The following is a 115343-nucleotide window of genomic DNA, read 5'->3' as shown; positions in this document are numbered from 1 at the left end:
CGCCTCGCTGCTGGGCCATCTTGGCGAACTGATCCGCCAGGCTCGCCAGAAGGTGCTGCGTGCAGTGGATACCGCTCAGGTGCAAACCTGCTGGCAGATCGGGCGACATATTGTGGAGTTCGAGCAGGAGGGTGCCCGACGCGCCGCGTATGGCAAACAACTGTTATCTACGCTGGCGAAAGCACTGATGGCGGAGTTTGGAAAAGGTTTTGATGAGCGCAACCTGCGGTACATGAGGGACTTCTATCAAACCTTTCCAATTTGGAACGCAGTGCGTTCCGAATTGAGCTGGACCCACTACCGTAGACTCTTGTGCGTTGACAATGACCACGCCCGACACTGGTACATGAACGAATCGGCCACCCAGAACTGGTCGACCCGCGCCCTGGAACGCCAGATCAACACGCTCTACTACGAACGCCTACTGGCAAGCCGCGATCGCTCTGCCGTGGAACAAGAGGCCGCCACCCAAACCCAACGACTGATGACCACCCCTCGGAATTTCGTCCGCGACCCCGTGGTACTGGAATTTCTCGGCCTGCCCAATGCCGGCTCGGTTCTGGAAACAGATCTTGAGCAGGCATTGATCAACCAGCTTCAAGGCTTCCTGCTTGAACTCGGCAAAGGTTTCGCTTTCATCGCCCGCCAACAACGCATTAGTACCGAGAGCAAAGACTTCTACATCGATCTGGTGTTCTACAACTACCTGCTCAAGTGCTTCGTCATCTTCGACCTCAAGCGCGGCGAACTGACCCACCAGGATGTGGGCCAGATGGACATGTACGTGCGCATGTACGACGACCTCAAGCGTGGGGCGGACGACGGGCCTACCGTCGGCATTATTCTCTGCGCACAGAAAGATGAATCAGTCGTGCGGTATTCGGTGCTGCAAGGCAACGAACAACTGTTCGCCAGCAAGTACAAACTGGTGTTACCCAGCGAGGAAGAACTGCGCGCGGAACTGGATCGGGAACGGATTGCGCTCGAGGAACAGTTACTCAACCGAAAGTCCTGAAAGAGGCAGGTGATTGTTCACAGCCCACGGGAAGACTATCGTTGGCAGCTACCCGCAAAGGTCCGAAGCCAATGAATGTGCAGGACACCCCCTCAAGGGCACCGACTCAAATCGAGTTACCGCTGCCGGCGTTGCCTCTCAAGGCACCGTTCAAGGAACCCGCCGCCGACGACTTCCCCCTTGGCGGTTTCACCTGGCGTCACGCCACCGCGGACGCCTCCCGGGCGGTCGTCATCATCAATGCCGCCACCTCCGTGCGCTGCCGCCACTACTCGCGCTTTGCCGACTACCTGTTCGCCAATGGCTTCGACGTCATCACCTATGACTACCGGGGTATCGGCGAGTCGCGGCCGGCTTCGCTCAAAGGACTGCAAGCGAGCTGGAGCGATTGGGGCGCCCTGGACTTTGAAGCCATGCTCAAGCGTGCCCAGCGCGAATTCCCCGGCCAACCCATCGACGTGGTCGGTCACAGCTTCGGAGGCTGTGGGGCGGGCCTGGCGGACTCAGGGCACGTGATCCGCCGCCTGGTGACCGTCGGCGCGCAATTCGCCTACTGGCGCGACTACGCGCCCGCCCATCGCTGGCGCATGCTTGCCAAGTGGCATGTACTGATGCCACTGATCACGCTGCTCTGGGGTTATTTCCCCGGCAAGCGCCTGGGCTGGCTGGAAGATACGCCTGCCGGCGTGGTCCGCGACTGGAGCCTGTCCACCGCCCGCTACGAGAAGCGCTACAGCGGCCGCGTGATCCACGCCAGGGCCGGACAGCTACCCTTCGCTGCCGTGACTGCGCAAACCCTAGCTATCAGCCTCAGCGACGATCCCTACGGTACAATCCCGGCCATCGAACGCCTGCTGGGCTACTTCACCAGCAGTACCAACACCCACCTGCGAATCGCACCCGAAGACATCGGCGAGCAAGAAGTCGGACATTTCGCCTTTTTTCGCAGCCCATACCAAGCCACACTATGGCCCATTGCATTGTCCTGGCTGCAACACGGCGAACTGGCCCCCGATCATCCCGGGCGGCGAGTGCCGCGCAGCTGATCGACCTGCACCCTCTCACGACACACGGAACGACGCCCATGGCCTCCGCCAACAAGCAGCACAAACGCGCCACCCGCGCCAAAGCCAAGGCCAAGCACAACCGCGTCCAACGGGCCGCCGCGCCAGTGGAGCTGGACCCGAACGACGATCGCATCGACTTCGAGTCGGTGGACCTGACCGAACTGTTCAAGAAAATGATCGACGCCGAAAAAACCAGCCAGCAGGCGATGTGCGCAGCCTTCCTCGAAGACCCGCTGCTGGAGTTGGTGTACGAGCAGGAAGGCGAAGAAGGCGCGATGGACTTCATCCTCGCGGCCCTGATCGAATATCGCCAATGGTCCACCGAGACCGACGAGGCCGGCGCCCTGGCCTGGATCGAATCGCCAGCCTTCCAGGCTGACTACGTGGCGGCGTCCGACGCCATCGCGGCTCAAACTCAACACAAAGCGAACTGAATCTCACATGGCATCCCCGAACAAGCAGCAAAAACGCGCCAAGCGCGCCAAGGCCAAGGCCAAGCAAATCCGCATGGTCGGCAGAAAGCCTCTGGCACTGGACGACGAGCCGGGCCACCTGGCCGAGCCGATCCCCGAGTACACCCTGGCAATGTTCAGCAAGATGCATGACGCGGAAGCCACCAGCCGCAACGACATGCTGCTGATCCTGCTGTCAGAGCTCAGCGCAATCATCAACGACCATCCAGAGCTGCTGGACATGGAGAACGCCGAGAACGAAGCCATGGCCGCCACTCACCTGGCCGCCGACATGTTGATCGACTACCGCATGTGGGCCGATGGCATGGACCGCGAAACCGCCCAGGCCTGGCTCACCGAGCCACAGTTCATCAGCGACTTCGGCCAGGCGCTGGACAGCTACCGCGAGTCGCTGGACGAACCGGACGAACCGGACGAAAAGACTGAGTAACGCCTCTCGCTGCAAAAACAAAAACGGCCGCTTGTCATCCCTGACAGCGGCCGTTTTCGTTACGCGGATCGAATCAATTCAGTACCAGCGCACCAAGCTTTTCGCGCTGGCGACGACGTGACACCAGCAGGCCAGCCGCAACCACTAGCAAGCTGAGCAAGCCGGTCGCCAGGATCTCCATGCGATGGGCTTCCTGGAACAGCATGATCGTCAGCACGCCGATGATGAACAGGATCACCGCGTACGTCAGGCCAGGGAACAGCCACATGCGATAGGTGATGGTTTCACCTGCCGCCACGCGCTTGTGGCGCATGCGCAGTTGCGAAAACGCGATCACCAGGTACACCAGCAATGCGATAGCGCCGGAACTCGCCAGCAGGAACTGGAACACCGCCGCCGGCGCCACATAGTTGGCGAACACCGCCAGGAAAGCTGCGGCAGTGGACATAATCACCGCCCAGTAAGGCGTACCCGCACGGTTGGTGCGCTTGGCAGCCGCGGGCGCATCACCGCGCTTGCCCAAGGAGAAGAGCATGCGCGAAGCCGTGTACAGCGCCGAGTTCAGGCAGCTGGTCACGGCAATCAGGACCACCAGGTCAACGATCAGCTTGGCGTTCGGGATACCCATGCGGTCCAGCACGGTCTGGTAGGAACCGACCTGCGCCAGGCTCGGATCATTCCATGGCACCAGGGCGACAACAATGAAGATCGACACCAGGTAGAACAAACCGATCCGCCAGATCACCGAGTTGGTGGCCTTGGAGATCTGCTGGCCCGGGTTCTTCGACTCTGCCGCGGCAATGGTCACGATTTCAGTGCCCATGAACGAGAACATGGTGGTCAACATCGCAGCCAACACCGCGCCCATGCCGTTAGGCAGGAAACCCTGGGTGTCGAACAGGTGCGAAACACCGCTGACCTGGCTGTTGGGCAGGAAACCGAAGATCGCCAGCATGCCGAGGATCACAAAGCCGATGATCGCCACGACCTTGATCAAGGCGAACCAGAACTCGAACTCACCGTAGTGCTTCACGCTGAACAGGTTGGTTGCGGTCAGCAACAAGGTGATGACCAGCGTGAACACCCAGATCGCCACATCGGGGAACCAGGCATTGAGGATGGTCGCCGCGGCGTTGGCCTCCAGTGGAATCACCAGTACCCAGAACCACCAGTACAGCCAGCCGATGGTGAAGCCGGCCCAGTGGCCGATTGCCCGGTCGGCATAAGTAGAGAACGACCCGGTGTCGGGAGAGGCGACGGCCATTTCGGCCAGCATGCGCATCACCAGCACCACCAGCGTACCGGCGGCGGCATAGGCCAGCAGCACGGCGGGGCCGGCTTCGGCGATGGCGTGACCGGAACCGACAAACAGCCCGGCACCGATCACCCCGGCGATCGACAGCATGGTCACATGCCGCGGTTTGAGCCCCTGTTCGAGGTCGTTGGAGGATTGCGTACTGCTCATTGAAACTACCTTTACGAGGAAAGCGTGGGTACACCCTGCCCCGGGATTGCTTTTCGTAAAAAGAATCCAACAGAGCGTTCCTTATTCTGCACGCAATAATTGCGCCAAAATGTTACAGGCCTCCGGTTTACGCGGCCTACACAACGACCCATCTGCATTCGCAACCCATTGATGTTAATGGCATTTCGCCAGAGCGTTACCGTGCCACACACTTATTCAACGAACCAACGCGCCCAATACCCATGGAAAAAACCGCTCACGCACAATAAAAGTGCGGATCCGCAACGTTTGGCCGGTTTGCGCTTCCAACACCCGCCCAAAGCTGGCACCATCGCGCCTTTTTTTACGCGACACCCACGCAGGCACGGCTTCAAACGGATGTTCGGTTGTTGATGGCGCGACAGTCTGCTGCGCTGATGCGACAACCGGATACACACTGCTCGTCTACACCCGTGGGGCTGTTGGCCGCGATTCAAACGCTATGCTAGCTTGGCGCCTCGCCAGGACGGCCGCCGACAGCACAAGCACAACAGAACACAATGAGGACCGCACATGGCCGAGGCCACGCCCGCGCTTGAAATCCGCAACTTGCACAAACGCTACGGCCAGCTTGAGGTGCTCAAAGGCGTCTCGCTGACCGCCCGCGACGGCGATGTGATCTCGATCCTGGGTTCCTCCGGTTCCGGCAAGTCCACGTTCCTGCGCTGCATCAACCTGCTGGAAAACCCGCATCAGGGTCAGATTCTGGTGGCCGGCGAAGAGCTCAAGCTCAAACCGGCGAAAAACGGCGAACTGGTCGCTGCCGATGGCAAGCAGATCAATCGCCTGCGCAGCGAAATCGGTTTTGTGTTTCAAAACTTCAACCTGTGGCCGCACATGACAGTGCTCGACAACATCATCGAGGCACCACGCCGCGTGCTGGGGCAGAGCAAAGCCGAAGCCATTGAAGTGGCCGAAGCCTTGCTGGCCAAGGTCGGCATCGCCGACAAACGCCACGCCTACCCCGCGCAACTGTCCGGTGGCCAGCAGCAACGCGCCGCCATTGCCCGCACCCTGGCGATGCACCCCAAGGTCATCCTGTTCGATGAGCCGACTTCCGCGCTTGACCCGGAAATGGTTCAGGAAGTACTAAACGTGATCCGCGCCCTGGCCGAAGAAGGCCGTACCATGCTGCTGGTCACCCATGAAATGGGCTTTGCCCGTCAGGTTTCCAGTGAAGTGGTGTTCCTTCACCAAGGCCTGATCGAAGAGCAAGGATCGCCACAGCAGGTGTTCGACAACCCGCTTTCGGCGCGCTGCAAACAATTCATGTCCAGCAACCGCTAACGGAGCTAACCGCATGCAGACCTACAAGAAATTCTTCCTGGCCGCGGCCGCCACCCTGGTGTTCTCGGCCAACGCAATGGCTGCCGACAAACTGAAGATGGGCATCGAAGCCGCCTACCCGCCGTTCAACAACAAGGATGCCAGCGGCCAGGTGGTCGGTTTCGACAAAGACATCGGCGACGCCCTGTGCGCCAAGATGAAGGTCGAGTGCGAAGTCGTCACCTCCGATTGGGACGGCATCATCCCGGCACTCAACGCCAAGAAGTTCGACTTCCTGGTGTCCTCGCTGTCGATCACCGACGAGCGCAAGCAGGCCGTTGATTTCACCGAACCGTACTACTCCAACAAGCTGCAGTTCATCGCGCCGAAAAACACTGACTTCAAGACCGACAAGGACTCGCTCAAGGGCAAGACCATCGGCACTCAACGCGCCACCCTGGCCGGTACCTGGCTGGAAGACACCTACGGCGACGACATCAAGGTCAGCCTCTACGACACCCAGGAAAACGCCTACCTGGACCTGACCTCCGGTCGCGTCGACGGCATCCTCGCGGACAAATACGCCAACTACGACTGGCTGAAGAGCGACGCCGGCAGGAACTATGAGTTCAAAGGCGACCCGGTGGTGGAAAGCGACAAGATCGGCATCGCCGTGCGCAAGGGTGACAACGACCTGCGCAACAAGCTGAACACCGCACTGAAGGAAATCGTCGCTGACGGCACCTACAAGAAAATCAACGACAAGTACTTCCCGTTCAGCATCTATTGATTCTGACGTGCCTGACCGGTGCCGCCCAGGGTGGCACCGGTTCTTAGCAAAGCCTGCTGTAACTTGAATAGACATCCATGATTATCGATCTCCAAGGATTCGGCCCGGCGCTCGCCGCTGGCGCGCTGATGACTGTCAAGCTGGCCCTTTCGGCATTGTGCCTGGGGCTGGTGCTGGGCCTGCTCGGCGCCTTGGCCAAAACCTCATCGCACAAGTCACTGCAGTGGCTTGGCGGTACCTATTCGACCCTGGTGCGTGGCATCCCGGAATTGCTCTGGGTGTTGTTGATCTACTTCGGCACCGTCAACCTGATGCGCGCGCTGGGGGAGTTTTTCGGCAACCCTGACCTGGCGCTCAACGCCTTCGCCGCCGGCGTGATTGCCTTGGGCCTGTGCTTCGGCGCCTACGCCACGGAAGTGTTCCGTGGGGCAATCCTGGCCATCCCCAAGGGCCACCGCGAAGCGGGCGTCGCCCTAGGCCTGTCGAAGTGGCGGATCTTCACCAAGCTGATCATGCCGCAGATGTGGCGCATCGCCCTGCCTGGGCTGGGTAACCTGTTCATGATCCTGATGAAGGACACCGCACTGGTATCGGTCATCGGCCTGGAAGAAATCATGCGTCACGCGCAAAACGGCGTGACCATGACCAAGCAGCCGTTCACCTTCTACATGGTTGCCGCCTTCATGTACCTGGGTCTGACGGTGATCGCCATGACCGGTATGCACCTGCTGGAAAAACGCGCCGCTCGCGGCTTTGCCCGGAGCACGCAATGAACTGGGAAGTCATCATCAAGTGGCTGCCGAAACTGGCCCAGGGTGCCACCCTGACCCTGGAACTGGTCGCGATCGCGGTCATTCTCGGCCTGCTGCTGGCCATTCCGCTGGGGATCGCCCGTTCGTCGAAACGCTGGTACGTGTGCGCCTTGCCCTATGCGTACATTTTCTTCTTCCGTGGCACACCGCTGCTGGTGCAACTGTTCCTGGTCTACTACGGCCTGGCGCAGTTCGATGCGGTGCGCAGCAGCGTGCTGTGGCCGTACCTGCGCGACCCGTTCTGGTGCGCCACCGCCACCATGACGCTGCACACCGCCGCCTACATCGCCGAGATTCTGCGAGGCGCGATCCAGGCCATTCCTCCGGGCGAAATCGAAGCGGCCCGGGCGCTGGGCATGTCGCGGCCCAAGGCCCTGTTCTACATCATCCTGCCACGTGCCGCGCGCATCGGCCTGCCGGCCTACAGCAACGAAGTGATCCTGATGCTCAAGGCCAGCGCCCTGGCCAGTACCGTGACCTTGCTGGAACTCACCGGCATGGCCCGCACCATCATCGCCAGGACCTACCTGCCGGTAGAGATCTTCTTCGCCGCGGGCATGTTCTACCTGCTGATGGCTTACGTCCTGGTGCGTGGCTTCAAGCTGCTGGAGCGCTGGTTGCGCGTCGATGCCTGCCAGGGACGTTGATCTGCCGGTGCTGACGGGCGAGCACCTGCTCGCCCGCTTCACGGCACTGAACGCCTTCCTGACCGAACATCAGGCACTCTGGCGGCCACGACCCTTTACCCATCGGCAACTGCCGTGGGAAGCCGACCATCCAGCGCTCGCCGACTGGTTGCGCCAGCGTTCGCTGGAAGACGCGGAGACCAGCCACAACCACCCTGAACGCCTGCCAGCCCCCGCGCCCTTCCCGGCACTGGCGGCGCAGTCGATGGTCCTCAGCGCGGTCGGTAACTTGCCCACCCAGGCCATTGAGCCCGCATCCCCGCGCTTGAACGTCGACGTACCCGGGCGCAAGTGGCAGCAGATCGAAGCCTTCGCCAGCTGCCTGCAGTTCGCTGAGAAACCCCGGCACTGGCTGGACTGGTGCGCAGGCAAAGGCCACTTGGGGCGGCGCCTGCTGCAAGCCGGCCAGCAGTTGACCTGCCTGGAATACGACCCGGCGCTGATTGCCAGCGGTCAGGCGCTGAGCCAGCACCATCACCTTGACGCCGCGCACCTTCAACAAGACGTGATGGCCGCGGATACACCTGCGCGCCTGGACGCCGACCAAACACCGGTCGCCCTGCACGCCTGTGGCGACCTGCATGTACGCCTGATGCAACTGGCCAGCCACGCAGGCTGCAAGCAACTGGCCGTCGCACCTTGCTGCTACAACCGGATCTCGGCCAGTCAGTACCAGGCGCTCTCCATCGCCGGCAAACACTCGGGCCTGGTACTGTCCCACGATGACCTGGCCCTGCCGCTGAGCGAGACCGTGACCGCTGGGGCCCGCGTCCGACGCCAGCGCGACACGTCCATGGCCCGGCGCCTGGCGTTCGACCTGCTGCAACGGCAACTGCGAGGCATTGACGAGTACCTGCCCACCCCATCGCTGCCCAGCGCCTGGCTGGACAAACCCTTCGCCGACTACTGCCATGACCTGGCCGCGCTCAAGGACTTGCCCACAGTTGGCACGCCGGATTGGCCAGCCCTGCAAGCCGCTGGCTGGCAACGCCTGGCCCAGGTACGCAACCTGGAATTGCTGCGCGGCCTGTTCCGACGCCCGCTGGAGCTTTGGCTGGTGCTCGATCGCGCCCTGTTTCTCGAAGAACAGGGGTATGCCGTTCGCCTGGGACGGTTCTGTGAAACGCCCCTGACACCGCGCAATCTGCTGCTGCTCGGCGAGCGCCGATAAACACCCCCGTACCTGTGGATAACTCTGTTGATGAAATCTGCCAGAAGCCCATGGATCCAAGATTTCAGGCAAAAAACCACACTGTCCATTTTTTGCTCAGCCTTTAAAAAAACCCGGAAAACAGGCAGTTGCGCAGCAATGAGAACGGATCCACAAATCTGACATTTATCAAGGTGCAAAACAGCCCGTTGTGCATAAGCGTTAAGCCGAATGGTCATAACCGCCCTTGAAAGCCTGAACTATCGTTGCCAAGCGCCAGAAATCTCTGCCGCTCACGACAGCAAGGAGCTGGGACACCATGATCACAGTGAACAGTGCCCAGGAAGCCGTCGATACCGTCGCCAACGAAGCCATTCTCGCCGCCATTCAACAAACCTTCGCGGTGGGCGGGGCCATCATCCATAACGCCACCGGCGAGGTCATCGCGGCGCTGCATAACAACGTATTGATGCCTTTCCCCGGGAGCAACACCCCCTACTTCCTGCCTCATGACCCGACCGCTCACGGCGAACGACAGCTGGTGGACTGGTATTACGAGAACGCTGCATCACTGGACCTGCCGCCACCCGCCCAACTGACGGTCGTCACCACCCTGGACCCTTGCGCCATGTGCGCCGGCTCCCTGCTGACGGCGGGCTTCAACGTCGCGGTGAGTGCGATCGACGACTACGCCGGGATCAACTACAACAGCCAGTTCAACTTCCCGTCCCTGCCACCGCAGATCCGTCAGCAGGCGCAAAACACCTGGGGCTATTACGCAATCGCCGCGCCCGTCAGCCGAGCCTACCAAGGCGCCAAGAGCCCGGTGTTCAGCGGCCAGAGCATCGACTCGGCAGCGTATTACCTCACCAGCTCAATCTTCTCGGCCAGCGTCAACACCGTACGCAAAGCGAGCAATAACAGCGGCCTCAATCCTTCGAAACTGAAAAACCCGGCCACGCTGCCGGCCAACAGTCCGGTTCGCCAGGCCTTGGCCGCACTGAGCCCCTACGCCCTGACCGTGCAATGCGCCAACCCACGGGACCCGGGTGCAGAGCTGGCGCCACCGCTACTGGCGACGGCGCAGCAAAGCTGCGTGTTCAACTCGGTGGCCTTGATCGACCCCTTTGGCAACCTGCTGGTATGCCTGGGTGGCGTGGAAAACCAGTCGCCGATTCGCACCGCCTTCATGGAAACCACCCGCGGCTATGCGGTGATGCGCTGGACCCTGATGAATGACCCGGACCCGGCGGTGCGTGCCCAGGCCAAGCAATACCTGACACACCCCAAGTACGGCACGTTCGTATTCCTGTACGCGCCCGACCCGACCACGCCGCAGGCCGTGATGACCTTCGGGGCCTACGGCTCGACCATGGAAGGCCCGGTGCCACAAAGCTACCCGTCGAACCTGCAGTACGTACTGCTGCCGGGTAACACCACCGCTCAAGCGCTGTCGCAACTCGCCCAGAACCTGCCGCCCTTCTACACCCAGAACGTGCAAGTGGCGCCTGCCCAGGTGCTGAGCCAGGACCTGATCAACACCGTCAAGAACGGCGTGTAACCGGTCAGGCGACAAGCCCTTCGAGTCCTTGAAGGGCTTGTCGCCGACACCCGTATTTGGCGGCTTTGCCGGCACACTTTTCCCGTGATGATCGCTACACTCCGACACCAGGTGCGCGGCTTGCGCGCCCGTTTCCCAGTCATTCGAGCTATCAGGAAGAGACCGTGACGTTCATTTCTTATGCACAGAACTTCGAAGACATACGGTTGTGGCGCGCACTGAAATACTACGAGAACGGCTTCTACATCGACGTAGGCGCCAATCAGCCGGTGTCCGACTCCGTCACCAAAGCGTTCTACGAGCGCGGCTGGACCGGCATCAACATCGAACCGTTGCAGGTCTACCACGAGGCCCTGTGCCAAGACCGCCCCAAGGACATCAACCTGCAATGCGTGGCCGGCGAAACCGCCGAAGCCCTGACCTTCTACGCCATTGCCGGCACCGGGATGTCGACCCTGGAACCCAGCGTCGCCAAGGAACGCCTCGAGGCCGGCATGGACGTGCGCAGCCAGACCGTGCAATCGCGCACCCTGAGCTCCATCTGCGAAGAACACGTCAAAGGGCCGATCCACTTTCTGAAGGTCGACGTCGAGGGTCACGAAGAAACCGTCTTGCGCGGAATGGACTTCACGCAATGGCGCCCCTGGATCATCCTCGTCGAAACCCCGTGGACCCGCGACCAGACCTGGGAGCAACTGCTGATCGACGCCGGTTACCACCCGGTGCTGTTTGACGGCCTCAACACCTTCTACCTAGCCGAAGAACAGCTACACCTCAAAGGCGCCTTCGACCTGGCGCCGTGCAACATGGACGAGTTCCAGTTCTGCTACGGCCACAAATTCAGCTACCCAGTGTCAGACCTGGAACAGGCCCTGCAAACCGAACGCCAACGCGCCGACCGCGCAGAAGCCGAACTGCATGCACTGCGCAACAGTCGTTCGTGGCGGGCGGTGGAAAAACTCAAGCGAGTGTTGTTGCGGGCGTAACGGCGAGGCGAAAACACTCGTTACGACGCCGCGGCCATTCACTCAACGATCAGGGACGCGCTCCGCCCGATCCGCCTGCACGCACGGCCCGATACCCTGAGCGAGTGAACAAAAACACCGCATTTACCCAAGCCCCACACCCCCGACAGGACCCCAACCAGAGCCCTGCGCAAAAATAGTCTGTTATCAGGGGTTTACAGACGCGAAGCACTCGCTATAATCGTCGCCCAACACGCCGGTATAGCTCAGTTGGTAGAGCAACTGACTTGTAATCAGTAGGTCCCGGGTTCGACTCCTGGTGCCGGCACCACATTAGGCTCCATTGCATTCCACCGAATGCTCTGGAAGCCCCGAAAACCCGCCATTTGGCGGGTTTTTTCGTTCCAGGACCCTCTGTCGGGATCCAACAAAATCCCCCTTCCCCGAGGGTATGTTAGGGGTACTGCGATTTCCCGGTCAGGAGCGCGTACCCCCATGCCACGTCTTGCGATCCCCCTCAGCGACCTGCAATGCCGCACCGCCAAAACCCGCGAACGCGCCTACAAACTGTTCGACGGCGGAGGCATGTACCTTTTCGTCAAACCCAATGGCGTGAAGACCTGGCGCTTGAAGTACACCAAGCCCAGCGGCAAGGAAGGGACGCTCATCATCGGCAATTACCCCATCGTTACCCTTTCCGTCGCACGACGTAAGCGAGACGAAGCCAAGGCGTTGCTGCTCGACAACCTCGACCCAATGGAAGAAAAGAAGAAGGCCAAGATCGTAGCCCAGCGGGCGGCACTGCTTTTCGAAACCGTTGCTCTGGAGTGGCACGCCGACATGTCCCGTCGCTGGACCGAAGGACACGCAAAAACCGTGATGAGCCGACTGCGTACCCACGTCTTCCCGCTGATCGGCCAACGCCCCATCGCAGAACTTGATACCCACGACCTGCTAGAGATCACCCAGCGCATCAAGGAACGCGGCACCATGGATGTGGCGTTGAGGGTACAGAACTACTTATCCACCATCATGCGCGGGGCCAAAAGGGCTCGGCAGATCACCATGAATCCTGCACTGGATCTGGCAGGCTCGATTCACGCGCCGCGCACAGTCCATCGCCCAGCCCTCTCCCTCAACCGCCTACCCGAACTGCTACACCGTATCGACAACTACAACGGCCGCGAGCTGACGCGCCTTGCCGTGCTGCTGACTCTGCATGTGTTCGTCCGCTCCAGCGAGTTGCGCTTCGCTCGATGGAGTGAGTTCGACTTCCAACGCACCATGTGGGAAATCCCCGATACGCGCGCACCGATTGACGGGGTACGCAACTCCACACGCGGGACCAAGATGAACGGCGACATTCAAATGGTTCCGCTATCGCCGCAGGTCATCGAAATACTGGAGCGCCTGCGCAGCCTCAGTCGTTTTTCAGAGTTGGTGCTACCGGGCGACCACAAGTACTGGAAGCCCATGTCCGAGAATACGGTGAACACCATGCTCCGCAACGTCGGCTATGACACCAGCAAGGACGTATGCGGCCACGGCTTCAGGACCATGGCCTGTAGCGCCCTGCTGGAGTCCGGGTTATGGACCGACGCAGCCATCGAAAGACAAATGAGCCACAAGGAACGCAACCGCGTGCGCGCCGCGTATATCCACAAGGCTGAATTCCTCGAACAGCGCAGGCTGATCATGGCGTGGTGGAGCAACTACATCGACGCTAACCGCCATGGGTATGTGACGCCCCACGAATTCGCTCACCCGGTCGGCGACAACATTACCGCCCTGCAACATAGACGTGGCGCATCCAAACGTGAGTAAGCCAAAGAGATCACCGCAGTCCGCCCTTCCACGCGGGTCCATCCAAGCGGGGCTGCAAAGCCGCCCTGCTTGGATGGACCTCACTTAAAAAATCTAAAGCCCACGCAACTGTCTGTGGAAAACCATAGATTTCCACCGGTGGATAATTTCATCCACAGCCGCAGAACTCCCGAAAATTCGAGCCTTGACCCAAATTATCCACAGGCGTAGAAAAGATCGGGCAAAGCGCTGTCGTTGACAGCAACCCAGGTAGCCAGAACCTTTAAGGCTACGCCACGCCGTGGTGGTTCTCCCAAAGTGCGATTAGCGTCCGGCGGCTCGCACGGTCACTCACCGAGTGATGGATGCCTACTTCAGATCATTGCCATTGCGGCAAATACATCCCCCTACCCAGCTGCCTGCAGCAACCTATCCGCTTGGCCATTTCATTGCGCCAACCTGCGCCCGTCTCTTTCTTCCGGAAAGAGACGGGCGCTCCTACCGCTGCTGCAGCCCATCTCGTACAAGGCTTTGCGGCATTCCCCCTCGTGACAATCGGCGTGACAAACACCGAAAAGTCACCAGCAACAGCGATGCAGATGATGGTGCCGCAGCCCACGGAATGGACCGCACCTGACTGACAGTCAGGCATGCCCCGGTCATCGCATTACTGCCTTCACCTGACTCAGGATCTCGCGGCACTGGTCTCGTCAGCCAGTGCAGCCTCCACCCGCCCACTTCTTCGGAAGTGTTCAGGAAGCTAGATTTTGAGATGCCCAAGCTCCCGGCCGTAAAGAGCCGCCAGTCCCGCGTTAGTGGACAACCCTCACAGGTCGCAGGGGCCTTGATCCCTGATAACACTCAACATTCGTGGCGGGATGACGTGGGGAAAGTTTTAAAAGTTTTGGCTTCGAGAGGAGTTCGATCATGGCACTGGTGGGCAGGCGAGATGGACGCAATTTTGGCTATGGTCGGCAGTTGAGCTATGCAGGGCCGCAAGCGCTGAAAGATCTATTTGACGGCGGCCATTACGGCACGGTCAAAGCGCACAGTGATCGCTGGCAGGCGTTTGTACGCTGGTGTCGCTCGGAGGAAGGGCCGGGGTTTAACGATGCGCGGCAGATTAATTTGCAGACCTTGCTAGACTACGCCGGACATCTGCGCCAACAAGTTGAACAAGGTGAACTGGCCATCGCCACCGCGCAAAACCGGTTGTCCAGTGTGAATCGGACCATGGCCGCGCTTCGCGGTGATCAGTATGTGAAAGTGCCGAATCCGAGCAAAACGCTGGGAATGCAGCGCACCAGCGTTCGTCGCTCGGTGCCGCAAGGCCAAGACCGCAAACAGGTGAAGCGGATCGTAGAGGTGCTTTGCGCACACCAGCAGCCGCGTGCCGCGGCCATCGCTCAATTAGCGCGAGCCACCGGCATGCGCTTACGTGAGGCCATTTTGGCCGACCTTCCGCGCCTAAAACGTGAGGCCGAACAATACGGCAAGATCAACATCCAGGATGGCACCAAAGGTGGCCGCTCCGGCGCGTCGGCACCTCGTTGGATTACAGTAAATGATCACATCCGCGACGCACTGGCATTCGCCCAACAAGTCTCGCCTGACGGTAGCCGCAACCTACTTGCACCGAACGAAAGTTACCTCGATTTCCAACGAGGAATAATCCGTCCCGCACGGGGCATCCTCCATCAGCACAGCCTCAAAGGCTTCCACGAATTACGGGCGGCCTACGCATGCGAACGCTACGAGCAAATTACCCATCACCCCGCGCCCATCAACGGTGGCCATTGCTACCAACACGACCGATACCTTGATCAGCAGGCCCGAACACAGATCAGCGATGAGCTGGGGCATGGCCGTATCGACGTGGTATCGGCTTATATCGGTGGTCGAACATGAGCAAGCCATTCGATATGGAACTGTTCCTGGCGGGCGTCCTGACTGGGTCGCATGCCACGCGCCAGCGTCACCTACGCCAAGCAAAAGCCATTCAAGCGGCGATGTCTAATCGCTGGCACCGAGATAATCCATGGACCTGGCAGCGAAAGCACTTTAACTGGTTTTTAAACCACCATATAAGAGAGCGCAGCAAAGCAACTCAATATAGATATAGACTCACACTCGAAATAATTTCTTCTCGCACTGAAAAGCTCTGACGAAGAAAAAAAATAACACTTTGCGAAAAGCCTAGTGGCCTGTACGGGTAGCTCGTTAATCTAAATCACCCAGAAACAGGAGACAAAATAATTTAAATAGATAAATTAATTAAACAAACAGCCAACTAGACCATGCCTTGTATTATCTATAATCAATCTAAATTTGAAACCCAGGCCAATTAAAGCTGAAGAATTTCATATCTGAAATTTCAGCCAAACACCAAGCAATCATTTATTGCTTGGAGCCATAGTATCGATCCTATAAAAATTATCTCTTGGAAAAATACTAATCATGACCTTCTCTTTCACACTGTATTTCACCCATATATTATCTACAGTCTTATAAACCAAACAACCGCTTTGCTCTCCATTTTTATCGCTATTATGCACAGTGACAATAATACAGCCGGCTTTGGTGGCAACCGCCTCGCCGCTCTTCATAGCAGAATTAAATGAAAAATTGGAAAACCAAATAAACAACCCTATCAGCAAAAGCCCTTTAAAACTCGAGAGCTTTCCAAATATTTCCTCATGATAATTTCCGGAGACTTTACGCCTTATGACGAATGACAATACAAAACTGAAAATCAAATAGGAAATGGCAACTGTAAAAAAAACAACTAGAGAATCACTCAAAAGGAGTGTAATCTGCCGGCCACCCTCAAAAAATATCTGATCCACGCTTAAATCAACCAAAGAGGGATCAACACTTATTTTTCTAAAGTAACTGTTAAAGTATCCTTTTCCAGTTGAATACGTGAGAGCCGTAAAAATAAAAGCGCCCCCAAAAAACTCCAATAAATTACTTTTCATAAAATAACTTCGCCTTGTATCAAAGCCCTAACTCATATTGATCGCTAATCAGTTTAGAATCTCCTACAGCAACTGATTTACTTTTAGCCCTAGATGTTGCTACCTTCCCGCTAGAGAAAGACTTGCGACCGCCAGATTTGTTTATACCTATATCTAGCTTAAGATTATTAGCAACATTGGCGATTTTTTTATTATCAGAAAAGTCTTTAAATTGGCGAAGCATTAGATCCGTATTTGCATCAGCCTCAACAGAATCCTCTCTCTCCTCAGCCATGTTTCTCTGGATAAGAAAAGACTTAACTCCTTCAGCGGCGCTAGTGTACTCTAGGGAGTTTTCCTTACAGCCAGAAATACCCAAGCTTAATAAAAGAATCAAAATAGCCGCATATTGTTTAACATCCACACTGCCAGGCTTGACTACTTGATAATATATATTGCCTGGAGACATAAATTCAGCTTGAGATGTAGATCGATCCTCAAGAGCAAACTCAAAAAAATCGCCACTGACGACTTTATTGAAAAACTCCAAATCAAAATCGCCACTAAAAATACTGTCTGCAAACAACTGCGTGTCAGAAACATACTCAAACAGCCTTGAAATGGCCCGAGTACTAATTGCTTCAGACCTATTAATCCTGTTTGAAAAATACACTACCTCACTTCTTGTGAAAACTGAAAAAACTAAGCTATAAACCTTATCCCAGTACTCATCTAAATTGGAGACGGTATTTCTAGCAAGTAACGGCTTCCTGAGAGATGAGCCAACCAATGAGCGTGAAATTGGATCACCCCACGTCACATCGCGCCTTAGCTTATAGCCAAGCGTCTCTACCTTTGCTTTACCAGTCACCTGATTATAATTACTATACAGCAATATATCACGCCCAATATATGCCTCGGACTCACAGCATCCAACAACAAGACAATCCTTATCTAAGGTTACAATCAAATCCCCTATACTGATCTTATTTATAAATGTATCTGTTTGATTAATCCTATTTATGGCTGAAGTATTTTTTTCATACTCATCCACTCTCGAATCATCAAAGCCAAACTCGTCATCCGCAAGTAACTCCTCATCCAACTCGCCAACCACTAAGCTTTTTATTTTAGCGTCATGACTTCCATTTACAAATTCAGTTATCTGCGCCAACGACGGCAATTCGGAGAGAGGCCAATCAAGCAAAAATTCATCTACATGGCTTATAGCAACTACATTGTTATGAATAAAATTATTTAGGTGCTTTCCTCCAGAAGCTCGTACCATCCAAATTCTTTGCCCCTCTGGAAAGCTAACGATTTCTGGCAACACAGTAATTTATCCATAAAATTAAACATGGCAGTATGATACTACCTAAAGAAAATTTACGCAAAATACGTTTTTTGTATCAGATATTTTTCGCCAGAATAAACTAGGAACAAGAATAAAATTAAAATAGACAATTTCTAAAGTAAACCTTTCCGACTCTCAGGTCAGTAGCAATTGCCTCAAACTGAAATCAATTTTCATTCATAATGATTAGGTGTACTGAGCAGTTGCGGTAAAGATTGGTGCATAGATAGGTATTGTATGCGAGCCGCCTCCGGCACCGTATATTAATCTAGACTGCTTTATAGCCAACCGAGGCCTATTTGTTAATGAGTGAAAAAACTCAGGCCACCTCTTTATCTAAAAAGAGACAGTAGACCGCCGCGTAGCGTTTTGCTAGCATCCAGAGCAAGATGAGGCTTGCCTAGTTGCAGCCTAAGTTTTTAGCCATCTTTTATCAAAGTACTCATTTAAACAAAACAAGCAAAAAAAATAAATTTGTAGCAAGAGGTGGTAGAGGACATGAAAGTAATTTTCACTGAAAGCTACGAAGCCCTGAAAGCAAAGCTAAAAAGTATTGGTGCCGAATGGGACGAAAGCCAGTTAGGAAAAAAAGTGTTACGTCATGATGGAGGCGTAATGAACTGGTTTGAAAGTACCGGCACCATACAGTTCCAGGGGAAACCAGGAAAGAAGGAAAGCCTCGAGCATCTTGTCACCGCTGCTTTGGCTCCAGAAATACAGCTTCCTCCACTACCGGAAGCCACTCAACCAATTACTGAACCCGAACCAATACGCCCAAACCACGATGATGACATATCGGTACAGCACCTTCAGGGAGTGTTTTGTGAGTCAGAGATTATAATTGGGATTGTTAGCGCCGTTGGAACCGAATCGAATCGAGTAATAAATCCGCTCAAAGATAGGTTAGGCCAATTCGGATACTCTGTCGAAGAAATCAAAATATCCTCCCTATTAACCCCAACGAAATCACAGTCGGAAGGAACGACGGAATATAGACGCATTAAAGACTTTATGCAGGCGGGGGATCAACTGCGAGAAAGCACGAAAAATAATGCAATTCTTTCCTATGGCGCTGCAAAATGTATAAAAGAACAACGCCACGAGAGCAGTGCCAAAAGAGCTTACATAGTAAACTCATTAAAGCACCCTGAAGAGGTTGAGCTTCTCAGAAAAATATACGGCCAGGGCTTTTATCTTTTTGGGATACATGCGGACCCAAAAAGGAGACTTCACTACTTAACAAATGACAAGGGACTAACTCAATCCGAGGCTATTGAGTTAACTAAGACAGATGAAGACGAGAATGTCACCCATGGCCAGAGAACTAGAGACACATACCACCTTGCGGATTTTTTTATTAACCTCGGAAAAAATGACGACCAAGTAAAAAACACAGTCCAGCGTTTTTTAGAATTAATTTTGTCTCACCCCTATAAAAATCCGACGTTCGATGAATTTGCAATGTTCATGGCATTCTCTAGCTCAGTCCGCTCTAGTGATCTATCTAGGCAAGTCGGAGCTGTAATTGCCAAAGATCGGCAAATAATTGCGACAGGTGCCAATGATTCCCCGAAATTTGGTGGAGGTTTGTACTGGGCCGAAGTCGATGAGAATAGCGGTGAAATATCGGACATTGATCAGGGCAAAGACTATACCCGCGGGGAAGACTCAAATAAAGCAGAGCAGAATGAAATAATAAGAGAAATCCTACAAAATATCGAGCAGGATACAGAACTACCCATTCAAAAGATTCAAGAAATACTAGAGAGCAGTAGAATCAGAGATTTAACAGAATTCGGCCGAGTTGTTCATGCTGAGATGGAGGCTTTGCTTTCGTGCAGCCGATCCGGAACAAGCTGCTCAAACTCCTACTTGTACTGCACTACATTTCCATGCCACAACTGCGCAAAGCATATAATAGCAGCCGGAATAAAGCGCGTTGTATATGTCGAACCTTATCCAAAAAGCAAAGCTCTAGAGTTTCACGCTGACTCCATTGAATTAAATACGACTCTTGACAAACCAAGCAATACAGACCGAGTTATTTTTGAGCCATTTACCGGTGTGGGGGCTAGACGTTTCCTAGACTTTTTCTCCATGAATTTAGGAGCAGGCAGCAAATTAAAAAGGAAAAATAAGGATGGCTCGACCGTAGAGTGGAGCAAACTTAACGCCAAAGCAAGAGTCTCCTTACTTCCAAAATCATACTTGGATATTGAAATGCAAGCTGAGAAAATTTTCACGCAATATACTCAACAAGAATCTTAATAATCCAGAATGAAAGGGGGGGATTAATTTTATAGGCGAAACCTTCGCCGGCTACATACAAGGTTCCAGAGAAGGCTTACAAAATCTTTGCCCCCCCGAAAACCCCGCCTTCTGGCGGGGCTTTCGTTTTGGCGCCCCGTCGAATTCCAGTGAACTTTGGTTGATTTCAACCGTTTAAGGATAGAGTTGGGGGTAAGGCCACTTCGATAAAAGGGAGTACCCTTATGTCGCGTACGACTGCTCCGCTCTCTGACGCGCCACTTGCCGCTCGGTAACTACCTGCCACCAAGGGCAGCTAGCGATCCGAATAGTATTGTCGTTCTAATTAAGTTTTTGTCTAGAGCTATGTCCATTTGTTATTATTTTGATCGACGCACTCATCTAGCAATGGAAATATCAAAATAGGAATAGAGGCTGGAATAAATTATGGATATAGGAACAATTATTAAGTTTATTACTGTAATAATGACCGTATTGGGGGCAGCCAAAATAATTTATGAGTTTTCCGTGGGAAGCAAACTTAGACTGAGAGAGGAATATCGGTTCGCCAAAGAGTTTCTCAAAGATGTTGATCAAGAACCCAAGCCTCATCATCTTGTTATCGAGCGTGGTTATTACGCCATTGCGGGCACATCAGCGATTAAAGCATCCGAAATATCTCATTTAATTTCACTTGCTAGCCCAGATAAAAGCCTGAAAGACTACGTATTATCCAGAAAGTATGTAGAGCTGAATGAGCGAAATCACAAAATTGATTTTCGAAAAAAATATAAAAACAGATGGTCGAGAAATTGGCGTAAAGGGTTATGTCTAGCGGTATATTTTTTAGGGTCGCTTTTAGCTATATCTCCATTTATGCTAATACAACCGTTCAATCTTGAACCGAAATTCATGCTGTTGGCTTTTGCAACTATTCCATGCTTCGGTTTTTTTGCTTTTGACTCACTTCGCGGATTTATAAAAATCATGAGAGGTGAAGCATTAGTTAAGGAGCAAGAGAAGCATACACCGTTAATTATCGTAAAGGATGAGGTAAAAAAACAAGCTTAGAAAAATGGGTTGGAGATTTTTACCCTTCCGCTGGGCGTTTGAGTCGGCTCTGATGTCGTAGTTACACGCGAATATCTGCTTCTGGCCGACTCCAGCCTATTACCCATTGCAGTAATCGCCGGCAACGTTCGAACTCAGAGGATTTGTCATACCGACTGCTGTTCTGGACGGTTTACGTGCGGGTCGACATGCCGTCCGACGCCTTATAAATCCCCCGATTCGATTCCACTGAACGCCATAACTAGCTGATTTATTTATAGTTACTAGTTGGGGTACGCCAAATTTTCCACTGACTTCCAGACCCGCAGAAAACCTAGCCTCCCCGAAACATACCGTTCGTCTGGTGCCACCATACAAAACAAAGCCCTCGCAGAAATACGAGGGCTTTGTTGTTTCTGGGGTTTGAACACCCCATCCTCCTGCCCTACCCGAATGATGGCGCTCAGCCATCATTTTTCTTGACACCCCCTCGCATCTCCCTTAAAAAGCCGGCATATCGCCACTATCGAGCCAAGGATGTCGGCTAAATTCCCTCTGTTCAGCCTCAAGCAGTACGCGCTTGGGTTGGTAGTCCTGCTGATCGCTTTGCTCGACCCTTTTGGGCTGTCGAGTTCGAGCGACAATGCTTCTGCCCAATGGCTGAACCGCATGTTCGCCAGCCTTTACGACAGCAAGGGTCAACAGCAGATCGCGGTTGTAGTGATCGACGACGCCTATCTGCTGCGCAACAACACTTTCTGGCCAATGCCGTATGGCGAGCAGAGCAAGCTGTTCAAGCGCTTGCTGGCTTACAAACCCAAGGCCGTGTTTGTCGATCTCCTGTATAGCCACGACCACTCGCCGGGCGACCCTGCGCAAGGCAGTCAATTACTGGCGAATGTGTTCGACCGCTACCGGCATCAGGGCATTCCCTTGCTGCTGGCCAACACGGGGCGACCGCGCGGGGAAGAGGGGCAAGCCAATACGCTCGAGCACCTGGCCCAGGTCACGACCCCGGTGCTGGTGGTATGGAGCGGGGTCGGCGACAAGTATCCGCTGGCCTTTGACGCACCGCAGGGCTTGATGGAGACGCCTGCACTCGCGCTGTATCGCCAGTACTGTCAGGCCCATCAATGCCCGGATCTGCCAGGCGATGCGCAAGCGGCTGCGCAGGCGCCGCCAATCGCCATCCAGTGGGGGCTTGAGCTCGCCCCCGAGCAGGCGCGGATTGCCAACACTGCGGACTGTTCAACCGTTGATGGCTTCTTCTCGCAAACGCTCAAGCAACTTGCCGAGGCGATTTTCTGGAAACTGGGCAAGTCCGCCCAGGCCAGTTGCCCCTACAGCCTGACCCTAACGGCCAGCGACCTGGAAGTCAGCGAGCCACAGGACCGTGCATTGATCGCCGCACTGCTGCGCGATCGACTGGTACTGGTCGGTGCACACATCACCTCCACCGGCGACCTGGTGCAGTCGCCCGTGCACGGTAAGCTTCCCGGGATCTATCTGCACGCCATGGCTCTGGATAACTTGCTCTCCGAGGGCATGTCTTATAAGCACGAGCCAGACAGCCTGCCACGCATGGATATCAATTGGCTGGATCTGGTTGAAATCGCGCTGTTGGTGTTGATTGTCGTGCTCAAGGCCCTGCACGAGCACCGAGCGGCCAAGCATCGAACGCTAACGCCATGGCGGCGATGGGAGATCCGGTTTTTCCACTCTCCTTGCCCTTCCTGGCTACTGGTCATGACGGTACTGACCGTTGCCAGCATCGCGCTGTATTTCGCCAACATCACCCCGGTCAACGTGCTGGGCATCGCCGTGCTTTCTCTGGTGCTGTTCAGCGAAAAAATCGAGGCGCTGCTCGGCTCCAAAAGCTGACGCTCCAGTGTTCGTCTAATTCAAGGAAACCAAGAATGACCAGAACAGCCGTTTTCCTCCTCAGCGTCGTGTTCAGCCAGGCGGCGTTTGCAGCGGCCTCTATTGTGAGCCCTCTCACCAATGACCCGGTGGAAGTACTCGATGAGCAAGGCAAAATGGTGCAAGAACTGCCACTCAAGGATGTGCCGAAAAATCCGCTGCCGGTGTTGCAGTACAACGAAGCACTGGACCTGGTTCAGGTTGAGATGCTGGGTAAGAGGATCTGGCTGGACACCGTGACCCTGGACATCGATCCCCCCCTGAGCAAGGTGGTCAACCTGCCTTGTCAGAAAATGACTAAAAGCCAGGCCAAGGACAGCGAGAACAACTCGACCATCGGCTTTGGCCCAGGTTGCAACAAGTGAGCGGGCTACGGGCAAAGGGCTCACTACTGGGGCTCAGCTTCGTCGCCGGGTCGCTACTGAGCGGTTGCAACACCATCAAAGGTGCCGACGATGCCTTTATGAATCTGGTTGGCCCTTCGACTCAGTCGCGGGTGACTGGGCGTTATGTCGAGCACACCGAAGTGCGTCAGTACTACGTGCTGGATGTGCAGCAGCAAAGCAAGCAACGCTTGAGTTACGACGGCCATGCCATCCCTGCCGCACAGACACGCCAGCAAAACCTGGTGGATATCCCGATGCTGCAGAGCTACTTGCAGGGCATCGTCACGCGGCTATCCAAAGGCTGGCCGGGCGAGCTGCCGAAGTTGCAAGTGCGGATCACCGACAGCTATAGCTTCGGTCCGTCCACCGATCCGTTCGGCAACCTGTTCGTTCCGCTGGGCATGCTCGATAACGTCCAGAGTGAAGACGAAATCGCCGCGATGCTGGGCCACGAAATGAGTCACGTACTGTTGCGCCATCACGATCGCTTGGCAGCCTTCGAGCAGCAGAAAGAACTGATGTCCACCGTCGCAACCACCGTGGTGTTTGCTGCCATGGCCAGCAACACAGGTGTGGACAGAAGCTCCGGCCAGATGAAACTGGTCAGCAAAGACCCCCTCGGCACCCAGAAGACCATTGGCAACACCGTGCTCTATACCGCACTGGCCAACAGTTTTTCGGACAACATCTGGAGCACCGCCTGGGGTCGTAGCCAGGAAGACCAGGCCGATCTGCTGGGCACCGACCTGATGGTCCGTGCAGGCTACGCCCCCCGCGCCGCGACCTACAGCCTGCAACGGCTGAACGACTTCCAGGGCAAGCAGAAACCATTGCTCGGAAGCTTTCTCAGCGCTCGCACCACCGCAATGCAAGCGTCGCTGGAGCAGTTCAACCTCAATCGTTTCACTCAAGAGCTGAACGTGTTTCTCGACCAGGGACTGAGCACCAGCATCAACGCGGCTGGCCAGTACTTCAACCGCTCGCACATGTCGCCCATGGACCGCGAAGCCGACCTGAAACAGTACCTGCAACGCGAGTACCGTCAGGAGCGCCGCGCCCGGGTCGACCCGCACAGTTGGCCGAAAGTGCGCGATGCCGCGCCCGTCGCCACGGCCCTGCAAGGCTACAAGGACGCCTACACCGCTACCGCGGCCCTGGAACAAGGCAAGGTGCGCGAAGCGGAGACCTTCAACCAACGCGCACTGGCGTCCCCGGTGAAGGACCAACCCGGTATCCGTCGCACCGCCTTCAGCGTGCACCTCGCCCAAGGCAAGAGCCAGGAAGCATTGAAGGATCTGGAGTCGATCAAGGACTGGTCCCTGGCCGGACCGTCCATCTACGACCTGATGATCTCGTACCACCTCAAGCGAGGCGATCCGCAATCGGCCTTGACCATGATCGACAAGGCCGAACGCAACCTGGGGTCGCAAGAGCTGTTCATCACCGAGAAGCTACTGGCCAACCAGCAGTTGAAGAACGAATCGCAAGTGAAGAACGTTTTGCGCCAATGCGAGCAGTACCCGTCCCGCAAAGAGAGCTGCAAAAAACTGGCGCCGGTCAAAGCATGAGAAACGAGCATTCACAACGCTCTGTTGGCGTGAACGCGGTGTAGCCGATAAACGAAAAAGCCCCGAACCAGTCGGGGCTTTCTCATTTCAGCCTTGTATCAGGCCGCACTCACAGCATCAGAAAACGTTGATCGGGTAATCCACGAACACGCGCACTTCGTTGCCGCTGACGTTGTACTCGCTGGACTTCTGCGACACGCGCAGGACCGAGCTGCGCAGTTTCACGCTCAGGTCCTTGGCCGGGCCGCTCTGGACCACGTACTTGAACTGGTTGAAGATCTCGCGCTCGGTGCCACCGGTGCTGGTGGAGGTGGTGATGTTGTCGCCACGCACGTAAGCCACGTTGTAGGTCAGGCCTGGCACGCCGAAAGTGCCGAAGTCGAGGCCGTAGCCCAGCTGCCAGCTGCGTTCATCTTCAGCGTTGAAGTCGGACCAGTAGGAGTTGGCCAGGTAGATGGTGTTGCCACCGTCACCGACGCGGCCCTGGTCTTTCTGGTAGCCGCCGTAGGCATAGCCCAGGTTGCTGTCGCCCGTGCTGCGCTGGTGAGCGAGGGTGAACGAGTGCGGGCCGGTGGCGAAGGTCGCCGCCAGGCTCCAGATCTTGTTGTCGTCGCCCGTGGCGCCGCTTTCACGAACGTAGGAATCTTCCAGCTTGGTGCGGTAGCCGTTCAGGTCCAGGGTCAGGGACTGATCGGTGGCCAGCGGGAATACGTAGTTCAGGTTGATGTACTGCTTCTTCAGCACGTCTTCGACGTCGGAAGCGTACAAGCCGCCTTTGAACTGTTCGGTGAACTGGTAGCTACCGCCCAGGACGTTGATCGACTTCAGACCACCGCTGTCATGGCCTTCGGCGCTTTTGCGCGATTCGGCGGTGAAACGACCGGCGTTCAGCTCCAGGCCTTCGATCTCTTTGGAGGTGATCAAGGTACCGGTGTAGCTTTCCGGCAGCAGGCGGGAGTTGTCGTAGTTCAGCACCGGCAGGGCCGGCATCTGGTCACCGTAGGTCAGCACGGTGCTCGACAGGCGGAACTTGACCGCCGCGCCAGCCTTGGCCAGGTCGCTGGCAGCGTTGCCGCTGTCGCCTTGCTTGAAGAAGTCGATGCCACCGGCACCGCTACGGCCCTTGCCACCATCCAGGCGCAACGCGTAGAGACCGAAGGCATCAACACCAACACCGACGGTGCCTTGGGTGAAACCCGAGGAGAAGGTGCCGATGGCAGCCTGGCCCCACTCGGCCTTGTCTTCGTTGCCGTCCTTGTAATCGCGATTCATGTAAGCGTTGCGCAGCAACACTTTCAGGCTGCTGTCTTGCACAAAACCTTTGGACTCGGCTTGGTCATTGGCCATTGCTTGAGTCGCGCTCAACATCCCCAGTGCGATCAGACTAATACGCTTGTTCAACATGTTATTTTCCTTATTACGGGTTGATACGCGCTGTGACCGCTGGCTGAAATGGCTGCTTTTGCGCTCTTTTTTCATCCTTAAACAAAAGGGCCCGCCCACGCAGAAGCGTGGCGGGCCCTTTTATTGTTTTGAGGTCGTGGCTGCAAGCCACAGGCGTTGGGACGGATCCTAGCCGCGCCTATAACAAAGTGTCAATTTCGTGAATCTTCTGTAATAAGGCAAAAAATGTCTAAGAAATCACTTGCCTGCGATCGCCATTTGCACCGTGTGGCTGTCAACGAACTGCTCGAAGTGCGTGACTTTTCCGTTCGCCAGCGTCCACAAATGGGCCACACGAGCGTTCATCGGGCGGCCGGTCGCCTTATAGAGGCCACAGTAGTTCCCGTAGGCAAACACCTTGTCGCCTTGGGCGACATAGCTCTCGACCTTGAACTGAAAACCCTCCCATTCCGTGGCCAGGCGCTGGAAGACGTTCTCCACGATGGCCTCAAAACCAACGTAAGTCCCCGCATACGGGAACCCGGCCGCTTCGGTCCAGCTTGCATCGACGGCCAATGCGGCGGCGGTGTTGCGCGCGTTCTCCTGGGAGTTGGCGCCTTCGTAGGTACTTTTGATCAGGCTCAGGTTATCCATGGGCAGCTCCGGGTGAGTTCAGTGGGCGCAGCCGTCGAGGCCACAGGTTTGCGCGGTCAAAGAGGCTTCAGCGGTGGGCAGTGACTGACTCAACCATTGCGCGAAGGCTTGCGGCTTGCCGAACCAGGGGCCGATGTCGATCAGGGTGAATTGACCGTTGCGCTCCAGGACAAAGGTCGGGAAGCCCTGGCCACCCACCTTGGACAGCAGTGCGCGACTGTCCTTGATGTGGCCTTCGGTGTCGGCCGTCATGCATGCCTGCTGGAACGCTTGGGCATCCAGCCCCATTTGCGCGGCGAACGCCTGCAAAACCGCTTCGTCGGCGATGCGCTGCCCTTCCACGTAGTGAGCGCTCTGCAAACGTCCCAGCAGTTCGAGACCGCGACCCGCGATCTGTTCGGCGGCAAGAACCGCCGCGATCGGTGGCGCGGAATCGAAGACCGCCGTGTGGTCGCGCAACAGGCCCTCGAAGTACGCCTCACCGAACGGCTGGCCGGTGTACTCGGCAATGCGCCGATCATGGGGGATCACGTAGTTGCGCAATTGTGCCGAGACCGTCTGCCGGTTGGCACCGGTCATCATGCCGCCACCGTGGCCGAGCACTGGTAATACCGCCTGGGCGGCTTGCACCAGGGGCTTGGCGCCGTAGCACCATCCGCACAACGGGTCGTAGATGTAGTGAAGGATCATCGGAGGGCTCCGGCAAAAAGGTAGGAAAACGTGATGCCGGCAGACTAACCCTCTGTTGGTTGCTGAAAAACGCCGCAATGGCTACCAGTCTGTTTCAGTAATCGGACGAATCTATTACAGCCATTGTGTCGAGACAGACACAATTCGAAACAAACAAGCAATAAAGCGCATGAATAATTGCTCACGAAAGCAAATAACAAGCATTACCATTCGCACCCTTCTCGCTACACCCTCAACATCTACGGATACGCTTTTTAATGCCTGCCCCATTTCGTCTTACGCCCTTCAGCCTTGGCCTGTCTGCTTTGCTGACTGCCGGTTTTTCCTACGCTGAAACTACAACCTTGCCAGCAACGTCCATCAGTGCCGAAGCAGAGGTCGATGATCCACGGGTCAAGGAAGTCAGCACCGCGACGCGGACCGCAACCCCCGTACGCTACGTCCCGCAGGCCATCGACTCGGTGAAGACCTCGAACGTCTCCGACTATGGCACCAACGATCTGGGCACGGCATTGAGCGGCATCCCCAACGTCAGCAGCGGCGCCGACACCCGCTTCGACAGCTTGCGCATTCGCGGCTTCGACGCCAGCAACGACTTCTACCTCGACGGTATCCGTGACGACAGCCAGTACGTGCGCGACCTGCACAACATCGAGCGCATTGAAGTGCTCAAAGGCCCGGCCGCCGTGCTGTATGGCCGTGGCAGCCAGGGCGGGATCGTCAATCGGGTGAGCAAGTTGCCGGAGTTCGGCCGCCGCTCGACCCTCGAGGCCCAGGGCGGCAGCGAAGATTTGCGCAGCCTGTATGCCGACCTGAGCACCGACCCGACCGAGAACATCAGCCTGCGCCTGAACATGGGCAACATGGACGAAAACAGCTTCCGCGACGGGGTCAGCGGCAGCCGCCAGCTGTTCGCGCCATCGATGAGCTGGCAGTTGACCCCGGATCTGAACTGGCTGGTGCAGTACGAGTACAGCCGTTACAACCGCACCCCCGATCGCGGTATTCCCGGTATTGATGGACGCCCCGCCGATGTGGGCCGCGATACCACCTACGGCACTGACAACGACTTCATCGACGACAAGTCGCAATCCCTGCGCTCGAAACTCAGCTATGAGGTTGCCGACAACTGGCAACTGCGCCACACCCTCGGGGTGTTCAAGCTCAACAGCGATTTCGACAACACCTACGTGACCGGTTACACACCAGCGACCAATAAGGTGGTGCGCCAGCACTGGCAGCAGGACCTGAACACCCGCAACGTGTTCAACAACCTCGAACTCGAGGGCGGCTTCGACACCTTTGGCCTCGAGCACCGCTTGCTCACCGGGCTTGAGTTGGGCAGCCAACGCCGCGACCCGAAGCTGTACAACGCGGCCACCACGCCACCGGGCAACAGCCCCGTGCCGGGGCTGGATCTGTACAACCCCGACCGCAACATCGTCCACACCGGACGCATGCAGGTCTTCAGCGACTCGCACACCGAAGTTGAAAGCCGCGCCATCTACCTCCAGGACCAACTGCGCCTGAACGATCAATGGCAGCTGCTGGCCGGTGTGCGCTACGACACCTTCGAGGTCGACTCGACCAACCAACTCAAGGACATCTCCGAAAACCGTGACAGCCACAGCACCAGCCCACGGCTCGGTGTGGTCTGGACGCCGCTGCAGAACCACTCGTTCTACGCTTCCTGGAGCAAGACCTTCTCGCCGGTCGGTGGCGGTCTGATCGGCATCACGCCAGGGGTGACCACCAACGTCAACGACCTGAGCCCCGAGCTGACCAAACAGAAAGAAATCGGTGTGAAGAGTGACTGGCTCGACGACCGCTTGAGCACCACCCTGGCAATCTACGAGCTCGAGCTCTACAACCGCCGCACCAGTGACCCGAACGATCCCACCATCACCTTGCTCACGGGCGTGCAACGCTCAAGGGGTATCGAGCTGACCGGTGCGGGGAAAATCACCGGCAACTGGTACGTACGCGGCGGTGTAGGTTTCCAGGACGCAACCGTCGAGAAAGACAACAACGGCTTTGAAGGCAAACGCATCAGCAATGTGGCCAAGCGCAACGGTAGCCTGTTCATTACCTGGAAGCCGGAGCTGGGCTGGTATGCCGAGACCGGTCTGACCCTGGTCGGTGACCGCTACGCCGACAACCTCAACACCACCGTGTTGCCGGGTTATGGTCGTTGGGATGCGCTGGCCGGGTTCCGTCAGAAGGACTGGGACTTGCGTGCTGCGGTGAACAACATCAGCGACAAGACGTACTACGAGTCGTCCACCAGCGCCTACCAGATCCAGCCGGGCGCGCCACGCAGCCTGGTCGTCACGGGAACCTACAGTTTCTGACGGCGCGCCCTCAAGGGCCTGATGTTGACCGCCTATCCATGGACAAAAAAAAGCGCTGCCATCCGGGCAGCGCTTTACCAATCCTTTGCTTGCTATCCTTCCATCACATCCCACAACGCTTCAAGTTCTGCCTCGCTGAATAAACCAGCCGGGTATCGCTCGATCATCATCCTGCGCGGGTCAGTTTCCCTGACCTGTCGCGTTCCGTTGGACTTCAACCATTGCGCCAGCACCTGAAGCGATTCGCCATTCATAGCCAAGGGATGCGATGTTCGCTCGCTGACCCTGTTCATCCCAGCGCTCTCTCCTGGTTTGTGAGCGGCTAACTTATCCAAGGTTTATGACAGAACAATGCTGTTCCACATTCCCAAGAATGACTCTCAAACAGATACAAGAGCTATGCCAAAGTGCCAGACTGCCCGCCAGGCGACCATAAAAAAGCCCGCAGACCATAAGGGCTGCGGGCTCTGTCGGCGGGTCAGCGATTGAGGAAGCCAGAGACCTCCTCAATCAGCTGCCAACACTTGTTACAACTTCACTCAACCTTTGTGCGGGGCTGGCTGCTGTTGGGTAAGGCAATGAATATTACCGCCGCCCAGTAACAGTTCACGACCCGGCACCATCACCACTTCATGCTGCGGGAACAGGTTCTGCAGGATTTCCCTGGCCGGCGCGTCCAGCGGATCGTCAAAGCTCGGCGCAATGATGCCACCGTTGACGATCAGGAAGTTCACGTAGGAACCGGCCAGGCGCACCGAAGGATTGCGCTCCTGGGTACCGTCCACCGGGTCGACACCGGCACATTCTTCCTCGGTCGCATACAAGGGGCCGGGTATCGGCATCTTGTGCACGATGAACGGGCGACCCTTGGCGTCGGTGCTGCTTTCCAGCACGCTCATTGCCGCCTGGCAACGCGGGTAGTTCGGGTTCTGCGGATCATCGGTCCAGGCCAGCAGCACTTCACCCGGTCGCACGTAGCAGCAGAAGTTATCCACATGACCATCGGTTTCGTCGTTGTACAAACCGTCCGGCAACCAGATGATTTTATCCACAGCCAAGTTGGCACTGAGCACCGCTTCGATTTCTTCACGGCTCATGTGCGCGTTGCGATTGCGGTTGAGCAGGCACTCTTCGGTCGTGATCAGCGTGCCCTCGCCATCGACGTGAATCGAACCGCCTTCGAGCACGAAGCCCTCGGTGCGGTAACGCGCACTGCGCTCGATTTCGAGGATCTTGCCGGCCACTTGCGAATCCCGATTCCAGGGCGAGTACAGGCCGCCATCAAAACCACCCCAGGCGTTGAAGTCCCAATCGACGCCACGGACTTCGCCGCTGTTGTCGATGACGAATGTCGGGCCGGTATCACGGACCCAGGCGTCGTCGCTGGACATCTCGACCAGGCGGATATTCGGCACGTCCAGGCGGGCCCGGGCGTTTTCGTACTGGGCGGCCGACACGGCAACGGTCACTGGCTCAAACCGGGCGATGGCCTTGGCCACCGCCACGTGAGCGGCTTGTGCCGGCTTGCCTCCCAGGCGCCAGTTGTCCGGGCGCTCTGGCCAGACCATCCAGGCCTGGGTCTGGGGCGCCCATTCGGCGGGCATGTAAAAGCCGTCGGCGCGAGGTGTGCTGTTCAAAGTGGTCATGGCAATCAGGATTCCAGGGAGCCGTCGAGGGTTTTAAGGGCGCCATACAGGTTCGGGCGGCGATCACGGAACGAACCCCAGGCGCTGCGGATGTGCTCCAGCTCGTCCAGGTCAAAGCTCTGAACCAGAACGCCTTCTTCGGTTTCGTTGAGTTCCTGAACCTTCTCGCCGAACTGATTGGCGATAAACGACGAGCCGTAGAAGGTGATGTCGTAGCCGTCCTGTTCTTCGTTGCCGATACGATTGCTGGCAATCAGCGGCATCAGGTTGGCGCCGGCATGACCCTGCTGCACGCGCTGCCAATGATCGCGCGAGGAGATGGTTTTGTCATGCGGTTCGCTGCCGATGGCGGTCGGGTAGAACAGGATTTCCGCGCCTTGCAACGCCATGCTGCGGGCGCATTCCGGGAACCACTGGTCCCAGCAGATGCCCACGCCGATTTTTGCGTAGCGGGTGTTCCAGACTTTGAAGCCGGTATCGCCCGGGTTGAAGTAGTACTTTTCGTGGTAGCCAGGGCCATCCGGGATATGGCTTTTACGATAAATCCCGAGGTTGCTGCCATCGGCATCGATGATCGCGATGCTGTTGAAACGGGCACGACCGGCCAGCTCGAAGAAGCTGATCGGCAGGACGACTTGCAGCTCTTTGGCCACCTTCTGGAAATGCTTGATGGCCACGTTGTCTTCAACGGTCGTCGCCAGTTGCAGATAGTCCGGGTTCGGCTTCTGGCAGAAGTACGGGGTCTCGAACAACTCCTGGATCAGGATGATCTGCGCGCCTTTACCTGCGGCCTCACGGACCAACCTTTCAGCGGTCTCGATGTTGGCTTCAAGGTCCCAGGAACAAGCCATCTGGGTAGCGGCGACAGTAACGATACGGCTCATGAATCATCTCCTGGCGGGGGCAGAACGGTCGAGCATCGCATCGACCGATGACAGAAACGGGAACGGCCGGGCGTGGTGATCCACGCCGAGGTGTCAGGCGACTTTATAACCGATAAAAATCGACTTTAAAAGCCTATTACGTTCTGCTCGTCGAGGATATTCAATAAATAACCGATAATAATCGAACTAATGGAGGTCCCTGTGGGAGCGAGCCTGCTCGCCCCCGCAGGGAATGTGATGGACTACAGCCCTTCGTCCAGCACCTTCGACAGCATGTCGACAAAGAAGTCGACGCTTTGTCGCGAGGTCACCATCGGCGGTTTGATCTTGAGGATGTTCAGGTAGTCGCCGGTCGGCTGCATGAAGATCCCCAACTCGCGCAGGCGATCGCACAGCAACGTGGTTTCTTCGGTAGCCGGCTCCAGGGTTTCACGGTTGCGGATCAACTCCACCCCCAAATAGAAACCGGAGCCATGCACCGCGCCCACCAGTGGATGACGGTCGATCAAGGCTTCAAGTCGCTCCTTGAAGTAGCCGCCAACGATCTGTGCGTTCTCCCAGAGTTTTTCTTCATTCATCACATCCAGCACCGCCATGCCAATGCGGCAGCTGACCGGACTGCCCCCGGCCGACGAGAAGAAATAACCTTCCGCCTCCAGCGCTTCGGCAATTTCCCGGCGAGTGATCACCGCACCCAATGGCTGACCGTTGCCCATGCCCTTGGCCATGGTGATGATGTCGGGCACCACGCCCTGTTCTTCAAAGCCCCAGAAAAACTTGCCCATGCGGCCATAACCCACCTGCACTTCATCGGCGATGCACACGCCACCCTGGGCGCGGACCAGGGCATAGACCTGCTTCAGATAGCCCGGTGGCAGTGAAATCCCGCCGGCGTTGCCATACACCGGCTCACAGATGAAGCCCGCCAGTTGCCGTTTCTGCTCGGCAATTTTCGCCAGATTGTGCTCGACGCTGCGCACGTAATCCGGCGCGCTGTCGAGACCACGGAACTCACCCCGATAGGTGTTCGGCGCGGTAACCGGGTGTACCCAGTCCGGCCGGCTGTCGAGGGCTTTCGGGTTGTCGGCGATCGAGGTCGAGACCGCGTCGGCGGCCACCGACCAGCCGTGATACGCCTCCAGCACGCTGAGCATGTCGCGACCGCCGCTGTAGGCCCAGGCCAGGCGAATCGCCAGGTCATTGGCCTCGGTACCGCTGTTGACCAGAAACACTCGGTCCATCGAGTCCGGTGCCAGTGCCAGCAAGCGCTCGGAGAACTCGGCGATGGCCGCGTAATGGAAACGCGAGTTGGTGTTGAGCAACGACCACTGGCGGCTGGCCTCGGCCGCCATGCGTGGGTGACCATGGCCGAGCACGGCGACGTTGTTGAGCATGTCCAGGTAAGAACGGCCCTGCATGTCGATCAGGTGATTGCGCCAGCCGCGTTCGATACGCGGCGGGTCGACGTAATAGTGTTTTTGCGAACGGGCGAAGCTGGCATCACGACGTGCCAGCAAGGTGTGCGGGTCGAGCTCGACTGGCGCATCACAGGCCAACCCCAGCAGCGCCGCCGGCGACGGACACAGGGCCTGCCAGGCGCGAGCGCGGGACGGTGTACAGAACAGCGGTGGATTCAGGTCGGCACCACGACTCAGCTGTACCCGCAACGCCCCCTCGACCTCACCCAGCACCTGCCCCTTCAACACCGCTGCACCACTGTGCAGCGAAGGGCTGACACCCCACAGGCACACGCTCAACTGTGGGCTGTCCAGTTGCAAGCGGCCATCGGCCGACAGGTGCACGACACCGGCAAACGGCGCCTCGACCGTAGTACCCCGAGGCACCTGCAAATCAACGTGCAACGGACAGGTGTCCGGCTCGACCGCACTGTCAGGCCGGGTACGGGACAAACGGTATTGCCCGTAACGGCTGGCGGCCAGGCCATGGGCGGCGGCCGCTTCGACCAGCAAGCGCTGATCGATGCCGTCCTGCTCCCAGTTGCCCGCTTCGAAATGCGGGCTCAACACCCCCAGGTCGATCAGTGCGAACTCGCGCCCCACCAGACTCGGCAGCAACGGCGCAAAGCCCTGGCTGGCAATTGCCGGCAACGCTTGGTCGACCGCCACCAGAATGGCCGCCTCCATCAGCTCGGACGGCACCGACGTCGCGACGCGAAAGATTTCCCACTCATGCTCAAGGTTGTCGCGGCTGTACTGATTCTGCGGATCGATGCTGACCTGCTGTTCACCGCTGAGCACCAGCACCGCCGCCCGCGCAACGATCAACGGCCACAATGCCTGCAGCTCTTCGCGCTTGAGTGGGTTGACGTCATGGTAGGCCCGTACCGCCGGCAAGATGACCATCGGATCGCCGTCGGCATGGTGCAACAGCGCCGCACAGGTCACGGACAGGTCAGTAATGCGCCAGGTACGGATCAAGTCGCCAAAATCGATCACGCCCTGCAACTGCCAGTGACGCTGCTGATCGCGTTTCCAGACCACGTTGTCGTCGGTGATGTCCATGTGGATGGCCTGCACCGGCAACTTCGCCACCAGTGGCTGCAATCGCCGTTCGGCGCGCTGCGCGGCCTCGGCGATCAACCCTCGCTGCCGCTCGTCGGTAATTACTGGCAACAGGTGCTCGATCAGCGCACTGGCGTGCCGGGCATCCCACTGCAACGTACGCTCCAGGCCCGGATGGTCGAAACCGGCCAGGGCCAGATCCATTTCGCCGCAGAGCCGACCGAAGCCGGCGACAACGTCATGGCCAAGGTGGTCGAGATGGGTCAGGGATTGACCTTCGATGTAGTCAAGCAGGCGCACATGTACTGACTGGTCGGCAAACGTCAGGGTCAGCAGGTCGGCGCCAGTTTTCGCCGGGATCACCCGCGGGACATGCAGGCCGGGCCGCGTCCCCAGGTGTTTGAGCGCGGCGTGCTGGGCCTGAAGCTCCAGCGCGGCGTAGTCGCCACGGCAGATCTTGAGGACAAAACGGCCCTGGTCACTGTCGAGCCGGTAGTTGAGATCCTGCTGGCTGCCCAACGACTGCAGCGTCCCGCTCAGGCCGTAATGCTCGCGCAGCAGCTCCAGCGCTTGCTCTGCGGTAACCTGCGGACTGGCCAGACTGGCGCGGTGAATCAACGTGGCGAGCAACATACAACGACCCCTGGTTTTTTTGTAAGGCGTCTATATCGCCACTGCTCAGAGCGATACGCAACCCCCTGTAGCGGTCAGTGATCGGCCAGGACTGAGGCATTGGTGCTCTTGTTGCAGCCCTCGACCCGCCGACACGCTATGATCCATACGCTTAGACGTCATACGGAAAAAGGCCTTCTCCATGCGCATTCTCATCACCGGCGGTGCCGGCTTTATCGGTTCGGCGCTGATTCGCCATCTGATCCGGCACACCGAACATGAAGTGCTCAACCTGGACAAGCTGACCTACGCCGGCAATCTGGAGTCGCTGAGCTGCGTTGCCACCGACACTCGCTATGAGTTCGTGCAAGCCGACATCGGCGATCAGGCCGCCGTCAGCACAGTGCTGGCACGGTTCCAGCCGCACGCGATCATGCACCTGGCTGCCGAATCCCATGTCGATCGCTCCATCGACGGCCCGGCGGACTTTATCCAGACCAATATTGTCGGCACCTACAGCCTGCTTGAGGCCACTCGGGCCTATTGGCATACCCTCGGTGAGCCTGAGAGAAGAGCCTTTCGCTTTCACCATGTCTCCACAGACGAGGTGTATGGCGACCTACAGGGGGGTGACCACTTGTTCAGTGAAACCACACCGTATGCACCCAGTTCACCGTACGCCGCCAGCAAGGCAGCATCAGACCACCTGGTCCGCGCCTGGCAGCGCACCTATGGTTTACCGGTGCTGGTGAGCAATTGCTCAAACAACTACGGACCGTTCCACTTTCCTGAAAAGCTCATTCCGCTGACGATTCTCAACGCGCTCGCCGGGAAGCCACTACCGGTGTACGGCAATGGCCTGCACACTCGCGACTGGCTGTTTGTCGAAGATCATGTAGGCGCGCTACTGGCCATCATGACCCAGGGTACGCCCGGCCAGACGTACAACATCGGTGGCTGCAACGAGCAGAAGAACATTGATGTGGTGCGCAGCATCTGCACGCTGCTGGAAGAGTTGGCCCCGCAAAAACCCGCGGGGGTCGAGCGCTATTTCGACCTGGTCACCTTCGTCGAAGACCGTCCAGGCCATGACCTGCGCTATGCCATTGATGCCGAAAAAATCCAGCGCGAACTGGGATGGCAGCCTCACGAAACCTTCATCAGCGGCCTGCGTAAAACAGTACAGTGGTATATCGATAATCAGGAGTGGTGCCAGCGGGTTCAGGATGGCCGCTATCAGGGACAGCGGCTGGGCTTGACTGACTACAAGGGCTTGATCGCATGAAGGGCATCGTACTGGCAGGCGGTTCAGGTACTCGCCTGCACCCGATCACGCTCGGGGTCTCCAAACAGCTGTTGCCGGTTTACGACAAACCCATGATCTATTACCCGATCTCGGTCCTGATGCTGGCCGGAATCCGGGACATCCTGGTCATTTCCACGCCCCATGATCTGCCGCAATACCGCAACCTGCTGGGCGACGGCAGTCAGTTCGGCGTGCAACTGAGCTATGCCGAGCAGCCGGCACCGGAAGGCCTGGCCCAGGCGTTCCTGATTGGCGAGTCATTCATCGGCGATGATTCGGTGTGCCTGATTCTGGGCGATAACATTTTTCACGGACAGCACTTCACCGAAAAGCTGCAACGAGCCGCCGAAAAAACCAGCGGGGCAACGATTTTCGGTTACTGGGTCAAGGATCCACAACGCTTCGGGGTAATTGATTTCGACGATCAGGGCAACGCGCTGTCGATCGAAGAAAAGCCCCGGCACCCCAAATCCAGTTACGCGGTAACCGGCTTGTACTTCTATGACAATTCAGTGGTCGAGATCGCCAAATCACTCAAGCCTTCAGCCCGGGGCGAACTGGAAATCACCGACATCAACAATGCTTATCTACAGCGAGGAAACCTGCGTGTCGAACGCTTCGGGCGCGGATTCGCCTGGCTTGATACTGGCACCCACGACAGCCTGCTGGAAGCATCGCAGTACGTACAAACCATCGAACATCGCCAGGGACTGAAAATCGCCTGCCTTGAAGAAATTGCCTACAACCTGGGCTGGATCGACCGCGCTCAACTCCTGCAACACGCCCAATACTTTGGCAAGACCGGTTACGGCCAGTACCTGTTCAGCCTGGTCGGTGAAGCACCATGAACGTCATCGCCACCGAACTGCCGGAAGTCCTGATTCTCGAACCGAAGGTCTTTGGAGACGAACGCGGATTTTTCTACGAAAGCTACAACGCCCGGACTTTCCAGCAGGTCACCGGATTGAACCCAACGTTCGTTCAGGACAACCATTCGCGCTCACGCAAGGGCGTGCTACGTGGCCTGCATTACCAACTGGAACATTCCCAGGGGAAACTGACACGCGTGACCATGGGTGAAGTCCTCGACGTTGCCGTGGATATCCGCCGCAGCTCGGCAACCTTTGGCCGTTGGGTGGGTGTACGCTTGTCGGCCGAAAATCACCGTCAACTATGGATCCCGGAAGGGTTCGCCCACGGTTTCGTGGTGCTCAGCGAATACGCCGAACTCCTCTACAAAACCACCGATTACTACACCCCTTCGGCCGAACGCTGCATCCGCTGGGATGATCCTCAATTGGCGATCGACTGGCAGCTTATGCACCCCCCTCAACTGTCCGCCAAGGATCAGGCCGGAAAGCGGCTAAGCGAGGCGGATCTGTTCCCATGAGCACGCCGCTGAAAATTCTGATCAGCGGTCAACATGGCCAAGTGTCGACCGAGTTGCAGAACCACCTCAAAGGACTGGGTCAATTGATTGTGCCGGGGCGCAACGAGTTCGATCTTGCACAACCGCAAATGATTCGTCAGCAAGTGCGCAACCTACGCCCGGACCTGATCATCAATGCCGCCGCGTATACGGCGGTGGATAAGGCCGAACGCGAGCATGCGTCAGCCTTCGCCATCAATGCCACGGCACCGGGAATACTCGCCGAGCAAGCTTTCGAACTTGGCATCCCGCTGATCCACTACTCGACCGACTACGTGTTCGACGGTCGTAAAAGCACCCCCTATACCGAGGCCGACCAGCCCAACCCGCTGAATGTCTACGGTGCCAGCAAACTGGCGGGCGAACAGGCCATCCGCGCGGTCAACGGCGAGCACCTGATCCTGCGCACCAGTTGGGTTTATTCCAGGCACGGGCGCAACTTCCTGTTGACCATGTTGCGACTGCTCCAGGAAAAACCGCACCTGCGCGTCGTCGCCGATCAGATCGGTGCACCGACCTGGGCCGGTACCATCGCGGCCAGCACGCGCGCCCTGATAGAACGCTGGCAAGCGGGGCAACACGGCGCCTGGGGCACCTATCACCTGGCCTGCCAGGGTGAAACCTCATGGTTCGGCTTCGCCCAGGCCATCGCGGAGTCTTTACAGGCGCAGCACCAACCCTGCGCACAACTGCAGGCGATCCCCAGCCGTGATTACCCGACACCCGCCGTTCGGCCGCTGAACTCGCGGCTCGATTGCAGCTTGCTGCAACGACAATGGCAGGTCACTCAACCTGACTGGCGTGATGCGCTCAGCGAGTGCCTTGCGCAACAGGCCTAGGCATAATGCAGCTGTTCCCTCAGGCACCCGATGCTCATGACTCCAGCCCTCCCCCGCAGACCCCGTTGGCGCAGCCTGGCCCTGCTCGCCCTGTGCCTGGCACCTTTGCTGTGGCCACTTGAGCATCTGGCCGAGCGTTATTACCGCAGTGAACTGGCGGGGCAGAATCGTCAGACGCTGGACCTCTACGTCGCCAACCTGCTGGGCACCCTGCACCGCTACGAAGTCTTGCCACAGATCCTCGGCGACCTGCCTGCCCTGCGCGCCGTACTGGGGGCGCCGCAAGACGGTGTCATCCAGGGCAATGCCAACCGTTTCCTGAAAAACATCAGCGCCCAGACCGGCGCCGAAGTCATGTACCTGATGGACACTCGAGGCAACACCCTGGCAGCGTCCAACTGGGACAAACACGACAGCTTTGTCGGCCGAAACTTTGCCTTCCGGCCGTACTTCAGCGAAGCCATGCAAGGCCGCCTCGGGCGTTTTTTCGGCTTGGGCACCACCTCCGGCAAACGCGGCTACTTCTTCGCCGCCGCCGTGCGCAAGGGTGAACAGATCATCGGCGTGCTGGTGATCAAGGTCGACCTGGACCACACCGAAAGCCTGTGGGGTAAAACCCCTGAACAACTGTTGCTGACCGACCATAACGGCGTGGTCATTCTCACCTCGCGAGCCGATTGGCGCTTTCGCGCCACTCGCCCGCTCACTGAACAAGAGCGCCAGGCGATCGCTGCGGTGCAACCCTACCCGACCCGCGATCCCCAGCCGCTGAACCTCAACCCCAACGCCTGGCTGACCCAGACTCAACGGATCGAGGAAACCGGCTGGAGCGTCAGCATTCTTGCGCCCAGAACCCTGATTGATCGCCCGGTGCGCACGGTGGTCGCCATCGGTGGCGCGGCGCTGTTGGTGTTGATGCTGCTGCTGGGGCTGCTGATGCAGCGTCGACGTCACTACCTGCAGCGCATCGACTTCGAAGCCAAGACCCGCCGAGAACTGGAAGCCCGGGTCGCCGAGCGGACCAGCGACCTGGAAGGCCTCAACCGGCGCCTCAAGCAGGAAGTGCTGGAGCGCGAACACGCGCAGCAGGAACTGGTGCGCGCCCAGGATGACCTGGTGCAGGCCGGCAAACTGTCGGCGCTGGGCACCATGTCGGCGAGCATCAGCCACGAACTCAATCAACCGCTGGCCGCGATTCGCAGCTACGCGGAAAACGCCGAGATACTGCTCGACCATGAGCGCACCGAAGACGCCCGCGGCAACCTGAAACTGATCAGCGAGCTGACTGGACGAATGGCCTCGATCATCGCCCATTTGCGCGCCTTTGCCCGTCGCGACCGCCACGCCCCGGAGAGCGTCGCGCTGCAACCGGCGCTGGACGATGCGCTGGCGTTGCTGGCCAAGCGTCGCCGCAGCATGGACGTCGAGCTGATCCGCGACCTGCCGGCGGCCACGCTGTGGGTCGAGGCCGGCGAAACCCGTTTGCGCCAGGTGCTCGGCAATCTGCTGGCCAATGCCCTCGACGCCCTCACCGAAAAAGGCCCGCCGCGCAAACTCTGGCTGAGTGCCGAATCCACTGCCGAGGGCGTCAATCTGTACATTCGCGACAACGGCCCGGGGTTTTGCATGGAAGCCCTGGGACGCGCCAGCGAGCCGTTCTACACCACCAAGACCCGCACTCAGGGGCTTGGCCTGGGACTGGCCATTTGCGAAACCCTGATGCGCGCCTTCGGTGGCGAACTGTCGTTCGCCAACCACAAGGAAGGCGGCGCCCTGATCACCCTGCGGCTGCGCGCTGGCGCACCCGGTGTAAGCCTGCAACCGTCCGAGGACCGCAGTGAATGAGCAACTTCATCGACAACCGCATCCAGGTAGTGCTGATCGACGACGATCCGCACCTGCGCCAGGCCTTGAGCCAGACGCTGGACCTGGCTGGCCTGAAGATCCTGCCCCTGGCCGAAGCCAAGGGCCTGGCCTCGCGTCTTGAGCGCGATTGGCCGGGCGTGGTGGTCAGCGACATCCGCATGCCCGGCATGGACGGTCTCGAACTGCTGAGCGAACTGCACGCCCAAGACCCGGAGTTGCCGGTACTGCTGATCACCGGACACGGCGATGTACCGTTGGCGGTGCAGGCCATGCGTGCCGGTGCTTATGACTTCCTCGAAAAACCCTTTGCCAGCGATGCGTTGCTCGACAGCGTGCGCCGCGCCCTGGCCCTGCGCCAGCTGGTGCTGGAAAACCGCAGCCTGCGGCTGGCCCTGAGTGACCGCAATGAACTGAGTACCCGGCTGATCGGCCACTCGGCGTCGATGCTGCGCCTGCGCGAGCAGATCGCCGCACTGGCGCCGACCAAGGCGGATGTGCTGATCCTCGGTGAAACCGGCGCTGGCAAGGAAGTGGTGGCCCGCGCCCTGCACGACCTGTCGAACCGGCGCAACGGGCCGTTTGTCGCGATCAACGCCGGAGCGCTGGCGGAGTCGGTGGTCGAGAGCGAACTGTTTGGCCACGAGCCCGGCGCCTTCACTGGCGCGCAAAAACGCCGCATCGGCAAATTCGAGTTTGCCAATGGCGGCACGCTGTTCCTCGATGAAATCGAAAGCATGAGCCTGGATGTTCAGGTGAAGCTGCTGCGCTTGCTGCAAGAGCGGGTGGTCGAGCGCCTGGGTGGCAATCAGTTGATCCCGCTGGACATCCGGATCATCGCCGCCACCAAGGAAGACCTGCGCCAGGCCGCCGACCAGGGGCGTTTTCGTGCCGACCTGTACTACCGCCTGAACGTTGCGCCGCTGCGCATTCCACCACTGCGCGAGCGTGGCGAAGATGCGCTGATGATGTTCCAGCACTTTGCCAATGAAGCCAGCGAGCGCCATGGCCTGGCGCCACACGAACTGCAACCGGGCCAGCGCGCCCTGCTGCTGCGCCATACCTGGCCAGGCAACGTGCGCGAACTGCAAAACGCGGCGGAACGCTTCGCCCTCGGGTTGGAGCTGGCGCTGGACATCAATACCCCCGATGGTAGCCCTGCACCCGCCAGCACCCAGTTCGACGGAAACCTGAGCGAGCAAGTGGAAAGTTTCGAAAAGAACCTGATTGCCGCTGAGCTGGCACGCTCTCACAGCTCGCTGCGCAGCGTTGCCGAGGCACTGGGGATTCCACGCAAGACCCTGCATGACAAGCTGCGTAAACACGGGTTGAACTTCGCCGATGCCGCGGGTACCACCACCCACGCCGACGAGATCGATTGAGCCGCGCCGACTAACCTTTACTTAAGCACCAGCACTTTGAGGCCCAGCATGAACCGCGACAGTCGTCACCTGGAATCGATCCTGCACCGCGACATTCCCCTCACGCGGGCCATGGGCTTGAAGGTGCTTGACTGGCAGTCCCATCAACTGCGCCTGCAGCTCCCACTGGAAGCGAACGTCAACCACAAGAGCACCATGTTCGGTGGCAGCCTGTACTGCGGCGCAGTGCTTGTTGGCTGGGGCTGGCTGCATCTGCGCCTGCGTGAAGCCGGCATAGAGGATGGGCACATCGTGATCCAGGAAGGGAAGATCAACTACCCGCTGCCAGTGACCAGCGATGCAACGGCCATTTGCCAAGCGCCGAGTGCAGCGGTTTGGAAAAAATTCGTGACGATGTATGAGCGTTATGGCCGGGCACGGTTAACGCTGCATACGCGGATTGTGAATGTGGGGAGTGATGAAGATGCGGTGACGTTTACCGGGCAATACGTGCTGCACCGCTGAAAAGACCTCGCGGGCAAGCCTTGCTCCAGATGATAGTTCTCACGCTCTGCGTGGGAACGATCAAACAAAGGTGCCGTATGTTCAGGAACGGGCCAGTTCCAGCAGTTTCTCACGCCACGCGGCTTTAGCCGGCAAGGCCAGAAAGAATGAGTTAAGCAACGATTCGCGCGCCGGATAGCTGAACCGTTCGCCGCTCAACTCCAACACTTCACCACCGGCCCCTTCCAACACGCCTTGCGCCGCCGCGGTATCCCATTGCGAAGTCGGTGCCAACCGCGGATAACAATCCGCCGCGCCTTCGGCCAGCAGGCAAAACTTCAGCGAGCTGCCGATATTGGCCAGTTGCAGTTGACCCAGGCTGTCGCTCAACCCGGCCAGCAAACGCTCCTGCTCAGGGCTGGAATGTCGGCGGCTGGCGACCACGGTGAACGCCTCGCCTGCCGGCGGGGTTTCGCGGACCTGGATCGGCAACGGTGCAGCGTCTTTGTCGGCACGCCATGCACCCAGACCGGCACCGCCGAAGTAGCAGCGACCGTTGGTCGGCATCGACACCACGCCAAACACCACCCGGCCCTGTTCAATCAACGCGATGTTGACGGTGAACTCCTCACTCCCGGAAATGAACTCCTTCGTGCCGTCCAGCGGGTCCACCAGCCACCAGCTCTGCCAACCCGCGCGTACGCCTTGAGGGATGTTGGCGTCTTCTTCCGACAACACCGGAATGTTCGGATCAAGGGCTGTCAGCCCCGCCAGAATCACGTGGTGCGCCGCCAGGTCAGCGGCGGTGACCGGCGAATCGTCAGCCTTGGCGGTCACGGCCGTGCCTGTGCACCAGAACGGCAGGATCGCCTCTCCAGCCTTCAATGCCAGCTCGACGACCGGCGCCATCAACGGATGAGGGAACGTCATGGCTGGAACACTCCACGCTGAGTCAGCAAGTCACGGGCGAGATATAGCGCCGCCAAGGCGCGCCCCTCGGTGAACTGCGGATTCTGCGCCAGCGCCGCCAGCTCACGCAGATTGACCCGATCCAGCCGCATCGGTTCTGGCTCATCACCTTCTAGCCGTTCTTCGTACAGGTCGGTCGCCAGCACCACCTGGATTTTCTGGCTCATGTAACCGGGCGACAGCGACAGCTCGGTCAGGTGCTCCAGTTGCCGCGCGCCATAGCCAGCTTCTTCCTTGAGTTCACGCTCGGCGGCGGCCAGCACGTCTTCGCCGGGTTCGATCAGGCCCTTGGGCAACGACATCTCGTAGGCATCGGTACCACCGCAATACTCTTCGACCAGCACCGCGTGGTCGGCATCGAGCATCGCCACGATCATCACTGCGCCATACCCGGCGCCCTTGCCGACCAATCGCTCATAGGTACGCTCGACGCCATTGGAAAAGCGCAGTTGTACCTCTTCAACGCAGAACAAGCGGCTGGTAGCGACGATCTCGCGGGCTAGGACTTCGGGTTTCTGGCGCATGGCGGCTCCTTGGCGTGAACGGGTTACTATACCCGGCCTGCCCTGATTGTTTATGTCGGATATCTGTTTACCGCTGGAGAAGTCTTCAATGCCATCACTGCCCTGGCGCGACATCGATACCGTTCTGCTGGATATGGACGGCACACTGCTGGACCTGCACTACGACAACCATTTCTGGATGGAGCACCTACCCCAGCGTTACGCCGAGCTGCACGGGGTGAGCCGGGCCATGGCCGAGCTGGAGCTGCAGCCGCTGTTCGAGCGTAACGCCGGCCAGTTGCAGTGGTATTGCCTGGATTTCTGGAGCAGTGAACTGAAGATCCCGGTGCGCGAGCTGAAGCTGGAGACCGCTCATCTGATTGCGCTGCGCCCGGACGCCGATACCTTTCTGGCGGCGATCAAACAGGCCGGCAAGCGCGTGATCCTGATCACCAATGCGCACCGCGACTCACTGTCGCTGAAACTGGAAAGAATCGAGCTTGCACCGTACTTCGAGCGGCTGATCAGTTCCCACGACTACGGCTTCCCCAAGGAAAACCCGCAATTCTGGGACGCCCTGCGCGCCGATATCGACTTCGACCCGGTACGCAGCCTGTTCATCGACGATACCTTGCCGATCCTGCGCAGTGCTCGGGATTTTGGCGTGGCGCATTTACTGGCGGTGAGTGTGCCGGACAGCCGCAAGGCGCCCAAAGACACCGCGGAGTTTGCGGCGGTGGGTGATTATCGGGCATTGATCGAAGGGTTGTAGCAACCATTGTGGAGAGGGAGCTTGCTCCCTCTCCACAGGTCCCGTGTTACTCAGGAATACGCAACGACTGCCCTGGATAGATCTTGTCCGGGTGCGACAGCATGGGTTTGTTGGCTTCGAAAATCTTGTTGTACAGGTTGGCATTGCCGTACACGGTCAGGGAAATCGCGCTCAGGGTGTCGCCTTTTTTCACCACCACAAAACGGGCTGCCGCAACAGTCGGACCATTCACGACGATCTGGTCGTCCACACTGCCCACGCCCGCAATATTGCCCACCGCCAGGAGGATTTTTTCTTTCTCTTCCTGACTGGCCACTTCGCCGGTCACCGTGACCTTGTCGCCATCCACCGTGGCCTGCACATTCGGGTTTCCCAGGCCGACCTTCGCGATATGCTCCTTCAACTGCTCGCTCGCATTGGCGTTACCCGGTGTCAGCAAATCAATCAGTTTCTCGCCTGCTTCTTTCACAAAGCTCAAAAGACTCATGGTGCACTCTCCTTGGGTTTATAGGTCCGGTCGCGAAAGACTAGACCAAGACGGTGCAGCGTGGTTCCCGGCCGACCAATGACGCCCATTGCGCACACGCGCTAGAATCCCCCTCCTGGCCTGCTGCGCACTGGAGCGACGATGGACATCAAACAGCTGAAATTCCTCATCGCCCTCGACGAAACCCGGCACTTTGGCCAGGCGGCCGCGCGCTGCCACATCACCCAGCCCACGCTGTCGATGCGCTTGCGCAGCCTTGAAGAAGAGCTTGATTTGCCACTGGTCAATCGCGGCCAGCGCTTTGAGGGGTTCACCGCGCCGGGCGAGCGGGTGCTGGCCTGGGCGCGCACCGTGCTCGCCGCTTATGACGGGCTGCAGGCCGAGGCAGCGGCGTGTCGCGGCAACCTGGTCGGTACGCTGCGCCTGGGGGTGGTGCCGCTGTCGAGTTTCGATCCTCTGCCGCTGATGCAACAACTGCACGGCGAACACCCCAATTTGCGCTTCGAACTGTCCGCCTTGAGTTCCGAACAGATCCTCGAGCAACTGGCCAACAACCGGCTGGACTTGGGAGTGTCCTATCTGGAGCGTCTGGACGGCGAACGCTTCGACTCGCTGGCATTCAGCGAAACCCGCATGGGCTTGCTCTATGACCAGCGCTTCTTCAGCTTCGGTGACACGCCATTGAGCTGGGAGGCGCTGATCGAGTTGCCGCTGGGCATGCTCACCAGCGGCATGCACTTTCGCCAGTCCATCGACCACAACTTCCACAGCCGGGGCCTTAACCCGCAACCGCTGCTGCAGACCGACGCCGTTCATCAACTGCTGCAAGCCGTACACGGCGGCCTGTGTTGCGCGGTGATGCCCCTGGAGGGTGGCCTGGAATCACTGACCGAGCACTTGCGCCTGCAACCGATTGAAAACGCGCAAACCCTTGGCCGGCTGGGGTTGATCATGCGTCGCAGCGCGCCACGCTCGGCGCTGGCGGAAGCCTGTTTTGCGATCTATCAGAAATCACTGGCAGGCTTTTGATCGACGGCATCTATCGGTGGATCAGTAATAGCGATTAGACGCGACACTTTGCCGCGCCTAGGATTAAGGCTGGATAACCCGCCGGTATTGCCCCATGAACGCCAAGCGTCCGGCCTGCGCGACGCCTGCTCCAGTAACGCCCGCGCCCGCCGCCAGTCAGAGCTACCAGTACTGCAACCTTGATCACAGTGAGTCAGCCAGCACCGCGCTCGCTGAGGAAGTGGCGCTGGCGATCGCCTACAACGGCATCAGCCAGGCCGTGATGCTGGTCACCCCGACCGACCTGGAAGACTTCATTGTCGGCTTCAGCCTGGGCAGTGGGATCATCAGCGACCTGTCCGACATCTATGACCTGCAATTGACGGGCGCGGGCAGCGCGCAATACGCGCAGGTCAACATTGCCAGCCGCGCCTTCTGGAACCTCAAGCAGCAGCGTCGGCAACTGGCCGGCACCAGCGGTTGCGGCCTCTGCGGCGTGGAAGCCGTGGAACAGGCCCTGCCGCAACTCAAGGTACTGCCCGGGGCACCGCTGCCTCCCGCGCACTGGCTCGAGGGCCTGCGCCAGCGCATTGGCGCCTTCCAGCCTCTGGGCCAGCACTGCGGTGCGGTGCATGCGGCGGTGTTCATGAACAACCAGGGCGAGCTGCTGCTTGGCCGTGAAGACATCGGCCGGCACAACGCCCTCGACAAGCTGATCGGCGCCCTGGTGCGCCAGAACATCCCGACGGCCGGCGGGCTGGCGATTGTCACCAGCCGCTGCAGCCTCGAACTGATCCAGAAAGTCCTGCGCGCCGGCATCCAGACCCTGGTCAGCCTGTCGTCGCCCACCGGCCTCGCCTTGCAATGGGCACGCCGGCACAACCTCAACCTCATCCACCTGCCGCAGAAAAGTGCGCCGCGGGTCTACAGCCCAGCGATGGAGAATCAAGCGTGAGCACTCATCATCAAGCCGACCAGACACCCACCCCGCGCTACAAGCCCTACAAGGGCCCGGCCGGTGGCTGGGGCGCATTGATCAGTGTTGCCCAAGCCTGGCTGACCAGCGACAACGCGCTGAAAAACCTGCGCATGATGCTCAAGACCAACCAGAACGGCGGTTTCGACTGCCCGGGTTGCGCCTGGGGCGATTCCCCGGAAAGCGGCCTGGTCAAGTTCTGTGAGAACGGTGCCAAGGCCGTCAACTGGGAAGCCACCAAGCGTCGCGTCGATGCGGCATTCTTTGCCAAGCACAGCGTCAGCGCCCTGCTGGAACAGAGCGACTACTGGCTTGAGTACCAGGGGCGGTTGACCGAGCCCATGCGCTACGACGCCGACACCGACCGCTACACCCCGATCAGCTGGGACGCGGCGTTCACGCTGATCGGCCAACACCTGCAGAACCTGCCAAGTCCCGATCAGGCCGAGTTCTACACCTCGGGACGCGCCAGCAACGAAGCGGCATACCTGTATCAATTGTTTGTCCGGGCATTCGGCACCAACAACTTCCCTGACTGCTCGAACATGTGCCACGAGGCCAGCGGCGTGGCCCTGGCGCAAAGTATCGGGGTCGGTAAAGGGACCGTGACCTTCGACGACTTCGAACATGCCGACGCGATTTTCGTCTGGGGCCAGAACCCCGGCACTAACCACCCGCGGATGCTCGACCCCCTGCGCGAAGCGGTCAAGCGTGGTGCCCAGGTGGTGTGCATCAACCCGCTGAAAGAGCGGGGCCTGGAACGCTTCCAGCACCCGCAGCACCCGATCGAAATGCTCACCAACGGCGACAAACCGACCAACACCGCGTATTTCCGTCCAGCGCTGGGTGGTGACATGGCCTTGTTGCGCGGCATGGCCAAGTTCCTCCTGCTATGGGAACGCGAAGCCCAGGGCAGTGGGGCGCCAGCCGTGTTCGACCATGACTTCCTCAACGAACACACGGTCAATATCCTCGACTACCTGAACCAGATCGACGACACTCCGTGGGAGCAGATCGTCGAGCAGTCCGGCCTGACGCTGGTCGAGATCGAACAAGCGGCGCGCATGTACGCCAAAGGCCAGAACGTCATCATGTGCTGGGCCATGGGCATCACCCAGCACCGCCACTCGGTGCCGACCATCCAGGAAATCGCCAACCTGATGCTGTTGCGCGGCAACATCGGCCGTCCAGGCGCGGGCCTGTGTCCGGTGCGCGGACACAGCAACGTGCAAGGCGACCGGACCATGGGCATCAATGAACGTCCGCCAGTGGCGTTCCTGGATTCACTGGAGCGGCGCTTCCAGTTCAAGGTGCCCCGTGAAAACGGCCACAATGTGGTCGAGGCCATTCATGCAATGCTTGAAGGCCGCTCGAAAGTCTTTATCGGCCTGGGTGGCAACTTCGCCCAGGCAACACCGGACAGCCCACGGACGTTCCAGGCGTTGCGTAACTGCGACCTCACGGTACAGATCAGCACCAAGCTCAACCGCAGCCATCTGGCCCACGGCAAAGAAGCGTTGATCCTGCCGTGCCTGGGCCGCACCGACATCGACCTGCAAACCGAAGGGGCGCAAGCGGTCACCGTGGAAGACTCCTTCAGCATGGTTCACGCCTCCAATGGCCAGCTTCAGCCGCTGTCTCGCCAGATGCGCTCCGAGCCGTCGATCATCGCCGGTATCGCCGCCGCGACCCTGGGCAGCACACCGGTCGACTGGACCTGGCTGGTCGCCGACTACCGCCGCATTCGCGAACTGATCGCCGACACCATCCCAGGCTTCAAGGACTTCAACCAGAAGATCGAACACCCGGGCGGTTTCTATCTGGGCAACAGTGCCGGCGCCCGGCGCTGGAACACGACGTCAGGTCGCGCCAACTTCCGCCCCAACATCCTGCCGACGGATCTTGTGCACGAACGCACCCGCGCCACCGGGCAGTTGCCGGATCTGATCATGCAGTCGATGCGCTCCCACGATCAGTACAACACCACCATCTACGGGCTCGATGATCGTTACCGTGGCGTCAAGGGGCAGCGTGACGTGCTGTTCGTCAATGAAGCCGACATCATTCGCCTGGGCTTCAAGCCCGGGCAAAAGGCCGACATCGTGTCGATCTGGGATGACGGTCGCGAACGGCGGGTCAAGGGCTTCACCTTGCTGGCGTTTGACATTCCAGCCGGGCAGGCGGCAGCCTACTACCCGGAAGTGAACCCGCTGGTGCCGCTGGAAAGCACTGGGGATGGCAGCCATACGCCCACCTCCAAGTTCGTGGCGATCCGCCTGGAAGCCGCCAGTGACAGCGGGCTGATCATGGCCAGGTCGGCCTGAGGGAAGGCGTCCGCGCATTGCACCAGTGTCGCCCTGCCGGCTGCACTCGCGGCGCTTTCCAAACGCCCACAAAAAAGGCCGCTTTTACATAAAAGCGGCCTATCCCAAGTAGCTAAAGACCCGCGAAAAACAATAAAGTTCCGTCTAAAAAACAACAACTTAGCAAAATGTGCACAAGTCGTGTTACTCGTCGGATTTCGATTGTAACCGTCCTGTCACAGCCTCAGGATCGCCTCGTCATCCCTTTGAGGCTCCTCTAATGAAGTTCTCCTCGATTCTCTTGTTGTCCCTTGGCCTGATCAGCGGCGTAGCGTCAGCTGGAGGCAACACCGAAGCCGGTGTGGGCGGCGCATTGGGCGGGGTTCTTGGCTCGGTCGTCGGTCAGTCACTGGGCGGTAACACTGGCTCAACCATTGGTGCCGCACTGGGTGGTGCGGGCGGCAGTGCGGTGGGTGCCAACAAACACAGCCGTGGTGAAGCCGCCATCGGCGGTGCACTCGGCGCGGCGGGCGGCAACGTGGTCGGTCGCAACGTAGGCGGCACCACAGGCAGCCTGATCGGCGCAGCCGCTGGCGGTGGTGCGGGTGGCGCGCTGGGCAACTACATGGGCAACAAATACGATAACGATGATGACGATGACGATAACGGTCATCGCCGCTATCGCGGTGGCCACGACGATCGCCGCTACTACCGTGATGGTCACCCGGGCCGTGGCCATGCCTATGGGCATCGCAAGCACAAGCACCGTTACTATCGCGACTAAACACCACGCCGCATCACGACCGAGACTCAAAAAAAATCGCAGCCCCCGGGCTGCGATTTTTCGTTTCACACCACCAACCGCTCCAGGGCCTGGCGCAACCCGCCAGGAATCGACACCGGCTGGTTCGACGCCCGGTCCACAAAAACGTGGACAAAGCGCCCCGCCGCGCATGCGTCCTCTTCCCCCGCCTTGAACACGGCCAGCTCGTACTGCACCGAACTGTTGCCCAGTTTTCCTACCCGCAAGCCGATCTCGATGCGTTCGGGAAAGGCAATCGATGCGAAGTAGTCACAGGCCGAGCTCACCACAAAGCCCACGACCTCGCCGTCGTGAATATCCAGGCCACCGACTTCGATCAGGTAGGTGTTCACCGCCGTATCGAAAAAGCTGTAGTAGGTCACGTTGTTCACATGACCGTAGACATCATTGTCGTGCCACCGGGTGATGATCGGCTGGAAGTGACGGTAGTCGGCGCGTTGTGGCATGCGGTCGGTCATCGGGATTTCTCACGCAAAGGGCTGCCAGTGTAATCGCAGCAACGCTTGATCAGACAGCCTGCCACTGGGCAAAACGTCCGTCCTTGGCCGCCAGCTCAGCGATCACGCGCGCCGGCTTCCACAACGCACCCTGTTCAGCCTCAAGGCGCAGCAAACGGGCATGGATGTTCGCCAGCCCCTGCTGATCGGCCCAGGCCATTGGCCCGCCCTTGTCCGCCGGAAAACCATAGCCGTTGAGGTACACCCGATCGATGTCGTGAGCGCAATCGGCGATACCTTCCTGAAGAATCTTCGCCCCTTCGTTCACCAGGGCCAGCAGGCAGCGCTCAAGGATCTCTTCGGTGCTGATCTCCCGACGCTGGTAGCCCAGCTCTTCACTGACTCGCTGCACCAGCGCATCCACCTCGACATCGTGCTCGGCCTGACGGCTTCCGGGCTCGTAGTGGTAGAAACCGTTGCCACTCTTCTGACCGAAACGCCCCAGTTCGCACAGACGGTTATCCACCTGAATCTCGGCTTCGTCCTGACCGACACCCGCCAGCTCCCGTGCGCGCCAGCCGAGGTCGATGCCAACCACGTCGTACATGCGGAACGGCCCCATGGCAAAACCGAAGCCTTGCAGCGCCGCATCCACCTGATAGGGGAACGCGCCTTCAAGCAACATCTTGCGTGCTTCGAGCACGTAGGTATTGAGCATCCGGTTGCCGATAAAACCGAAGCAGTTGCCCGCCACCACACTGACCTTGCCCATGCGCTGGCCCAGCGCCCCGGCAGCCTCGAGCACCGCTGGGGCCGTCTGCGCACCCCGGACGATTTCCAGCAGTTTCATGATGTGCGCCGGGCTGAAGAAGTGCAGGCCCAGCACCTGTTGAGGACGCTGTGTCACGGCGGCAATGGCGTCGATGTCCAGCGCCGAGGTGTTACTGGCGAGAATCGCTTCGGGCTTGAGCAGGCCATCGAGCTCACGAAAAATGTTCTGCTTGAGCTCGAGGTTTTCGTAGACCGCCTCGATCACCAGGTCGACGTCGCGGATCGCCGGATAGTCGAGCGCCGCAGCCACCCGAGCGATCCGCGCATCGGCTTCGGCTTGATCGATGCGACCCTGACGGACGTTGTGGGCCCAGGTGTCGGCAATGGCTGTAAGGGCCTGGTCGAGCATCTGCGGATTGTTGTCGACCCATTGCACCGGCACCCCGGCGTTGGCCAGGCACATGACGATGCCACGGCCCATGGTGCCTGCGCCGATCACGGCGGCACGCTGAATCTGGAAGGGCGTCTGGCTCATTGTTTGCTCTCTTGTTGGCGATCCAAAGACAGCGTCCACCATAGTCAGCCCGGCAGCGTTTTTGAACTTTATTCCCGTGATGGGCGACATTCAGCGGATGGATGTTCCCCCCTACTCAACACTCGATCATTCCCTCGCTCTGCGTGGGAATGCAGCCCGTGACGCTCCGCGTCAGCCCGGCAACTGGCTTTGCGCCCAACCCCGCACCTCGGCATAGGGATAGTCCTCCAGTGCTGCAAACCCGTGGATCGCGCGAGCCTTGAGCTTGGTGAACAGCGGCACGCTGATGCCGCACAAGAACCGGGTCAGGCGTTCTGCACTCGGCACACTGCCGTTGTAGGCCTGATGCTTGTGGATAAAATCGCCACAGAGCGCATCGAAGTTTTTATCCACAAGCGCAGGCAACAGCGGCGGCTCCGGTAAACGGGCAACCTGTCCATGACACACCGAACAATGCCCACATTGTTGCGGTGCATTATCGTCGCCGAAATACCGCGCCAAGCGGTGACCCAGGCAGTGCTCGGTGGCGAACAGGTCGAGCATCGCGTGGATACGTGCGATTTCCGTACGCTCATGTCGGGTGAAATAGGCGTGCAGTTCGACGCTCAAGGCCTGAGCGTCAAAATGGCTCTGCAACAGGCTGTAGACCTCGGTCATCTGCTTGCTTTCAAGCTCGACCCAGCCTTTTTCCTGAAAGTAATCCAGCGCCTTGACCACCCGGGCACGCTCGGCCTGATGCTGGAGATACAGCGCGTCGAAATTCACGGTGGCCCAGGTTCGCGCCCGGTTCGAGGTCTGGATGATCGCGTCGACGAAGTCCCGGCGCTCGCCCTCGAAACGCGCCAACAGCACCTCGGGTTCCACCAGGAACTTGAACCGGTACTCGGCAAAGTAGGCATAACGAGGCGCGATCAAACCTTTGAGCTCAAGCTGCACCAGCAAGGTCTTGAGCGGCAACTGGCGAATGTTGCTCTGGTCGGCCAGCGGCCCCAGCAGGAACTCCCACTGCCCGTCCGGCGCTGCGGCCTGCAGTTCATCCAGCACACAACGGATGCCCTCCAGTTCCGGCGTATCGCCATAAACGAAGTTCTCCAGCACGTTGAGGCTGTCGCGGTTGGCCAGCACCAGGCAATCGGATGGCTGCCCGTCACGCCCGGCACGACCGATTTCCTGGCTGTAGTTCTCGATGGATTTGGGCAGGTCGAAATGCACTACGTTGCGGATATCGCTCTTGTCGATACCCATGCCAAAGGCGATGGTAGCGACGATGCAAGTGGACTGCCCACCCATGAACCGGCGTTGAATCGCCTCGCGCTGCTCATGGGGTAAACCCGCGTGGTAGGCCTCGGCCTGAAGCCCGTTCTGGCTCAGGTGCTGGGCAATCTGCTCGGCGGTTTTCTGCAAGGTCACGTAGACGATGCTCGGCTGCCCGGCACGCTGGCCCATCCACTCCAGCAGGCGGCGGCGCTTGTCCTGGCCGCGCACCGGTTCAACCAGCAAATTGAGGTTAGGCCGGTAGAATCCGGTGGTCACCACATCGTCTGGTGCAATGGCGAACTTCGCCTGCATGTCGGCGATCACCTTGGGCGTGGCGGTCGCGGTCAGCAGCAAGGTCTGGGGGATATTGAACTGGCGTTGGTAGTCCGGCAGCTTCAGGTAATCGGGGCGGAAGTTGTGGCCCCACTCGGAAATGCAGTGCGCCTCGTCCACCACCAACAACGAGATCGGCACCTGCTGCAGGAAGTTGCGAAAGCGCTCGTTCTTCAGGCGCTCCACGGAAATCATCAGGATCTTCAACTCGCCACTGCGCGCCCGCGCCATCACCTCGTTGGCGTCATCGCGACTCTGGGCCGAATCAATACTCGCTGCCGCGATCCCGTGGCGCTGCAAGAACGCCAACTGGTCCTGCATCAGCGCCAGCAACGGCGAGACCACCAGTGTCAGGTGCGGCAGCAACAAGGCGGGCAGTTGATAACACAAGGACTTGCCAGACCCGGTCGGGAAAATCGCCGCTGCCGAACGTCCGGCCAGCACCGCACTGACTGCCGCTTCCTGGCCAGGCCGGAACTGTGGATAACCAAAGACCTGTTCGAGGGTGTTGTGCATAAGCGGTCACTCCGTTGACGGCTGCCACGCCAAAGGCCCGGACAGAGAAGCAGCGCGTAGAGAAAAGGTCGGGGGCGAAACGCTCTCGATAGATACAAACAGAACCACTAATTCTCTCATGAACCAAGGGCTCAATCGTTTAGGTTCATGACTTACCTGACGGGCCTGAGCGCCCCATTGAAAAGCCGGCCACAGGCGAAGCGTCCTCGTCGCAGGAAGCTTCGCAGGCATGGATGCCACTGAAGGAACACCCTATGAATCAAATGCTACCGTCTCTTGCTCTCTTGCGACCATCACGCCTGGGCTTGGTCGCCCTGCCGCTGCTGCTGAGCGGCTGCCAGAACATGACCACACCTGCCGTAGTCGACCCTGCCGCACAGGGTTACGAAACACCGGAATATCACGCCCTGAAAGGGCTGGCGATCATTAAAGCGTCGTCAATCTACGCTCGCGGCGCAAGCGGTCAGGGCGTGAGCGTCGCCCTGATCGACTCCGGGCTGAATGCCGACCTGCCTGAGTTCCAGGGACGCATTGGCGATCCTGGATACGATTACGTGACGAACCAGCCGGGTACGACCGACAGGGTCGGCCACGGAACACAGATGGCCGGCATCATTGCCGCCAACAAGGATGATCAAGGCATGCATGGTGTCGCTTTCAGCGCCCAACTGATCCCCATGCGATTTGGCGATGATGATCAACCCTTCTTCTTCGACAGTGAAATCGCTCAGTCGTGGACGTATGCGTTCGGCAAAGGGGCGCGTATTTTCAACAACTCATGGGCCAATGACATTCCGGCAACCGAGATCACCGAGTCGCGCTACAAGCAGGTCATGCCCGAATCCCTCACCGTGGCCCGGCAACTGGTCAATGAGGGCGCGGTGTTCGTGTTTCCGACCGGCAATGAGCTCAGACGCGAACCCCTGGCCGAGCCCGGCTTGCCAGTGGCGGTGCCGGAGCTGGAAAAGGGATGGCTCGCCGTCGTTGCCCTGAAGCAGGACGGCACAGCCATCAACGCCAAATCAAACTACTGCGGCGTTGCCAGGGACTGGTGCATCGCTATTCCCGGGGGTGACTCCGCCGCCGGCACTGGCTTGCAGACCACCTTGAAGTCCGGCAAGTACGGCGAAACGGCGGGTACTTCACCGGCTGCGGCCATGGTCAGCGGGGCCCTGGCCGCATTGCAGAGCCGTTACCCGCAGATGAGCCCGCAACAGATTCGCCAGCACCTGCTCAAACACACAAACCGGACCGGCATCTATGCCAACAGCGAAGTGTACGGCCAGGGCCTGCTGGACCTTGAAGCGGCCTCCCGTCAACCACCACGGCACGTGATCGGGCAAGGAACTGATTGAAACATCGATACCTCACAGCAGCCGGAGACGACTGCTGTACGGGAAAGCCCCTACAAATATTGACGCCCCCTCTGCTGCAGTTTTACTGGTGAAACCACGTAAGCACCTGAACAATCCGGCTTATCGATCGCTCACTACGAATACCTCAACCCCAGAGTAGGACGAAGACGCAACAGCCTGAAAACGCCCTACAGGTCCTGTCCATGCGGGCCATCTTGCTGAATTCAAACAGTCCTCTTTATAGTTTGCTGCGCAGCCGGGCACCGTAAGTGTGAACGCTCTTGCGTCAGCGCACGGCCCTGCCGAGCGACTCCGCCAATGCGCACTGGACTGACCCCGATGAACACCAGCACCTCGCCAACAGACCGTTACCACCCGCTCAATTCCACCGCGGGTGACACTCCCGCGCTGCTCATCGACACCCTGGCCAGCCCCCAGGCCCTGCTCGACGCCGCCCAGCAACGCATCCGTGCCGCCAGCGACCTGCTCGAAACGCTGTATTGCCTGAGTTTCAACCAGGCCGACTGCAAAGACATCCCGCACATCGTCAACGCGCTGTACCTGTTGACGCAGGATGGCAGCGATTTGCTGCAGGTGGTGCAACAGCGGATGGCGCAATAGAACGAGCCTTGCTCGCGGAACCAGAACCTTTCCCGCAAGCCCGGCACGCCCTACCATGCCTGCCTGCCTCAACCGGAAGGTCAACCATGAACCTCGCCCCCCACTTCCCCGATGACCACGCCATGCGCCTGCTCATGCAGTTGCTGCACGAAGAACTCGGCCTGCCCGAACGCAAAACCATCAGCCTCGATACCTCGATCAATTTCGATCTTGGCTGCGACGGCACAGATGCCCGGCACCTGATGGAAGCACTGGAAGAACAGTTCGCCATCGACTTCATCGACTACGACGCCTATCGCTACTTCCAACCCGAAGGCTACGATGTGTTCATCAAGCGCAGGGCCAAGGGGCGGGGCGACAAGCTCCCGCTGACTATCGGCATGCTCTACCAGGCCAGCAAGGCCCAACGCTGGGACACGCAGGTGCTCGAAGGCCTGTAGCGTCCACAGCGCATCACTATAAGGACATAGCGTGGACGTACTGATGGGCCTGTTGGCGGCTGCACTCTGGGGGGGCACGGATTTTTTCATGGGCCTGAACGCCCGCGCGGTCGGCGTGAAGCGCGCCGTGTATTTTGGCCAGGCCCTGGGCTTTGTGATCATGAGCCTGCTGCTGGTGATATTCCCCGCCTACCTGCTCAAGTCCCTCGCTGCGCCCTTGAGCGTCTGGGGCATGGGGGTGTGCGCCGCCGTGCTCACCGTCTCCGGCGCCCTGTCGCTGTCCAAGGCCTTCTCCCTCGGCAAGGCCTCCATCGTCGCGCCGCTGGTGACCTCCTATGGTGTGGTCACCACCCTGCTGTCCTGGGCCAGTGGTGAACACATCAGCCTGATCCAGTGGCTGTGCATTGCCCTCTGCGTGGTCGGCGTCATCCTGTCCGGCCGCCACGCCGACAGCGGCCTGCCCCACAGCACGGATACCCGTCAATCCATTGCCTTCGCCCTGCTTGCCGCCGTGTTCTACGGCACCAGTTTCTGGCTGCAAGGCCAGTTCATCCTGCCGGTCCTGGGGCCGATCACCATGCTCTGGCTCGCCTACCTGGTGGGCTTCAGCGTATTGGTGTTGATCGTTCTCAAGATCAAGGATGGCCTGAAGATCCCACCGCTGAAAAACTGCATGACCCTCACCGCCGCCAGCCTGATGAACCTCGGGGGTTTTTCTTCGTTTGCCTGGGGCGCGGCGGTGGGTTCGGTGTCCGTGGTGACAGTGATCAGCACACTGTCTGGCGGGATTGCGGCAATCCTGGGGTATGTGTTTTTCAAAGAGCGCCTGGGAAAAGTACAGGTGCTGGGGGTTGTCCTGGTGCTGGTGGGGGCGTTTGTATTGCACCTGAAAACCTGAGGCGAACGCTGAATGACAAAAAAAAGCCGCCCCGAAGGGCGGCTTTCTCATTTGCATCAAACCAACACTTACAACTTAGGACCCGCAGCCTTGATCGCGTCGCTCACGTCGAACTTCTTGAAGTTCTCGATGAACAGGCCGGCCAGTGCCTTGGCGGCTTCGTCGTAGGCGGCTTTGTCAGCCCAGGTGTTGCGCGGGTTCAGCAGGCCAGTCTCAACGCCCGGTACGGCCAGTGGCACGTCGAGGTTGATGGTGTCCAGGTGCTCGGTCTCGGCACCGATCAACGCGCCGCTCTGGATCGCTGCGATCACGCCGCGAGTGGTCGGGATGTTGAAGCGGTTGCCAACACCGTAGCCACCGCCGGTCCAGCCGGTGTTGACCAGGTAGACCTTGGAGCCGAAGCCGCGGATGCGCTTGATCAGCAGCTCTGCGTATTCGCCAGCCGGACGCGGGAAGAACGGTGCGCCGAAGCAGGTGGAGAAGGTCGACTTGATGCCACTGCCCGAACCCATTTCAGTCGAGCCCACCAGAGCGGTGTAGCCGGACAGGAAGTGGTAGGCCGCTTGCTCTTCGCTGAGGATCGACACAGGTGGCAGTACGCCGGTCAGGTCGCAGGTCAGGAAGATCACAGCGTTTGGCTCGCCACCGAGGTTTTGCTCGGAACGCTTCTCGACGTGTTCCAGCGGGTAGGCTGCGCGGCTGTTCTGGGTCAGGCTGCCGTCGGCGTAGTCCGCTTTCTTGGCATCGTCCAGCACAACGTTTTCCAGGACCGCGCCGTGCTTGATGGCTTTCCAGATAACCGGCTCATTCTTCTCGGACAGGTCGATGCACTTGGCATAGCAACCGCCTTCGATGTTGAACACCACGCCCTCGCCCCAGCCGTGCTCGTCGTCACCGATCAGGTAACGGCTTTCATCGGCGGACAGGGTGGTTTTGCCAGTACCGGACAAACCGAAGAACAGGGTCACGTCGCCCTCTTCACCGATGTTGGCAGCACAGTGCATTGGCAGCACGTCGGCGGCCGGCAGCAGGAAGTTCTGCACCGAGAACATGGCTTTCTTCATTTCACCGGCGTAACGCATGCCAGCGATCAGTACTTTCTTCTGAGCGAAGTTGATGATCACGCAGCCATCGGAGTTGGTGCCATCACGCTCTGGAACGCACTCGAAGTTGGCAACGTTGAGGACCTGCCACTCTTCACGGCCAGCCGGGTTGTACTGGGCTGGATTGATGAAGAGGCAGCGGCCGAACAGGTTCTGCCAGGCGGTCTGAGTGGTCATTTTCACGGCCAGGTAGTGCTCGGCGGCCGCACCTACATGCACGTGGGAAACGAAATGCTCTTGCCCGTTGTTGAACGCCTCGACGCGAGCCCACAGGGCATCGAACTTGTCGGCCGGGAACTTGCGGTTGATCGCGCCCCAGGCGATTGCGTCCTGAGTGCCTGGCTCTTCAACAATGAAACGGTCAGCGGGCGAGCGGCCGGTACGGTGACCGGTGCGAACAACCAGCGCGCCGGTATCGGCAAGCTCGCCTTCACCGCGATTGAGGGCTTGTTTAACCAGATCATCAACACTCAGATCGGTGTACACGGCGTTATTGGCTTGCGTCATGAGGTTCCCCGTCGGCCAGTGGCCGAGTGCTCCAAACGTTTTGTAGTAGAAAGTCCTGCACTACTACCGCGAAAAAAGTGGGCCGGATTATGCCAGAAACGCCCAAAAAAAGTAGGGCCCTCCCGTCAGGACGGCGTTATACCAGCATTTGCCAGTTAATTTACCTGCGCTGAAACGTTTTAGTGACGAGTATCTGACGGCGTATCGACACCCGCTCCGGCGAACAATTGGGTGATATCGGCCGCATCGAACAGATAACGCTCATTGCAGAACTGGCAGTCGATCTCGATCGCGCCACCGTGCTCAAGCACCAACTTCTGAGCATCGTCCTGACCCAGGCTGACCAGCGCGTTACCGGAGCGCTCACGGGAGCAACTGCAACGGAAGCGCAGTTTCTGCACGTCGAACAGACGGACCTGCTCTTCGTGATAGAGGCGGTGCAACACGGTTTCGTTGTCCAGGCTCAGCAGTTCATCGGCGGTCAGGGTGCTGCCCAGCGCGGTGATGTGCTGCCAGCTGGCGGCGCGTTCTTCTTCATCTTTCAGGCGGTCGGCCGGCAGTTGTTGCAGCAGCAGGCCACGGGCGCGACGGCCATCGGCGTGCAGCCAGAAACGCGTACCCACTTGTTGGGACATGACGAAATAGTTGGTGAAGCATTCCGACAGGGTCGCGCCGTCGAGGTCGACGATACCCTGATAGCGCTGGCCCTGGGTCGGGTCGACGGTCAGTGCCAGGACACCGTTGGGCATCAGGTCGGCCAGGGTCGCATCAGGAGCGATCTTGTCCGCCTCATAACGGGCCAGGCCGCGAATTTCGCGCGCGCTCGAGCATTCGATCATCAGCAGCGGAACCGGGCCTTCGGAGCGCGCCTGAAGGATCAGCAAGCCATCGAACTTCAAGGTGCCGACCAGCAGCGCCGCGGCCGCCATCAACTCGCCAAGCAGTTGAGCTACCGGCTCCGGATAGGGGTGCTTGGCAAGGACTTCGGCATAGCTACGCTCCAACGCAACCAGCTCGCCACGGGTATCGCTGTCATCGAAGATGAAGCGTTGGGTGTAGTCGGTATCCGGTAGATCAGTCATAGGTCTGGGTATCTGAAGTGATAACAAAATAAGTACGAGGGCCGGAAATCACAAACTCGCACCCCCTTGGGTGCGTGATTTTCAACCATGGGAGGCATTTTATGGACAATCGGGGCGCGTTCCAAGCAAGGTTGGACGCTCGGCGATGGATGCGCTGTCATTGAGTCCCGATAACGCTACCGGGATCAGGTTACTCCGCTGTATTCCCACCATGGAACTTGAACAGATCCCGGCGCTGTTTCTTGCTCGGCTTGCCGTCGGTGCTGACGCCCAGGGCGCCAGCCTTGCGCTGGGCAGCGGCGTTTTCGCGCTTGGCGATACTGGCTGGGGTCTCAACGTACAATGTCTGGGCTTCGGGGGCACCACGACGCACGATCGACAGCGCCTGGACCACCACCGTGCGCTCGTCGAAACCGGTCCGGATCTGAAACTCGTCACCGATTCTAGGCTCCTTGCCCGGCTTGCAACGCTCACCCCGACAATGCACTTTGCCGCTCTCGATGGCGGCCTTGGCCAGCGCGCGTGTCTTGTAGAATCGCGCCGCCCACAACCACTTGTCGAGACGGACTTTATCGTCCTCTTCGGTTTTTTGTGCCATGGGATTTCCTCATTCTGAAATATTTCCGAACTGTACTACCGTTTCTGTCGTGCCATGAATTTCACCCGGTCAGCTTACAATGCGCGACGTCCTCGGGCTGCACCCGAGGGAAGGAAATCCGGGCTGTAGATATCTGTCGCCTTTTAACCACTATTCTGCGTGAATACTGCACATTCGACCGCATCGCGGTACAGCGGTTTTCTCACCGGCTGAGCACATTTGAAGACATTTGACCATTTGACCGTTGTGGGTCTGCGCGAGTGGGTGGCGCTTCCCGGCCTGGGAGTCGCGGGCCTGCGGGCGAAAATCGACACCGGTGCCAGCACCTCCAGCCTGCACGCCACCGATATCGAGCCGTTCGAGCGCGACGGTGAGAAATGGGTGCGTTTTACCGCGCACCTGGGCACGGTGGTGCAATTGCGTCACCGCCGCTGCGAAGCACCGCTGGTGACGCGCAAAACCATTAAAAGCTCCAATGGCCAGGCGCAGGTGCGCTACGTGATCAGCACCACCCTGGCGCTCGGTGACCGGGTCTGGCGGGTCGAGTTCACGCTTGCCTGCCGCAAGTCCATGCGCTATCGCCTGCTACTCGGCTCCAAAGCCCTGATCGACGGCCAGTTGGTCGTCAACCCAGGCATTAAATACGTACAAGACAAGCCGGTGTTCCCGGCGTCCACTACCTTCTCCACAGGTGTTGCATGAAGATCGCTGTGCTGTCGCGAAACCCGCGTCTGTATTCCACTCGTCGTTTGGTTGAAGCCGGGACCGAACGCGGCCATGAGATGGTGGTGATCGATACCCTGCGCGCCTATATGAACATCGCCAGTCATAAGCCGCAGATCCACTATCGGGGCAAACCACTGGAAGGCTTTGACGCGGTAATCCCGCGAATCGGCGCTTCGGTGACGTTTTATGGCTGCGCGGTGTTGCGCCAGTTCGAAATGATGGGCGTGTTCCCGCTCAACGAGTCGGTGGCCATCGCCCGCTCGCGGGACAAACTGCGCTCGCTGCAACTGCTGTCACGTCGTGGAATCGGTTTGCCGGTCACCGGTTTTGCCCACTCCCCGGACGACATTCCTGACCTGATCGACATGGTCAACGGCGCGCCGCTGGTGATCAAAGTGCTGGAAGGCACCCAGGGCATTGGTGTGGTGCTGTGTGAAACGGCCACCGCGGCGGAATCGGTGATCGAAGCGTTCATGGGCCTCAAGCAGAACATCATGGTTCAGGAGTACATCAAGGAAGCCGGCGGCGCGGACATTCGCTGCTTCGTGGTCGGCGACAAGGTGATTGCCGCGATGAAGCGCCAGGCCAAGCCCGGCGAGTTCCGCTCCAACCTGCACCGGGGCGGCAGCGCCAGCCTGATCAAGATCACTCCGGAAGAGCGCATGACAGCATTGCGCGCGGCCAAGGTCATGGGCCTGGCGGTCGCGGGCGTGGACATCCTGCGTTCCAACCACGGGCCACTGGTGATGGAAGTGAATTCATCACCGGGCCTGGAAGGGATTGAAACCACCACCAACAAGGACGTGGCGGGGATCATCATTCAGCACCTGGAGAAGAATGGCGGGCCGAACATGACGCGGACCAAGGGGAAAGGATAAGAGCAGCTGTAAGCCTCAAGTTATAAGCTGCAAGAGAAGAGCAAGAGCGGTCCGAGCCTGGCGCCGCTTTTCTCTTGCAGCTTGAAGCTTCCCGCTGCTTCTAGACTGCATCTCTTGGCAACATCAGCCCCAGTGGCAATCTCACCCGCGCTTCCAAGCCGCCACCAGAACGGTTGCGCAGCTCAACGTTACCGCCATGCATCGAGGCAATCCGCTTGACGATGGCCAGGCCCAGCCCGGTCCCTTTACCACCCCGGGCGCGGTCGCCACGGGTGAAGGGGTTGAAGATCGCTTCCAGCTCCGACGGATCAATACCGGCCCCGCGGTCCATGACGCTCAGCACCACGTATGGCGCGCTGACATCACCCGAGACATAGGCCGCCACCTCGACGTCGCTACCGGCGTGATTCAAGGCGTTACCGATCAGATTGTTCAGCAGGCGCTTCATCGAGACCCGACGCAACGGGAACGGCTGGATCGGCTCCAGGCGCAAGCGCACCCGCTCCTCGTTCTGGTTGAACGGTGCCGCTACCTCACGCACCAGATCACTCAGGTCGACGGCTTCCACCGATTCGTCACGACCATCGCGAATGAACGCCAGGAACTGGTCGAGAATCGCGTCCATGTCCTCGATGTCGCGCACCATGTCGTCGGTCAGGTCGCTGCGGTTACCCATCAACTCCAGCGACAGACGCAAGCGGGTCAACGGTGTGCGCAGGTCGTGGGAGACGCCCGCCAGCATCAACTCGCGCTCACGCCCAGCCTGTTCGACGTCCTCGGCCATCTGATTGAAGGCGCGATACACCTCGGCCATCTCACTGGGTGTGTCGCTGATCGGCAGCCGCACGCTGCGGCCCTGCCCCAGTTGCCTGGCGGCATCGACCAGGCGCTTGAGCGGCTGATTGAGCTGACTGACGAATATCCACGCCGAAGCGGTGGAGAGCAGGCCAATGGCAAGGAACCAGCCGAGCACGCTCCAGATTTTCTGGCCGCGCAAGGGGTGCGGGTACAGCGGCACTTTCAGCCAGCCATCCCCCAGACTCGGCGCCTTCACCCACAATGCAGGCGGAGCATGCATGCGCAGACGCACCTCCGTGTCGCCCCCCAGTTCGTCCTGCATTTGCCGTTGGTAGATTTCACTGTAGGGCCAGTGTTGCTCGCCATCGGGAACGCCAGCACCCACAACACGAATCAAGCCGACGGAATCGGCAATCTTGTCTCGGTTCTCTTCATCGGCGGCCCAATAGGCGCGCAACGTCAGGGCAACGCCGTGGCTGTATTGGCGATCCACCAGCACGTCCTCGTTCATCAACAGATAAACCAGGGTCAGCGCCTTGGAAAACAGCACGACGATCAGCACCAGCCAAAGGGTGCGGGAGAAAAAACTCTGGGGAAACCACACGGGGGTTTTCATAGACGACAGCTACACACTTTGCAGGAACGAGTCAGACTCGCAGAATTGCGGATCGCGAATCAACCGGATAATGCCTTATCCGGCTGACCCGTTCCTGCAAATCACCGGTTACTTGGTCGCGGTGCCGTCTGGAACGAACACATAACCCACGCCCCAGACCGTCTGGATGTACCGTGGTTTCGATGGGTCCGGCTCGATCATCCGGCGCAGGCGAGAGATCTGTACGTCGATGGAGCGCTCCAGCGCATCCCACTCGCGGCCACGGGCCAGGTTCATCAGCTTGTCGCGGGTCAGCGGCTGACGGGCGTTCATTACCAGTGCCTTGAGGACCGCGAACTCACCGGTGGTGAGCATGTGGACTTCCTCGCCGCGCTTGAGCTCGCGAGTCGCCAACGACAATTCGTAATCCCCGAAGGTCACGCTTTCGTCTTCGCTGCCCGGTGCGCCTGGCACCGGAGCCGATTGACGACGCAGGACCGCCTTGACGCGCGCCATCAGCTCGTCCGGATTGAACGGCTTGGCCAGGTAATCGTCGGCGCCCAGTTCGAGGCCCTTGATACGGCTCAGCTCATCGCCCTTGGCGGTGAGCATGATGATCGGAATCTGGTTGTTCGCGCCACGCAGGCGGCGGCAGGCGGTCAGGCCGTCTTCGCCGGGCAGCATCAGGTCGAGGACGACCAGGTTGAACACTTCACGCGCCAGCAGGCGATCCATCTGTTCGGTGTTCGGTACGGCGCGGGCACGGTAGCCCTTGCTGACGAAAAAACGCTCCAGCAGGCTGCTGAGCCCAGGATCGTCGTCAACGATAAGAATTTTTTCGCCTTCAGCAGTTTGTGCAGTGCTGCTCATTAGATGCTCCTTTTATCTCGGTGCGCATTATGGCGTAGCTGCCGTTATACGCACCGTGTGCATTGTTAGCAGATTTTTCCTCTACCGCCAGCAATACAGGCATTGTGCCTAGAGGCTGCGATACCCCCCGAAGGTCGGAACGCTGGTTATAATGCGCGGCCTTTTGTGTCAGGCAACCTCTGATCGTTACGGCGTGTGGCGACTGTTATTTTTCATCGCCGCGCAGTAATTGTTCGATTTCACGGGTCAATGGGATGCCTTTTGATCCAGGTGGCGGCGCAGGCCAGGCCGCTCAACCAGACTCGCCGGGCCCTGATTACTGTGCCCGCGAGCCTGCTTTCACAATTTGTCAGGTGGTTTTATGGACAGCATCAACAGCCGCATCGCCGAGGAACTCGGTGTAAGCCCACAACAGGTCGAAGCGGCCGTCGCGCTACTCGATGAAGGCTCCACGGTGCCCTTCATCGCCCGCTACCGGAAAGAAGTGACCGGCAGCCTCGACGATACGCAATTGCGTCATCTGGAAGAGCGTCTGCGCTACCTGCGAGAACTCGACGAACGGCGTATCAGCATCCTGGCCAGCATCCAGGAACAAGGCAAGCTGACCCCGCAACTTGAGCGCGACATCAAGCTGGCCGACACCAAGACCCGCCTCGAAGATTTGTACCTGCCGTACAAGCAGAAGCGCCGCACCAAGGGCCAGATTGCCCTGGAAGCCGGCCTCGGCGAGCTGGCCGACGGCCTGTTCAATGACCCGAGCCTCGCGCCCGAAGCGGAAGCCGCACGCTTTGTCGACGCCGAAAAAGGCGTGGCAGACGTCAAGGCCGCCCTCGAAGGCGCCAAGTACATCCTCATGGAACGCTTCGCCGAAGACGCCAACCTGCTCGACAAGCTGCGCAGCTACCTGAAGCAGGAAGCGACCCTCAGTGCCCGCGTGATTGCCGGCAAGGAAGAGGCAGGCGCCAAGTTCCGCGATTACTTCGAACACGACGAACCGCTCAAGAGCATGCCGTCCCACCGTGCCCTGGCGATCTTCCGTGGCCGCAACGAAGGCATCCTCAGTTCCGCGCTGAAAGTCGGCGACGAGCTGCCCGGCACCATGCACCCGTGCGAAGGCATGATCGGCCAGCAATTCGGCATCGCCAACCAGAACCGCCCGGCCGACAAATGGCTGGGCGAAGTGGTGCGCTGGACCTGGAAGGTCAAGCTCTACACCCACCTGGAAACCGACCTGCTGGGCGAGTTGCGTGACGGCGCCGAGACCGAAGCGATCAACGTTTTCGCCCACAACCTGCACGATCTGCTGTTGGCCGCTCCCGCCGGCCCTCGTGCCACCCTGGGCCTGGACCCCGGCCTGCGTACCGGCTGCAAGGTGGCCGTGGTCGATTCCACCGGCAAAATGCTCGACCACGCCACGGTCTACCCGCACGTGCCACACAACAAGTGGGACCAGACCATCGCCGTGCTGGCTGCCTTGTGCGCCAAGCACTCGGTGGACCTGATCGCGATCGGCAACGGCACCGCCAGCCGTGAAACCGACAAGCTCGCCGCCGACCTGATCAAGAAATACCCGGCGATGAAAATGACCAAGGTCATGGTGTCCGAAGCCGGCGCTTCGGTGTACTCGGCCTCGGAGCTGGCCTCCAAGGAATTCCCGGACCTCGACGTATCGATCCGCGGTGCCGTGTCGATTGCCCGTCGCCTGCAGGATCCGCTGGCCGAACTGGTGAAGATCGATCCGAAATCCATCGGTGTCGGCCAGTACCAGCACGATGTGTCGCAGCTGAAACTGGCTCGCGGCCTGGATGCCGTGGTCGAGGACTGCGTGAACGCCGTCGGCGTCGACGTGAACACCGCTTCCGTCGCGTTGCTGGCCCGCATCTCCGGCCTCAACGCTACCCTGGCGCAGAACATCGTGACCCACCGCGATGAACATGGTGCATTCAAGACCCGCGCGGCCTTGAAGAAAGTCGCACGCCTGGGGGAAAAAACCTTCGAACAGGCCGCCGGCTTCCTGCGCGTGATGAACGGCGACAACCCGCTGGATTCGTCTGCCGTCCACCCGGAAGCCTATCCGCTGGTGCAACGCATCGCCGCTGAAACCGACCGCGACATTCGCTCGCTGATCGGCGACGCCGCGTTCCTCAAGCGCCTGGACCCGAAGAAGTACACCGACGAATCCTTTGGCCTGCCAACGGTCACCGACATCCTGCAAGAGCTGGAAAAACCAGGCCGCGACCCGCGTCCGGAGTTCAAGACCGCCGAGTTCCAGGAAGGCGTCGAAGACCTCAAGGACCTGCAGCCGGGGATGATCCTCGAAGGCGTGGTGACCAACGTGACCAACTTCGGTGCCTTCGTCGATATCGGCGTGCATCAGGACGGTCTGGTGCATATCTCCGCACTGTCCGAGAAATTCATCAAGGATCCCCGCGAGGCGGTAAAAGCCGGTGACGTGGTCAAGGTCAAGGTCATGGAAGTCGACATCCCGCGCAAACGCGTTGGCCTGTCGATGCGCATGAGCGACACCCCCGGCGAGAAGATCGACGGCGCCCGTGGCGCACGTCCGGGTTCGGCGCCACGTCAGTCGCAAAACACCGCACCGCGCAAGGAGGCCGCAGCGCCAGCCCCGAGCAACAACGCCATGGCATCGCTGTTCGCCAACGCCAAGCAGTTGAAGAAACGCTGATGGAGATCCCGGCAGGATTGACTGAAAGCGCGTTTTTCAAACTGCTGGGTTGCCGTTTGCACAGCCTGGAAACCGGGGTGGCGCACGTTGCCCTGGCCCTCGAACCTGAACTGCGCAATCGCGGTGGCAAGCTGCACGGCGGAGCATTGTTCAGCCTGGTGGACATTGCCATGGGGCTGGCCTGTTCCAGCGTGCATGGCTTTGATCAACAGAGCGCGACCATCGAATGCAAGATCAACTACATCCGCGCCGTCAGCGAGGGTGAAGTGATGTGCACGGCGCGGGTGATCCACCCGGGCCGGCGCACGCTGGTGGTCGAGGCTGACGTGATGCAAGGCGATAAACTGGTCGCAAAAGCACAAGGCACGTTCGCTGTCCTGTAGATACATGTCATCAATTTGAGTTAATTTCGGCGCTGCGAAAGCTGCGCCGAAGTTTTTTCGTGCGCGACAGCCAGATTCAGGGATGGAGCATTGGCACTTGTGAGTGGGTCATTACGGCTCGATAACGAGGCGAAAACGCCAGTTTCAACTTCACCCTTGTAGACCGTCCTGCCCACCCCCATATTGGGGCGACTGACGCGTGAAGGAATCCAACTTGAGCGAACTTCTCAACCGCCGCCTGGCTCTGCTCGGTGAGCGCGCCAACCTCTCTCTGCTCGAACAGTGTCTTCACGGCATCGAACGTGAATGCCTGCGCGTGACGGGCGAAGGTCGCCTGGCGCAAACGCCGCACCCGGATGAATTGGGTTCCGCGCTGACCAACGAACAAATCACCACCGACTATTCCGAGTCGCTGCTGGAGTTCATCACCCCGGCGTTGCCAGATCCCGCCGACACCCTGGCGAGCCTGGACAGTATTCACCGCTTTGCCTACAGCAAGCTCGGCAGCGAGTACCTGTGGAGTCCATCGATGCCGTGCCCGTTGCCGGCCGAGGAAGACATTCCGATCGCCTACTACGGCACCTCCAACATCGGTCAGCTCAAGTACGTGTATCGCAAGGGGCTGGCCCTGCGCTACGGCAAGACCATGCAGTGCATTGCCGGGATCCACTACAACTTTTCCCTGCCGGAAAAGCTCTGGCCGCTGCTCAAGGCCGACGATGGCTTTGCTGGCACCGACCGTGACTATCAATCGGCGGCCTATATCGCGCTGATTCGCAATTTCCGTCGTTACAGCTGGTTGTTGATGTACCTGTTCGGTTCCTCGCCAGCCCTGGATGCCGGCTTCCTGCGCGGTCGTTCGCATCAGCTGGAACAGCTGGATGCCGACACTCTGTACTTGCCGTACGCTACCAGCCTGCGCATGAGCGACCTGGGTTACCAGAGCAGCGCGCAAGCCGGGCTGACGCCGTGCTACAACGACTTGAACAGCTACACCGACAGCCTGCGCAGGGCGGTGGCCACACCTTACGCGCCCTATGTCGAAGTCGGCACGCACAAGGACGGTGAGTGGGTCCAGCTCAACACCAACATCCTGCAGATTGAAAACGAGTACTACTCCAACATCCGCCCTAAACGCGTGACCTACACCGGTGAGCGGCCGATCCAGGCGCTGGTGGCCCGTGGCATCCAGTACGTCGAAGTGCGCCTGCTGGACATCAACCCGTTCCTGCCAATCGGTATCGATCTGCCAGAAGCGCGCTTCCTCGACGCCTTCCTGCTGTACTGCGCGCTGAACGAAAGCCCGCTGCTGACCAGCACCACCTGCGGCAACGCCACCTCGAACTTCCTCAGTGTGGTCAAGGAAGGGCGCCGTCCGGGCCTGCAACTGCAACGCGACGGTCAGCCGGTGGACATGAAAGAGTGGGCCTGTGAGCTGCTGGAAAACATCGCTCCGCTGGCCGCGCTGCTGGACCAGAGCCACGGCGGCGACGCCCACAGCAAAGCCCTCGACGCGCAACTGGCGAAAGTCCAGGATTCGTCCCTGACACCCTCTGCCCAGGTATTGGCCGCGATGAGCGAAAACAAGGAGAGCTTCGCCCAGTTCTCCCTGCGCCAGAGCCAGGCGCACGCCGAGTTCTTCCGCCGCGAACCGCTGGCCCCTGACGAACAAGCGAAGTTTGAAGCGCTGGCCCGTGCGTCCCTGGCCCAGCAAACCGAGCTTGAACAGAACGAAGTCGGTGATTTCGATGTGTTTGTCGGCGCGTATCAGGCGAGCATTCTGGCGATCAGCAACTAAAGCCATCGATCGTTCCCATGCTCGCGCTCAGGAACGGTCCTTCAGCCCGGGAATGCGAGACCATGCACACCACGATCATCATCACCTTCGGCCTGGTCCTGTTGGCGTTGATGCTGTTCATCGGCCAGAAACTGGGCTTCAGCCGTGACACCCTGACCTACAGCTTCGTTGCCCTGTGGCTGGCGCTGACGGTCATCAACGGTGCCATCGGCATGATCAGCACAGGGCAATCGCTGACAAACGAGTTGATGGTGGGGTTCATGGTGTTTGCAGTACCCGTGGCGGCCCTGGTGTTGTTCATGTCCTTGAGCAACACCTGAGCCACCACCCCCGTCAGCGCACCAGATGCAGGAACTGCATGTGCCGCTCGTACTGGTCGAGGATGTCGTTGATGATTTGCTCCTTGGTGTAGCCCATCAAATCGTAATCCTGACTGCCCTCGCTCAAGTGCACTTCGGCGCGGTAGTAACGGCGGTTGCGCAACTCCTTGGGCCCCATCCCGCCACGGGCGAATGACGGCGTGAAGTAGCCGCGCATCTGCACCTGGTAAATGAACGGGTGCTGGTCGCCGTGCCCGATTTCCAGGCTGACACTGTCATTGGCCGGGTCCGGTTGGGTGATCACGTTCAAGCCCTTCTCGACGAACACCGCGGTCACCTCTTCGATGGCCGGACGCACCGTGGTGTCGAGGAAGCGATACACCTCATCGCGAGACGGGAAGTGCACCGCCTGGGTCAAGCGCTGGCGCCAGCCACCCTTGCCGCGCCGGGAGGCCGAGACCGGTGCCAACGAGTGCATCTGGGCGATCTTCCTCTGCGATTCGAGGTAGAACGCTTTATGCAGCCCCCACATCATCAGCAGCAAGATCAGCGAGAACGGCAACGAAGTCAGCACCACCGCTGACTTCAACGAATCGATGCTCCCCGCGAACAACAGGGCGCTGGTGACCAGTGCCGTCATCGCCCCCCAGAACACCCGCAACCATTTCGGGCCGTCTTCGTCGGCGCTGCCACCACGGGCCGACAACGTCGAGAGCACCACGGTGCCGGAGTCGGCCGAAGTAACGAAGAACACGAAGCTGATGAACACCGTCACGGCGATCACCGTTTTGCTCCAGGGGTAGGTCTCCAGCAACAGGTAAAGGGTCATCGACGGATTCTCGATGGCCGACAGGCCCAGGGCACTCATGCCGTGATTGAGCACCTGGTCGATGGCGCTGTTACCGAAGATCGACATCCACGCCAGGGTAAAACCAAGGGGAATCAGCAACACGCCGAAGACGAATTCACGGATGGTCCGGCCACGGGAAATCCGTGCGATAAACAGGCCCACGAACGGCGACCATGCAATCCACCAGGCCCAATAAAACACAGTCCAGCCACCCAGCCAGTCGCTGGGCTTGTCGTAGGCGTACAGGTCGAAACTCTTCATCGGCAAGGCACCGAGGTAATCGCCGAGGTTCTGGATCAGGGTGTTGAGCAAGTGCTGGGTGGGACCTGCGAACAAGACGAACAGCAACAGCGCGCAGGCCAGCAGCATGTTGATATCGGACATCACCCGCACGCCCTTATCGACGCCCGCGACCGCCACGATAATCGCCGCGCCCATCATCAAGGTGATCAGGCCCACCTGAACCCACTGCGTGTGGGCAATGCCGAACAGGTAGTCCAGGCCGGAATTGAGGTGCAACACCCCAAAACCCATGTCCGCGCCCAGGCCGAACACCGTGGCAATGATGCCAAAGCCGTCCACCGCGTAACCGATGGGGCCGTTGATACGCTTGCCAATCAGCGGATACAGCGCCGAACGCAGGGCCAGCGGCAAATTATGCCGGTAGGCAAAGTACGCCAGCGCCATGCCGACAAAGGCGAATACGCCCCAACCGTGCAGGCCCCAATGCAGAAACAGAATCTGCATCGCCTGGCGCGCCGCATCAGCCGTGCCGGCTTCACCCTGTGGTGGTTGCAGCATGTGCGTCAGGGGTTCGGAGACGCAGAAGAAAAACAGCGTGATGCTGATGCCGGCGGCGAACAGCATGCCGGCCCAGGACAGGTAACTGAATTCGGGCTCGTCGTGGTCGGCACCGAGCTTGATCTTGCCATAGCCAGACAAGGCGGTGACCACCACGAAGACCAGATACAGGGTCATTGCCAGCATGTAGTACCAGCCGACCGTGTTGGCCGCCCAGTCTTGCGCGGCCAGCAGCCAGGCACCGGACTGTTGCGGGAAGGCGATGACCACCAGGCCGAACAGCAAAATGAAGGTCGCCGCGAAGTAAAACACCGGCGGGTTCATGCGCATCTGACCGCTTGGAGGGGTAGTTGATGCACTCATGCAGGGTGCACCTCGAGGGAGTAAAACGTGGCTGTCAAAAACGGACTCAGCAAAGGCAAGCCTCCTGTTGTGAGCGGGCAGCGAACCGCCGGTTTAACTTGAATGAACGTTCAAGTTAAACATGGATAGGGGGCTAAGGACTAATCCCAAGGCCCGGCGGCACTGTCGTACGCTAGCTCAAGGCAGGCTATGAGGTGGAGTTTGAAGGATCAATGCATAAGGCACTACCCGGGTTATTTCTGCGTCCCGTCATCATGCTGCAGATTGGCCTGGGTCAGGTTGCTCCCGGCCGGCACGCTGCGGGTCAGCCAGACGTTGCCGCCGATGCTCGAGCCCTTGCCGATGGTGATCCGCCCCAGAATGGTTGCACCGGCATAGATCACCACATCGTCTTCGACAATCGGATGGCGCGGATGGCCCTTCTGCAATTGGCCGTCTTCGTCCGCCGGAAAGCGTTTGGCACCGAGGGTCACGGCCTGGTAGATACGCACGCGCTCGCCGATGATCGCCGTCTCGCCGATGACCACGCCGGTCCCGTGGTCGATAAAGAAGCTGCGGCCAATCTGCGCGCCCGGGTGAATGTCGATGCCGGTAGCCGAGTGGGCGATTTCCGAGCTGATGCGGGCCAGCAACGGCAAACCGGCGCGATACAGATGGTGCGCCAGGCGATGGTGAATCACCGCCAGAATCCCCGGATAGCACAGCAGCACTTCATCGACGCTGCGGGCCGCCGGGTCACCGTGATAAGCGGCCAGCACATCGGAGTCGAGCAGGCTGCGCAACTGCGGCAGGGCCAGGGCGAAACCCTGGATCAGGCCGATCGCCCGCGCCTCGACGTCGGTGTCGACCTGCGCGCTTTGCCGCGCAACGTAGCGCAACTCCAGGCGCGCCTGGCCCAGCAAAGCGTTCAGCGCAACATCCAGTGTATGCCCGACGTAAAAGTCCTCGCTCTCCTCACGCAAGTCCACCGGACCCAGACGCATCGGGAACAACGCACCACACAGCGCTTCGAGAATCTCCGCCATCGCCGCACGCGACGGCAGCTCACGCCCCCCCTGCTCGCCGCTGCTGCGACCATTCTGCGCGCGCCACTGGTCGCGGGCCGCGCGCAGTTCGCTGACGATGGTCTGTAATTGCCAATGGCTGGAACGCTCGCTCACGATAAAACTCCTCACAGGCTGTGGCCGTACAGTCGGCCGCCTAAACGGCATTCACTTTACGGTATGGGTCAAAAACGCAATTAAGAACGAATTGTGCTGTACTCAGCACTTTTTGGCATAAGCGTTTGGCGGTTGCCCGAGCAAATCAGCCTGCCTATAGTCCAGACATCTCCTACAACCCGTACGGACCCATGATCAAACAACAGCTGGCTCGTTTTAATCGCCTGGACCTCCTCACCCACGCCACCCCCCTGGAAAAGCTCGATCGCTTGTCGAGCTGGCTGGGGCGTGATGTCTATGTCAAACGCGACGATTTGACGCCGCTGGCCATGGGCGGCAACAAGCTGCGCAAACTTGAGTACCTGGCCGCCGACGCACTCGCGCAAGGTGCCGACACGCTGATCACCGCCGGGGCCATCCAGTCCAACCATGTGCGCCAGACTGCCGCCCTGGCCGCTAAGCTGGGCCTGGGGTGCGTCGCCCTGCTGGAAAATCCGATCGGTACGGATGACAGCAATTACCTGGGCAACGGCAATCGTCTGTTGCTGGACCTGTTCGATGCCAAGGTCGAGTTGGTGGACAACCTCGACAACGCCGACCAACAGTTACTGGCCTTGGCCGAGCGGCTGCGCAGTAACGGCAAGAAACCCTATCTGGTGCCCATTGGCGGTTCCAATGCGTTAGGCGCACTGGGTTATGTGCGGGCGGGGCTGGAACTGGCGGAACAGATCAAGGATACCGGCCTGGAATTCGCCGCCGTGGTCCTGGCTTCGGGCAGTGCTGGCACCCATAGCGGGCTGGCGTTGGCGCTGAGCGAAGTGCTGCCAGACCTGCCGGTCATCGGCGTCACCGTATCGCGCAGCGACGAAGACCAGCGGCCCAAGGTTCAAGGCCTGGCCGAACGTACCGCCGAGCTGCTGGGCGTGAGCTTGCCGGCGAGTTTCAAGGTTGAGCTGTGGGACGAGTATTTTGCCCCGCGTTACGGCGAGCCGAACGCCGGCACCCTGGCCGCCGTGAAGTTGCTGGCGAGCCAGGAAGCCCTGTTGCTGGACCCGGTCTACACCGGCAAGGCCATGGCCGGCCTGCTCGATGGCATTGGTCGTCAACGCTTCAATGACGGGCCGATCATCTTTTTGCACACCGGTGGCGCGCCAGCGTTGTTTGCCTATGCGTCGGTCTTGTAAGTCAGTCGCAGAGACTCCCGCTGTGGCTAGGGTATGACGCATACATTCATTATTCTATTTCGGAATAAATGAATGAATTTATATTATTTTCCAATCTAAAAGCCGCGTCATATAGTCCCGCCGCAGGCGCAATTGCCGCGAGACGCATACGCTGCTTTAAGGCAGGATGTTGCAGTCGTTCCATTCCCGGTTTTGCCTGCTTCCTAAAACAACGTCTTCATAAGAAAACACAGGGGCTTGTCATGAATTTTTCCGCATTTCGTCGAAATCTGCTGGTGGGCTCGCTGGGCCTGGTCCTGGGTGCCGGACTTCTGGGGCAAGCGGTTGCTGGTGAGCAGCTGCAAAAAATCAAGGAGGCTGGCGTGATCAACGTAGGCCTGGAAGGCACTTACCCACCGTTCAGCTTCGTCGACGCCGACGGCAAGCTGGCCGGCTTCGAAGTCGAATTTTCCGAGGCCCTGGCCAAAGAGCTGGGCGTCAAGGTCAAGCTGCAACCGACCAAATGGGACGGCATCCTCGCGGCGCTGGAGTCCAAGCGACTGGACGCGGTGATCAACCAGGTGACCATTTCCGAAGAGCGCAAGAAGAAATACGACTTCTCCGAGCCCTACACCATCTCCGGGATCCAGGCCCTGACCCTGAAAAAGAACGAAGGCACCATCAAGACCGCTGCCGACCTGGCGGGCAAGAAAGTCGGGGTCGGCCTGGGTACCAATTATGAGCAGTGGCTCAAGGACAACGTTCCACAAGCCATCATCAAGACCTACGACGATGATCCGACCAAGTATCAGGACCTGCGTGTAGGCCGTATCGACGCCATTCTGGTGGACCGCCTGGCCGCTCTGGAACTGACTGCCAAGGCCAAGGACACCGCGGTTTCCGGCGAACCCTTCTCCCGTCAGGAAGCCGGTATTGCCCTGCGCAAGGGCGAGCCTGAACTGCTGGCAGCGGTGAACAAGGCCATCGAGAAACTGCGCGCCGACGGCACGCTGAAAAAGATCTCGGAAAAGTACTTCAACGCTGACGTCACTCAATAATGGAAGAAGGTTTCCAACTCGCGCTGGACTCCGCGCCCTTCCTGCTCAAGGGCGCGTACTACACCGTCATCCTGAGCCTGGGCGGCATGTTCTTCGGCCTGCTGCTGGGGTTTGGCCTGGCGCTGATGCGCCTGTCACGCTTCAAGCTGGTGAGCTGGATCGCCCGCATCTACGTGTCGTTCTTTCGCGGCACGCCGTTGCTGGTGCAGTTGTTCGTGATCTATTACGGCTTGCCGCAATTAGGAATCGAACTTGATCCACTGCCCGCCGCCCTGATCGGCTTCTCGCTGAACATGGCGGCCTACGCCTGCGAAATCCTGCGTGCCGCCATCAGCTCCATCGAGCGCGGCCAATGGGAAGCCGCTGCCAGTATCGGCATGACCCGTGCACAGACCCTGCGCCGGGCCATCCTGCCGCAAGCCGCGCGCACGGCACTGCCGCCACTGGGCAACAGCTTTATCTCGCTGGTCAAGGACACAGCATTGGCCGCCACGATCCAGGTGCCGGAACTGTTCCGCCAGGCACAACTGATCACCGCCCGTACCTTCGAAATTTTCACCATGTATCTTGCCGCCGCGCTGATCTACTGGGTTCTGGCCACGGTGCTGTCGCACCTGCAGAACCAATTGGAAGAGCGGGTCAATCGGCACGACCAGGAGTCCTGACCCAATGATTGTCGTGGAAAAACTGACAAAGCAGTTCAAGGGTCAAGTGGTGCTCAATGGCATCGATCTAGAGGTCAAGGAAGGCGAGGTGGTCGCCATCATCGGCCCCAGCGGCTCGGGCAAGACCACCTTCCTGCGTTGCTTGAACTTTCTAGAAGAACCCAGCAGCGGCCGGATCAAGGTCGGCGACATCGAGATCGATGGCAGCCGCCCATTGAACCAGCAGCAAGGCCTGGTGCGACAGTTGCGCCAGCACGTAGGTTTCGTGTTTCAGAACTTCAACCTGTTCCCCCACCGCACCGCGCTGGAAAACGTCACCGAAGGCCCTTTGGTGGTGAAGAAAGTCCCCAGGGAACAGGCACTGGCATTGGGCCGCAAGCTGCTGGCCAAGGTGGGCCTGGCGGGCAAGGAAGACGCCTACCCGCGTCGTCTCTCCGGTGGACAACAGCAGCGTGTCGCCATTGCCCGAGCGCTGGCCATGGAGCCGGAAGTGATTCTCTTCGACGAGCCCACTTCAGCCCTCGACCCTGAATTGGTCGGCGAAGTACTGGCGACCATTCGTGGCTTGGCGGAAGAAAAACGCACCATGGTCATCGTCACCCACGAGATGGGCTTTGCCCGCGATGTGGCGAACCGGGTGGTGTTTTTCGACAAGGGTGTGATCGTTGAACAGGGCGAAGCAAAAGCACTGTTTGCCAATCCAAAAGAAGAACGTACACGGCAATTTCTCAGCAAGTTCCTGAACGCCTGAAGTTACATTCAACACACCTGACGACATTAAAAGCTGTCATCTTCCACGGACGGAAGTGACACCCCTCGAAATAACAAACCAACCGACTACTACTCTCCCCTCTCTTTCAACACCCTTTCATTCAACCGCTCGAACGCGGCAAATCGAAACTCCCTGCTGCGCCCTCCTGTCACGTACGCGGCTACATATCCTGCCCATACCCACCCCGTAAAGTGCCAGATATTATGGCTCCAGATCAGTCATCCCCCAAGAAAAAGGTCGACCCGTTGTCCATTGCCGATCTGAATAACGTAGGAGCTTTCTGAATAGCAAAACATAGCAACGTTATTAACTTCTGACTATTGACACGTCATCAAGCGCGCTTTTATCTAGACGCCGACAAACTCTTCACAACACTTTAAACACTCACAACACTATCAATAACAGTTAACTGCTTGAATCACTGTCAACTTATTGCGGCCCATCATTGCGAAATGGACTTCGCTGCACTATTTCAAGGAGAACACTCATGAACTGCATGTCGAACACAGTTGAACTGACAGCTCCCCGCTTGGCGCAATCGCCGGGGTCAGCCATCAATATCACCTCTGCCGCTCACCTGCTGATCGAGATATCACCTTATGCCAGCATGGAAGAGGGCGACCTGATCGAGTTGTACTGGGACGACTGCTATGTGGCGTCCAAGGTGCTCGGTGCCACCGATATCGGCCAACCACTGCACTTGCGCGTGCCGGAAAGCTTCATCCGCACCGGCAACTCGCGAATCCACTATCAGGTCATGCAGGTTGGACGAAGCCCGGCGTTGTCGGCAGCGAAACGGGTTCAGGTCAAACTCGATTGCCCGGGAGGCCAGCCTCACGCCTTGTGCGTCGACGAAAACCAGAATCTGGAGCCCTTGGGCATTCCAGAGATGATCCGCCGTCACGGGGTGAATCCAAGCCAGATCAAGCGTGGCGTTCCACTGACCATCGAGCCCTATCTGAACATGGCCGCCGATGATGCGATCACTCTGCGCTGGGGCGATGTGCGCATGGACCTGCCCACGGTCAAACCGAGCGAGGTCGGCAAGCAGGTCAATGTCTGGGTGCCACCGGCCATGATTCTCGAGGCGGGTGACGACAACCGCCTGGAAGTCACCTATTGCATCCTTGACCGGGTGGGGAACAACTCACGCTGGGCGCCAGCTCGCACCTTGAAGATCGGCGGCATCCTACCCTGCTACACCACGCTGCCCAAGCAAGCGCCGTGCACTGCGGCCCCCTGCGCAGAAGGCGCTGGCCCACGTTCGGACAGAAACCACCCGCACTCCTGAACACCCACGCTTCCAGCCTGACAGGGCAAGCCCCTCGCCACCGAGGTGCAACGTTGACCGTCTATGCATATTCCAAAATGTTAGTTTATTTATTTTTTATACACGATTAGGGTATATGAACCGGACCACCGGACATTCTTGAATTCGATTTCGCCGCACGAGCGGCTTATCCATCAGATGTGAGGTAGGTATGGTCCGGAACACAATCACCCCAGTGCAGATCGCCAGGGCATTGCGTACAGCCAAGGAGTGGCAGTGATGTCCAGTCTGGCCGAAGCAAGCGTTCAGAGCGATCTGGACATCGCCCCGCCGTTGTTGCCTGCGCACGTACTGCGCAACGACGCACAAGCCCTTGAAGCTGCCCGTGAACTGGCGAATGTTGCCCGCCTGCATGCGGCGCAACGCGATCAGCAACGCACATTGCCATGGGCACAGATCGAGCAGTTCACCCGCAGCGGCCTGGGCAGTATTGCCATTGGCAAAGCGTTCGGTGGACCCGAGGTTTCATACGTCACCCTCGCTGAAGTCTTCGCGATCATTTCCGCGGCGGACCCGGCGTTGGGACAAATCCCGCAGAACCAGTTCGGCATTCTGAACCTGCTCCAGCACGTTGCCCGCGAACCGCAGAAACAGCAGTTGTTCCAAAGCGTGCTCGAGGGTGCGCGCATCGGCAACGCAGGTCCCGAACGCGGCAGCAAGAACACCCTGGAACTCAAGGCCCGCATCACCGCCGAGGGTGATGGTTTCGTGCTCAATGGCCAGAAGTTCTACTCCACCGGCGCGCTGTTCGCCCACTGGATTGCGGTCAAGGCACTGAATGACGATGGCAAGCAAGTCATCGCATTCGTGCGTCGTGGCGCCCCTGGGCTGCGCATCGTTGATGACTGGTCGGGGTTTGGCCAGCGCACCACGGCCAGCGGCACTGTGCTGCTGCACAACGTACGTGTCGAAGCCAGCCTGGTGGTGGACAACTGGCGAATCAATGACAGCCCGAACATTCAGGGCGCCGTGTCACAACTGATCCAGGCCGCCATCGATGTCGGCATTGCCCGTGAGGCCATCGATGACGCCATCCGCTTCGTTCGCGAACAATCCCGGCCATGGGTCGATGCCAAGGTCGACCGGGCCAGCGACGACCTCTACGTGATTGCCGACATCGGCAAACTGAAAATCGAACTGCACGCCGCCCAAGCACTGTTGCGCAAGGCCGGTCGGGTGCTCGATCAGGTCAGCGCTGCACCGGTCACCGCCCAGTCTGCTGCCCACGCCTCGATTGCGGTGGCCGAAGCCAAGGCGCTGACCACCGAGATCTCGTTGCTGGCCAGCGAAAAACTCTTCGAACTGGCCGGCAGCCGCGCCACCCTCGCCGAGTTCAACCTCGACCGCCACTGGCGCAACGCCCGCGTGCATACCCTGCACGACCCGGTGCGCTGGAAGTATCACGCGGTGGGCAGCTATCACCTCAACGGCACGTTGCCGGCCCGGCATTCCTGGATCTGACCGACCCGACCTCTGGAGAAACACATGACTCTTTCCCACTCCGTCGCGGTCATCACCAGCGATGAGCATGCCCTTATTGTCGCCAGCGACCTGGCCGATGACTTCAAACGCGACAGCGCCCTGCGCGACCGTGAACGCCGCTTGCCGCACCCGGAACTGGACGTTTTTTCACGTTCTGGCCTGTGGGGCATCAGTGTGCCCAGGGAGCATGGCGGCGCAGGGGTTTCCAGCGTCACCCTGGCCAAGGTCATTGCCCTGATCGCCCAGGCTGACGGCTCCCTGGGGCAAATCCCGCAGAACCATTTTTATGCCCTCGAAGTGCTGCGTATCAATGGCAGCCAGGCGCAGAAAAGACGTCTGTACGCCGAAGCGCTGGCCGGCCAGCGCTTCGGCAATGCCCTGGCCGAACTGGGAACCCGAACCGCTCACGACCGGACAACCCGCCTGACACCCGACGGCGACGGTTATCGCATTAGCGGGCGCAAGTTTTACGCGACCGGCGCGATCTACGCGCAGCGGATCCCCACATCGGTGGTCGATGAAAACGGCGTCCAGCAACTGGCCTTCGTCCCGCGTGACAGCCTCGGGCTGACGGTGATCGACGACTGGAGCGGCTTTGGCCAGCGCACCACCGGCAGCGGCTCGGTGGTGTTCGAAGAGGTCTACGTGTCAGCCGACGACGTGGTGCCGCTCCAGAGTGCCTTCGAACGCCCGACCACCGTTGGCCCACTGGCACAGATACTCCACGCCGCCATCGACACCGGCATCGCTCGCGCCGCCTATGAAGACGCGCTGCATTTCGTGCGGACCAAAACCCGGCCGTGGATCGACGCAGGCAGCGACAAGGCCACCGAAGACCCACTGACGATCAAGCGCTTCGGCCAACTGAGCATCCGCCTGCACGCCACGGAAGCCTTGCTCGAACGCGCCGGCGAATACCTCGATGCGGCGCAGGCCCGGAGCAACGCGCAAACCGTCGCGGCGGCCTCGATTGCCGTAGCCGAAGCCCGCGCCATCAGCACCGAAATTTCGCTGGCGGCCGGCAGCACGCTGTTCGAACTGGCCGGCAGTCAGGCAACACTCGCCGAGCACGGCCTGGACCGGCACTGGCGCAACGCACGTGTGCATACCCTGCACGATCCGGTGCGCTGGAAGTACCACGCGGTGGGCAACTACTACCTCAACGACGAAAACCCGCCGCTGCGGGGGAGCATCTGATGAGCCGCCCTGCAGAAGCGAAGAAAAAGATCCTGCTCAATGCCTTCAACATGAACTGCATCGGGCACATCAACCATGGCTTGTGGACTCATCCACGGGACAACTCGACCCAGTACAAGACCGTCGAGTACTGGACCGAACTGGCACAGTTGCTTGAACGCGGGCTGTTCGACGGTTTGTTCATCGCCGACATCGTTGGGGTGTATGACGTTTATCAAGACTCGGTCGACGTCCCCCTGAAAGAGTCGATCCAACTGCCGGTCAACGACCCGTTGCTGCTGGTCTCGGCCATGGCGGCGGTGACGAAAAACCTCGGTTTCGGCCTGACCGCCAACCTCACCTACGAGCCGCCGTACCTGTTCGCCCGGCGCCTGTCGACACTCGACCACCTGAGCCGTGGCCGGGTGGGCTGGAACATCGTCACCGGCTACCTGGACAGCGCCGCCAAGGCCATGGGCCTGAATGAACAAGTGGAGCATGACCGGCGCTACGACCAGGCCGACGAATACCTGCAAGTGCTCTACAAGCTCTGGGAAGGCAGCTGGGAGAACGACGCGGTGATCAACGACCGGGCGCAGCGCATCTACACCCGGCCGGACAAAGTGCACAAGGTCGAGCACCACGGCGAGTTCTATCAGGTCGAGGGCTATCACCTGTGCGAACCCTCACCGCAGCGCACCCCGGTGCTGTTCCAGGCCGGCAGTTCGGAGCGCGGCTTGCAGTTCGCCGGCCAGCACGCCGAATGCGTGTTCATCAGTGGCCAGGACAAGGCCTCGACCCGGGCCCAGGTGGACAAGGTGCGCACCAGCGCCATCGAGGCGGGGCGCAACCCGGGCGACATCAAGGTGTTCATGGGCTTGAACGTGATCGTCGGGGCCACCGAGGCGCTGGCCTGGGCCAAGCATGCCGAGTACCTGAGCTACGCCAGTGCCGAGGCGGGCGTGGCGCATTTTTCCGCCTCCACCGGAATCGATTTTTCCGGGTACGAACTCGATGAGCCGATCCAGTACGTGAAAAGCAACGCCATCCAGTCCGCGACCCGGCACCTGCAAAACAACGATTGGACCCGGCGCAGATTACTTGAGCAACACGCCCTGGGCGGACGCTACATCACGGTGGTGGGCTCGCCCGGTCAAGTGGCCGACGAACTGGAATCGTGGATCGCCGAAACCGGCCTGGACGGCTTCAACCTGACCCGCATCGTCACCCCGGAAAGCTATGTCGACTTCATCGACCTGGTGATTCCCGAGCTGCAGCAACGCGGCTCGTACAAGACCGAGTACGAGGCGGGCACGCTGCGCGAAAAGCTGTTTCACGCCGACGCGCATTTGCCCGGACAACATACCGGCTCGACTTACCGTAACTGATCGTTCCAGCGCACCGCATGGGAACGAGCGACTTTAAACTGACTGGAAGCTCATGATGAAAAACACTCTGTTTACCCGCCCAGTCAAAGCACTGGCCCTGGCCCTCGGCCTGTTCAGCCCGGTGGTTTTCGCCACCGACGCGCCCCTGAAAATCGGCACCACCGCCGCCTTCGCCATTCCCCTTGAAGCCGCTGTCGAAGAAGCCGGCAAACAAGGTCTGAAGGTCGAACTGGTGGAGTTCAGCGACTGGATCGCCCCGAACGTCAGCCTGGCCTCAGGGGACATCGACGTGAACTACTTCCAGCACATCCCGTTCCTGGAAAACGCCAAGGCCACCGCCCACCTTGACCTGGTGCCGTTCGCGCCGGGGATCATCAACAACGTCGGCCTGTACTCGAAAAAATACAAAAGCTTCGACGAACTGCCAGTGGGCGCCAGCGTGGCCATCGCCAACGATCCGATCAACAGCGGACGCGGCCTGCAGTTGCTGGCCAAGGCCGGGCTGATCAGCCTCAAGCCGGGGGTCGGCTACAAAGCCACCGAAGACGACATCGTCGCCAACCCGAAGCAGATCAAGATTCTTCAGGTCGAAGCCGTGCAACTGGTGCGCGCCTATGATGACGCCGACCTGGTGCAGGGCTACCCCGCCTACATCCGCTTGGCCAAGACCTTCGACGCCGGTTCTGCCCTGCTGTTCGACGGACTCGACCACAAGGAATACGTGATCCAGTTCGTGATCCAGCCGAAAAGCAAGACCGACCCGCGCCTGATCAAGTTCGTCGATATCTACCAGCATTCACCCGTAGTGCGCGCCGCCCTGGACAAGGCCCACGGCAAGCTCTACCAAGCCGGCTGGGAAAGCTGAGCATGAGCGCCGCCATCCAACGGCGACTGGAGATTCCAGAGCCCCATGACGCCGAACAGACCGAACTGCATCCGCAACTCACCCACGCTCACGTGCGCTTCATCGGCCTGGGTAAGACCTACGAGGGCCAACAGGGGCCGGTGGCGGCACTGCAGGGCATCGACCTGGCGATCCAGCGCGGCGAAGTGTTCGGCATCATCGGCCGCAGCGGCGCCGGCAAATCGTCGCTGATCCGCACCATCAACCGCCTTGAGCAGCCGAGCAGCGGCCGGGTGCTGATCGATCACGTGGACATCGGCGAGTTCGATGAGGACCGCCTGGTGGCATTGCGGCGGCGCATCGGCATGATCTTCCAGCACTTCAACCTGATGTCGGCCAAGACCGTCTGGCAGAACGTCGAGCTGCCGCTGAAGGTCGCCGGAGTGCCGAAAGCCGAACGCGAAACCAAGGTGCGTGAGCTGCTGGAACTGGTGGGCCTGCACACCAAGCACAATGCCTACCCGGCACAGCTCTCGGGAGGGCAAAAGCAGCGCGTCGGCATCGCCCGGGCGCTGGTGCACGATCCGCAGATTCTGCTGTGCGACGAGGCGACCTCAGCACTGGACCCGGAAACCACCCAGTCGATCCTCGGCCTTTTGCGCGAGATCAATCAGCGCCTGGGACTGACCATCATCCTGATCACTCACGAGATGGCGGTGATCCGCGATATCTGTGATCGGGTGGTGGTGCTCGAACACGGGCGAATCGTCGAGCAAGGCCCGGTCTGGGAAGTGTTTGGCAACCCACGACACGAGGTCAGCAAAACCTTGCTGGCGCCGTTGCAACACGGACTGCCAGAAGAGCTGCAAAGCCGCCTGCAGTCCCAGCCACATTCAGCGCAAGCCGCCGTGGTGCTGCGTTTGCAGTTCACTGGCAGCGGCGCGGAAGAACCTGACCTGGCAGCGCTGTTCGGCGCCCTGGGTGGGCAGGTGCGCTTACTGCAAGGGGGTGTCGAACGGATCCAGGGGCATGCCCTCGGGCAATGGCTGCTGGCGGTAACAGGCTCGTCCCTGGGTGCCGAAGAACTGCGTCAACGGGCCACTCAATGGGCACAACAGGTGGAGGTGCTGGGTTATGTGGTTTGATCGATTGTTGCAGGGCGTTATCGACACCTTCCTGATGGTTGGCGTGTCGTCGCTGATCGCACTGTTGGCGGGTATTCCGCTGGCGGTGATCCTGGTCACCAGTTCCAAGGGCGGGATCTACGAAGCGCCGGCATTGAACCGTGCGCTGGGAGCCTTTGTGAACCTGTTCAGGTCGATTCCGTTCCTGATCCTGATGGTCGCGCTGATTCCCTTCACCCGCCTGATCGTCGGCACCACCTATGGCGTCTGGGCCGCCGTGGTGCCGCTGACCATCGCCGCCACGCCATTCTTTGCGCGCATAGCGGAAGTCAGTTTGCGCGAGGTCGACCACGGTTTGATCGAAGCGGCACAGGCCATGGGCTGCCGGCGCTGGCACATCATTTGGCATGTGCTGCTGCCCGAAGCACTGCCGGGGATTGTCGGCGGGTTCACCATCACCCTGGTGACCATGATCAACTCCTCGGCCATGGCCGGTGCCATTGGTGCCGGTGGGTTGGGAGATATCGCGTACCGCTACGGCTATCAGCGTTTCGACAGCCAGATCATGCTCACGGTGATTGCACTACTGGTGATATTGGTGGCGGCGATTCAGGTTGGAGGGGATCGACTGGCACGGGTCGTCAACAAACGTTGAATCGTTTTCCGCCGAAGAGACGCGGAGCCCGGGAACGATCAGACGCAAAAAAAGCTTATAGTCGGCCCATCTCCTTTGCCTGCGCAGCCGATCATGAAGCACACCCCCGACGACCTCCAGCAGATCACGACCACCACCCTGGGCCACTACCAGGAGGTGGCCGAGGACTTTCGCGAAGGCACTCGCGATCACGATGTCAGCCAGAACATCGACGCGCTGCTACGGCATATCCAGGGTACGGCACCGTTCACCTTGCTCGATTTTGGCTGTGGGCCGGGCCGTGACCTGAAAACCTTCACCGCCATGGGTCACGTTGCCATTGGCCTCGACGGCTGTGAACGTTTTGCCCAGATGGCGCGCGATGACAGCGGCTGTGAGGTCTGGCAGCAAGACTTTCTCAACCTCGACCTGCCGGCCGAACACTTCGACGGCATTTTCGCCAATGCCGTGCTGTTTCACATTCCTGTTCAAGAACTGCCCCGAGTGCTCAAGCAGCTGCACGGCACCTTGAAACCGGGTGGGGTTTTGTTCAGTTCGAACCCGCGCGGGGATAACCGTGAAGGCTGGAGCGGGCAGCGTTTCGGGGCCTATCACGACCTGGCGGCGTGGCAGGTACTGCTGACAGCGGCAGGGTTTGTGGAGCTGGAACATTACTACCGGCCAGCGGGGCTGCCGAGGGAGCAGCAGCCCTGGTTGGCGAGTGTCTGGCGCAAGGGATAACAGATTGAAGTCGGTAACGCCCTGCGGTGGTGACGCAGGGACGCGGGGCGTCCCGGGAGGCATTCCCCCACGCAGGCGCGTGGGAACGATCATCAAACGGCTTGTTTCTGCGGTTCCTTGATCTTGTACCAGGCCACATACAGCGCCGGCAGGAACAACAGCGTCAGCAAGGTGGCGACAATAATCCCGCCAATCATCGCGTAGGCCATCGGCCCCCAGAACACCTCACGGGCAATCGGGATCATGCCCATGCTCGCGGCGGCGGCGGTGAGCAGGATCGGCCGGCGACGGTGTTCGGTGGCTTGCACCACGGCATCCCAGGGGGAGCAGCCGCTGCGCTCGAGTTCGTCAATCTGGGTCACCAGGATCACCGAGTTGCGGATGATGATACCGATCAGCGCGAGAATCCCCAGGATCGCCACAAAGCCCATGGGCGTGCCCGTGGGAATCAGCGCCAGGACTACGCCGATCAGACCCAGCGGCGCGACACTGGCGACCAGGAACAGCTTCTGCACGCTGTGCAGCTGGATCATCAGGAAGGTCGCCATCAGGAACAGCATCAGCGGCACCACTTTGGCGATCGGCCCCTGAGCCTTGCCGCTCTCCTCCACCGTGCCCCCCGTGGCGACCTTGTAGCCCACTGGCAACGTGGCGGCGAATTTATCGATGTCCGGCTTCAACAACCGCACCAGGTCAGTGGGCTGGATCTCATCGCGAACCGCCGCCTTGATGGTGATCGTCGGCTTGCGGTCACGACGCCAGACCAGTGGCTGCTCCAGCTCATAGCGCACGGTGGCGAAGGCCAGCAACGGAATCGAGGTGCCACCCGGTGTCACGATCTGCAGATTCTGCAGGGTTTCCGGCGTCCCTCGTTCGCTGTCCACCGCGCGGCCGATCACGTTGATCAGGTAGATGTCATCGTCAACCTGGGTCACCGTCGAGCCGCTGACGATGCCATTCATCAAGCTGGCCACGTCCTCGGATGACAACCCGAGTTGCCGCGCCTTGTCCTGGGCAATATCGATGCGCAAGACCTTGCCCGGTTCGTTCCAGTCAAAAATGATCTCGCCGATGTGCGGGTTCTTGTCCAGTTCGCTGGCCAGATCGATGGCGTGCTTGCGCACCTGATCGATGTCCTTGCCGCTGACCCGGTACTGGATCGGCCGACCGACCGGCGGGCCCATTTCCAGCGCTTGTACATAGCTGCCGATACCGACGAAATCCTTGCGCAGCCGCTCGCGCAACCGCTGGCTGAGCTCCGTGCGCGCCTGGAAGTCCTTGCTGACGATCACCAGCTGCGCATAGAAGGGGTTCTGCAATTGCTGGTCGAGTGGCAGGTAGAAACGAATCGCGCCCTGGCCGATGTACGTGCTCCAGCGCACGATATCCGGGTCGCCCTTGAGGGTCGCTTCCAGGCGGTCAACGGCCTTGCGGGTTTCATCCAGCGAGGCGTTTTGCGGCAGGTTCAGGTCGACGAGAATTTCCGGACGATCGGACGAGGGGAAGAACTGGTTCTGCACAAAGCGCATGGAAAACACCGCCAGCACAAAGCACAGCACGGTGATACCGATGGCCCACCAACGATTGCGCATGCACCAGAGCAAACCACCGTTGAAGGCCCGGCCGATACGCCCTGGCTCGGCAGAGTGCGGTTTGACCTTGGTACTGAGGATGTGCACGCCGATCACCGGGGCAAACAGCACCGCGACAATCCACGACACGATCATGGCCACCGCGATCACGGCAAACAAGGTGAAGGTGTATTCGCCGGCAGAGCTACCGTTCAGCCCGATCGGCACAAAACCGGCGACGGTCACCAGGGTCCCGGTGAGCATCGGGAACGCGGTCGAGGTATAGGCGAAGGTCGCCGCCTGTTCCTTGGTTTCCCCCATTTCCAGGCGCGTGACCATCATCTCGACGGTGATCATCGCGTCATCTACCAGCAGACCCAGGGCGATGATCAACGCACCGAGGGAGATCCGCTGCATGGTGATGCCACTGTATTCCATGAACACAAAGACCATCGCCAGCACCAGCGGAATCGAACACGCCACCACCAGCCCGGCGCGCACGCCAAGGCTGATGAAGCTGACCACCAGCACGATGATGACCGCTTCGAACAGCGCGCTGGTGAAGCCGCCAACGGCCTCCTCCACCACTTCGGCCTGGTCCGACACCTTGTGCACGCCAACCCCCACCGGCAAGTCAGCGGTGAGCTGGTCCATGCGCGCGTGCAGGGCCTTGCCGAACTCCTGAATGTTGCCGCCCGCCTTCATGGCAATCGCCAGGCCAATGGCCGGCTGGCCATTGAAGCGGAACATCGGCGCGGCCGGGTCGACATAGCCACGGGTAATGTCCGCGATGTCGGCCAGGCGGTAGAAACGGTCGTTGAGCCGCAGATTGACCGCCGCCAGGTCTTTCTCCGAAGCAAACTGCCCGGAGGTGCGCACGGAAATCCGCTCGGGACCGGCCTCGATCACCCCGGCCGGGGTCACGGCGTTCTGAGCTTGCAGGCTCTGCACCACCTCGCGCTGGTCAAGCCCCAGGGCCGCCAGCTTGCGCGTGGAGAAGTTCAGGTACAGCACTTCGTCCTGCTGGCCGACCATTTCGATCTTGCCCAGTCCCGGTACGTCGCGGATCTCGGCGCGCGCCTGCTCGACGTAGTCGCGCAACTGGCGCATCGACAGGCCATCGGCGGTAAAGGCGAACACCGAGCCGAACACATCACCGAATTCGTCGTTGAACGACGGCCCCTGTATGCCTTGCGGGAAGGTGCCGCGAATATCGTTGATCTTCTTGCGCACCTGGTACCAGATTTCCGGAATGTCCTTGGCCTTAGTGGTGTCGTGCAAGTAGACATACACCGTGGACTCGCCGGGCCGGGTGTAGCTTTTCACGTAATCGAGCGAGTCGAGCTCTTCGAGCTTTTTCTCGATCCGGTCGGTGACCTGCTTGAGGGTTTCTTCCTGGGTCGCACCGGGCCAGCGGGTCTGGATCACCATGGTCTTGATGGTGAACGAAGGGTCTTCCTCGCGCCCCAGGTTGAGGTACGAAAACACGCCCATGAGCAAGGCAACGAACATCAGGTACCAGACGAAGGACTGATGCTTGAGGGCCCATTCGGATAAGTTGAAACTCCCTTTCATCGCGGGCTGTCCTCGTCGATTTTAACTTTCTGCCCCGGCTTGAGGCTGTTCACACCGGCGCTGACCACGCGCTCGCCACTCTTGAGACCCCGCCCCAGGATCACACTGTCGGGACCACGGCTGACCACGCTGACCTCGCGCGGAGAAACGGTTTGGGTATGGGGATCGACCACCCAGATACGGGTTTTGCCGTCGACTTCCTGCAAGGTGGTCAGCGGCAGTTCAATGCGCGGTTCGATAGCGGTACGCAGACTCACGCTGATGGCCGTGCCAAGGCGGAACCCAATGGGCGTTTCCGTCAGGGTCAGGCGGGCTCGCCGGGTACGGGTCGCGCTTTGTGCCTGCGGTTCGATCTCGCGGATGATGGCCGTTGTGCGCATGCTCGGATCCAGTTGCGCCGAGACTTCGAACACCACGTCGGTCGGCAACTGTTCGGCGAGGGTCGCCGGCAGGTCAATGACCGCCTCCTTGATATCCGGCCGCGCCAGGGTCACCACTTGCTGTCCGGCGCTCACCACTTGCCCGGCCTCGGCGTTCCAGGCCGTGACGACAGCGGCATGATCCGTGCGCAGTTCGGTATAGGCGAGCTGGTCCCGGGCCTGGTTGACTGCCGCCCGAGCCTGATCCAGTGACGCCTGGGTGGTTTTCAGGTCGGTCTGGGCGATGTCCAGTTGCGCCTGGGCACCGACCCCTTGGTCAAACAACTCCTGCTGACGCCGGGCATTGGCCTGGGCGTTGATCAATTGCGCCTCGATCTTAGCCAGGTCGCCCTGAGTGGAGCGCAGCTGGTTTTGCTGCTCCGTCGGGTCGAGGGTCGCCAGCAACGCGCCCTTCTCGACTTCGCTGCCGACATCCACTGCTCGACTGGCGATGCGCCCCGGCACACGGAAACCGAGGTTGCTTTCGTAGCGAGCCTGGATGGTCCCGGCAAATCGTCCGAGATCCTCCTGATCCAGCGCCTGTACCTTGATGGACAACACCGGACGCACCGGTTCAGGCGGCGCCTCTTTCTCCGAGCAGGCCGACACCAGCAGGCCCGCCGACAACAACAGTACCCAGCGCTTCATGGTTGGGCTCCCGGCGATTGCATCGAGGGTTGGGCAGGCGGGGTGACGATCTCCACCAACACATTGGGGTGCAACAACTGACCGCCGGCGGTGACGACTTTCTCACCGCCGTTCAGGCCCTCGCTGATGATGACTTTGCCGGTCAGGTAACGGCCCACTTTTACCGTTTTGAGCTGTGCCTTGCCTTGCGCATCCACCAGCCACACAGCCGGCTCGCTGAGGTTCTTGGTCAGTGCCGCCCAAGGCAACTCGACCACGGACGTGCCTGGGACCTTGCCCGTGGCACTGACTACAGAGCCCAGCCGCATGCCTTCAGGCAGTTCTGCAAGGGTAACCTTGATCTGTACCGTGCCGCTTTGCGCCGACACGGCCGGGGTAATTTCACGCACGATACCGGTGGTCTTGATGCTCGGGTCATCGAGCAGACTGACCACCACGGTCTTGTCTTCGGGCTCCTCAAGCAGCAGTGACTCATAGACGTTGAACACCGCATCACGCTCGCCGTCCCGGGCCAGGCTGAAAATCGGCACCGTGGCCTGCACCACCTGGCCGACTTCAGCCTGACGCGCAGTGATCACGCCAGGTGCATCGCTAACCAGTGCGGTGTAGCTCAGTTGCTCGCGGGCATTGGCCAACTGCGCCTGCGCGGCCGCCAGGGCGCTTTGGCTGCTGCGCAATGCCGCCTGGGCAGAGTCGTATTCGCTTTGGCTGGTATAGGCTTTTGGCAGGAGTTTTTGCTGGCGGACGAACGCGGCAGCCGCCTGCTTGACCCGCGCCTGTTCGGCGACCACTTGGGCCAGCGCGCTGTCGAGGCTGGTCTGCAGGTCTTTCGGGTCGAGCCGGGCCAGCACTTGCCTGGCGGACACGCGATCACCGACATCCACCATGCGCTGGATGATCTTGCCGTCCACGCGAAACGACAACTCGGTCTGGACCCGCGCCTGAACATCCCCGGTGAGGGTCACCGAGGCTGCGAATTCAGTGGGTTTTACCTCTTGCACGAACACCCTTGGGCGTTCCTTTTCAACGGGCTGCTTGTCGCCGCACGCGGTCAACAGGGCAAAGAGGCTCAGGCCAACGATACACTTCAATCCAGGACCAGCCATGCAAGCTCCTTTGCGTAATACGGGCGGACAGGTAACGATCAGACAGTGAGCACCGACCATGGGTTTCCTGGTGCATGCCCAGCGACTCACGCACCGAGCGCTCACAGAGCTGCCGACAATAAGGCAAACTGGTCTTCAACGCAGCAGGAATTCCCCAATGCTCAACACCCTGGCGGTGGCCAATTACCGCTCGATCAATAAACTGGTAATCCCGCTGGGCCGGCTGAATCTGATTACCGGACCCAATGGCAGCGGCAAATCCAATCTCTATCGCGCACTGCGACTGTTGGCCGAAACCGCCCAGGGCGGTGTGGTCAACGCGCTGGCTCGCGAGGGCGGGCTGGACTCGACCTTCTGGGCCGGGCCGGAAAACATCAGCCGACGCATGCGCAACCATGATGTGCCGATCGAGGCCTCGTTGCGCCAGGGGCCCAAGCGGTTGCGCCTGGGCTTTGCCGGCGACGACTTCAGCTACGCCATCGCACTGGGCCTGCCCATGCCGTTGCCAGAGCGTGTGTCGTACTTCTCGCTGGACCCGGAAATCAAACGCGAATGCATCTGGGCAGGCGCCGTGTATCGTCCGGCGAGCCTGCTGGTAAACCGCGCCGGCCCTATGATTCGGGTCCGTGAGGGGCGCGACTGGGACGTCCTGGCCCAGCACACGCCGACCTTCGACAGCCTGTTTGATCAGGTCGGCAACCTGCGCTCATCACCGGAAGTCTTGCTGCTGCGCGAACACATCCGGGGCTGGCGCTTCTACGATCACTTTCGCAGCGACGCCGATGCCCCGGCGCGCCAGGTACAGCTGGGTACACGCACGCCGGTATTGCATCACGATGGCCGTGATCTGGCGGCTGCGCTACAGACCATCCGGGAAATCGGTGATCCCGAGGCGCTGCAAAACGCGGTCAGCGATGCCTTTCCCGGTGCCCGGCTACACATCGAGCCCGTGCAAGGCGGCCGCTTTGCCATTGAGTTTTATCAGGAAGGCTTGCTACGCCCGCTGTCCGCCGCCGAACTGTCGGACGGCACCTTGCGCTACCTGCTGCTGATCGCCGCGCTGCTGACACCACGGCCTCCGACGCTGATGGTCCTCAACGAACCGGAAACCAGCCTGCACCCGGACCTGCTGCCAGCCTTGGCCCGCCTGATCATCCGCGCTTCGCAAGAGTGCCAGGTGTGGGTGGTATCCCACGCCAGCCGCCTGATCGCCGCGCTGCAGCAAGACCCCGAGTGCAATTGCATCGTGCTGGAGAAACAGTTTGGCCAGACGCAAATCGTTGGGCAGGGGATGCTGGATGAACCGGCGTGGAACTGGCCGGACTGAGACAGCGGGCTGATGCCTGGCCGCGCGGTCAGGCGGCCGTTTGAGTCACTTGAAAAGTTGTCCCGCGGATTGGCGAAGTCTGCAAGTGACAGCTATTTTCCTTTGCGCTGCAGGAGAGGGCTTTCTTTCACATCATCCCTCCAAGGACGAACAGCGCACGACCAGACTCCCCGACCCAACATCCAACAAGGACGATAAACATGGCAGACCTGAACACCTCCCCGCGACTGGACCCGCAGGATATCGTGAAGTGGTTGGTGGCGTTGCGCCAGGCGTTGAAGGCCCCGACGGCCTGACCGAGATCCAGGGCTTGATCATGTGGCGAGTGGGCCTGCCACCGATCTGACGGTCATAAAAAAAACGCCGACGCGGGTGAAAGCCGTCGGCGTTGAAACCTTGAAAGGGTTTACGGCGTTATCAAAACGCTGGCAGTACCGCACCACTGTACTTCTGGGCAATGAACGCTTTGACTTCAGGACTGGTCAGGGCCTTGGCCAGTTTCTGGATCGCGACGCTGTCCTTGTTGTCTGGACGCGCGACCAGGAAGTTCACGTACGGCGAATCGGCACCTTCAATCACCAGCGCATCCTTGGCCGGGTTCAGGCCGGCTTCCAGCGCGTAGTTGGTGTTGATCATGTCCAGGTCGACCTGATCCAGCACGCGCGGCAGCATGGCCGACTCCAGTTCCTTGAACTTGAAGTTGTGCGGGTTCTTGGCAATGTCCTTTGGCGTGGCCAGGGCGTTTTTCGGGTCTTTCAACTCGATCAGGCCGGCTTTCTGCAGCAGGATCAGCGCACGACCGCTGTTGCTGCCTTCGTTCGGGATGGCGATGGTGGCACCGTCTTTGAGCTCAGCCAGGGACTTGACCTTTTTCGAGTAGCCGCCGAACGGTTCGACATGCACACCGATCACCGTCTCCAGGTGAGTGCCTTTGCCTTCGTTGAAGCTCTTGAGGTACGGCAGGGTCTGGAAGTAGTTGGCGTCCAGACGCTTCTGATCGACTTGCACGTTCGGTTGAACGTAATCGGTGAAGATTTTGATCTCCAGATCCACGCCTTGTTTGGCGAGGGTTGGCTTGATCAGTTCGAGAATCTCGGCGTGCGGCACCGGCGTTGCAGCAACCACCAGCTTCTCGCCTGCCTGGGCGATGCCTGCGGTCAGGGCAGCCGCCAATGCGGTGAACAACAGAACCTTTTTCATGCAGTGTCCTTATTTGTCGTTGTCGACAACGGCTAAAAAATGAGGTGCCAGTGAAGGGCTATCAGTGGCGTGAAGCGGACAATACCGAGGTTTTTTATTCCTGAATAATATCTTTTATTCACTTTCATATTCTATTTTGTTCTTTTGACAACGACCCCCACTCTGTCACCCGCCAATGCCTACAGGGCCTGCGCCAGGCTTGCGAGCAGGCGCCCGAGCGCTGCGCGTTCAGCGACCGAGCCGGTGGTGATGAGCTGCGTGGCCTGCTGCTCGATCAACGACAAGGGCGACACCACCTGCGGCAAGTTCAAATGCGCAGGTTGTATCTCCTCGCCGCTACTCACCAGCAACGCAAAGTGAATGACATTTTCCAGCTCACGGGTGTTGCCCGGCCAACGGTGTTGCTCCAGCAGCCGTTGCGCTGCCTCGCTGATAAACGGCACTGGCAGGTCAAGACGCTGGCTGTAGATCCCCAGGAAGTACTCGGCCAACGATTGAATGTCGCCGATCCGCTCGCGCAGCGCCGGCAATTCGAGCTGGCCTTCGCTGAGGTAATGGAACAGTCGCTCATGGAACTTGCCGGCGGCCACCGCCTGTGCCAAGTCAATGCTGGTGGCCGCCACCAGACGCACATCCACGGGACTCGGCTGCTGCGCACCGACACGGGTGACTTCATGGTTCTCCAGGGCTGCCAGTAATCTGGCCTGAATCGGCAACGGCAAATCGCCAATCTCGTCCAGGTACAGGGTCCCGCCATTGGCCGAGCCAAACCAGCCGGCGCGACTGCTGGCCGAGCCGCTGAAACTGCCACCGGCATAACCGAACAACTCAGCATCGGCGTAAGTCGGGCTGATGGCACCACAGTTGACCGACACAAACAAACCGCCGCGGTCACTGGCGCGATGAATGTGCCGCGCCAGCAATTCTTTGCCGGTACCGGTCTCGCCACGGATCAATACGCAAATCGAGCGCGGCGCCAGTTCCTCAAGGTCCTGGCGTAGCTGGCGCGAGCGTGGATCGACGAACACCAGCGCCTTGGCGCGGATGCTCAACGGGCTTTTTTCGGCATCGGGAAAGGTCAGCAAGGACTGACCGAAAGACTCATGCACACTCATGACGGACTCCCGCCCAAACCGTCGGCGGACGGGGACGTTGCAATAAAAAGGAGGTTCAGGCGCGACGCAGGGCGCGATGTTCCATGCGGGTTTGCAGGCGATACAGGTAGGCAAAACCCTGCTCCCAGCGATGGTGACCGGACTTCACATTGATGTGCCCGGCACCGGCCAGGATGCCGGCCTCGGCGCCCCAATGGCGTGCCAGCTCAAGGGCGCGCGGCGCGCTGACCGCTGCGTCGTTATCAGAGCTGACGACCTGGCTCGGGAACGGCAGCACGTGCATCGGAATCGGTGCAAAGTTACGCAACGCCGGCACGCAAGCCGGGCGTTCGACGTCGGCAGGCGCCACCAGCAGGGCCCCGCGAACTTGACGCAACGCCTGCGACGGCGCGGTGGCTGCCCAATGCGCGACGGTGATGCAACCCAGGCTATGGGCGATCAGGATCACCGGCGTGCTGTCGGCATCGATCGCTTCGGCCAACGCAGCCACCCAGTCTTCACGCCGCGGCGTCAGCCAATCGGCCTGCTCGACCCGTGCGCTGTTCGGCAGGCTGTTCTGCCAGTGGGTTTGCCAATGATCGTCCGGCGATCCCTGCCAGCCCGGCACAATCAGGTAGCGAATGGGTTCGTTGCGCATGGGGGGCTCTCCTGTGCGTGTCTATTCCTGAGCGAGTATAGGGACGAGACTTATATTCGTTAAGGAATAAGAATTTATTAATTAAGACCTAAATAGAATATGAAGGACATTTCCACACGCCGTGGTTTTTCCCAAATAAAAAAAGGGCCGCACCCTGCCAAGGAGACGGCCCCGGAAATCGATGGATTCAAGCGCAGGCAGCGGTAGCGTCACGCGTTGCTCTCTTGCGTAGAGGAATACCGCATCAAGGTTTCGATCTGATGAATCAGCCCTTCAACGTATGACACCACTGCATCGCCGGACGAATCATTACTTCAAACACTTATTCTTTAAAGTAATATTTAATACTTAAAATAGACCGATAAGTAATATGCAATTCAAGCGTTCGTCGAAGGCCACGTCGCTCCCGACGCGGCCATACAGTTCGTCACACTGAGTCATGCCAAGGACTGCAAAGCACCAACCTGCCTGCTGATCACCGGTAACTGAGCTGGCTTTTTCCGGTAATCAGCACGGGCTAAACGTCAGGCCGGCCGTCACAGCTTGTGCCCGCACACAACGTGGGAACAACTAGGTTTGAGCCGCTACCGCGGTATCAGCTGCCTGTCGCTCCTTGCGCACGAACCGGTTCGCCCGGCCAAACGTGCCGAAGTCGTTAAACCGCACGCCCATCTCACGCATCACCTTGTGCGCCACCGGCACCGTCAGCTGGCGGATGTAGAACGGTTCCTTCACCACGAAATGGTGGATACCGTGGCTGCTGCCGAAGTTGAAGCAGAACGCCTGTAACGGCCACATCCACCAGGGGTTGAGCACCTGGGTCTGCTGGATCACGTTGCCCGCTTCGAGGTCGCCGTAGTAGTGCATGTTCGAGCTGACAAAGTGCAGGCAAAAGGTGCGCAATACGTTCGGGCCGATGATCACCACGGCGGCGACATCGATCACCTGCATCGCTGACAAGGTCGCCGCCGACCACTCCACCGAGGTGCCCATCAGCCAGGCGACGCCGTTGATTCCGTGAAAGCCGAGGAACACATACCACGCGCCCCAATGCATCAGTGCCAGCGGCGCATAGACCTTCAGGCTGCGTTGCAGGATGCTCAACTTGTGGGCCCAGGTCCTGGCCCGCAGCACACGGATAAACGCCGACATCACGTTGTCACCGACCATCAGCAAGCGAGCAACACCCCAGGGCTCGCCATTGGTGATGGCGCGCTCTTCCATGTCGGCTTCAGTGCCGGACACCTTGTGGTGATTGAGGTGCAGGTGGCGGCGGATCCACGGATTGATAGTGCTCGGACGCGCCAGCCACACCAGGCCCATCATCAGGTTGTGCGGCACGCGTTGTTTACGGAAGTACATGCTGTGGATCAGGTCGTGCTCCAGTTCATGGGTCAGCGACGCAAAAAAAGCATTCAGCAGCAGGCATGCCCACCAGGCCATGTGCCCCGTCATGTACAACGTCGCCGAACCGATCATCCCGGCCAGGGCGAAGGCCAGAATGCCCGCGCCAAGGGCATCCTGATGATTGAGCAGCGGGTAGCGCTGGCGTAGTTCGACGCCTCGTGCGAGCACCACTTGGCGGATATGCGCCGATCGTTGCTGTGCATTCTGGCCCTGGGGACTTGCAGAAGTACCGTACATGCTTCCATCCTTTGGTTATTGATGCTCGCATCCTGCCCTGTGCACTTGCGCCGGGCGTTAGCTGTGAACGCCAACCTGTTGACCGGAAGCGCCAATCATCATGATTGAACCCACCTCCCTCGCCAGCTGGACCCGCGCCCTGCGCAAGCAACTCGACGCCCTGGGCCTCGACAGCGCGGCACTGTGCCAGCAGGCCGGGCTCGATCCGCAACTGATGGACGACCCCAATGCCCGCTATCCACTGTCGGCAACCACTCGTTTGTGGGAGGTGGCGGTGCATGCCAGTGGCGACCCGGCCATCGGTCTACGGGTGTCGCGGTTTGTCAGCCCCACGACCTTCCACGCATTGGGTTATGCGCTGGTCGCCAGTGGCAGCCTGCGGGAAGTGTTCGAACGCATCGTGCGCTATCACCAGGTGGTCAGCGACGCCCTGGACCTGCACCTGAGTCGCGCCGAGGACCGGTACCGCTTCACCCTCCAGGTGCCCGAAGGCAGTCCGGCCCCCGCCCCGGAAGCCATCGACGCCTTTGCCGCGATCTACGTGCGCACCTGCCGCAACCGCCTGGGCCGCGAGTACGCGCCGCTGGCGGTGTACCTGCGTCGCCCGGAGCCTATGGATCCTCACCCATGGCACAAGGTGTTCCGCTCACCGGTGTACTTCGCCGCCGACGAAGATCGACTGGAATTTGCCCTCGAAGACTTCGACAGCCACCTGGACGACGCCAACCCGGAACTGGCCGAGCACAACGAAACCGTGCTCAAGCGCACCCTGGCGCAACTCAAGCCCCTGACCTGGGAGCGCAAGGTTCGCGATGCCATTGAAGAACAATTGCCCGAGGGCGAACCCAGCGCCGAACGCATCGCCCAGGCGCTGCACCTGAGCTTGCGCAGCCTGCAACGGCACTTGGCGGATGAGGGCTGTCGCTTCGACACCCTGCTCAACGAAAGCCGCGAAAACCTGGCCCTGCTGCACCTGCGCGATCCGCAATGTTCACTGAGCGAAATCAGCTACCTGCTGGGGTTTGCCGACACCAGCAGCTTCAGCCGCGCCTTCAAGCGCTGGACCGGCATGACACCGGGACAGTTTCGCGACGGGTTGCGCTGAAGGCCCTCGGTTCCCCGCGTGGGCAAGGCCTCAAAGCGTGGCCAATGCCCGCAAGCGCTGGGCATCGAGAATCTCGATCTCACCATAACCGAGGCTGAGGATGCCCTGGTTTTCCAGATCCTTGAGGATCTGGTTGGTGGTCTGGCGGGACAGCGACAGCAACAGCGCCAACTGCTCCTGAGGTAACTGCAGGACACGACGGGCGTGCTCGAACTCGCCGTAACCGTCGGCGATCATCAGCAAGCGGTGCGCCACCCGCGCCGATGCCGGCAGTAGGGTCAACTGCTCGAGGTTGATGAAGGTCAGGCGCAGTTTGTGGCTCATCAACAACGCCAGCTGCCGCCAGTGCTGCGGTTGCTGGTCGAGAAAAGCCAGCAGGCTGGCCTGCGGAATCTGCAGCAAGGTGCACTCGCCGACGGCATAGGCATCATGGGTGCGTGGCTGACCATCGAACAGGCAGATCTCGCCAAACCAGTGCGGCGCTTCGATCAGGCTCAACAACGCCTCCTTGCCTTGCTCATTGACCGCACCGACGCGCACCGCGCCTTCCAGCACCGCGTACAGGCCACACGGAGCATCGCCGCGCCCGAACAGCCGCTGGCCCGACGCCAACCGCCGCGGGCGGGCCAGGGACAGCAGGCTATCCTGTAGAGAGGACGACAAATGACTGAACCACTGCCCCTGCATCAGGCATGACCGCCAGGCCTGTATTGGCATGAAGACTCCAAAATGATTGTCGCGTGGCTGACAGTGCCACGACCGATCGCAGGGCATGATCAGCATCCCTACAGGAGGAATAACAATGAAAAGCCTCGTTGACCACCTCAGTCAATACGCCGCGTACCACCGTGACCCGCGTAACATCGCCAGCCACTTTATCGGCATCCCGCTGATCGTGGTTGCCGTCGCCGTGTTGCTGTCACGTCCGGGATGGCCTGTGGCCGGGCTCTGGCTGTCACCGGCGGTGCTGCTGGCATTGGCCTCGGCGTGGTTCTACTTGCGCCTGGAGGTGCGCCTGGGCGTGGTGATGACGGTGCTGCTGGGCCTTTCCGTCTGGCTCGGCCAGATCCTCGCGGCACACAGTACGCTGCTCTGGCTGGGCAGCGGGATCGCGATGTTTGTGCTCGGCTGGGCGATCCAGTTTGTCGGCCACTATTACGAAGGGCGCAAGCCGGCGTTTGTCGATGATGTGACCGGGTTGATTGTCGGACCGCTGTTCGTGGTCGCGGAACTGGCGTTCATGCTCGGCATGCGCCATGAGCTCAAGGAGCAGATCGAGGCGCGGGCGGGGGTGGTGCGGATCAATCCAAAACGCGCTGCGGTGTAGGACACCCTCGTGAGCAAGCGGGGGGCGCCCCGCTTGCGTGCAACGCTTTCAGATATTGGCGATTTTCTGCCAGACCTTGGGTTTGAAGAACAGCGTTTCGCCCTTGGCCAGGCCCGTCAGGCTATCGTGGTCTTTCACCACTTCGGCCTCGATCAGTTCACTCTGCCCTTCCACTTTCAAGGTCACCCGCGTCGTTGCTCCCAGAGGGCGGATGTCGCGGACTTCGGCGGCGTGGTGATCGGCAAGCTCATGGCGCGACAGCGACACTTCATGCGGCCGGAACAACACATGATTGTCTTCGCCCAGGTGCAGGCGGTTGGAGTCACCAAGGAAGTGGTACACAAAATCGCTGGCCGGGTTTTCGTAGACGTCACCGGGTGAGCCGATCTGCTCGATCACACCCTTGTTCATCACCACGATGCGGTCGGCCACTTCCATCGCCTCTTCCTGGTCGTGAGTCACGAACACCGAGGTCAGGTTGATGTCTTCGTGCAGACGCGCCAGCCAGCGGCGCAGCTCTTTACGGACCTTGGCATCGAGGGCGCCGAACGGCTCGTCGAGCAGCAACACCTTCGGCTCCACCGCCAGGGCACGGGCCAGCGCGATACGCTGACGCTGGCCGCCGGAGAGCTGTTCCGGGTAGCGATCCGACAACCAATCGAGCTGCACCATGTTCAGCAGTTCGTGGACCTTGGCGGCAATCTGGCTTTCGCTCGGGCGCTGGTTTTTCGGTTTCATGCGCAGGCCGAACGCCACGTTGTCGAACACTGTCATATGGCGGAACAGGGCGTAGTGCTGGAACACGAAACCGACGTTGCGATCACGCACATCGTGGCCGGAGACGTCTTCACCGTGGAACACGATGTTGCCCTGGTCCGGGGTCTCCAGGCCGGCGATGATTCGCAGCAGAGTCGTCTTGCCGCAGCCGGACGGCCCCAACAGCGCCACCAGTTCACCGCTCTGGATGTCCAGGCTGATGTTGTCCAGCGCCTTGAACGCATTGAAGTTCTTGCTGACGTTACGCACTTCGATCGACATGAATTATTCCTCCGCGGCGCTGGCGCGCAGGCGGTTAATACGGGATTCGCTCCACTGCTTGAGCAGCAGGATCAAGAGCGCCAGGATCAGCAACAGGCTCGCCACGGCAAACGCGGCCACATGGTTGTATTCGTTGTAGAGAATCTCAACGTGCAAAGGCAAGGTGTTGGTCACCCCGCGAATATGCCCGGAAACCACCGACACCGCACCGAACTCACCCATGGCCCGGGCCGTACACAGCACCACGCCATAGATCAGGCCCCACTTGATGTTGGGCACGGTGACGTGCCAGAACATCTGCCAGCCATTGGCCCCGAGCAAGCGCGCGGCCTCTTCTTCCTGGGTGCCCTGCTCCTGCATCAGCGGGATCAGTTCACGGGCCACGAACGGCACGGTGACGAAAATCGTCGCCAGCACGATGCCCGGCAAGGCAAACACGATCTGGATGTCGTGGTCCTGCAACCATGGACCGAACAGCCCCTGCGCACCGAACATCAGCACATAGACCAGGCCCGCGATCACCGGCGACACCGAAAACGGCAAGTCGATCAGGGTCACCAGCATGCTCTTGCCACGGAACGAGTACTTGCTCACGCACCAGGCCGCGCTGACGCCGAACACCAGGTTCAGCGGCACCGAAATCAGCACGGCAATGACCGTCAGCTTCAAGGCCGACAGGGCATCGGGCTCGAAGATCGCGGTGAAGAACGCCCCCAGGCCCAGCTTCAGGCCCTGGGACACCACGATGAACAGCGGCAACAACAGAAACAGGGCAAAGATCAGCCAGCCGAGGACGATCAGGATCCGCCGTGATGTGGCACTGCCACGGCGGGCGGCGTTGGCCGAAGAGGCCGCGGCAATAGACGATTGGGACATTGTTCGCGCCTCCTTATGGGGTTTCGATACGCCGCTGCAACAAGTTGATCAGCAGCAACAGGACGAAGGAAACCACCAGCATCAGCACGCCGATGGAGGTGGCGCCGGTGTAGTCGTACTGGTCGAGCTTGACCATGATCAGCAGCGGCAGGATCTCGGTTTTCATCGGCATGTTGCCGGCGATGAAAATCACCGAGCCGTACTCGCCGACACCCCGGGCAAAGGCCAGGGCGAAACCGGTCAGCCAGGCGGGCAACAGGGCCGGCAGCAGGATGTAGCGGAACACCTGCAACGGCTTGGCACCCAGGCAGGCGGCGGCCTCTTCGATCTCTCGTGGAATATCGGCCAACACCGGCTGCACCGTGCGCACCACGAACGGCAACGTCACGAAAGTCAGCGCCAGGGTGATGCCCAGCGGGGTGTAGGCGATCTTGAAGCCCAGGTCGGCGGCGAACTGCCCCACCAGCCCGTTCGGCGCGTACAGCGCGGTCAGCGCAATACCGGCCACCGCCGTTGGCAGCGCGAACGGCAGGTCGATCATCGCATCGATGACCTTGCGTCCCGGGAAGGTGTAGCGCACCAGGACCCAGGCCAGCAACGTACCGATGATGCCGTTGATGATCGCCGCGCACAGCGCGGTGCCGAAGCTGAGCTTCAACGCCGCCAGCACCCGTGGTGCGGTGATGATTGCCCAGAACTGATCCCAGGTGAGTTGAGCGGCATGCACGAACATCGCCGCCAGCGGAATGAGCACAATCAGACTGAGGTACACCAAGGTGTAACCCAGCGTCAGCCCGAAGCCGGGTATGACGGGGGAGATACGACGCGACATAAAAGTCCTTGGTTGAACGCACAAAACCCGAAGGCGACTCCGGGCTTGATGCTGGCTGGATTCAGGTTACTGCGCCTGGTAGATCTGGTCGAACACGCCACCGTCATTGAAAAACTTCGGTTGGGCAGTTTTCCAGCCGCCGAAGTCCTTGTCGATAGTCACCAGTTCCAGGGTCGGGAACTGTTGGGCGTACTTGGCGGCCACGGTCTTGTCACGCGGACGGTAGAAATTCCTGGCGGCGATTTCCTGGCCGGCCGGGCTGTACAAGTGCTTGAGGTAGGCTTCGGCGACCTGCTCGTTGCCTTTTTTCTCGGCATTCTTGTCGACCACGGCCACGGGTGGCTCGGCGAGAATCGACAGCGAAGGCACGATGATCTCGAACTTGTCGGCGCCACCGTCTTCCTTCAGCGCCAGGAACGCTTCGTTTTCCCAGGCCAGCAACACATCGCCCTGCCCGTTGTTGACGAAGGTGATGGTCGAACCGCGAGCACCGGTGTCCAATACCGGGACGTGCTTGAACAGGGTCTGCACATAGTCCTTGGCCTTGGCTTCATCGCCGCCGCTAGCTTTCAGGCCATAGGCCCAGGCGGCGAGGAAGTTCCAGCGCGCGCCACCGGAGGTCTTCGGATTCGGGGTGATCACTTCGACGCCGTTTTTGGTCAGGTCGCCCCAATCCTTGATGCCCTTGGGGTTGCCCTTGCGCACCAGGAACACGATGGTCGAGGTGTAGGGCGTGCTCGCCTCAGGCAGTCGCTTCTGCCAATCGGCCGGCAGGGTCTTGCCCAGTTTGGCGATTTCGTCGATGTCACCGGCCAGCGCCAGCGTCACCACGTCGGCCCGCAGGCCATCGATCACCGCACGGCCTTGCTTGCCCGAGCCGCCGTGGGACTGCTGGATCTTCACGTTGTCGCCAGCGTGTTCCTTTTTCCAGAAGTCGATGAATTCGGCGTTGTACTCCTGGTACAGCTCCCGCGTCGGGTCGTACGACACATTGAGCAATTCGTAATCCTTGGCAACCGCGGAACCGACAAACAGGGCACTGGCCAAAGCGGCCAACGCGAAACGGCGAATCGACGACATAGTGAAGCTCCTGAAATTTTTAGTGTTGGCTGTTCTTATGTATTTCTGGAATCGGGTTGCCTGTCGGGGCGGGCATCAGCCCGGTTTGTTACCGGGGCTCTGCAAGCGGAATTTCTCTTTGCGTTCAATCTGAACCACCTGGGCGTTGTGCACCGTGATCTCTACCGCACCAAAGCGCAGATCGCGCAATGCGCTCTGGATCTCGCGCAAGATGGTTGCTTCGTCCTGGCCGTCAACGCTACGTAGAGATGCGCTCATGGTGCTGCTCCTGAAATGAGATGTGCCCGGCAGTGGCGGCACTGCTTGTGGCGTGGGAGCAATATTAGAGAGGCGCAGATATACTTAAAAATACTATTTAAGAATGTTTATATAACTGAAAGAGCAACCCTCCCCGCACAGTCCCGCCAGAGCGTTCAGTGCAGGGGAATCACCGGCGTTCGTGCCCAATCCAGCTCATGCGCCGGCAGCGGGCGGCCAAACCAGTAGCCCTGACCCAGGTCACACCCGTGCTCAAGCAGAAACGCCGCCTGCTCGACTTGCTCGATGCCTTCGGCATGCACTTGCATGCCCATGCTTTGCGCAAGGGCGATGATCACCCGCACGATCGCCACGTCATCGTCATCCCAGGGCAAGCCGGCGACAAATCCCTGATCGATCTTGAGTTTCTGCACCGGCAGGCGCTTGAGGCGCAGCAGCGACGAATAACCCGTACCAAAGTCATCAATGGCCAGGCGCACCCCCAGTTCGCGCAAGCGGTGCATTTGCTCCAGCGCCACCTCCGGATCGTCCATCACCGCGCTTTCCGTCACCTCCAGCTCCAGGCAGGCCGGGTCCAGTCCCGTGTCATGCAGCACCTGGGCAACCCGCTCATACAGTTCGCGCCGGGCAAACAGCCGCGTGGAAACGTTCACCGCGATAAACGATAACCGCGCCCCGGCCTTCTGCCAGTCACACATTTGCCGGCACGCCTGCTGCATCACCCAGGCGTCGATCTCGGCAATCAACCCGGTGCGCTCGGCAATCGGAATGAACTCCGCCGGCGACACCAGCCCGCGCTGCGGGTGCTGCCAGCGAACCAGGGCTTCAACGCCAACCAGACGGCGGGTCTTGAGGTCGTGCACCGGCTGGTAATGGACCCGCAACTCTTGCTGCTCCAGCGCACGGCGCAGTTCAAAGGCAATCTCGACCCGGTGCTGGGCGTGGGCCGTCAGCTCTTCGGTGTACAACGCGTAGCCGTCGCGCCCGGCCCCCTTGGCCTTGAACAACGCCGAATCGGCGTTGCGCAGCAACTGCTCGGCGCTCAGCGCATCGCTGGGGAACAGGCTGATGCCGACACTGGCATTGATGAACAATTGATGGGCGTCGATCTGAAACGGCTCTTTCAGGCTATCAATGATCCGCTGCGCCAATGCGGCCGCCTGAACCAACTGTGGGCAGCTCTCGGCCAACACCGCAAACTCGTCACCACCGAAACGCGCCAGGGTGATGCCCGGGCCGAACAGGTCACGCAGACGAGCCGCCACGGCCTTGAGCAACTGATCGCCAACGTTGTGCCCGAGGCAGTCGTTGATCAGCTTGAAGTAATCCAGGTCGATCATCAGCAAGGCGCACCCGCGTTTATGTGTCTGCGCGCTCGCCAGCGCCTGCTCGACGCGATCGCTGAACAACAGACGATTGGGCAAGTCGGTCAGCGGATCGTGATGGGCCAGATGGGCCAATTCATGCTCGGAGTCCTTGATCGAGCTGATGTCGGAAAACACCGCCACGTAGTGACTGAGCCGGCCGCGATCATCATGAATCACCCGGATGGTCTGCCATTGCGGATAGATCTCGCCGCTTTTGCGCCGGTTCCAGATTTCACCGCTCCACTCGCGGTCGTGGCTCAAGGTCTGAAACATGTTCTGGTAGAAATCGGGAGGGTGGTGACCGGACTTGAACAGGCTGGGCGTATGACCCAGCACTTCTTCGGCCCGGTACCCGGTGATTTCCATGAAGGCTCGATTGACGTGGACAATCACGCCCTGGTGATTGGTCACCAGCACCCCTTCGTGGGTGCAGTCGAATACCGCCTGGGCCTGGCGCAATCGAGCGCGATTTTCATTGTGCTGGCGCAAGGTCGCGCCGATCCCCAGACATCCCAACAACCGCGCCCGTGCCACGAAGATCAACCCGGCACTGAGCACCACCCACAGATAACCGTTGATCAGTTGCCAGCGCGGGAGATCAGCAGACCCATCGAATAATTTGCTCAATAAATAACCAGTGACTTCCAGCCAGACAACGGAAAGCACCAGATAGAGCAGCGCTGCACGCAAGGCATTGCGATGAGAAGCAGACATTCAGTCGTCCATGTCCCTACAAAAAAGGCGGGGATTATAGATTAAAGAAACATCCAGCCACTCTTATCTGAAAGGGCGACTGGTTTTATCTGTGTCCTGAGTGATAATGCGCCTGCTGTTTTTTCTTTATCGAGGGCCCTATAGCCTATGTGGTACGAAGGTTTACTCGGCTTGTCAGCCTGGCAACTGGTGGCGGTCACCCTGTTAATGACCCACATCACCATCGTGGGTGTCACCGTCTATCTGCATCGTTACTCAGCCCATCGCTCCCTTGAGCTCAATGCCGGCCTGAAACACTTCTTCCGCTTCTGGCTGTGGCTGACCACGGCGCAGAACACCCGTGAGTGGACCGCTATCCACCGCAAGCACCACGCCAAATGCGAAACCGTCGATGACCCGCACAGTCCCGTGATCAAAGGACTGTCCACCGTCCTGCGCAAAGGCGCCGAGTTGTATCGCGCCGAAGCGGAAAACGCCGAGACGCTACGTATCTATGGCAAGAACTGCCCTGAAGACTGGATCGAGCGCAATCTCTACAGCCGTTTCCCGCTATTGGGTGTGGCAATCATGGGTGTCATCGACCTGCTGCTGTTCGGCACCATCGGCATTACCATCTGGGCGATCCAGATGATGTGGATCCCGGTCTGGGCCGCTGGCGTCATCAATGGCCTGGGCCATGCCGTGGGCTATCGCAATTTCGAATGCCGTGACGCAGCGACCAACCTGGTGCCCTGGGGCATCCTGATCGGCGGTGAAGAGCTGCACAACAACCACCACACCTACCCTAACTCGGCAAAACTGTCGGTGAAGAAGTGGGAGTTCGACCTCGGCTGGGCCTGGATCCAGGTCTTCAGTTTCCTGCGCCTGGCCAAGGTTCAGCGGGTTGCGCCCATCGCCCACCGTGTCGAGGGCAAAGGCAACCTGGACATGGACACCGCCATGGCCATCCTCAACAACCGTTTCCAGATCATGGCCCAGTACCGCAAGCTGGTGATCGGCCCGCTGGTCAAGCAAGAGCTGGAAAAGGTCGACCATTCGGTACGCCACCAATTCCATCGCGCCAAGCGCCTGCTCTCGCGGGAAACCAGCCTGCTGGATGACAAACACCACCTGCGCATCCAGACCATGCTCGAGCACAGCCAGGCACTGAAGGTGATTTACGAAAAGCGCCTGGCGCTGCAGCAGATCTGGGTCAAGACCAGTTCCAATGGCCACGACATGCTGGCGGCGATCAAGGACTGGGTCCACGAAGCCGAAGCCAGTGGTATTCAATCGCTGCGCGACTTCGCTCACCAACTGAAGACCTACTCGCTGCGCCCTGCCTGACACCATTGATCGGTGCGCCCCGTTCGCGGGCGCACCCTCTGGAACTAAGCGCCAAATCCCCTCTCTCAAAGATCACTTCGTCATTCAGGCGGGCTTGGCTGCGGCCGCTGTCGAACGGCGGGCACGCCCTTTGAGAATTGTGTCGATGGTCAACGAAAACCCACAAGACCTCCCCCACCCACCGTGGCCCGAGACCGGGCAGAGCCTGACGGCCCTGATCGACGCTCAACGTGAAGTGGCGCGCCTGAGTGCGCGTGAGCAGTTGTTCAACGCGCTGCTGGTCAGCGTCAACGCCGTGCTGTGGGCCTTTGACTGGGAGACGCGCCAGGTGCTGTATGTCAGCCCGGCCTATGAACGACTCTTCGGTCGCTCTGCCGGCTTGCTGCTGGCGGACGTACAGCAATGGCGCGACAGCGTTTACCCGGACGATCTGGAGCATGCCGAGCGCAGCCTGGCCCAAGTGCTGGAAAAAGGTGCCGTGGAAGATCGCGAGTACCGGATCATCACCGCCGACGGCCAGGTGCGCTGGCTTCGCGACAAATGCTTCCTCAACCGCCTGGCCGAGCCTGGGCAGCCGGTGATGGTGGTGGGCATCGCCGAGGACATCACTGACAGGAAACGGCTTGAAACCGAGCTGCAGCACCTTGCCACCACCGATGCGCTGACCCGAAGCAGCAATCGCCGGCACTTCTTCGAATGCGCCAGCCGCGAGTTCCAGCAGGCACGCCAGCAGGGTTCATCCCTGGCGTTCCTGTTGCTGGATATTGATAACTTCAAGCGCATCAACGACAGCTACGGCCATCAACTGGGCGATCTCGTCCTGCAGCAACTCGCCGAATGCGGACGCGCCGCCTTGCGCCGCGCGGACCTGTTCGGGCGCATTGGCGGTGAAGAGTTTGCCGCGGTGTTTCCCGGCTGCACGCCCCAGATGGCCAGGCACGTCGCCGAGCGTTTGCAGCGAGAAATCCAGCACTTGAGGTTCAACCATCAAGGGCAGACCTTCGGCATCACCGTGAGCCAGGGCCTGACGCTCCTGAGCGCCGACGACGAAAGCCTCGACACCCTCTACAGCCGCGCTGACGCCGCGATGTACGAAGCCAAGCGCCAGGGCAAGAACCGGATTATCTGTGGCTGACAGGCTCGCACAGGGTTGGGTGTCAGGCTTGTTTTTTGCGCAAGCGCATCAATTCCGGCAAGCAGATCTTGAGCAGGCGCGCCGTTCGACTGTTGGCCAGCGCCTCGACGCCCTCATGCTCGGTCAGACGCGCCAGTTGTGCCGCCATGTTCATCACCAGTGCTTCCCGGGAGTAAACCCCGCCACCGAGCTGATAGACCGCTGCAATCAGCTCGCGCAACTCCAGCGGTAGCCGCCAGCGCGTGCGCAGCGCCGAACCGTAAGCGGCGCCGAACGTTGCCAGCGCGTCGCCAACTTCCTCCAGGTCGTCCAGCTCGCCGCCGGCCTGCTTCCACTCCTGCAAGCAGCGCAACAGCGCCAGATCGCCCAGGCAATGAAGCATTCCGGCGCAGTAGCAGCGCTCCTGGTCAAGGTCGAGCAAACGCGCCAGGGTACGACCGTATTCAGCCGTGTGCAGTGACAACTCCCAGTAGCGTTCGGCGTAATCGGCCAGGCACGGGTCACTCAACTTTGCGCTGCGCTTGAGGGCCAGGCCCAGAATCAGATTCATGCTTTGCCCGGTGCCCAGGCGATGCAAGGCCTGGGACAAGGTCTGCACAGCATCACCCAGGTGTTGTGAGGCGCTGTTAGCAGCGGCGATCAGGACGGCGGTGATCTGCGGGTCGGTTCGTACCTCCTCTTCCAGCACCTTCAGATCGAGGCCAGAGGGGTTCAGGCTGCGCTTGACCGCTCGTTGCACGTCGGTAAGCAGCGGCGCGCCGTCCGCCAGCTCCCGCCGACGCTCGAGGAAGACCGACAGGGTCATGCCCGGCGCCAATACCGGGATGTCGCAGGAAACCGTCTCCCCGGCGCTCAACAACAAGTCCTGCAAACGCTGCGTCAGACCTTGCATGTTCAATGGCTTAGTCAAGTAGGCCGTGGGGGCCAACGGCAGCGCCTCACGCACACTGGCGCTGTCACTGCGGTGACTCATCAGAATGAACGGCAACACCGGGTTGCGCCAGCGTAGACGCACACTGCGCAGCAAACCCAGGCCATCGATGCCGGGGAGTTCCCAATCGGCGATCACCAGGTCGTAGGGGTGCTGACCCAGCCACTCCAGCGCCTGCTGGCCATCGGCACACAGATCCAGTCGTGCATCGCAGCGCACGCTCAGCAACACCTGCTTGAGCAGATCCCGAGACCAAGGATCGGCCTCGGCGATCAGCACGCGCGGTACAGCCGGTAAATCAACAGCAATCATCAATACACTCCGAGGCAATGCCTCGCACCTTAGACAATGCTGGCCCTTCGATACAGGGCCAAACCGGCCGATGTGTTTCGGGAGACCAAAAAAAACCGCCGAAGCGGTTTTTTTGTCGATCAGGTCACACTGGGCGATCAGAGTTCCGAGAAGCACTCTTCGATGATCGCCAGACCTTTGTCCAGTTGCTCGTCTGGAGCAGTCAGCGGCACCAGTACGCGCAACACGTTGCCGTAAGTACCGCACGACAGCAGGATCAGGCCCTTGTCACGCGCCTTGGCCACAACCTTAGCCACTGCCGCAGCGTTGGGCTTGTGGCTGTCGCCGTTTTCGAACAACTCGACCGCGATCATCGCGCCCAAGGCACGCACGTCACCGATCACCGGGTACTTGGCCTGGATAGCCTTGAGGCCCGTCACCAGACGCTCGCCAACGGCCTTGCAACGGTCCAGAAGGTGCTCTTCTTCGAACACTTCCATTACGGCCAGGGCCGCGGCGCAGGCAATCGGGCTACCGGCATAGGTACCGCCCAGGCCACCTGGGGCAATCGCGTCCATGTATTCGGCCTTGCCGCACACACCGGCCAGCGGGAAGCCGCCGGCGATGGATTTGGCGAAGGTGGTCAGGTCGGCGGCAACGCCCATCTGTTCCATGGCGAAGAAAGTGCCGGTACGGCCAGCGCCGGTTTGCACTTCGTCTGCGATCAACAGGATGCCGTGCTGGTCGCACAGGGCGCGCAGGCGCTTCATGAACTCTTTCGGAGCGACGTAGAAACCACCTTCGCCCTGAACCGGCTCGATGATGATGGCGGCGATGTCACGCGGCTCGGCGTCGTTCTTGAAGATGCGCTCGATGCTGGCGATCGAATCGTCGATGCTCACGCCATGCAGTTCGTTCGGGTACAGCGCGCGGAAGATGCCGCCTGGCATCAGGCCCATGCCGGCCGAGTAAGGCACGACTTTACCGGTCAGGCCCAGGGTCATCATGGTGCGACCGTGGTAGGCGCCAGTGAAGGCGATCACACCGGCACGGCCAGTGGCGGCGCGGGCAATCTTGATGGAGTTTTCCACGGCTTCGGAACCGGTGGTCACCAGCAGGGTTTTCTTGGCGAAATCGCCTGGCACCTTGGCGTTCACTTTCTCGCACAGTTCCACGTACGGCTCATAAGCCAGTACCTGGAAGCAGGTGTGGGTCAGCTTGTTCAGCTGCTCGGTCACGGCAGCGATGATTTTCGGGTGCAGGTGACCAGTGTTCAGCACGGCGATACCGCCGGCGAAATCGATGAACTCGCGACCCTCAACGTCGGTCACGGTGGCGTTCTTCGCGGACTCGGCGAAGATCGGGTGAATCTGGCCAACACCGCGTGGTACAGCGGCTTCGCGGCGTTTCATCAAATCAGCGTTAGTCTTGCTCATTACAGTCCTCATTCGCCGCTCATCGGTCGGCGTGGCTCAAGGATTACGCGGCGGGAAGTCAACGGCGGCAGCATGCGATGATCGACTGCCACAGCGTTCCCGGCCACAGAGAAAATTCCGTGTGAAGCGCGCAAAGGGACAGCGCTCTCGTGCCCTTTGCGCTTGAAGCAATGCCTTGCCGGGCTTAGATGCCCAGGCAGAGGTATTTGATTTCCAGGTAATCCTCGATGCCGTACTTGGAGCCTTCACGGCCCAGGCCCGAGGCCTTGATGCCGCCGAACGGCGCGACTTCGTTGGAGATCAACCCGGTGTTGACGCCGACCATACCGTATTCCAGGGCTTCAGCCACACGGAATACACGGCCCAGGTCACGGGCATAGAAGTACGAGGCCAGACCGAACTCGGTGTCGTTGGACATCGCGATCACTTCGGCTTCGTCTTTGAAGCGGAACAGTGGCGCCAATGGACCGAAGGTTTCTTCCTTGGCCACCGCAGCGCTTTTCGGCACATTGGTCAGGATGGTCGGCTCGAAGAAGTTGCCTTCCATCACCTTGCCACCGGCCAGCAGGGTCGCGCCTTTGCTCAGGGCGTCAGCGATGTGCTCCTGGACCTTGGCCACGGCCTTGCCGTCGATCAGGGGACCGGTGGTGGTGCCGGCTTCCAGACCGTTGCCGATCTTGAGCTTGGCCACGGCCGCCTTGAGTTTTTCGGCGAACGCGTCGTAGACCGAGTCCTGGATGTACAGGCGGTTGGCGCAGACGCAGGTCTGGCCGTTGTTGCGGTACTTGGAAATGATCGCGCCTTCGACGGCCTTATCCAGGTCCGCGTCGTCGAACACGATGAACGGCGCGTTGCCGCCCAGTTCCAGGGACACTTTCTTGATGTCCTTGGCGCATTCGGCCATCAACTGACGACCGATTTCGGTCGAGCCGGTGAAGGACAGTTTGCGTACGATCGGGTTGCTGGTCAGCTCGCTGCCGATGTCGCCGGCACTGCCGGAAACCACGCTGAACACACCGGCCGGAATGCCGGCACGCTGGGCCAGTTCAGCCAGGGCGAACGCGGAGAACGGGGTTTGCGAAGCAGGCTTGAGCACCATGGTGCAACCGGCGGCCAGGGCCGGGCCGGCTTTACGGGTGATCATGGCGGCCGGGAAGTTCCACGGGGTGATTGCCGCGGTCACGCCGATGGGCTGCTTGATCACGATCAGGCGCTTGTCTGGCTGGTGGCCCGGGATCACATCACCGTAGATGCGCTTGGCTTCTTCGGCGAACCACTCGATGAAGGAAGCGGCGTAAACGATTTCGCCCTTGGCTTCGGCCAATGGCTTGCCTTGCTCAAGGGTCATCAGGCGAGCCAGGTCGTCCTGGTTCTCGATCATCAGTTCAAACCAGCGACGCAACTTGGTCGCACGCTCTTTGGCGGTCAGTGCACGCCAGGCCGGCAGCGCCTTGTCGGCGGCTTCAATGGCACGGCGGGTTTCAACGGCGCCCATTTTCGGCACAGTGCCCAGAATTTCGCCCGTTGCCGGGTTGGTGACATTGATCGTCTGACCATTGTCGGCATCAACCCAGGCGCCATCGATGAAGGCTTGCTGGCGGAACAACAGGGTGTCTTTAAGCTGCATGTCGGCTTTCCTTAACAGCACCGCGATGACGCGGAGCGAATTATGATTGTAGAAAGGCGCCTTTTAGGCTGCCGTCAGGGAAATCATTCACCGGGCTGAAGCACATAAATAACGCACTGAATGAAACTCGTGCGGTTCAGCACCCAGACAAGAGCGTTTGAAATCTCAAACGAATCCTAGGATCAAAGGGGGTAAAGGACAATAGGCTGTTCGAAAAAAAGAACGAAAACGCCGCATTTGCCCCATTTTTCTGATCAACGTAGCGAACACCCGCCGGGCGGGTGCAAAACATCAAGCGATTCAGCAGCATGGACGCCCGCAGTGCATATGAGTATGATGGCGCCCGCTGCACCAGTAGCTCAGCTGGATAGAGTACTGCCCTCCGAAGGCAGGGGTCGTGGGTTCGAATCCCGCCTGGTGCACCATCTTCTTTCCCTTGTATTACAAGGGGATAGCGCTCCTGACAGAAACCTGTCCTAGTCCTGAAAGTCGTTTTTGCCACAAATTTGCCACACTTGAACGTGGCGGGAATGGTCGAAATGGCAACAATCAGGAATCGCGGCGAGTATCAGTGGGAAGCGCAAATCCGCCGCAAGGGCTATCCAGCCCAAAGAAAAACCTTCGAAACCAAAGCCGATGCCCAAGCCTGGGCGCTCGTGATTGTATGTCCAGATCCAGTTTGTGCCGTAGTCCTGAACTTCAGCGATTGATTCAAACAGGTAATGACCCAGCCAGTCATAACGCACGGTGCGGTTGTAGCGCTCAACATAGGCATTCTGCTGCGGATTACCCGGTTGAATGTATTCCAGGCGGATACCCTGTTTTTCGGCCCACAGCGTCAACTTCGTGCTGATGTACTCAGGGCCGTTATCGCTGCGGATGGCTTGTGGTTTACCCCGCCACTCAATCACCTGATCCAATGCGCGCACCACTCGCTCGGCCGGTAGCGACAGATCAATTTCCATGCTCAACGCTTCGCGGTTGAAGTCATCAATCAAATTGAAAATCCGAAAGCCGCGTCCGTCGGCTAGTTGATCGTGCATGAAGTCCATCGACCAGCACTGATTGATCGCTTTGGGAACGGCCAGTGGCTCGGGCTTTTCCCGCACGATGCGTTTGCGCGGTTTAATCCGCAGGTTCAGCTCCAGTTCGCGGTAAATCCGGTACACCCGCTTGTGGTTCCAGCGATAGCCCTTCACATTGCGCAGATACAGGAAGCACAAGCCAAAGACGCTGGTTATGCGTAAGCCGAATCAGGTGATCGGCAATCTCGGCATTTTCCGTCGACAGACGCGGTTGGTAGCGATAGCAGCAGTGGCTGACCCCGAAGGCCATACACGCCAGCTTGATGCTGATTTTTCCTGAGCGTACAGCGTGCTGCGCCATCTCTCGTCGCCGAGATGGCTTCACCACTTTTTTGCCATCGTTTCCTGGATGATTTCGGCTTTGAGGCGCTCCTCGGCATACATCCTCTTTAAGCGACGGTTCTCCTCCTCAAGCTCACGCAGTCGAGCCATCAGCGACGCGTCCATGCCGCCGAACTTGGCGCGCCACTTGTAGACGGTGGCCGAACTGATGCCGTGCTCTCGGCACAGCTCTGGCACTGGGCTTCCAGCCTCGGCTTGCTTGAGGATGGCAATGATTTGGCTGTCCGAAAAACGGGATGTCTTCACGCAAAATTTCCTTGATCCGATTAGGAGAAAATTCTACTTCTGACGAGTACTTTTTTCAGAGGGGATTACCCTTCTGACTGGGTTGCTCATAGATTGCTCCTATTGAATGATGGACTGGCGCTCAAGAATGGTAGCCCAGGGCCACCCCTAGATGCCAAGCAACGTATCGAGTCGAGCCTCAGTATTGAGTACCTCTGGCGGCCTCAAAACGAGGCTGAACACGGGACCATCAAGATTGCTGGTCAGCACCTCCAACCGATGATTGTGCTTCCCTACCGGGACGATCCGCCAAGAATTAATTTCATCGAACCTGAAGAAATGCTCTGCGCCTTTGACTGGATAGGCCAGCAGCCTGCGTGCAGAACCATCGAGACCCAGGTAGGCATCGTTAATTTTTGCGAATACTTCGAGCTGCGGTTGAAAACCTGCGTTCTGGAAACCTGCAACCAGTTGCTTCAGCCTCTCTGCATAGCGTTGGTTACCCGGAGGCCCATCGGAACTGTTGAGCGTCCAGCCGATCGCACTGTGGGGAGAGGCCTGGAAGCGTCCTGTTGCCTGTCAATCTGCACAGTCCGCCTTGCAGGGGCGTTTTCTGCCTCTCGCGATGGGTAGAAAACGACAAAATTCAGTCCTTCATGACCGGTGATACCATAGCCCGCCAATCAAGACTTTGTGCATTTCATACGTAAAAAGCCACATCCATTAAGTTTTGACTTCATATGACTTAGCCCTCAGCGCTGAAAAAGCATTCGCTTCTACCAAATTCATTGGGCTGGCCAAAAGACGTACTGATGACGAGTCTTTGTCTAGTATCTGCGCCTCCTTTAAATTTGAGACGAAAGTACGCACCTTTTGTTCGCGCTGCCACGTTTCAACTCTAAAACCCTGCTAAGGCAACGACCGCCACACAGAAACACCCCCAGGCCAAGTGCCGGCCGAGCTGGCTCTGACGGGGGGAAGATCAGCGATAGAAAATTTTCGACAGGCAAAACAAAACCCCTACCTGCTTACGCAGATAGGGGTTTCGGAATTTAATCTTGACGATGACCTACTCTCACATGGGGAAACCCCACACTACCATCGGCGATGCATCGTTTCACTGCTGAGTTCGGGATGGGATCAGGTGGTTCCAATGCTC

Annotated in this window: 99 protein-coding genes, 2 tRNA genes, 1 rRNA gene and 1 pseudogene (1 of these 103 running past the window's edge); 61 read left to right on the top strand and 42 right to left on the bottom strand. The window is 59.6% G+C overall.

The genetic code is table 11. From position 1 onward, the window contains the following. The 4 genes from CKW07_RS08945 to CKW07_RS08930 form a co-directional block, all read left to right on the top strand. On the top strand, positions 1–1015 hold the 3' portion of the coding sequence (locus CKW07_RS08945) for a YhcG family protein (RefSeq protein WP_095144569.1). The gene continues 38 nt to the left of window position 1, outside the view; 1015 of the gene's 1053 nt are visible here — the last part of the coding sequence; the start codon falls outside the window, past its left edge; its stop codon occupies positions 1013–1015. A 71-nt stretch (positions 1016–1086) separates the two neighbouring features. Next, positions 1087–2061: an alpha/beta fold hydrolase gene (locus CKW07_RS08940; protein WP_095144568.1), complete on the top strand. Its 975-nt coding sequence runs from the start codon at positions 1087–1089 to the stop codon at positions 2059–2061. A 38-nt stretch (positions 2062–2099) separates the two neighbouring features. Further along, complete coding sequence (locus tag CKW07_RS08935) at positions 2100–2516, top strand: hypothetical protein (RefSeq protein WP_095144567.1); 417 nt, start codon at positions 2100–2102, stop codon at positions 2514–2516. A gap of 7 nt (positions 2517–2523) precedes the next feature. After that, positions 2524–2985: a hypothetical protein gene (locus CKW07_RS08930; protein WP_095144566.1), complete on the top strand. Its 462-nt coding sequence runs from the start codon at positions 2524–2526 to the stop codon at positions 2983–2985. Positions 2986–3058: 73 nt separating this feature from the next. On the opposite strand, the gene gabP is transcribed toward CKW07_RS08930, so the two are convergent. Continuing rightward, the gene (gene gabP, locus CKW07_RS08925; RefSeq protein WP_095144565.1) at positions 3059–4450 is read right to left on the bottom strand and encodes a GABA permease; all 1392 of its coding nucleotides are present in this window, start codon (positions 4448–4450) and stop codon (positions 3059–3061) included. Positions 4451–5002: 552 nt separating this feature from the next. On the opposite strand from gabP, the gene CKW07_RS08920 reads away from it, so the two are divergent. The 11 genes from CKW07_RS08920 to CKW07_RS08865 all read left to right on the top strand — a co-directional run bounded on the left by CKW07_RS08920 (position 5003) and on the right by CKW07_RS08865 (position 15687). Beyond that, positions 5003–5776: an ABC transporter ATP-binding protein gene (locus CKW07_RS08920; RefSeq protein WP_095144564.1), complete on the top strand. Its 774-nt coding sequence runs from the start codon at positions 5003–5005 to the stop codon at positions 5774–5776. Between the two features lie 13 nt (positions 5777–5789). Then, positions 5790–6545 carry an ABC transporter substrate-binding protein gene (locus CKW07_RS08915; RefSeq protein WP_095144563.1) on the top strand — a complete coding sequence of 252 codons (756 nt, stop codon included), beginning with the start codon at positions 5790–5792 and terminating at the stop codon, positions 6543–6545. Between the two features lie 77 nt (positions 6546–6622). Further along, complete coding sequence (locus CKW07_RS08910) at positions 6623–7318, top strand: ABC transporter permease (protein ID WP_095144562.1); 696 nt, start codon at positions 6623–6625, stop codon at positions 7316–7318. Then, a complete protein-coding gene (locus CKW07_RS08905) occupies positions 7315–8004 on the top strand; it encodes an ABC transporter permease (protein WP_095077928.1) in 690 nt (229 codons plus the stop codon). Before CKW07_RS08910 ends, CKW07_RS08905 begins: the two co-directional genes overlap by 4 nt. Next, on the top strand, positions 7985–9214 hold the full coding sequence (locus CKW07_RS08900) for a methyltransferase (protein WP_095144561.1): 1230 nt from the start codon (positions 7985–7987) through the stop codon (positions 9212–9214). The genes CKW07_RS08905 and CKW07_RS08900 overlap by 20 nt, the downstream gene beginning before the upstream one ends. 298 nt (positions 9215–9512) lie before the next feature. Next, positions 9513–10754, top strand: a complete 1242-nt coding sequence (locus tag CKW07_RS08895; protein ID WP_095144560.1) for a nucleoside deaminase — start codon at positions 9513–9515, stop codon at positions 10752–10754. Between the two features lie 164 nt (positions 10755–10918). Beyond that, positions 10919–11740 (top strand): FkbM family methyltransferase, encoded by an 822-nt coding sequence (locus CKW07_RS08890; RefSeq protein WP_095144559.1) that lies wholly within the window; start codon positions 10919–10921, stop codon positions 11738–11740. Positions 11741–11974: 234 nt separating this feature from the next. Continuing rightward, positions 11975–12050 (top strand) — tRNA-Thr (locus tag CKW07_RS08885). 164 nt (positions 12051–12214) lie between these two features. After that, positions 12215–13543, top strand: a complete 1329-nt coding sequence (locus CKW07_RS08880) for an integrase arm-type DNA-binding domain-containing protein (RefSeq protein WP_095144558.1) — start codon at positions 12215–12217, stop codon at positions 13541–13543. Between the two features lie 906 nt (positions 13544–14449). After that, on the top strand, positions 14450–15430 hold the full coding sequence (locus tag CKW07_RS08870) for an integrase domain-containing protein (RefSeq protein WP_095144557.1): 981 nt from the start codon (positions 14450–14452) through the stop codon (positions 15428–15430). Then, positions 15427–15687, top strand: coding sequence for a hypothetical protein (locus CKW07_RS08865; protein ID WP_095144556.1), 261 nt, complete (start codon positions 15427–15429; stop codon positions 15685–15687). Before CKW07_RS08870 ends, CKW07_RS08865 begins: the two co-directional genes overlap by 4 nt. Before the next feature lie 228 nt (positions 15688–15915). Here the strand turns inward: CKW07_RS08865 and CKW07_RS08860 are convergent, their stop codons facing one another. Together CKW07_RS08860 and CKW07_RS08855 are read right to left on the bottom strand one after the other, a co-directional pair. Next, entirely contained in the window at positions 15916–16500 is a 585-nt protein-coding gene (locus CKW07_RS08860) for a hypothetical protein (RefSeq protein ID WP_095144555.1), read from the bottom strand. A gap of 19 nt (positions 16501–16519) precedes the next feature. Further along, entirely contained in the window at positions 16520–17812 is a 1293-nt protein-coding gene (locus tag CKW07_RS08855) for a hypothetical protein (RefSeq protein ID WP_141234443.1), read from the bottom strand. A 519-nt stretch (positions 17813–18331) separates the two neighbouring features. On the opposite strand from CKW07_RS08855, the gene CKW07_RS08850 reads away from it, so the two are divergent. From CKW07_RS08850 to CKW07_RS08830, 5 genes are all read left to right on the top strand, one after another. Next, entirely contained in the window at positions 18332–20101 is a 1770-nt protein-coding gene (locus tag CKW07_RS08850) for an anti-phage dCTP deaminase (RefSeq protein WP_095144553.1), read from the top strand. Between the two features lie 426 nt (positions 20102–20527). Further along, positions 20528–21151: a hypothetical protein gene (locus CKW07_RS08845; protein WP_095144552.1), complete on the top strand. Its 624-nt coding sequence runs from the start codon at positions 20528–20530 to the stop codon at positions 21149–21151. A gap of 516 nt (positions 21152–21667) precedes the next feature. After that, positions 21668–23011 carry a CHASE2 domain-containing protein gene (locus tag CKW07_RS08840; RefSeq protein ID WP_095144551.1) on the top strand — a complete coding sequence of 448 codons (1344 nt, stop codon included), beginning with the start codon at positions 21668–21670 and terminating at the stop codon, positions 23009–23011. A 35-nt stretch (positions 23012–23046) separates the two neighbouring features. Continuing rightward, entirely contained in the window at positions 23047–23415 is a 369-nt protein-coding gene (locus CKW07_RS08835; protein WP_095144550.1) for a hypothetical protein, read from the top strand. A 98-nt stretch (positions 23416–23513) separates the two neighbouring features. Next, complete coding sequence (locus CKW07_RS08830; protein WP_095144861.1) at positions 23514–25004, top strand: M48 family metallopeptidase; 1491 nt, start codon at positions 23514–23516, stop codon at positions 25002–25004. A 117-nt stretch (positions 25005–25121) separates the two neighbouring features. On the opposite strand, the gene CKW07_RS08825 is transcribed toward CKW07_RS08830, so the two are convergent. The 3 genes from CKW07_RS08825 to CKW07_RS08815 form a co-directional block, all read right to left on the bottom strand. Then, positions 25122–26408: an OprD family porin gene (locus CKW07_RS08825; protein WP_095144549.1), complete on the bottom strand. Its 1287-nt coding sequence runs from the start codon at positions 26406–26408 to the stop codon at positions 25122–25124. A 237-nt stretch (positions 26409–26645) separates the two neighbouring features. Next, positions 26646–27041 (bottom strand): nuclear transport factor 2 family protein, encoded by a 396-nt coding sequence (locus CKW07_RS08820; RefSeq protein ID WP_095144548.1) that lies wholly within the window; start codon positions 27039–27041, stop codon positions 26646–26648. 18 nt (positions 27042–27059) lie between these two features. Next, positions 27060–27731 (bottom strand): DsbA family protein, encoded by a 672-nt coding sequence (locus CKW07_RS08815; protein WP_095144547.1) that lies wholly within the window; start codon positions 27729–27731, stop codon positions 27060–27062. Positions 27732–27988: 257 nt separating this feature from the next. On the opposite strand from CKW07_RS08815, the gene CKW07_RS08810 reads away from it, so the two are divergent. After that, positions 27989–30082, top strand: coding sequence for a TonB-dependent siderophore receptor (locus CKW07_RS08810; RefSeq protein ID WP_095144546.1), 2094 nt, complete (start codon positions 27989–27991; stop codon positions 30080–30082). Positions 30083–30174: 92 nt separating this feature from the next. Here the strand turns inward: CKW07_RS08810 and CKW07_RS08805 are convergent, their stop codons facing one another. The 4 genes from CKW07_RS08805 to CKW07_RS08790 all read right to left on the bottom strand — a co-directional run bounded on the left by CKW07_RS08805 (position 30175) and on the right by CKW07_RS08790 (position 35767). Continuing rightward, positions 30175–30375, bottom strand: coding sequence for a hypothetical protein (locus CKW07_RS08805; protein WP_095144545.1), 201 nt, complete (start codon positions 30373–30375; stop codon positions 30175–30177). Between the two features lie 246 nt (positions 30376–30621). Continuing rightward, complete coding sequence (aguA, locus tag CKW07_RS08800) at positions 30622–31728, bottom strand: agmatine deiminase (RefSeq protein WP_095144544.1); 1107 nt, start codon at positions 31726–31728, stop codon at positions 30622–30624. Between the two features lie 5 nt (positions 31729–31733). Next, positions 31734–32612, bottom strand: coding sequence for an N-carbamoylputrescine amidase (aguB, locus tag CKW07_RS08795; RefSeq protein ID WP_095144543.1), 879 nt, complete (start codon positions 32610–32612; stop codon positions 31734–31736). A gap of 242 nt (positions 32613–32854) precedes the next feature. Then, on the bottom strand, positions 32855–35767 hold the full coding sequence (locus CKW07_RS08790; RefSeq protein ID WP_095144542.1) for an aminotransferase: 2913 nt from the start codon (positions 35765–35767) through the stop codon (positions 32855–32857). Positions 35768–35948: 181 nt separating this feature from the next. Here CKW07_RS08790 and rfbB point away from each other — a divergent pair, with 181 nt between their 5' ends. Genes rfbB through CKW07_RS08755 form a run of 7 tightly spaced genes read left to right on the top strand, consistent with a single transcriptional unit; the run spans position 35949 to position 43069 of the window. After that, positions 35949–37031 (top strand): dTDP-glucose 4,6-dehydratase, encoded by a 1083-nt coding sequence (gene rfbB, locus CKW07_RS08785; RefSeq protein WP_095144541.1) that lies wholly within the window; start codon positions 35949–35951, stop codon positions 37029–37031. Beyond that, positions 37028–37900 carry a glucose-1-phosphate thymidylyltransferase RfbA gene (rfbA, locus tag CKW07_RS08780; protein ID WP_095144540.1) on the top strand — a complete coding sequence of 291 codons (873 nt, stop codon included), beginning with the start codon at positions 37028–37030 and terminating at the stop codon, positions 37898–37900. The genes rfbB and rfbA overlap by 4 nt, the downstream gene beginning before the upstream one ends. After that, entirely contained in the window at positions 37897–38442 is a 546-nt protein-coding gene (rfbC, locus tag CKW07_RS08775) for a dTDP-4-dehydrorhamnose 3,5-epimerase (RefSeq protein WP_095144539.1), read from the top strand. Before rfbA ends, rfbC begins: the two co-directional genes overlap by 4 nt. Then, positions 38439–39320 carry a dTDP-4-dehydrorhamnose reductase gene (rfbD, locus tag CKW07_RS08770; RefSeq protein ID WP_095144538.1) on the top strand — a complete coding sequence of 294 codons (882 nt, stop codon included), beginning with the start codon at positions 38439–38441 and terminating at the stop codon, positions 39318–39320. Before rfbC ends, rfbD begins: the two co-directional genes overlap by 4 nt. Before the next feature lie 36 nt (positions 39321–39356). Continuing rightward, positions 39357–41165: an ATP-binding protein gene (locus CKW07_RS08765; RefSeq protein WP_095144860.1), complete on the top strand. Its 1809-nt coding sequence runs from the start codon at positions 39357–39359 to the stop codon at positions 41163–41165. Next, positions 41162–42565 (top strand): sigma-54 dependent transcriptional regulator, encoded by a 1404-nt coding sequence (locus tag CKW07_RS08760; protein ID WP_095144537.1) that lies wholly within the window; start codon positions 41162–41164, stop codon positions 42563–42565. The genes CKW07_RS08765 and CKW07_RS08760 overlap by 4 nt, the downstream gene beginning before the upstream one ends. A 48-nt stretch (positions 42566–42613) precedes the next feature. Further along, positions 42614–43069 (top strand): thioesterase domain-containing protein, encoded by a 456-nt coding sequence (locus CKW07_RS08755; RefSeq protein ID WP_095144536.1) that lies wholly within the window; start codon positions 42614–42616, stop codon positions 43067–43069. 81 nt (positions 43070–43150) lie between these two features. Here CKW07_RS08755 and cysQ read toward each other — a convergent pair whose 3' ends face one another. Next, positions 43151–43978, bottom strand: coding sequence for a 3'(2'),5'-bisphosphate nucleotidase CysQ (cysQ, locus tag CKW07_RS08750; RefSeq protein WP_095144535.1), 828 nt, complete (start codon positions 43976–43978; stop codon positions 43151–43153). Beyond that, on the bottom strand, positions 43975–44541 hold the full coding sequence (gene nudE, locus CKW07_RS08745) for an ADP compounds hydrolase NudE (RefSeq protein ID WP_095082169.1): 567 nt from the start codon (positions 44539–44541) through the stop codon (positions 43975–43977). The genes cysQ and nudE overlap by 4 nt, the downstream gene beginning before the upstream one ends. An 88-nt stretch (positions 44542–44629) precedes the next feature. Between nudE and yrfG the strand changes: the two genes are divergently transcribed. Continuing rightward, entirely contained in the window at positions 44630–45292 is a 663-nt protein-coding gene (gene yrfG, locus CKW07_RS08740) for a GMP/IMP nucleotidase (protein WP_095144534.1), read from the top strand. Positions 45293–45338: 46 nt separating this feature from the next. Here the strand turns inward: yrfG and lysM are convergent, their stop codons facing one another. After that, entirely contained in the window at positions 45339–45779 is a 441-nt protein-coding gene (gene lysM / locus CKW07_RS08735) for a peptidoglycan-binding protein LysM (protein ID WP_095144533.1), read from the bottom strand. 141 nt (positions 45780–45920) lie between these two features. Here lysM and CKW07_RS08730 point away from each other — a divergent pair, with 141 nt between their 5' ends. From CKW07_RS08730 to CKW07_RS08715, 4 genes are all read left to right on the top strand, one after another. Further along, positions 45921–46808: a LysR family transcriptional regulator gene (locus tag CKW07_RS08730; RefSeq protein ID WP_095144532.1), complete on the top strand. Its 888-nt coding sequence runs from the start codon at positions 45921–45923 to the stop codon at positions 46806–46808. A 94-nt stretch (positions 46809–46902) separates the two neighbouring features. After that, positions 46903–47742, top strand: a complete 840-nt coding sequence (gene fdhD / locus CKW07_RS08725) for a formate dehydrogenase accessory sulfurtransferase FdhD (protein WP_095144531.1) — start codon at positions 46903–46905, stop codon at positions 47740–47742. Beyond that, positions 47739–50087 carry an FdhF/YdeP family oxidoreductase gene (locus tag CKW07_RS08720; RefSeq protein ID WP_095144530.1) on the top strand — a complete coding sequence of 783 codons (2349 nt, stop codon included), beginning with the start codon at positions 47739–47741 and terminating at the stop codon, positions 50085–50087. The genes fdhD and CKW07_RS08720 overlap by 4 nt, the downstream gene beginning before the upstream one ends. Positions 50088–50346: 259 nt before the next feature. Then, the gene (locus CKW07_RS08715; protein ID WP_095144529.1) at positions 50347–50850 is read left to right on the top strand and encodes a glycine zipper domain-containing protein; all 504 of its coding nucleotides are present in this window, start codon (positions 50347–50349) and stop codon (positions 50848–50850) included. Between the two features lie 65 nt (positions 50851–50915). Here the strand turns inward: CKW07_RS08715 and CKW07_RS08710 are convergent, their stop codons facing one another. The 3 genes from CKW07_RS08710 to CKW07_RS08700 all read right to left on the bottom strand — a co-directional run bounded on the left by CKW07_RS08710 (position 50916) and on the right by CKW07_RS08700 (position 54738). After that, positions 50916–51347, bottom strand: coding sequence for a thioesterase family protein (locus CKW07_RS08710; RefSeq protein WP_095144528.1), 432 nt, complete (start codon positions 51345–51347; stop codon positions 50916–50918). 49 nt (positions 51348–51396) lie between these two features. Continuing rightward, on the bottom strand, positions 51397–52632 hold the full coding sequence (locus CKW07_RS08705; protein ID WP_095144527.1) for a 3-hydroxyacyl-CoA dehydrogenase: 1236 nt from the start codon (positions 52630–52632) through the stop codon (positions 51397–51399). Positions 52633–52803: 171 nt separating this feature from the next. Continuing rightward, positions 52804–54738 carry an ATP-dependent DNA helicase RecQ gene (locus CKW07_RS08700; protein ID WP_095144526.1) on the bottom strand — a complete coding sequence of 645 codons (1935 nt, stop codon included), beginning with the start codon at positions 54736–54738 and terminating at the stop codon, positions 52804–52806. Positions 54739–55001: 263 nt separating this feature from the next. On the opposite strand from CKW07_RS08700, the gene CKW07_RS08695 reads away from it, so the two are divergent. The 4 genes from CKW07_RS08695 to CKW07_RS08680 all read left to right on the top strand — a co-directional run bounded on the left by CKW07_RS08695 (position 55002) and on the right by CKW07_RS08680 (position 58052). Then, positions 55002–56093: a S8 family peptidase gene (locus CKW07_RS08695; RefSeq protein ID WP_371850645.1), complete on the top strand. Its 1092-nt coding sequence runs from the start codon at positions 55002–55004 to the stop codon at positions 56091–56093. 339 nt (positions 56094–56432) lie between these two features. Beyond that, the gene (locus tag CKW07_RS08690; RefSeq protein WP_095144524.1) at positions 56433–56714 is read left to right on the top strand and encodes a hypothetical protein; all 282 of its coding nucleotides are present in this window, start codon (positions 56433–56435) and stop codon (positions 56712–56714) included. A gap of 86 nt (positions 56715–56800) precedes the next feature. Continuing rightward, entirely contained in the window at positions 56801–57154 is a 354-nt protein-coding gene (locus tag CKW07_RS08685) for a DUF1493 family protein (RefSeq protein WP_095144523.1), read from the top strand. 43 nt (positions 57155–57197) lie between these two features. Next, positions 57198–58052 carry a DMT family transporter gene (locus CKW07_RS08680; RefSeq protein ID WP_095144859.1) on the top strand — a complete coding sequence of 285 codons (855 nt, stop codon included), beginning with the start codon at positions 57198–57200 and terminating at the stop codon, positions 58050–58052. Positions 58053–58120: 68 nt separating this feature from the next. On the opposite strand, the gene CKW07_RS08675 is transcribed toward CKW07_RS08680, so the two are convergent. The 3 genes from CKW07_RS08675 to CKW07_RS08665 form a co-directional block, all read right to left on the bottom strand. Continuing rightward, positions 58121–59662, bottom strand: coding sequence for a phosphoenolpyruvate carboxykinase (locus tag CKW07_RS08675; protein ID WP_095144522.1), 1542 nt, complete (start codon positions 59660–59662; stop codon positions 58121–58123). Between the two features lie 179 nt (positions 59663–59841). After that, a complete protein-coding gene (hslO, locus tag CKW07_RS08670; RefSeq protein WP_095144521.1) occupies positions 59842–60744 on the bottom strand; it encodes an Hsp33 family molecular chaperone HslO in 903 nt (300 codons plus the stop codon). 190 nt (positions 60745–60934) lie between these two features. After that, positions 60935–61342, bottom strand: a complete 408-nt coding sequence (locus CKW07_RS08665) for an RNA-binding S4 domain-containing protein (protein WP_095144520.1) — start codon at positions 61340–61342, stop codon at positions 60935–60937. 279 nt (positions 61343–61621) lie between these two features. Between CKW07_RS08665 and CKW07_RS08660 the strand changes: the two genes are divergently transcribed. Together CKW07_RS08660 and rimK are read left to right on the top strand one after the other, a co-directional pair. Further along, positions 61622–62044, top strand: coding sequence for an ATP-dependent zinc protease (locus CKW07_RS08660; protein WP_256578000.1), 423 nt, complete (start codon positions 61622–61624; stop codon positions 62042–62044). Further along, a complete protein-coding gene (gene rimK / locus CKW07_RS08655) occupies positions 62041–62946 on the top strand; it encodes a 30S ribosomal protein S6--L-glutamate ligase (RefSeq protein WP_095082137.1) in 906 nt (301 codons plus the stop codon). The genes CKW07_RS08660 and rimK overlap by 4 nt, the downstream gene beginning before the upstream one ends. Positions 62947–63046: 100 nt before the next feature. On the opposite strand, the gene CKW07_RS08650 is transcribed toward rimK, so the two are convergent. Next, positions 63047–64360, bottom strand: a complete 1314-nt coding sequence (locus CKW07_RS08650) for an ATP-binding protein (protein ID WP_095144519.1) — start codon at positions 64358–64360, stop codon at positions 63047–63049. A gap of 108 nt (positions 64361–64468) precedes the next feature. Then, positions 64469–65209, bottom strand: a complete 741-nt coding sequence (ompR, locus tag CKW07_RS08645; RefSeq protein ID WP_007983158.1) for a two-component system response regulator OmpR — start codon at positions 65207–65209, stop codon at positions 64469–64471. 361 nt (positions 65210–65570) lie between these two features. Here ompR and CKW07_RS08640 point away from each other — a divergent pair, with 361 nt between their 5' ends. The 4 genes from CKW07_RS08640 to CKW07_RS08625 all read left to right on the top strand — a co-directional run bounded on the left by CKW07_RS08640 (position 65571) and on the right by CKW07_RS08625 (position 70396). Continuing rightward, on the top strand, positions 65571–67895 hold the full coding sequence (locus CKW07_RS08640; RefSeq protein ID WP_095144518.1) for a Tex family protein: 2325 nt from the start codon (positions 65571–65573) through the stop codon (positions 67893–67895). Beyond that, entirely contained in the window at positions 67895–68278 is a 384-nt protein-coding gene (locus tag CKW07_RS08635) for a PaaI family thioesterase (RefSeq protein ID WP_095082131.1), read from the top strand. Before CKW07_RS08640 ends, CKW07_RS08635 begins: the two co-directional genes overlap by 1 nt. Positions 68279–68492: 214 nt before the next feature. Next, entirely contained in the window at positions 68493–70076 is a 1584-nt protein-coding gene (gshA, locus tag CKW07_RS08630) for a glutamate--cysteine ligase (protein ID WP_095144517.1), read from the top strand. A 62-nt stretch (positions 70077–70138) separates the two neighbouring features. Then, positions 70139–70396 (top strand): hypothetical protein, encoded by a 258-nt coding sequence (locus CKW07_RS08625; protein WP_095082127.1) that lies wholly within the window; start codon positions 70139–70141, stop codon positions 70394–70396. Between the two features lie 13 nt (positions 70397–70409). On the opposite strand, the gene betT is transcribed toward CKW07_RS08625, so the two are convergent. Together betT and epsC are read right to left on the bottom strand one after the other, a co-directional pair. Next, on the bottom strand, positions 70410–72371 hold the full coding sequence (betT, locus tag CKW07_RS08620) for a choline transporter BetT (RefSeq protein WP_176465303.1): 1962 nt from the start codon (positions 72369–72371) through the stop codon (positions 70410–70412). A gap of 272 nt (positions 72372–72643) precedes the next feature. Next, positions 72644–73570: a serine O-acetyltransferase EpsC gene (gene epsC / locus CKW07_RS08615; protein WP_095144515.1), complete on the bottom strand. Its 927-nt coding sequence runs from the start codon at positions 73568–73570 to the stop codon at positions 72644–72646. A gap of 191 nt (positions 73571–73761) precedes the next feature. Here epsC and CKW07_RS08610 point away from each other — a divergent pair, with 191 nt between their 5' ends. The 12 genes from CKW07_RS08610 (at position 73762) to CKW07_RS08555 (ending at position 85947) form a co-directional block, all read left to right on the top strand. Continuing rightward, complete coding sequence (locus tag CKW07_RS08610) at positions 73762–74754, top strand: D-cysteine desulfhydrase (protein ID WP_095144514.1); 993 nt, start codon at positions 73762–73764, stop codon at positions 74752–74754. A 242-nt stretch (positions 74755–74996) separates the two neighbouring features. Further along, positions 74997–75791 (top strand): cystine ABC transporter substrate-binding protein, encoded by a 795-nt coding sequence (gene tcyJ, locus CKW07_RS08605; RefSeq protein WP_095082121.1) that lies wholly within the window; start codon positions 74997–74999, stop codon positions 75789–75791. Further along, positions 75791–76456, top strand: coding sequence for a cystine ABC transporter permease (gene tcyL / locus CKW07_RS08600; RefSeq protein WP_095082119.1), 666 nt, complete (start codon positions 75791–75793; stop codon positions 76454–76456). The genes tcyJ and tcyL overlap by 1 nt, the downstream gene beginning before the upstream one ends. Before the next feature lie 4 nt (positions 76457–76460). Further along, positions 76461–77207 (top strand): L-cystine ABC transporter ATP-binding protein TcyN, encoded by a 747-nt coding sequence (gene tcyN, locus CKW07_RS08595; protein WP_095144513.1) that lies wholly within the window; start codon positions 76461–76463, stop codon positions 77205–77207. Between the two features lie 508 nt (positions 77208–77715). Continuing rightward, the gene (locus CKW07_RS08590) at positions 77716–78519 is read left to right on the top strand and encodes a hypothetical protein (RefSeq protein ID WP_095144512.1); all 804 of its coding nucleotides are present in this window, start codon (positions 77716–77718) and stop codon (positions 78517–78519) included. A 258-nt stretch (positions 78520–78777) separates the two neighbouring features. Further along, a complete protein-coding gene (locus tag CKW07_RS08585) occupies positions 78778–80019 on the top strand; it encodes an SfnB family sulfur acquisition oxidoreductase (RefSeq protein ID WP_095144511.1) in 1242 nt (413 codons plus the stop codon). A 24-nt stretch (positions 80020–80043) separates the two neighbouring features. Beyond that, complete coding sequence (locus CKW07_RS08580) at positions 80044–81237, top strand: SfnB family sulfur acquisition oxidoreductase (RefSeq protein WP_095144510.1); 1194 nt, start codon at positions 80044–80046, stop codon at positions 81235–81237. Then, positions 81237–82604: an LLM class flavin-dependent oxidoreductase gene (locus CKW07_RS08575; RefSeq protein WP_095144509.1), complete on the top strand. Its 1368-nt coding sequence runs from the start codon at positions 81237–81239 to the stop codon at positions 82602–82604. The genes CKW07_RS08580 and CKW07_RS08575 overlap by 1 nt, the downstream gene beginning before the upstream one ends. A gap of 52 nt (positions 82605–82656) precedes the next feature. Beyond that, entirely contained in the window at positions 82657–83469 is an 813-nt protein-coding gene (locus CKW07_RS08570; protein WP_371850644.1) for a MetQ/NlpA family ABC transporter substrate-binding protein, read from the top strand. Between the two features lie 2 nt (positions 83470–83471). Beyond that, positions 83472–84593 carry a methionine ABC transporter ATP-binding protein gene (locus CKW07_RS08565; RefSeq protein ID WP_095144507.1) on the top strand — a complete coding sequence of 374 codons (1122 nt, stop codon included), beginning with the start codon at positions 83472–83474 and terminating at the stop codon, positions 84591–84593. Further along, on the top strand, positions 84583–85227 hold the full coding sequence (locus tag CKW07_RS08560) for a methionine ABC transporter permease (protein ID WP_095144506.1): 645 nt from the start codon (positions 84583–84585) through the stop codon (positions 85225–85227). Before CKW07_RS08565 ends, CKW07_RS08560 begins: the two co-directional genes overlap by 11 nt. Positions 85228–85320: 93 nt before the next feature. Continuing rightward, positions 85321–85947, top strand: a complete 627-nt coding sequence (locus CKW07_RS08555) for a bifunctional 2-polyprenyl-6-hydroxyphenol methylase/3-demethylubiquinol 3-O-methyltransferase UbiG (RefSeq protein ID WP_095144505.1) — start codon at positions 85321–85323, stop codon at positions 85945–85947. A 92-nt stretch (positions 85948–86039) separates the two neighbouring features. Here CKW07_RS08555 and CKW07_RS08550 read toward each other — a convergent pair whose 3' ends face one another. From CKW07_RS08550 to CKW07_RS08540, 3 genes are read right to left on the bottom strand one after another with little or no spacing between them, the layout of a single operon-like run. Continuing rightward, a complete protein-coding gene (locus tag CKW07_RS08550) occupies positions 86040–89093 on the bottom strand; it encodes an efflux RND transporter permease subunit (protein ID WP_095144504.1) in 3054 nt (1017 codons plus the stop codon). Continuing rightward, a complete protein-coding gene (locus CKW07_RS08545; protein WP_095144503.1) occupies positions 89090–90160 on the bottom strand; it encodes an efflux RND transporter periplasmic adaptor subunit in 1071 nt (356 codons plus the stop codon). Before CKW07_RS08545 ends, CKW07_RS08550 begins: the two co-directional genes overlap by 4 nt. After that, positions 90157–91266, bottom strand: a complete 1110-nt coding sequence (locus CKW07_RS08540; RefSeq protein ID WP_095144502.1) for an efflux RND transporter periplasmic adaptor subunit — start codon at positions 91264–91266, stop codon at positions 90157–90159. The genes CKW07_RS08545 and CKW07_RS08540 overlap by 4 nt, the downstream gene beginning before the upstream one ends. 157 nt (positions 91267–91423) lie before the next feature. Between CKW07_RS08540 and CKW07_RS08535 the strand changes: the two genes are divergently transcribed. Then, positions 91424–92593, top strand: a complete 1170-nt coding sequence (locus CKW07_RS08535) for an AAA family ATPase (protein WP_095144501.1) — start codon at positions 91424–91426, stop codon at positions 92591–92593. A 417-nt stretch (positions 92594–93010) separates the two neighbouring features. Here CKW07_RS08535 and CKW07_RS08530 read toward each other — a convergent pair whose 3' ends face one another. The 4 genes from CKW07_RS08530 to CKW07_RS08515 all read right to left on the bottom strand — a co-directional run bounded on the left by CKW07_RS08530 (position 93011) and on the right by CKW07_RS08515 (position 97189). Next, positions 93011–93793, bottom strand: a complete 783-nt coding sequence (locus CKW07_RS08530; protein ID WP_095144500.1) for a MetQ/NlpA family ABC transporter substrate-binding protein — start codon at positions 93791–93793, stop codon at positions 93011–93013. A gap of 179 nt (positions 93794–93972) precedes the next feature. Next, the gene (locus CKW07_RS08525) at positions 93973–94908 is read right to left on the bottom strand and encodes a sigma 54-interacting transcriptional regulator (protein ID WP_095144499.1); all 936 of its coding nucleotides are present in this window, start codon (positions 94906–94908) and stop codon (positions 93973–93975) included. Between the two features lie 55 nt (positions 94909–94963). Further along, positions 94964–95545, bottom strand: coding sequence for an alpha/beta hydrolase (locus tag CKW07_RS08520; RefSeq protein ID WP_095144498.1), 582 nt, complete (start codon positions 95543–95545; stop codon positions 94964–94966). A gap of 570 nt (positions 95546–96115) precedes the next feature. After that, positions 96116–97189, bottom strand: a complete 1074-nt coding sequence (locus tag CKW07_RS08515) for a fatty acid desaturase (protein WP_095144497.1) — start codon at positions 97187–97189, stop codon at positions 96116–96118. Positions 97190–97289: 100 nt separating this feature from the next. Here CKW07_RS08515 and CKW07_RS08510 point away from each other — a divergent pair, with 100 nt between their 5' ends. After that, a complete protein-coding gene (locus CKW07_RS08510) occupies positions 97290–98294 on the top strand; it encodes an AraC family transcriptional regulator (RefSeq protein ID WP_095082087.1) in 1005 nt (334 codons plus the stop codon). 30 nt (positions 98295–98324) lie between these two features. On the opposite strand, the gene CKW07_RS08505 is transcribed toward CKW07_RS08510, so the two are convergent. Continuing rightward, positions 98325–99011, bottom strand: a complete 687-nt coding sequence (locus tag CKW07_RS08505) for a Crp/Fnr family transcriptional regulator (protein WP_095144496.1) — start codon at positions 99009–99011, stop codon at positions 98325–98327. Positions 99012–99096: 85 nt separating this feature from the next. Here CKW07_RS08505 and CKW07_RS08500 point away from each other — a divergent pair, with 85 nt between their 5' ends. Continuing rightward, positions 99097–99621, top strand: a complete 525-nt coding sequence (locus CKW07_RS08500) for a DUF962 domain-containing protein (protein ID WP_095144495.1) — start codon at positions 99097–99099, stop codon at positions 99619–99621. Positions 99622–99669: 48 nt separating this feature from the next. Here CKW07_RS08500 and CKW07_RS08495 read toward each other — a convergent pair whose 3' ends face one another. The 6 genes from CKW07_RS08495 to dibA form a co-directional block, all read right to left on the bottom strand. Continuing rightward, positions 99670–100659 (bottom strand): sulfate/molybdate ABC transporter ATP-binding protein, encoded by a 990-nt coding sequence (locus CKW07_RS08495; protein WP_095082079.1) that lies wholly within the window; start codon positions 100657–100659, stop codon positions 99670–99672. A gap of 3 nt (positions 100660–100662) precedes the next feature. After that, positions 100663–101535, bottom strand: coding sequence for a sulfate ABC transporter permease subunit CysW (gene cysW / locus CKW07_RS08490; protein WP_095144494.1), 873 nt, complete (start codon positions 101533–101535; stop codon positions 100663–100665). Positions 101536–101548: 13 nt separating this feature from the next. Then, the gene (gene cysT, locus CKW07_RS08485) at positions 101549–102367 is read right to left on the bottom strand and encodes a sulfate ABC transporter permease subunit CysT (RefSeq protein WP_095144493.1); all 819 of its coding nucleotides are present in this window, start codon (positions 102365–102367) and stop codon (positions 101549–101551) included. A gap of 66 nt (positions 102368–102433) precedes the next feature. Then, complete coding sequence (locus CKW07_RS08480) at positions 102434–103447, bottom strand: sulfate ABC transporter substrate-binding protein (RefSeq protein WP_095144492.1); 1014 nt, start codon at positions 103445–103447, stop codon at positions 102434–102436. Between the two features lie 75 nt (positions 103448–103522). After that, complete coding sequence (gene oscA / locus CKW07_RS08475) at positions 103523–103705, bottom strand: sulfur starvation response protein OscA (protein WP_095144491.1); 183 nt, start codon at positions 103703–103705, stop codon at positions 103523–103525. A gap of 155 nt (positions 103706–103860) precedes the next feature. Beyond that, positions 103861–105786, bottom strand: a complete 1926-nt coding sequence (gene dibA, locus CKW07_RS08470) for a phosphodiesterase DibA (RefSeq protein WP_095144490.1) — start codon at positions 105784–105786, stop codon at positions 103861–103863. A 147-nt stretch (positions 105787–105933) separates the two neighbouring features. Between dibA and desA the strand changes: the two genes are divergently transcribed. Together desA and CKW07_RS08460 are read left to right on the top strand one after the other, a co-directional pair. Then, positions 105934–107112, top strand: a complete 1179-nt coding sequence (gene desA, locus CKW07_RS08465; protein ID WP_095144489.1) for a delta-9 fatty acid desaturase DesA — start codon at positions 105934–105936, stop codon at positions 107110–107112. Positions 107113–107257: 145 nt separating this feature from the next. Continuing rightward, positions 107258–108247, top strand: coding sequence for a sensor domain-containing diguanylate cyclase (locus CKW07_RS08460; RefSeq protein ID WP_095144488.1), 990 nt, complete (start codon positions 107258–107260; stop codon positions 108245–108247). A gap of 22 nt (positions 108248–108269) precedes the next feature. Here CKW07_RS08460 and CKW07_RS08455 read toward each other — a convergent pair whose 3' ends face one another. From CKW07_RS08455 to gabD, 3 genes are all read right to left on the bottom strand, one after another. Continuing rightward, entirely contained in the window at positions 108270–109490 is a 1221-nt protein-coding gene (locus CKW07_RS08455; RefSeq protein ID WP_095144487.1) for a response regulator, read from the bottom strand. A gap of 137 nt (positions 109491–109627) precedes the next feature. Beyond that, the gene (gabT, locus tag CKW07_RS08450) at positions 109628–110905 is read right to left on the bottom strand and encodes a 4-aminobutyrate--2-oxoglutarate transaminase (RefSeq protein ID WP_095144486.1); all 1278 of its coding nucleotides are present in this window, start codon (positions 110903–110905) and stop codon (positions 109628–109630) included. Positions 110906–111089: 184 nt separating this feature from the next. After that, positions 111090–112532 carry an NADP-dependent succinate-semialdehyde dehydrogenase gene (gene gabD / locus CKW07_RS08445; protein WP_095144485.1) on the bottom strand — a complete coding sequence of 481 codons (1443 nt, stop codon included), beginning with the start codon at positions 112530–112532 and terminating at the stop codon, positions 111090–111092. A 348-nt stretch (positions 112533–112880) separates the two neighbouring features. On the opposite strand from gabD, the gene CKW07_RS08440 reads away from it, so the two are divergent. Then, positions 112881–112957: transfer RNA gene (locus CKW07_RS08440), tRNA-Arg, on the top strand. A gap of 207 nt (positions 112958–113164) precedes the next feature. On the opposite strand, the pseudogene CKW07_RS08435 reads toward CKW07_RS08440, so the two are convergent. After that, positions 113165–114205: pseudogene (locus CKW07_RS08435) on the bottom strand (IS3 family transposase); the annotation flags it as partial. A gap of 1035 nt (positions 114206–115240) precedes the next feature. Beyond that, positions 115241–115343: ribosomal RNA gene (gene rrf, locus CKW07_RS08425) — 5S ribosomal RNA — on the bottom strand; the annotation flags it as partial.

The organism is Pseudomonas sp. Irchel s3b6, assembly GCF_900187415.1.
Classification (GTDB): Bacteria; Pseudomonadota; Gammaproteobacteria; order Pseudomonadales; family Pseudomonadaceae; genus Aquipseudomonas.
Note: the sequence above shows the minus strand (reverse complement) of the source record. Positions and strands in the feature narration are given on the sequence as shown.

Bases quoted from the DNA above. Each gene is read 5' to 3' on its own strand.
- CKW07_RS08540 (WP_095144502.1), bottom strand. From the start codon at position 91,266: ATGGCTGGTCCTGGATTGAAGTGTATCGTTGGCCTGAGCCTCTTTGCC.
- CKW07_RS08675 (WP_095144522.1), bottom strand. From the start codon at position 59,662: ATGACGCAAGCCAATAACGCCGTGTACACCGATCTGAGTGTTGATGAT.
- CKW07_RS08865 (WP_095144556.1), top strand. From the start codon at position 15,427: ATGAGCAAGCCATTCGATATGGAACTGTTCCTGGCGGGCGTCCTGACT.
- CKW07_RS08860 (WP_095144555.1), bottom strand. From the start codon at position 16,500: ATGAAAAGTAATTTATTGGAGTTTTTTGGGGGCGCTTTTATTTTTACG.
- aguB (WP_095144543.1), bottom strand. From the start codon at position 32,612: ATGAGCCGTATCGTTACTGTCGCCGCTACCCAGATGGCTTGTTCCTGG.
- CKW07_RS08525 (WP_095144499.1), bottom strand. From the start codon at position 94,908: ATGAGTGTGCATGAGTCTTTCGGTCAGTCCTTGCTGACCTTTCCCGAT.
- CKW07_RS08505 (WP_095144496.1), bottom strand. From the start codon at position 99,011: ATGCCAATACAGGCCTGGCGGTCATGCCTGATGCAGGGGCAGTGGTTC.
- CKW07_RS08805 (WP_095144545.1), bottom strand. From the start codon at position 30,375: ATGAACAGGGTCAGCGAGCGAACATCGCATCCCTTGGCTATGAATGGC.
- CKW07_RS08530 (WP_095144500.1), bottom strand. From the start codon at position 93,793: ATGAAAAAGGTTCTGTTGTTCACCGCATTGGCGGCTGCCCTGACCGCA.
- nudE (WP_095082169.1), bottom strand. From the start codon at position 44,541: ATGCGCCAGAAACCCGAAGTCCTAGCCCGCGAGATCGTCGCTACCAGC.
- cysT (WP_095144493.1), bottom strand. From the start codon at position 102,367: ATGTCGCGTCGTATCTCCCCCGTCATACCCGGCTTCGGGCTGACGCTG.
- CKW07_RS08680 (WP_095144859.1), top strand. From the start codon at position 57,198: ATGGGCCTGTTGGCGGCTGCACTCTGGGGGGGCACGGATTTTTTCATG.
- CKW07_RS08565 (WP_095144507.1), top strand. From the start codon at position 83,472: ATGAGCGCCGCCATCCAACGGCGACTGGAGATTCCAGAGCCCCATGAC.
- CKW07_RS08455 (WP_095144487.1), bottom strand. From the start codon at position 109,490: ATGATTGCTGTTGATTTACCGGCTGTACCGCGCGTGCTGATCGCCGAG.
- CKW07_RS08590 (WP_095144512.1), top strand. From the start codon at position 77,716: ATGAACTGCATGTCGAACACAGTTGAACTGACAGCTCCCCGCTTGGCG.
- gabP (WP_095144565.1), bottom strand. From the start codon at position 4,450: ATGAGCAGTACGCAATCCTCCAACGACCTCGAACAGGGGCTCAAACCG.
- CKW07_RS08635 (WP_095082131.1), top strand. From the start codon at position 67,895: ATGGAGATCCCGGCAGGATTGACTGAAAGCGCGTTTTTCAAACTGCTG.
- CKW07_RS08555 (WP_095144505.1), top strand. From the start codon at position 85,321: ATGAAGCACACCCCCGACGACCTCCAGCAGATCACGACCACCACCCTG.
- rfbB (WP_095144541.1), top strand. From the start codon at position 35,949: ATGCGCATTCTCATCACCGGCGGTGCCGGCTTTATCGGTTCGGCGCTG.
- CKW07_RS08730 (WP_095144532.1), top strand. From the start codon at position 45,921: ATGGACATCAAACAGCTGAAATTCCTCATCGCCCTCGACGAAACCCGG.
- CKW07_RS08685 (WP_095144523.1), top strand. From the start codon at position 56,801: ATGAACCTCGCCCCCCACTTCCCCGATGACCACGCCATGCGCCTGCTC.
- CKW07_RS08755 (WP_095144536.1), top strand. From the start codon at position 42,614: ATGAACCGCGACAGTCGTCACCTGGAATCGATCCTGCACCGCGACATT.
- CKW07_RS08550 (WP_095144504.1), bottom strand. From the start codon at position 89,093: ATGAAAGGGAGTTTCAACTTATCCGAATGGGCCCTCAAGCATCAGTCC.
- CKW07_RS08940 (WP_095144568.1), top strand. From the start codon at position 1,087: ATGAATGTGCAGGACACCCCCTCAAGGGCACCGACTCAAATCGAGTTA.
- CKW07_RS08625 (WP_095082127.1), top strand. From the start codon at position 70,139: ATGCACACCACGATCATCATCACCTTCGGCCTGGTCCTGTTGGCGTTG.
- CKW07_RS08535 (WP_095144501.1), top strand. From the start codon at position 91,424: ATGCTCAACACCCTGGCGGTGGCCAATTACCGCTCGATCAATAAACTG.
- tcyN (WP_095144513.1), top strand. From the start codon at position 76,461: ATGATTGTCGTGGAAAAACTGACAAAGCAGTTCAAGGGTCAAGTGGTG.
- CKW07_RS08820 (WP_095144548.1), bottom strand. From the start codon at position 27,041: ATGGATAACCTGAGCCTGATCAAAAGTACCTACGAAGGCGCCAACTCC.
- desA (WP_095144489.1), top strand. From the start codon at position 105,934: ATGTGGTACGAAGGTTTACTCGGCTTGTCAGCCTGGCAACTGGTGGCG.
- rfbD (WP_095144538.1), top strand. From the start codon at position 38,439: ATGAGCACGCCGCTGAAAATTCTGATCAGCGGTCAACATGGCCAAGTG.
- gabD (WP_095144485.1), bottom strand. From the start codon at position 112,532: ATGCAGCTTAAAGACACCCTGTTGTTCCGCCAGCAAGCCTTCATCGAT.
- CKW07_RS08575 (WP_095144509.1), top strand. From the start codon at position 81,237: ATGAGCCGCCCTGCAGAAGCGAAGAAAAAGATCCTGCTCAATGCCTTC.
- CKW07_RS08905 (WP_095077928.1), top strand. From the start codon at position 7,315: ATGAACTGGGAAGTCATCATCAAGTGGCTGCCGAAACTGGCCCAGGGT.
- CKW07_RS08810 (WP_095144546.1), top strand. From the start codon at position 27,989: ATGCCTGCCCCATTTCGTCTTACGCCCTTCAGCCTTGGCCTGTCTGCT.
- rfbC (WP_095144539.1), top strand. From the start codon at position 37,897: ATGAACGTCATCGCCACCGAACTGCCGGAAGTCCTGATTCTCGAACCG.
- CKW07_RS08495 (WP_095082079.1), bottom strand. From the start codon at position 100,659: ATGTCGATCGAAGTGCGTAACGTCAGCAAGAACTTCAATGCGTTCAAG.
- CKW07_RS08910 (WP_095144562.1), top strand. From the start codon at position 6,623: ATGATTATCGATCTCCAAGGATTCGGCCCGGCGCTCGCCGCTGGCGCG.
- CKW07_RS08935 (WP_095144567.1), top strand. From the start codon at position 2,100: ATGGCCTCCGCCAACAAGCAGCACAAACGCGCCACCCGCGCCAAAGCC.
- CKW07_RS08840 (WP_095144551.1), top strand. From the start codon at position 21,668: ATGTCGGCTAAATTCCCTCTGTTCAGCCTCAAGCAGTACGCGCTTGGG.
- CKW07_RS08845 (WP_095144552.1), top strand. From the start codon at position 20,528: ATGGATATAGGAACAATTATTAAGTTTATTACTGTAATAATGACCGTA.
- CKW07_RS08760 (WP_095144537.1), top strand. From the start codon at position 41,162: ATGAGCAACTTCATCGACAACCGCATCCAGGTAGTGCTGATCGACGAC.
- CKW07_RS08850 (WP_095144553.1), top strand. From the start codon at position 18,332: ATGAAAGTAATTTTCACTGAAAGCTACGAAGCCCTGAAAGCAAAGCTA.
- CKW07_RS08870 (WP_095144557.1), top strand. From the start codon at position 14,450: ATGGCACTGGTGGGCAGGCGAGATGGACGCAATTTTGGCTATGGTCGG.
- CKW07_RS08520 (WP_095144498.1), bottom strand. From the start codon at position 95,545: ATGCGCAACGAACCCATTCGCTACCTGATTGTGCCGGGCTGGCAGGGA.
- CKW07_RS08610 (WP_095144514.1), top strand. From the start codon at position 73,762: ATGATCAAACAACAGCTGGCTCGTTTTAATCGCCTGGACCTCCTCACC.
- tcyJ (WP_095082121.1), top strand. From the start codon at position 74,997: ATGAATTTTTCCGCATTTCGTCGAAATCTGCTGGTGGGCTCGCTGGGC.
- CKW07_RS08920 (WP_095144564.1), top strand. From the start codon at position 5,003: ATGGCCGAGGCCACGCCCGCGCTTGAAATCCGCAACTTGCACAAACGC.
- CKW07_RS08710 (WP_095144528.1), bottom strand. From the start codon at position 51,347: ATGACCGACCGCATGCCACAACGCGCCGACTACCGTCACTTCCAGCCG.
- rfbA (WP_095144540.1), top strand. From the start codon at position 37,028: ATGAAGGGCATCGTACTGGCAGGCGGTTCAGGTACTCGCCTGCACCCG.
- CKW07_RS08515 (WP_095144497.1), bottom strand. From the start codon at position 97,189: ATGTACGGTACTTCTGCAAGTCCCCAGGGCCAGAATGCACAGCAACGA.
- yrfG (WP_095144534.1), top strand. From the start codon at position 44,630: ATGCCATCACTGCCCTGGCGCGACATCGATACCGTTCTGCTGGATATG.
- ompR (WP_007983158.1), bottom strand. From the start codon at position 65,209: ATGAGCAGCACTGCACAAACTGCTGAAGGCGAAAAAATTCTTATCGTT.
- CKW07_RS08715 (WP_095144529.1), top strand. From the start codon at position 50,347: ATGAAGTTCTCCTCGATTCTCTTGTTGTCCCTTGGCCTGATCAGCGGC.
- CKW07_RS08790 (WP_095144542.1), bottom strand. From the start codon at position 35,767: ATGTTGCTCGCCACGTTGATTCACCGCGCCAGTCTGGCCAGTCCGCAG.
- gabT (WP_095144486.1), bottom strand. From the start codon at position 110,905: ATGAGCAAGACTAACGCTGATTTGATGAAACGCCGCGAAGCCGCTGTA.
- CKW07_RS08915 (WP_095144563.1), top strand. From the start codon at position 5,790: ATGCAGACCTACAAGAAATTCTTCCTGGCCGCGGCCGCCACCCTGGTG.
- fdhD (WP_095144531.1), top strand. From the start codon at position 46,903: ATGAACGCCAAGCGTCCGGCCTGCGCGACGCCTGCTCCAGTAACGCCC.
- dibA (WP_095144490.1), bottom strand. From the start codon at position 105,786: ATGTCTGCTTCTCATCGCAATGCCTTGCGTGCAGCGCTGCTCTATCTG.
- CKW07_RS08545 (WP_095144503.1), bottom strand. From the start codon at position 90,160: ATGAAGCGCTGGGTACTGTTGTTGTCGGCGGGCCTGCTGGTGTCGGCC.
- cysQ (WP_095144535.1), bottom strand. From the start codon at position 43,978: ATGACGTTCCCTCATCCGTTGATGGCGCCGGTCGTCGAGCTGGCATTG.
- CKW07_RS08480 (WP_095144492.1), bottom strand. From the start codon at position 103,447: ATGTCGTCGATTCGCCGTTTCGCGTTGGCCGCTTTGGCCAGTGCCCTG.
- CKW07_RS08580 (WP_095144510.1), top strand. From the start codon at position 80,044: ATGACTCTTTCCCACTCCGTCGCGGTCATCACCAGCGATGAGCATGCC.
- CKW07_RS08900 (WP_095144561.1), top strand. From the start codon at position 7,985: ATGCCTGCCAGGGACGTTGATCTGCCGGTGCTGACGGGCGAGCACCTG.
- hslO (WP_095144521.1), bottom strand. From the start codon at position 60,744: ATGACTGATCTACCGGATACCGACTACACCCAACGCTTCATCTTCGAT.
- CKW07_RS08500 (WP_095144495.1), top strand. From the start codon at position 99,097: ATGAAAAGCCTCGTTGACCACCTCAGTCAATACGCCGCGTACCACCGT.
- CKW07_RS08700 (WP_095144526.1), bottom strand. From the start codon at position 54,738: ATGCACAACACCCTCGAACAGGTCTTTGGTTATCCACAGTTCCGGCCT.
- CKW07_RS08650 (WP_095144519.1), bottom strand. From the start codon at position 64,360: ATGAAAACCCCCGTGTGGTTTCCCCAGAGTTTTTTCTCCCGCACCCTT.
- CKW07_RS08825 (WP_095144549.1), bottom strand. From the start codon at position 26,408: ATGTTGAACAAGCGTATTAGTCTGATCGCACTGGGGATGTTGAGCGCG.
- CKW07_RS08585 (WP_095144511.1), top strand. From the start codon at position 78,778: ATGTCCAGTCTGGCCGAAGCAAGCGTTCAGAGCGATCTGGACATCGCC.
- CKW07_RS08560 (WP_095144506.1), top strand. From the start codon at position 84,583: ATGTGGTTTGATCGATTGTTGCAGGGCGTTATCGACACCTTCCTGATG.
- CKW07_RS08570 (WP_371850644.1), top strand. From the start codon at position 82,657: ATGATGAAAAACACTCTGTTTACCCGCCCAGTCAAAGCACTGGCCCTG.
- tcyL (WP_095082119.1), top strand. From the start codon at position 75,791: ATGGAAGAAGGTTTCCAACTCGCGCTGGACTCCGCGCCCTTCCTGCTC.
- CKW07_RS08665 (WP_095144520.1), bottom strand. From the start codon at position 61,342: ATGGCACAAAAAACCGAAGAGGACGATAAAGTCCGTCTCGACAAGTGG.
- CKW07_RS08705 (WP_095144527.1), bottom strand. From the start codon at position 52,632: ATGAGCCAGACGCCCTTCCAGATTCAGCGTGCCGCCGTGATCGGCGCA.
- CKW07_RS08880 (WP_095144558.1), top strand. From the start codon at position 12,215: ATGCCACGTCTTGCGATCCCCCTCAGCGACCTGCAATGCCGCACCGCC.
- CKW07_RS08835 (WP_095144550.1), top strand. From the start codon at position 23,047: ATGACCAGAACAGCCGTTTTCCTCCTCAGCGTCGTGTTCAGCCAGGCG.
- CKW07_RS08830 (WP_095144861.1), top strand. From the start codon at position 23,514: ATGAATCTGGTTGGCCCTTCGACTCAGTCGCGGGTGACTGGGCGTTAT.
- CKW07_RS08930 (WP_095144566.1), top strand. From the start codon at position 2,524: ATGGCATCCCCGAACAAGCAGCAAAAACGCGCCAAGCGCGCCAAGGCC.
- CKW07_RS08765 (WP_095144860.1), top strand. From the start codon at position 39,357: ATGACTCCAGCCCTCCCCCGCAGACCCCGTTGGCGCAGCCTGGCCCTG.
- oscA (WP_095144491.1), bottom strand. From the start codon at position 103,705: ATGAGCGCATCTCTACGTAGCGTTGACGGCCAGGACGAAGCAACCATC.
- betT (WP_176465303.1), bottom strand. From the start codon at position 72,371: ATGAACCCGCCGGTGTTTTACTTCGCGGCGACCTTCATTTTGCTGTTC.
- CKW07_RS08895 (WP_095144560.1), top strand. From the start codon at position 9,513: ATGATCACAGTGAACAGTGCCCAGGAAGCCGTCGATACCGTCGCCAAC.
- CKW07_RS08815 (WP_095144547.1), bottom strand. From the start codon at position 27,731: ATGATCCTTCACTACATCTACGACCCGTTGTGCGGATGGTGCTACGGC.
- aguA (WP_095144544.1), bottom strand. From the start codon at position 31,728: ATGACCACTTTGAACAGCACACCTCGCGCCGACGGCTTTTACATGCCC.
- CKW07_RS08460 (WP_095144488.1), top strand. From the start codon at position 107,258: ATGGTCAACGAAAACCCACAAGACCTCCCCCACCCACCGTGGCCCGAG.
- CKW07_RS08695 (WP_371850645.1), top strand. From the start codon at position 55,002: ATGCTACCGTCTCTTGCTCTCTTGCGACCATCACGCCTGGGCTTGGTC.
- CKW07_RS08510 (WP_095082087.1), top strand. From the start codon at position 97,290: ATGATTGAACCCACCTCCCTCGCCAGCTGGACCCGCGCCCTGCGCAAG.
- cysW (WP_095144494.1), bottom strand. From the start codon at position 101,535: ATGTCCCAATCGTCTATTGCCGCGGCCTCTTCGGCCAACGCCGCCCGC.
- lysM (WP_095144533.1), bottom strand. From the start codon at position 45,779: ATGAGTCTTTTGAGCTTTGTGAAAGAAGCAGGCGAGAAACTGATTGAT.
- CKW07_RS08640 (WP_095144518.1), top strand. From the start codon at position 65,571: ATGGACAGCATCAACAGCCGCATCGCCGAGGAACTCGGTGTAAGCCCA.
- rimK (WP_095082137.1), top strand. From the start codon at position 62,041: ATGAAGATCGCTGTGCTGTCGCGAAACCCGCGTCTGTATTCCACTCGT.
- CKW07_RS08690 (WP_095144524.1), top strand. From the start codon at position 56,433: ATGAACACCAGCACCTCGCCAACAGACCGTTACCACCCGCTCAATTCC.